The sequence below is a fragment of the Psychrobacter sanguinis genome, from assembly GCF_020736705.1.
In the GTDB taxonomy this organism is placed as follows: Bacteria; Pseudomonadota; Gammaproteobacteria; order Pseudomonadales; family Moraxellaceae; genus Psychrobacter; species Psychrobacter sanguinis.
In genome coordinates this window covers 2,768,230-2,883,572 of sequence record NZ_CP085990.1, presented here as the reverse complement: position 1 = coordinate 2,883,572, position 115,343 = coordinate 2,768,230, and the positions used below count along the sequence as shown (strand labels likewise).

Sequence of the window (115,343 nt, the reverse complement as noted above, 5' to 3'; positions counted from 1 at the left end):
GGCATGCAAGATGGCTTTGCTTATGATATGAACGTAGCTTGTAGTGCGGCTACTTTTGGGATTGCGCAAGCGGTGGGCTCTATCAACGCAGGTCTGGGTAGCAAAGTTGCTGTGGTTAACGTAGAGATTACTACGGCGCACTTAAACTGGCGCAACCGCGACAGCCACTTTATTTTTGGGGATGTGGCGACCGCATCTATTGTTGAGCAATCTGACACGCCAAAAGGCTACGAAATCATTGATAGCAAGCTGTACACTCAATTTTCAACCAATATCAAAAACGAATATGGTTTCCTCGATAGAGGTGAGTATAAGGCGGCTGATGCTGAGCTTTATTATGACTTGAAAGATCCTGTGTCTGATAAGCTGTTTTTACAAAATGGTCGCAAAGTATTCCGTGAAGTATGTCCTAAGGTCTCAGAAATTATCAGTACCCAGCTAGAGAAAAATAAGGTCCCGGCTGAAGAGGTCAAAATGATGTGGCTACATCAAGCCAATATCAATATGATTAACTTAATCCTACGCAGTGTGGTGGGTAAGCAAGCTGATCCTGCAATTGCCCCAACAGTTATCGAAGAATTTGGTAATACCAGTTCAGCCAGTCCGATTATTGTTTTCCATCGCTACAAAGACAAATTACAGTCTGGTGACTTGGGTGTAATGTGTTCGTTTGGTGCCGGCTACTCAATTGGGTCTGTGCTACTTAGAAAAGTGTAATCGTCCTTTTTAATCTCCAAATTAAGCAGGTAACATAATATCTATTATGAGCCTGCTTATTTTTTAGTATGGATATTTGAAGTACGGATATTTGATAAGATGACTCTCGGTATTGTCCTTAAAATTTGCTATAATTAGCCACTTTATTTCTGCCACAAAAGTTACCTTACAAATTAAACGGTTAATAGTTCATTCAATTCTGACTATCCGTTAATATCTGTTAACAACTAGACTCAAGAAAAGATTACTTATGAAAGACTCGTTAAGAGAACGTTTAGATCAAATGGTAGACCGCTTTGAAGAAGTGACTGCCCTGCTATCTGACCCAGGTACTATCAGCGATAATAATAAATTTCGCGAGTTATCAATGGAGCACAGTGAGCTGTCTGAAATTACCAGCTTATGGCAGCGTTATCGTCAAGCAGAAACGGACAAACAAGATGCGCTTGAGATGATTAACGAAGCGTCAGATCCTGAAATGAAGGCGATGATGCAAGAAGAGATCGATTCTGCGGCAGACGATATTGCAGCGATGGAAGAAGAGCTCAACGTGATGATGCTGCCAAAGGATCCTAATGATAAGGTGCCCGCCTTCTTAGAGATTCGTGCAGGTACAGGCGGTGATGAAGCGGCTATTTTCTCAGGCGATTTGTTCCGCATGTATGAGCGTTATGCATCATCTCAAGGTTGGACTATCGAAGTATTGTCCGCCAACGAAGGCGAGCATGGGGGCTATAAAGAAATCATTACTCGGGTCTCAGGTAATGATGTATATGGTCGTTTGAAGTTTGAGTCTGGTGCTCACCGAGTACAGCGTGTTCCAGAAACAGAAAGTCAGGGCCGAGTACATACCTCAGCATGTACTGTTGCAGTCATGCCGGAAGTTAAAATCGATGATACGGTAGAGTTAAATCCAGCAGATATTCGTATGGATACTTTCCGCTCAAGCGGTGCCGGTGGTCAGCACGTTAACACCACGGATTCTGCAGTTCGTTTGACCCATATTCCTACTGGGGTGGTTGCTGAATGTCAGCAAGAGCGTAGCCAACATAAAAACCGCGCCAAAGCGATGCAAATGCTTATTGCGCGTATTCAACAAGCGAAAGTACAAGAGCAGGTCGATACTGCTGATGCACTGCGCCGTAACTTAGTGGGTAGCGGAGACCGTAGTGAGCGTATCCGTACTTATAACTTCCCCCAAGGTCGTATGACAGATCACCGTATTAACCTAACTTTGTATAAGTTGGATGCTATTATGGAAGGTGATTTGGATGAACTATTAGATGCTTTAACCCGTGAGCATCAGGCAGACTTAATGGCCAGTGTCAGCGGAGAATAACGGACTGCTTTAGTCGCCGCCGCTTTATAATAAATCTTTACCATAAATAATTTGAGAGTCTTATGTCTAATCAAAATAATCAAGATCAAGCCCCATCAATCGATGAAACTAATGACCTTATCGCTCAGCGCCAAGCTAAGCTTGATGAGATTACTGCCTCGGGTAAAATTGCTTATCCGAATAAGTTCAAACGTACTGATTATGCGGAAGATTTACAAAAGCAGTTTGAAGGTATTAGTAAAGAAGAAATTGAAGAAAAAGCGGCGAATGGTGACAAAACTCAGGTTAACGTTGCAGGTCGCGTCATGCTTAACCGTGGGGCCTTTATTGTTATTCAAGACATGACAGGTCGTATTCAACTGTATGTGGCTCGTAAAGAATTAACTGAAGAGACATTAGCGTTAATTAAGTCTTTAGACTTAGGTGATATCGTTGGTGTTTCAGGGTATATCGGCCGCTCTGGTAAAGGTGATCTATACGTTCATATCGAAGAAATTACCTTATTAACAAAATCTTTACGTCCTATGCCTAATAAATTCCATGGCCTAGCAGATACTGAAGCTCGTTATCGTAACCGTCATTTAGACTTAATGACCAATGAAGACAGTCGTAATACTTTCTTAATTCGCAGTAAAGTAATCAGCGGTATTCGTAAATTTATGCTGAACGAGCGTTTTATGGAAGTAGAAACGCCAATGATGCATCCTATTCCAGGTGGGGCAGTGGCACGTCCATTTATTACCCATCACAATGCTTTAGATATGCCACTTTATTTGCGTATTGCCCCAGAGTTATATTTGAAACGTTTGGTAGTAGGTGGCTTTGAGCGCGTGTTTGAAATTAACCGTAGCTTCCGTAATGAAGGGGTTTCTACCCGTCATAACCCAGAATTTACAATGATTGAGTTCTATCAAGCTTATGCGGATTATAAAGACTTGATGGACCTAACCGAGCGTCTGTTCAATGAATTGGCGACTGATATCTTAGGTACGACTGAGCTTACTTATCAAGATGAGAACATTAGTTTTAAAGCGCCTTTTGCGCGTCTAAGCATGAAAGATGCCATTGCTCAATATGCAGACAACTTCGATATGAGCAAAATTGATGACCGTGATTATTTAGCGGATTATGCTCAAAATGTTTTAAAACAGCAAGTTAAAGAAGGCTTTGGTATCGGTAAACTTCAGACCATCATCTTTGAAGAAACCGCTGAGCATAAACTACGTCAGCCAACTTTCATTACTGAGTATCCTGCAGAAACTTCTCCACTTGCCCGTCGTAATGATGAGAACCCAGAAATCACTGACCGTTTCGAGTTATTCATCGGTGGCCGTGAAATTGCCAATGGCTTCAGTGAGCTTAATGACCCTGCGGATCAGGCCGAACGTTTCCATAATCAAGTGGCTGAAAAAGATGCGGGTGATGATGAAGCCATGCATTTTGATGCTGATTATATTGAAGCTTTATCTTATGGCTTGCCGCCAACGGCAGGTGAAGGTATTGGTATCGACCGTCTAGTGATGTTATTCACTGATGCAGCCAGTATTCGTGATGTGATTTTATTCCCTCACATGCGTATTAAAAACTAGATTAAAACATAGGTTAAAAACCAGTTTTAATTTATGTTGTCACATTTTATAGGACTGCCAATAAGTGCAGTCCTATATTTTTTAATGCTACTTTTAATACTACTTTTAATGACACTTTTAATGTTGCTAAGGCTTTAGCACAGTACTGTTAGAACGGTATCAATCGAAAAATAGAATATTGAATGTTTATTTAAAAATGACTATAGACGCTTTAACCTATGTGCAACATAACTAAAAAAACGGTATAGTAATAATTGTTATTTTTGAAAAATTTCACAGTCAATCTAAAGGGACAGTATGACAAATTACTCCGCCCAGAAATCAAAGAGTGTTTCCTTGAATAATCAAGGAGAAGGGTATGGCAATCAGAATAATAATGTGAGTCATAACTCTACTAATGTTCATTCTATAGATAGGAATCAACCTGAGATTGGGTCTTCATCTGAGGAGGATGACGCTAGCAAAAAACAGCCAGACGTACAAAAGCCGGCTTCAGTGGCTGAATTTGACTGGCTGGCTATGTTCCATCGTACTTTCTTGTCAATATATTTGGCAAAAGATGATCCATTAGTGGGCTCAGGTCAGTTTGATTATGCGTTTAGGATAGGCAAACAGTTGCTATACGTCCTGACGCATGAGCAAATTGCAGCCGTAGACAGTCCAAATGTGTCAAAAACTATGCTTGCTGATTTACGACTGCAGGCGGCTACTTATATCAATAATCGCTTCCAACAGATCGCGGCTAAGGTTGAATTGCCAATAGCAAATGAGCAACAGGGCTTAGATAAGATCCACTATATAGGTCTTACGTCATTAACCTTAGTTCACGAAGGTAATAGCTATCAAATCGAACATGAGTTTGGAAGCAGTTTCTTTAAAGAAGCTTGTCCTATTGATTTGGCTGATAAAAATAAAGTCCTACAGTTATTTAGCCTAAACAGCTTTTATAAGACAGTTCAGTTGCTACAAACGCCAAGTGATTTATTGAGCTATTTCGACCATCACTTGTCTAAGTTAGTCAATATCGATGATTTTCAAGGTGAATTTGAACTGGCTCAGGCTTTTTTAAATAGTCCTGATTTTTATCAAAGAGCGATTGAGATACAACAAAAGCTGGTGGAAATTGGCCTATTGGCCAAAGTTGAAACTCGACTAACTAACCTTATAAACACAACAAATAATAATACTGACGATGCACAGTTAGCCCAAAACCAGATTGAACTGACCCAAAAGTTGCAATCTCATTCGACGATTTTTCAAAAATTATTAAACGGAACCACTAAGCGTCGGCATGATGCCGGAGATATGATTCCGCTTGATCAGGTAAAAATCTTAGTTGCAGAATCTATGTATACTCGAATAGGTATCATTGAAGAGATGATGGCTTATGAAAATCGTTCGCGAGAAGAGTGTTTAAACGGCTATCTTTGCCATCAACACTCTTATAATGACTTTGGGCAACACTATGTCATTGTGGTTTATGGCTTGGATGAAAATGCCCAATATTCAAAAGATTACTTGCAGCAAAATTATCGTGAATTGTTGACTGAGATTAATGCTGAGCTTCAAGACCCAGTAATGAAAGAGTACTTTATTTTAGGCTTCGATATGTCTAATAATGATGGGCAAGGCAATGTCACAGTGATGATGGATATCTACCATCAATCTGGTTTTGTCGTATAAGCGATTAATAATTTGGCAATGTTTCAAAATTAGGCAGTCATCATCTTGGCAATCTGTATTAATAATCAGTAGCAATAATCGATGCTAATAACCATTGATAATAACTAATGCTAATAGATAGCCAAGCGATAAGTCACTGAACCTACGCTTGTCACTTTAATAAATAAAGTAATCGTTCCTTTAGATAATTATTTGACATCAATATTGAATAAGTAGCAGCAACCTTGATAAAACTTAGTATCAGAGGCACAAGTCATCGATGTCTTGTGCCTAGCTTTTCGTTATTGTAAGTTGTTGCAAGTTTTAAAATTTACCCTATAGATTTGGTTGTCCATTATGTCGCAGCAGTATCAAGTTCTAGCACGTAAATATCGCCCAAAAAACTTCCATGAATTGGTTGGGCAGTCTCACGTGTCTAAGGCGCTTATCAACGCCATTGATCATAATAGGTTACACCATGCTTACCTATTTACCGGGACACGCGGAGTGGGTAAAACCACAATCGCCCGTATTTTATCGAAATGCCTAAACTGTGAAACGGGAGTCACCAGTACCCCGTGTGGCGTTTGTAGTAGCTGTGTGGCAATTGATCAAGGTCGCTATATTGACTTGATTGAAATTGATGCAGCATCACGCACCAAAGTTGAAGACACGCGTGAGCTCATTGATAATGTGGCTTATGCACCGACGCAAGGGCGATACAAGGTTTATCTAATTGACGAAGTACATATGCTATCGACGCATAGTTTTAATGCGTTATTAAAAACATTAGAGGAGCCACCAGCGCACGTTAAATTTTTACTGGCCACTACTGATCCTCAAAAACTACCGATTACTATCATTAGTCGTTGTCTGCAGTTTGTATTACGACCTTTGCCTCAACAAGCGATCAGTGATCATCTCGCAAATTTATTAACCCTTGAAGGGGTTAATTATACTCAACCTGCACTTTGGCAATTGGCCAATGCTGCCAAAGGTTCTCTCCGTGATGCTTTATCGTTGACCGATCAGGCCATTGCTTTTGGTGAAGGTGCACTGACCGATGAAACGGTTAATGACATGCTGGGTCTGATTGATAGTGCAGACTTGGTTAGCTTGTTATTGGATATTTATCAAGGTAATACTGAAGCGGTCTCTGCTCATATTGAACAAATGCGTGCTCAAATGGTAGATGCAGGCAGCATGTTTGATGGGCTAGCAGAATTATTGCATCAGATAGCGATGCTGCAATTATTGCCAAATGTCGCTTTAAATGTTAACGATAAGCAAGCGAATCAAATTAAACGTTTGGCAAGTATTATTGGGCCTGATGTTTTACAACTGTACTATCAGATTGTTATCCAAGGTCGTGAGCAGATTAAACTGGCCAATATTCCCTTGCAGGCACTTGAAATGTGTTTGTTACGCTTATTGGCGTTTAGACCTTTGGCAATAAATGAAGTGCCAATGCCTATTCAAGCTCAGCCGGACAATACCGTTTCTATTCCTCAGCCACAATCAGATCTTCAGCCACAATCGGAAAATTCTAGTTCTGAAATTGAACCTCAATCTGGATTGGGGAACGACACTGAAAATAAAGCTGAAAGTGAAACGGAAGCCGAATTGCAATCGGTAAATGAGCCTGAGTCTGAAGCTGAAAACTTTCATTTACAAGATGATGTTATAGAAGATACCGATCTTATTGAGACAGTAGAAGATTCTAATCAGTCCCATACTTTGATTTTTGATCAACAACCAGTTGAAAGTATTATTGAGCAAAATGATTCAGTCATAGAAGATAGTGACAATGGTTTCGATTATGCACTACCTGATTTCACATCTGATGTTCAGATTAATCCTGAATCAGAGACGCATGCTCAACCAGAAATAAGTACTCCGTCACAAGCTGATTCTGAACGTCAGTCTATTACTGCACCAGATACTAATGCTCAGCCAGAAACTATCATTGAAGCAGAAGTTAATACCATTCATGATAAAGATTCTATAAAAACGGAAAATAATAATAGTGATAGTCATTCTAATTTTGAATTAAATACTTTATTTGAAACTAAAAGTGGATTAAAATCCTCTGTTTCGCATGGTAAGGCTGACACTATCCTGTCAGAGGATGCGAAATCGAGCGGTATAATTTCTGAACAGCAAGCGTCAATAGAATTAAACGAGACCAATGTTAATCAAGATCAGTCAATATCTACCTCGACTCTGAATCACCCTGCTGAGAATGAAAAAATATCTAAATTTTCAGCAGAGGATCCACGCTCATTATTAAAGTGTGCTCCAGTAGAGTTGATAGGTGAATGGACTCCTGAAAAATGGGATTATTGGTTACAAACTGCGAGGGAGTCTGGCGCGTTGGCTTACGATCAACTGGCTATGGCAAGACAAGGAGTAATGACCGGTCAAATTTCTGGTAAAAGTGTATTCAAGGTTGCCTTCGATACTAAGAATATGCATAGTATTTTCAATCATTTGGCCAATCATTTGGGTGACCAATTTGGGGCAGAAGTATCGATTGAAGTTGATACTTTATTGGCTTCGAACTATGAAGATTTACTACCACAGAATAGACAGAAATTACGGGAAGTTAAAGCCAAGGATTCTGCAAAGGAACTGATTATTCAAAGTCCTGTTATGCAAAGGTTAATCCATGATTCTAAAGGGGAAATTACTCATTTGAGACTTTTAGATGATACAGAATAGTCATTTTTCTATTGTTTATAAGTTCTGCAAAGTTTCTACAATTTGCTTTAACAAAAAGTAAACTTAAAAAATGAAAAAACTTAACATTTGTCCGTAATTTCTCAACAATTGTCTGTTTAAATAAGTTATACTATACCACTTACTTTATATGTTAGGTGTTAAGAATGATGTTAGACAATTTAAGAGGTATGGCGGTATTCGCCAGTGTTGTCGGCCATGGTTCGTTTAGTGGTGCAGCGCGACAGTTGGGTATTACCACAAGTGCTGTAAGCCAACAAATCAGGTCACTAGAAAAAGATCTAGGCGTAGTATTGTTGCACAGATCTACTAGGAAGCTAAGTTTAACGGAAGCGGGTGCTAGCTTCTATGAGTCTGCGAAGGATGTTGTGACTGCAGCAGATCAAGGACGTATCAAAGTTAATCAACTGCGTGATGAGTTAGCGGGCAGTTTAAGAATTGCGACTACTCCTGAATTAGGGGTCAATCATATCCTTCCTGCATTATCAACTTGGATGTCTGCTCATGATGATTTAAGCATTCATTTCTTAGCTGACAATCATTACATTGATATGATTGATGAGCGTGCTGATATTGCTATTCGTATGAGCCCACAGATTAAAGACAGTTCAGTAGCGACTTATCCACTTGCTGAAGTAAAACAAATGTTGGTAGCATCACCACATTACTTAAGACAGCATGAGAAGATAACCAAGCCTAAAGATTTGGTGAGTCATCAGCTAATTAGTATCGATTTGATGAAAGATCCAAATACGTTAGATTTTAACAGTATCGAAACTGGTAAAAAGAACCGCGTTAAAGTACCTTCTAGAATTCAGACTAATAATGTGTTCTTAGCAACGACTTTGGCCAAAGAAGGTCATGGTTTAGTACGTGTTATGTCACTTGATGTTCAGAAAGAATTGGCTTCTGGTGAGCTAGTAGAAGTTATTCCTGAATACTCATTACCGCATTTCGTTTTATATGCAGTGACTTTAGATCGTGAACAGCAACCTGCAAAAATTACCCGTTGTCTTGAAGTTCTTAAAAAACACTTCCATGCAGCAGCTTAATTAAAAACCTAAAATATTTCCTAACTTTTTAGGCTTACGCTAAAGTAGTGGTTATGATATATAATGAATATCATAAATCACTGCTTTAGCGTAATTTTTTTGCGTGTCTATTTTTGCTTCATTTGCAATTTTATAGTGATATAAAATCTTTATTTCCCTCTTTTTTTATCAAGTTTTTTAATAAGCATAAGGTTATTTGTAATAGATTATGGAAAATAGACTGATTAATCCTTTAGAGCGTCAAGACGATACGGTAGACAGTAACATTCGTCCCGGAACACTGGCTGAGTATATTGGTCAGCCTGTGGTACGTGAACAAATGGAAGTATTCATTGAGGCTGCTCGACGGAGAGATGAAGCATTAGACCATACTCTAATATTCGGTCCTCCAGGGCTTGGTAAAACAACTTTGGCCAATATTATTGCTAAAGAAATGGGTGGTAATTTACGCTCGACTTCAGGTCCAGTATTGGAGCGAGCAGGTGATTTGGCAGCTATGCTAACCAACCTTGAAGAAGGTGATGTATTATTTATCGATGAGATTCATCGCTTAAGCCCGGTTATTGAAGAAATTTTATATCCGGCTATGGAAGACTTTCAACTTGATATTATGATTGGTGAAGGTCCCGCTGCACGTTCTATTAAATTAGACTTACCTCGCTTTACCTTAGTCGCCGCTACCACACGAGCAGGACTGTTGACCTCTCCTTTACGAGATAGATTTGGTATTGTTCAGCGTTTAGAGTTTTATAATATCGAGGACTTAACCACTATTGTCAGTCGTTCTGCACGATTAATGAATGTAGAAATGACAGCGGAAGGCGCAGTTGAAGTGGCAAGACGCTCTCGAGGCACACCGCGTATTGCGAACCGTTTATTACGCCGTGTCCGTGATTATGCTGAAGTAAAATCTAATGGCAAGGTCACAGGAGATATTGCGGACAGTGCTTTGGATATGCTGGCCGTAGATAGAAGAGGGTTGGACCATTTAGACAGACGTTATATCGAGATGGTACATGCTAGATTTGATGGTGGGCCTGCAGGCGTAGAAGCTATAGCGGCAGCTATGGCAGAAGACAGAGGCACTTTAGAGGATGTTATTGAGCCTTATCTGATTCAACAAGGTTATGTGTTAAGAACAGCGCGAGGTCGTGTTTTGACCCAAATGGCCATTGATCAGCTTTAAATGTGAATTGTCTGCTTTATAAGTCTGGTGTTTATATGGACTACTAGGTGCAAGCTCTTAGAGTTTGCACCTTTTTTTGAGCATAAAGAAGAAGTGATAAATAAGCAGTAAAAGCAGCGTAATTAGCCACCTCACTAAAGACTCATTTTACTAAAAAAATAGTGACTTTTATAACATCAGTCTATTTTTAGACTTGAATTTTTCCTTGATGCACTGTGGGTTGTATCGTTTGTGATTTCTTGTATTGATATTTACCCACGGCCAAGAGAGTTAAGCCACCAATGACGATTACCAGTAAAATCAATACGGGATTTTTCCACAATGGGGTTGGAGTCTTAACCGATTGGTGCTCTCCAGCTTGTGTATCGCTATCTCTACCACTTTCAATATCTAAGAACCCAAAGTTAACGAAAGGTCTTGAAGGAGGTTGTATCGGCTCTGGAGCAACCTTTAAACGTCTGCGGCTGAGATAAATATCAGAAATTTTAGCCAGCTGTAAGAGCCAGCGTTGATAAGGCAGAGTAATGTTGGCCATTGAATCAAAAGTTAGCACATCACTGTTATTAGAGTTATCAACAATGAGCGGACCATTAGCAGCAATGCTATTATTTTTAGAGTTATTGCTTGTAGAAGTATTATTTGACGTTCTTCCAATCACTCTAGCATAGTGCGGCATCTGTTGTGAGTTATAGGCGGTAGCGATAGTAGGAAGCTGATAACCTGTAATTTGATGCCAAGAGGGATCAAAGCTAGGCGCTAAGCTAGTCATTGTAACCCCGTTGCTTTGTAAAGCTTGAGCGTCTGGTATGTCTCGTTTAAGCTGAAAGAACTGAGGTTGCAATGCAAACCAGTCATTTATTTCTTGCTCATTTAACTGAGCATAATCTGTTAAGATGGCAATTTCCCTTAAGCATAATAAGCTTAGAGCACCTAACAAATCGCGGACTTGGCTGGAATTTAAATTCGCCTGCTGAGCAAGTTTCTGACAAACCTGTTTTTGCACCTCAGTTGAGCGAAATAAAGCCTCATTAATAGAGTGACCATTTTGATAAGCAGTGTACATGGTCTTGAAATTAAAGGCATTATATTTGCGTAATTCTTTGACAAGACTGCGCGTTAATAATTTTTTCAGTATGGCTTCAGGCCCTTGCTTTTGATTATAGGCCATAAGCGCACTGGTAATAGCTTGTGTGCCATTTTGGATTAATAAGCGGGCTTGAGGAATTGAAATATTGCCGATATCTGCAAACAAGGCATCGATAGGTAACGTATCTTCAAATAGGAAATCATATACTGACACGCGGGTGGGTAAAAGAGCTGTCATAAGACCTACTACAATGAATTATTTGTGTTTATCATAAGGGTGATTCACTTTGGTTACAACCTTTCATCACAGTTAGCTCTCTTGATTAATATTTAATGTAAATGGTAATAATTAGAATTAAGGCTGAAATGCTATGACCGAATTAAAAATAATTGAGAAAATCACGCCTAAGATTATTGTAAATATCGCTGAACAGACGCTAACGTTGTTTGTTCCTGACGAAGAAGGCAATATGACTAACTATAGCTTTAGTATTTCCACTGCAAAAAATGGTATAGGTAGTCAAGAAGGCAGTGGCTGTACGCCTTTGGGTAAGCACTGTATTGCTGAAAAAATAGGAGCAGGTAAGCCTATCAATAGTGTATTTGTGGCCAGACAGCCTACGGGTGAGATTTATGATGAGCAGCTTGGGTTAGAATATCCCGATCGAGATTGGATTTTAACCCGTATTATGTGGTTAACAGGTTGTGAATTGGGTTTGAATAAAGGAGAGAATAAAGCGGGCTGCTGTGATACTTATCAGCGCTATATTTATATTCATGGTACGCCGGACTCAGAACCTATGGGTATACCGCTTTCGCATGGCTGTGTGCGTATGCGTAATGAAGATTTGCTATGGCTATTTGATCAGGTTGGTGAAGGCGTGCCTGTTGAGATTGTGACAGGTTAACAGCTATATTTTAAACCACTGCATTTTTCACTGACCAAAAAAAAGCATCTTCTGCGTAATCGAGCTAAGAAGATGCTTTTTAATGTATACAATAGTTTAAGTGTCTATAAAATCCAACTTTCTATAAAACCAAACTAAGTGACAGCTTTAAGAGCAGCTCAACTACCAAAATTTAGGGGCATCCTTTATCACTTTAAGACTCTCAGCACATACTAAAGCAGCATGACTTTCTTGGGCGGTAAAATAGCCAACAGCAAACCAAGCATTAGGATCAGTTTCTGTTTTTTGTCTATAAAATGCTTGACCCACGATGTCGTCATTATAATCACCTAACACCTCTTGTGCCGGCTCTAAATACTTTAAGAAAGCTTTGGTTTTTTTGTTTTTATAAATCGGACTAACAAACTCACTAATGTATCTTAAGCTTTTTAAACGCTTTCTAACGTCATGTTGTGCCTCTATATCCAATGAGGCAAACTGATCACTCGCTTTACTGATTTTCTTATATAACGACTCCATTATTTTGGCAGTTTCTTGCTTAGCAGAACCTTTTTGCTTAGGTTTGTCTTTTTTAGCAGAACTCATGGTATATTCCATCAGCTCTAGTAAAGTTATCTGAAAATCTGGCGCTCTAATCGCATCAATAGGTTTTATTTTAATCGCATCACGCTCTTCAGACCAGTCAACATAAGGACCGCCTTTGGTTTCTAACATGGGTTGAGTCTTCACTTCTAGGAGCTCATGATCTCGATAATCGCCTAATAAACCAAAAGTTTGCTTTAGAATAGGAGTCCATTCAGGATTTAACTGAGAAGAAAAACCATCAAAGAATTTTAAGGCCGTACGCAATCTTCTAATACCGACTCGAAGCTGATGCACATGATCGCCATCCGTACTACCAGCCGCAATAGCACTAGCATTGGGTAGAATCTGAATCATGCAATTGTGAATCACCGCTCTTATAAACTCAGGCTGACTCACCTTTTTGTCAAAATCTAATTGCTTTAAATTGGCCTTAGTAGCTTCAGCATGCTGTTTGCCTGCTAATAATAGACCACCGCGCTCGGCTTTGGTCACAGTAGATAGGCATAGGTTATATCGTTTACACCAAGTTTTAGCCACTTCGAATAGAAAGGATACCTCTCCCTCTAACAATTCAAATTCAACTTCTAAAATGGGCTGACTGATTTCTGCATTCTCACCATGAATAACAGTGCCTTCGTCATAGGCCATTTCTATCACACCATTACTGCCTTTAATCATACGGGTGGTGCGTTCGACATCGGTAATATAAAGACAATTTAACTTATCAGAGACTTCTTCTTGACTTGAGTTTAAAACCATTTGCTCAACACCTAACTTTTCATATACAGAGAGGTCAGGGTATAAGCTGTCAGCTTCTAAAGCTTCAGTGACTTGTGAATCATCAAGAATATCGTTTTGTTCCCCACGGGAGGCCATACCATCGCCATTCGACTTAAGGGTTTGTACCCAAGTATCGCCTTCTTTACGGATTCTAAGTGCCATACCTGCTTGGGCTAAGGTATTGTCTACCGTATCGTAATAGTGGGCAGCCAATTGAGTGGTGTTAGAGGACTTGATTTTAGCTTGGCGCATTAATGAATCAACTTTATATTCTGGCACCAAAAACTTTAATTCTATTTCTTGCATGACGGTCCTTCAATAATCTATGAAAATTAGGTCTAAGTATTTGTAATTATTTAAATTTATAAAGAGAAGAAATTAAGAATATTTTAACTTCAACTATATCCCATATCCTAAGATATGTGTCTAATAAAGACAAGCTTATTAGAGTTGCATATTTATGACACAGGTGCTCAAAGCAAGAGTAGAACATAAACAGTTATTTTAAAGACACAAAAAAACGCCCTAACCGAAGTTAGAGCGTTTTTTTAATGATAGTACTAAGCTTCTTTTATAAAGAGGTCTTAGAACTGGTTCATTGTGTTTTTCTCGCCACCAGCTTTAAGTGCCATATCACCAGAGAAAATTTCTTTGTGATCATCACCTAAGTCTGAACCAGCCATTGCTTGGTGCTTAACGCAAGAGATACCTTCACGGATTTCTTTACGTTGTACGCCAGCAGCATAAGCAAGCATACCATCTTCACCAAAGTAGCCTTTAGCAAGTTCGTGAACGCTAAGTGCTGTAGTGTGGTAAGTAGGTAGAGTGATTAAGTGATGGAATACACCCGCTTCACGTGACGCATCACGTTGGAAGTTACGAGCAGCTTCGTCAGCAGCAGCGTCTAAATCAGTACCATCATAATCAGCACTCATTAAGTTGTTCTTATCGTATGCTGATACATCTTTACCTTCTTCTTCCCACTTAGCGATAATTTGCTTACGGAAGTTTAGAGTCCAGTTGAATGATGGGCTGTTGTTGTATACAAGCTTAGCTTTTGGTTGCTTCTCTTTAATACGATCAACCATCATTTTGATGTGTTCAACATCTGGAGTAGGTGTTTCGATCCATAGTAGATCAGCACCGTTTTCTAGAGCAGTTACACAGTCAAGTACAACACGGTCAATGTTAGTTTCTTCGCGGAATTGATATAGACCGTTAGCTAGACGAACTGGGCGAACTAGTTTACCGTCACGCTTCAATAGCACGTCGTTTTCTTTAGCATCAGCGATATCGATTTCTTCAACGTCGATGAAGTCAATGTATTGAGAAGCTAAATCACCGGGCTCTTCAGATACTGGGATCTTCTGAGTTAATGATGCACCTTCAGAGTCAGTACGAGCAACGATAACACCGTCGTCAACACCAAGCTCTAGGAAAGCATAACGAATAGCGTTTAGCTTAGAGATGAAGTCTTCATGCGGTACAGTTACTTTACCAGCTTGGTGACCACACTGTTTAGCGTCTGATACTTGGTTTTCAACTTGGATAGCACAAGCACCGGCTTCAATCATTGCTTTAGTTAAAAGGTAAGTCGCTTCTTCGTTACCGAAACCTGCGTCGATATCAGCAATAATTGGTACAACGTGTGAATCAAAGTTATTGATTTTTTCTTCGATTTCAGTAGTATCTTGACCAGCTTCTTTAGCAGCATTTAGCTCACGGAAGTAGTCGTTTAATACTTTAGCATCAGCTTGACGTAAGAACGTATAGATCTCTTCAATCAATTGAGGTACAGTTGTTTTTTCGTGCATTGATTGGTCAGGTAATGGACCAAGCTCTGAACGAAGTGCTGCTACCATCCAACCTGATAGGTAGATGTAAGTTTTAGCAGTAGTACCGAAGTACTTTTTCTTAGCGTACATAGTTTGTTGTGCAACGAAACCATGCCATGCACCTAGAGACTGAGTGTACTTAGAAGTGTCTGCATCATACTCTGCCATATCTTTACGCATAATAGCAGCAGTATATTTAGCGATATCAAGACCAGTTTTAAAACGGTTTTGAACCATCATACGTGCAGCATCAGTTTCGCTGATATTCTGCCAGTTGCCATGTTTTGCTTTAATTTCACGGATATGGTCAATAGCTGATTTATAAGTTGACATCAATTGTCTCCTTGATTGAGGATGGGTGAGGTGAAATAAATGCTTCTATTATTTTGTTTATGTTTAAAACTAAAGAAGTTTTTATTTAATTCACTTTCTAATACGAGGTCAAGACTAAGTTAGCAATAACCTCAATATATAGTTTAATTTGTTGTAAATGTTTGTTTCTAAAGCCAGTCTTACAATCTTCCAAAAGGTCAATTCAGATTGACTTAAATTGTAGTGTAATAACACTTGCCCTTAACACTTGCTAATCACTATAACCACATTACCTGAATTTATCTAGTTTATGAAGGTTATCTTGGGTATTTATTTAAATTATAGTACAATAGATAGAAAGGCTTGGGGGCTGTTTATGGTCTTTTTTTGGGAGCATAACCACTTAAAACAGGAAAGGTTTGAGTGTGATTGAATCAGGGTTAGGTACCAAACTTAGTCAACCTTTTAATAACGCCTTTAAATGCTTACCAAAATAATTCAACGATTATTAAAGTAATAGATTTATCCAGTCATCCAATTATTTTTATTGTTAAAAATCACTCGCTCGAAGTTCTATAGCGTTAATAAACTGATTACCAATAATTTTTAATATTTTGTGAGTTTTGTTTCTTTGCTATGACTTTTATTTCCCATTAGCGCAGAATCAAACTTAGCAGTTGTTTAACATAGAGCCATTGTTGCGGTACAAATTACAGAGAGTTTTATGAATTTACAAAGGGTCGATTTAAATTTATTGGTCAATTTAGACGTGCTATTGCGTGAAAAAAATGTTACTCGCGCTGCTGAACAGTTAGGAATCACTCAGCCTGCTATGAGTAATATCCTACGCCGTTTACGTAAGCTGTTTAATGATCCTTTATTGGTGCGTTCTTCTGAAGGAATGACACCGACAGAACGCGCATTAGAGCTACAACCTCGAGTCCGTGAAATTTTAGCGGAGCTGAGCCAGTTGTTAGAACCCCGTACTGAATTCAGACCTTATACCACCTCACGTGTATTTAGAATCATGACGTCTGACTATGCCGAAGCTACTTTAGTTCCGCGCTTGGTTAAGGCATTACGCTCGGAAGCACCAAATGTTATTTTGGACTTTTTGACACCTTCAGATGTGTCCTATCGTGACATGGAGCAGGGAAGAGTTGACTTGGCCATTAACCGATTCAATGAGATTCCGCAGAGCTTCCACCAAGTTTTGGTATGGAGAGATACGTTCAGTTGTTTGTTGTCAGCCGAAAGTCCTTACGTTAATCGCTTTAATTTAAAAAACTACCTTAAAGCACAACATGTTTGGGTGTCTAAAACAGGCATGGGCGTAGGTTTTGGGGTAAACCCTGATAAATCAGGTGGTCTAGGCTCTATTGATCAGGCGTTGCAACGTTTGGGTCAAAAACGTCAAATCAGTGTCTTTACCCGCCATTATCAGATGCCCGCCATGTTAGCCGCTAACAAAGACTTGATTGCGACTTTACCAACACGTGTAGCACGTATGCAGGCCAATAACGATAGTATTGTACTCAAAGAGCCACCGTTTTTTATTCCAGAATTTGAGCTGACCATGGCTTGGTCACCTTTATTGCAACATCACCCAGCACATAGATGGTTACGTCAGTTGATTATGCATGTGGCACGTCAAGTTGTGGCGGATGAAGAAACCAATGAAGATGAAATCCCAATGATTAGTCATTTATTCTAATTAAATCAAGGGATTATCCGTTAAGTTGTTTTAACATATCGATGACAGTTATTTACATCCGTACAAAGGTTAGAGCGTCTGCACCTGTTATGCTATTAATCTCTAAGTTGGCAACCACTCTTTAAGTGGAGTGGAGTATTAAAAGATTAAGCCAATAAGGAAGAACAAAGATTTTAGCAAGACTGGCACTTTAACCAGTACTGTAATAAGTGCCTTAAAGGCGCATAGAGCAGCGTATTGATAGAGTGTATTGAAAGATAGATAACAAAAACTCAAATACGATAAATAGCACAAGCTATAAGGATAACAATATGTCAGATATAACAACTATAAACCCAGCAACAGGTAAAGAAATCAAATCATATAATTATATGAGTGATGCGGAGGTTAATAAAATTATTGAAGCCTCTCATCAAGCCTTTTTACAATGGCGCGAAACCTCGCATGAAGAGAGAGCTAAAGTGATTACTTCAATTGGTGATAAACTAATTGAGCATAAAGAAGATTTGGCTCGCTTAATGACTGAGGAGCGTGGTAAGACTTACGAGCATAGCCTACAAGAAGTAGATCTTTGTAAGAGCATTTGTGATTATACGGCCGCTAATGGCGTCGCTGCATTAGCAGATGATGAGCGTGATCTTGAAGGTCTTGAAAAAGGTATTATCACTTATCAGCCAATTGGTATTATCTATGGTATTCAGCCTTGGAACTATCCTGCCTATCAGGTTTTCCGCTATACCATCGCTAACTTAATGGCGGGTAATGCTATTTTATTGAAGCATGCGGCTAACGTAACAGGTTCTGGTCTATTAATTGAAAAGATTCTACATGAGTCTGATTTACCAAATGATCTATTTAGAACTTTAATTATTAGCCATGACCAATCAGAGCAAATAATTGCCAATAACAAAATTCGTGGTGTGACGCTAACGGGTAGTGATAAAGCAGGGGCTGTGGTTGCTCAACAAGCGGCTAAAGTTCTGAAGAAAACGGTGATGGAACTGGGTTCAAACGATGCGTTTATCGTATTAGAAGATGCCGACTTAGAATTGGCTGCGACGACTTGTGCTCATGCTCGACTGTACAATAATGGTGAAACTTGTGTTGCCGCTAAACGTTTTATTGTCGTGGACTCAGTTTATGACGAGTTCCGTGAACTGCTTATTGAGAAGTTCAAAGGCTATAAAGTAGGTGACCCTATGCAGGAGACGACAGATGTAGGTCCTATGTCTAGTACTCAGCAACGCGAGACCTTACAAAAACAAGTGCAAGAAAGTATCGACAAGGGTGCTAAAGTTGCCTATAGCAGTGATGTAGATGATAGCCTACCTAAAGAGGGCGCTTATCAGCCTTTAGTTATTTTGGAAAATATTTCTGAAGATCAACCTGCCTATAAAGACGAGCTATTCGGCCCTGTTGCTTCGTTAATTCGTGCCAAAGATGAAAAAGATGCTTTCCGTATTGCCAATGACAGCCGTTATGGTTTAGGCGGTGGTGTATTCTCTAAAGATGAAGACAAAGCAATTCGTTTGGCAACTAAATATTTTGACACCGGTATGATTTATATCAATGGTTATAGTTTGGTACAGCCAGGCCTACCATTTGGTGGTGTTAAAGACTCAGGCTTTGGCCGTGAACATGGCGGCTTTGGTATCAAAGAGTTTATTAACATCAAAGCATTACATGTGGTAGGTAAAGCCCCTGCGTAAGCTTTGATCCCTGTATAAGCTTTGAGTAGGATAAAAATTTATGGCAGTTAACTTGTAAGTTTTTCTGTCATAAATGAAAGCCCTTGGTAAGTAATTACCAAGGGCTTTTTTCGTGTTAGTGGTATTGATATATAGTGAATAGCAAAATGAATATAAAGACTTTAAATCCTAAACTACCCCTAAAGTATTTAGATACAGAGTAATAAAAAATTTAAAGTGAGCCATCGGCTTGATTATTTTGCTAGAATTCTAATCATTACTCTGTTGATAGTCGTAAATGACCCTAAGCTTTTTTGAGACCTTTAATGATGACAAGCAACCAAAAACGGCCCCAAGTAAGCAGGCAAGTTATTAGCCTTATTAAAAGTCATATTTTAGTGATTTTGATATTAGCTATCTGGCAGATTTGTGTGTCAATGCAATTTATACCCGATTATTTATTGCCATCACCATTACAGATTGTTGAGGCCTTTATTGACGACTTTCCTTTGTTAATGCAACATGCTAAATATACGTTAATCACTGCGTTTATTGGTACTACCATTGGCCTTGTTATCAGCTTCGTACTATCCATATGTATGGATTTGTCAAAGACGGTGAAGGAGCTTATTTACCCGATAATTTTATTGAACCAGACCATTCCTACAATTGCTATTGCTCCGCTGCTTATTATTTGGTTGGGCTATGGCATCACGCCCAAAGTGGTTTTAGTGATTTTGGCGGTATTCTTTCCTATTACCATTGCTCTGGTAGATGGCTATCAGTCGGTGAGTCGCGAGCATTTGAATCTGTTTAAATCAATAAAAGCGTCAAAATATCAGCTATACCGTCATTTGAAAATACCCTCAGCGATGGGATCTTTTTTTACTGGGCTAAAAGTAGCACTGTCGTATGCTTTAATATCGGCCGTAATTGCTGAATGGCTTGGCGGCTATTATGGACTAGGGGTGTACATGACACGAGTGCGTAAGTCTTATGATTTAGACAGTATGTTTGCGGTGATTTTTTTGATTAGTTTCTTAACTATTTTACTCATTGGGTTTGTTAAATGGTTAGAAAGAAGAGTGCTAAGACATAACTATTTATAAATTTATTTTTTATCGAGGATTTATTGTGTCAATTTCTAGTATAAATCGGTTTAAGGCGGGTCATAGCTACTCAGTGGTATTACTGTTGCTACTTATGGGGATGGTAATAAGTCTAATGGCTTGCCAGCCTAAAGAGGACTCGAAGGTCGATTCGAAGGCTGAGAATAATAAGCTAACTGACGTCATGGTTTCTTTGGACTGGGTACCGAATACCAATCACACCGGTCTTTATGTGGCACAGGAGAAGGGCTATTTTAAAGAGCAGGGCTTAAATGTAAAAATAGTTCAGCCAAGTGAGGACAGTGCCTCAACCTTAGTGGCCAATAATCGAGCTGATTTTGGTATTTATTTCCAACCAAATATGACCAGTAGGCTTGAGAAAGGGGTGCCAATTACAGCAGTTGCAGCTATTTTGCAGCATAACCCAGCAGGCCTATTGTCGCTAAAGTCACTGGGAGCTAAGTCACCGAAAGATTTAAATGGCAAGCGTTATTCAACTTGGGAAGATCCCATTGATGATGCCACTGTGGCACACGTTGTAGGTGATAAATTGGTTAAAATTCCAGGCGAGGCTACCGATGCGACTGTAGCGTTACGTATGAACCAGTTTGATTATATCTTAGCTTATTACGGTTGGGACGGTATCCATGCCAAGATGCAAGATGTGGAAACTAACTTCTTCTTTCTGAGAGATTATGAACCCATTTTCGATTATTATGCCCCGGTTATTATTACCAATAATAAGTTATTGGAAACCAATCCAGAGTTGGTTAAGAAAACCTTAGCTGCCATGAAAAAAGGCTATTTGTATGCAGCCAAAAATCCTGAAGAAAGTGCAGATATTTTAGTGAAGTATGCGCCAGAGACCAATAAAGAATTGGCCTTAGCCAGTCAGAAGTATATCTCTACCCAATATTTGGATGACAATGGCGAATGGGGTAAGTTTGATTATAATCGTTGGGACAGATTCTATGATTGGGTTTATAAGCAAGGTCTTATTGAAAAGCCATTACCGCCTCAAGCAGGTGTCACTAACGATTATTTATAATCTAAATAATGAGTTTTAAAGTTAGAGCAGATGGTGTCTATGGGTTCTAACCCAGTCGTCTATAATGTGAGCGCTATGAATAATGGATAAGCTACTTGTTTTAAAAGCAATCACCCATGCCTTTGACCAAAAGCCTATATTTGAGAATTTGAATATGGCGATTGCTGAAAATGATGTGGTAAGTATTGTCGGGGCCAGTGGTGTGGGTAAAACCACATTATTTAATATTGCTGCAGGACTGCTGACTCCAACGGCTGGTGAAGTCTGGATTAATGGTGTGGAAACCACAGGGCAGGCAGGAACGGTAGGCTATATGCTACAAAAAGACCTGCTGCTGCCTTTTAAAACAGTGTTTGATAACATTGCTCTGCCGCTAACCTTAAAAGGATACAGTAAGGCAAAAATTGCAGATATTGTAAATCCGCAATTGCCCAGTTTTGGGCTGCAAGGTCTAGAGCATCAATACCCACAAACGCTCTCCGGGGGTCAACGTCAACGTGCCGCGTTGTTGAGAACTTATCTAAGTGACAACCCAATTATGCTGCTTGATGAGCCTTTTTCAGCACTGGATTTCGTCACCAAAGATGAAATGTATCATTGGTTTAGTAAGCTACAAAAAAGACTAGGCTTAACTTGTCTGATTATTACCCATGACATAGATGAGGCCATTTATTTGTCCAATCACTTGTATGTGCTAAAGGGGACACCCGCCCATTTCACTGAGCATTTTGAGATACCCAAAGAGGAGGGGTTTTTGGACAGTCAACAGTATCTTATTTTAAAAAAGCAAATACTAAAGGCCATTCAAGACTGACTTTTAATATTCATGACACACGAAAAAGCCCAAGACTAATCTTGGGCTTTTTATTGGTAATAGCGATTAAGGATATTAAAACTATTAAAGCTAAACTATTAGATAGTAAAAACTTTTTAACTGTCAAGCCATAGCTGATAAGGAAGCGCAGGTAAGCAGTTGGCATTTTCATGAGACGGTAAGTTCTCAAGATCCAATACGCCCTGAGCAATGAGTAAAATAGTCCAAGGCAGTATTTGATGTTCTAACTTTTGTACTCGAGCTTGTAGGGCCTCAGCAGTTTCTTCAGGTTTAATTGCCAATAAAGCCTGTGCCAACACTTGTCCGGCATCTAGCTCAGCGGTCACCACATGGACGCTACAGCCATGATGAATATCATCAGATTCTAGTACGCGGGCGTGAGTATCTAATCCTTTGTACTTAGGCAGTAGAGAAGGGTGCAAGTTAATCATCGGTGCCGGTGCTGCACTGATAAAGTCAGCACTTAGGACCCGCATGAACCCTGCCAATACTATTAAATCAGGTTGCCACTCAGTCAGCTGGGCGCTAGCATGACGCTCAAAGGTTTTGATACCCATGCGCTTGCCAGCATTTTCGCCTTCAGTGATATGAGAAAACACAGCAGTAGCAATACCCGCTTGCTCAGCACGAGTCACTGCATAAGCTTCTTTGACGTTACTAATCACACCGACAATCTCGATAGGCAAGCTACCTGATGTCATGGCATCAATAAGTACCTGAAGGTTGCTGCCGCTTCCTGAGACTAAAACAGCAACCTTCAGTGGTTTCGTAGACAATGATTGTATGGCAGACATATTATGAATATACCACCGCATCGTCAGTACGAGTGATAATTTCACCAAATCTGAAAGCTTTTTCACCCGCTTCATTCAATATGGTTATAGCTTGCTCAGCCACTTCTGCGGGAACCACAACTACGAAGCCCACACCACAGTTAAAGGTACGGTACATCTCAGACTGCTCAATGTTACCGTGCTTCTGTAGCCACTGGAATAACTCAGGCATTTCCCAGCTTTGAGTATCGATTTTAGCAGCTAAAGTTTCTGGCAATACGCGAGGTAAGTTTTCAGTGAAACCGCCGCCCGTGATATGAGACATAGCATGAAGTTGACTGTTCCCTAGTGCTTTTTGTAACGCTTGAATAGATTTGACGTAGATTTTGGTAGGGGCCATTAGCGCATCAGCAATAGGCTGACCATCTAAAGTTTCCTCAGAATTAGCAATATCCACACCGCTTACTTCAATAACTTTACGAACTAATGAGTAGCCGTTTGAGTGTGCGCCACTTGAAGCAATACCAATAAGCACATCACCTTCAGCAACATTGTCGCCTGTAATAACTTCAGACTCTTCAACCACGCCCACACAGAATCCGGCTAAATCATAGTCTTCATCTTGATACATGCCTGGCATTTCAGCAGTTTCACCACCGATTAGTGCGCAATTAGACTGTTTACAGCCTTCACCGATACCGCCCACAACTGAGGCTGCAGTATCGACATCTAACTTACCAGTGGCATAGTAATCTAAGAAGAATAACGGCTCAGCACCACATACCAATAGGTCGTTAACACACATAGCCACTAAGTCGATACCGATAGTGTCATGACGGTCTAATTGGAGCGCAAGCTTAAGCTTAGTGCCCACACCATCTGTTCCTGAGACTAATAAAGGCGACTTATAGCCTGTTGGAATACGGCATAAAGCGCCAAATCCACCAAGGCCACCGACAACTTCTGGACGAGTGGTTGATTTAGCAACAGATTTAATGCGTTGTACTAGGGCATCACCTGCATCAATATCTACACCAGCGTCTTTGTAGCTAAGTGAAGTTGGCTTATCTTGAGTTGACGAGTTAGCAGATGCATTAGAATTTGGATGGCTCATGGTAGCAGCAGACCTTAATAAGCGAATGTGGGAATAAAATGATAGGAAATCAACATAAAAGATAACCGGTTTTAATTACTTTCTTAAATTACCTATAGCAGCCTGGATTATCTATAACAGCCTGTCTGTAACAGCAAAGTTTGTAAATAACGATTATCTGAGGGCATTATACGCAAAAACACAAGGCTGGCAAAATTTAACCGTCATTAATTATCGATAAAAACAAAAAATGACTAAAATTCAGTTAATGATTACGTAGTTGTGGATTATTATAGGATGAATTTTGTCTTTGTATTTAAATTATTAACTTATCTTTCAGATATGATGTAATGTGTTAGAAAATAAATTATTAGTCACATTACATTAGGCCTTTTATTAAGAGAAGATTGTGTATGCAAGTTGGTAGAGTTGACCCGTTTTTTAAACGATTATTCGTGGTTGTGGCCATGGGCATTGGGCTATGGTTACTATATATGCTTTTTCCCGTAATTATCCCTTTTCTAAGCGCTTTTATTATTGCTTATCTTCTTAATCCTATTGTTGCGCGTTTGGCCCGTATTATGCCACGTTGGCTATCTATTATACTGGTTTATGGTGCCTTGATATTCGGGTTATCTGTACTGTTATGGTGGTTATTACCCACTTTATGGACTCAAATTCAATCCGCTTGGGAATATTTGCCCAAATTAGTGGAGTGGTACAATAATGATATTCGCATATGGGTCAATGACAATAGCCGCTTTAATCTACCCCCATTAGAGTCGCAAATCGTCTCAGAAACTTTGATGGAGTATTTCAATAAAAACTATAATGTGGCAGATGCTCAGTCATTTTTAGTTTATATCATGAACTCAGGGCTTGCCGTTATTAATAATACCGGTCTGGTAGTGTTGGTCCCTATTTTAACCTTCTATTTCTTATTCAACTGGGATAAGCGTTTAGAAACTTGGAAACAGGCCTTACCTGCCGCTAGCGCCAGCAAAATTATTGAAATTGCGCGTGACTGTGATAAAGCACTAATGGCTTTTATTAAAGGTCAGCTGCTAGTCATGATTTTATTGGGCGTGGTCTATGCCGTACAATTACAACTGATTGGATTAGAGCTTGGATTAATTATTGGTATGGTGGCAGGTATAGCCAGTTTTGTGCCTTATCTTGGCTTCGGTATTGGTTTTATTGCCGCTATCATCGCTGGTATCTTCCAGTTCGGTATGGACTGGTTACAGCTAGGCCTTATCGCAGGTGCCTTTATGGTAGGGCAAGCAGTAGAGGGTTATGTGTTACAGCCCCTATTATTGGGTGATAAAATTGGACTATCTCCATTGTGGGTTATCTTTGCCGTACTAGCGGGTGCCAGCTTAATGGGCTTCGTAGGTATGTTAATTGCTTTACCGGTTTCAGCCATTATTAATGTATTGTTCCATCATGCTTATGAGGCTTATAAGCAGACGGATTGGTACAAAGGTAGAAAACAATATAAGCTTTTTGATTAAAGGTAGAGCAGATTTAGAGGCCTCAACAGGGAGAGATTAATCTGTTGAGGCTTTTTTTATGGGATGATACGTAGCGTTTGATGAGGTTTACTGGCTTATTAAAGGCTAATGTCATATTATTGTTCCTAAAATTGTGATATAAATAAGCGTTATAAAGTTATGTCGAGCCGAGATACTAGCCTGATGACAAATCAATTAAGTTTAAATCTGGAAGTAAGGAGAGATGCTAGCCTGAGCGATTTTTCGGGGCCGGGCTGGTCGACTTTAATCGATGCTGTTCGTCAACTGCATGTTGGCTTAATTGGACAGATGTATATCTATGGTAGTGCCGCTACTGGCAAAACTCACCTGCTTTCGGCTATCTGCGAATCTTATATGGAGATGGATAAATCTGCCATCTGCCTTTCTTTAAAAGAATTACTTAATACAGATGTGGGCGTGCTGGCCTCGCTTGAGAGTTTCGATTTAGTGGCTATTGATGATTTAGAAGCCATTCGAGGCAATAGGGAGTGGCAAGAGGCCATTTTTCATCTCATAAATCGTAGCCGAGAAGGACAAGGGCAATTAATCTTTGCGGCCAAAACACCTGCGACAGAGCTGCCTTTTGAATTACCAGATTTATTGACACGATTGATTCAATCTCCAGCGTTTAGAGTGCCAGAAGGGCATGACATAGCCGATAGAAAGGCGATGCTGGAGTCAGTGATGCGTCGAAGAGGTTGGCAGTTTGACCCACGTATTACCGAGCATTTACTCAATGAGGGTCCACATCGCATTGGTGGCATGCTTGATATCTTAAACGTGATCCAACCGTTGTTTTCTAATTTAAATCGGTCTCATGTTTCTAAAGCGGTGATTAATCAAGCCATTGCTATGATTGATGAGCAGACACTAATGGCTGAGCTTGAAGATATCAATCAAGAAGCACATGAAGATTTCTTATCGAAATCTGAAGAGAGTAATGCTTACCGCGATAATATGACTTTGAATTTTTAATAAGTTATTTTAATTACGAAATTTTTTAATTACTATATAGAGGTTTTTAACCGTATCGCCTTTAGACATTAAGCGTTAATATTATCTTAAATTTATCTCACCTCATTCAAATAATCTTATAAAAATAAGGCTAGCTCATGACTGATAGAAGTAACAAGCCAATGTTCAATAAATTATTAACTTTAGCAGGTATCGGCTTATTTTCCCTAACCTTTGCTCACGCTGAAGTTACCCTTAGCGTAGATGATAACATCAAAGTTACTGCCATTAATGGTCAGCAAATGAACAGCAGTCCTTTCCAGTCTTTAAAGAAAAGTTTTAACCTACAGCCTGGTAAACACGTGATTACTGCTAAATATGACCGTCTATATGACTTACGCAATGATGAGCATGATTATTTGCGTTCAGGCAATGTCACAGTAACAGCAGAGATGCAAGATAATCAAACGTATCGTTTGGCTATGCCAGGTCAGCCAGAGAAGTATGAAGAAGCCAAACAATATGCCAAGGCCCCAACTTTAGCAGTCATGAAAGGCTCACAAGTTGTTAGCAAATCTACCGGTGTTATCGAAGAGGGTGGTTTGTTCTCAAGCATTACTTCCTTATTCGGCAGTAATGATGCTCAGATGGAAAATCAAAAAGCCATCGCCGCTATCAATGCTGATGGTAAGTCATCTAATAGCAACGCTATTGCACCAGTAAGCACTAACAGCAACTCAGCTCAAGCTGATACTTTAGACCGTTTTATGCAGTTATGGCTACAAGCCACGCCAGATGAACGTGAAAAAATCCGTCAATGGATCCAAAAATAGTTAACATTTAAAGACAATTGTTCTTATCTAAACCCGTCAGTTTGCTGGCGGGTTTTTTGGTTAAAAAATTATCGATTCAAAGCTGAAACACAATCACCAAAACGGCATAAAGCTTTTACAATCTGGCATAGTTTTAATATATTTATTTTGATAGTATATTATCAATTGCATAGTACTACTGTGCATGAGAGCGGTTAAATAAATCAATTATAAATAAGGATTTTGATATGGCACATTTACGTTTAGGTGATGATGCTCCAAACTTTGACGCCCCAACTACTGAGGGTGATATTAATTTTTATGATTGGGCAGGTGACAACTGGGTAGTATTCTTCTCACACCCAGCTGATTTCACCCCAGTATGTACTACTGAATTAGGTCGTGCTGCTGCTCTAAATGGTGAGTTTCAGAAGCGCGGTGTTAAGCCAATTTGTATCTCTGTAGATGACGTAGAAGATCATAAAGCATGGGCAAGCGATATTGGTGAAACTCAAGGCACTGCTTTGAACTTCCCAATCATTGGCGATGAAAATAAGAAAGTGGCTGAATTGTATGACATGATTCATCCTAATGCTGCAACTACTCATACGGTACGTAGCGTATTTATTATTGATCCAAAAAAGAAAGTTCGTTTGATTCTAACTTACCCAGCAAGCGTTGGCCGTAATTTTGATGAAATTCTTCGTGCCATCGATGCCCTTCAATTAACAGACGAGTACAATGTTGCTACTCCTGTTGACTGGAAAGATGGGGATGACGTTATTATTCCACCAAGTATCAAAACAGAAGATATTTCAGAAAAAGACTATCCAAAAGGCTTCACTGAAATCAAACCTTACTTACGTACCACACCTCAGCCTAATAAGTAATGGCTTTGACTGTTTAACGAGATAAACGATGTCAGTTAACTGATACCAGTTAAGCAGTCGTAGGTTAATAGTGATACATAAAACCGAAAGCCCTCATAGCTTAGACTATGGGGGCTTTTGTATTTTAATAACAAATATTACTATGGTGTTATCCAGTGGATTTGTTATGATTAAAGACGAAATAAGGGGCGCTATCTTTATCTTTTTGTCCCTTTACATTAAATCAAATGGAGTTTGATATGAAAAAATTATATTTAACTAGAAAAGCACCCAATCCTCGTAAAGTAGTGATTCTTCTTGAAGCCAAAGGTATCAATTTAGATGAGATTGATGACATTGAAGTTATCGATATTGATATGGCAAAAGGTGAGCATTTAACCGAAGAGTTCGCCAAGATTAACCCATTAAAATTACTACCAGTATTAGTATTAGAAGATGGTACCGTGCTCAATGACTCTCAAGCCATTTGTGAGTATTTGGATAGGGTGTATGGTGAACGCTCAGTGATGGGTAATGATGTCGTACAACGGGCACAAGTGTGCTCAATACGAAGAGCGGCGGAATTTGAAGTGTTATATAATTTTATGCTCGCTTTTCAACACAGTCATCCCTCAAAAGCGCACCGAGTTGATCAAGTCCCCGAATTTGCCCCTAAGTCTATCGCCAGAGCCGAAAAAGCACTGCCTTATTTCAATAATATTTTAAAAGACAAAGATTACTTGGTAGGTAATCAATTAAGTTATGCTGATATTGTCTTGTATATTGGCCTTGATTTTGGACGAGTTCTTAAGTTTGATCCTACTGCGCATGGAGAGGGTATAGCACGCTTTTATAACACAATGAATGAGCGATTTGGCTTTCAAAGAAATAAAGATGAAGGATAAATATGTCTCTGTTAAAAGCATTCCCTATAGCCATGATAGCTAGTAGTTTATTGTTAGGAGGGTGTCAAAGTTTAGAGACTCGGGCACCTCAGCAAGACAGCGCCAATAATAATAGTATGACTAAAACAATTAAGCCCTCATTATTGGCCGATTTTAAATGGCAACTGGTGGCTGCTAGCGATAAAAATAATCAGCCTCTAGTAGCTTTGGATCGCATAAAAGATCAAGTACAACTCAGTTTTGACATAAAACAAAATCGTCAACGAATCGGGTTTACAGTTGGCTGTAATGGTATGGGGGCTGATTTTCAGCTATCCAACAATACTTTAAAACTTGGCAATGTTATAAGTACTGAAATGTATTGTCAGGATCTAGATCAGGCAGAGAAGTTATTGGGTAAGCTGATGGCTACTGAAAGTAAAGTCAGTATTCAATCCGGTAATGGATCTATAGCTAACCCGTCTTCTACTTATGTGAGGCCTAGTGCTAATCCGCCCATTCTTACCCAACAGTTAATCACCGGTGAGAGTTTACGTTGGCAGGGTATCGTCACACCTGAAGCCAAATATCAGCAACAGGGCGACATTGTATTCTGGGAGGTGAATCATGAGCCGCAGACCTGTCCCGCGACTAATTTAAAGACTTGTCTGAAGGTAAGGCCAGTTTATTATAATCAGCAGGGTATTAAGCAAGGCTCAGGAAAGTGGGAGCTCTTCGTGGATGATATTGAAGGCTACGAACATGATAGCAGCGTTGATAGTGTGCTGCGTTTAAAGCGCTTCACTATTGATCCTGTTGATGTCAAAGGTAAGCAGTTTGTATATGTCTTAGATATGATAGTTGAGAGTTCGGTCGCCCCATAAATAGTGGTTAAATAGGGTTATTGAAATTAGGGGAGGATTTATACTCCCCTAATTCTGTATTTTACCGCTGATTTAAGGGTTAAAAAATAAATACTATATAGCTGAATAACGAGGCCTTGCCTTTACTTTATTTTATTTCAATCCCGCTAAATCTTCTTCTGTCAAACGCCAGCGTCCTTTTTTCTTTGAAGCCCCTCGGCCACGAAGCGTGGTGTTCATCAGTAGCTTATTCATAGAATGGCTTGAGTGAGCATGACAGATGGCACAAGCCAGCCCGTCAGCCGCATCTTGTTGGGGGGTGACATCTAGTTTAAGTATACGGCACACCATCTCTTGGACTTGTATCTTATCGGCAGCACCGTAACCACATACAGCCTGTTTAATTTGTCTGGCCGTATATTCAGAAACTTCCAAATCTAACGCCACCAATGCCGCTATGGCTGCACCGCGAGCTTGACCTAATTTGAGTGCAGAATCTGGGTTCTCGGCCATAAAGACTTGTTCTACCGCTGCATGAATAGGCTCATCAGAGTATTTTAAATGGTATTCAGTAATACGAGTAATGCCATTAAAGATACGTTTCAATCGCTCTGGCATTTCTTTTGTGTCTGTTCGAATGGTACCAGCATCTAGATAACGTAGGGTGTCTCCCTTTTGATGAATAATCCCATAACCTGTCATTCTGGAGCCGGGATCAATACCAATAATTATTGCCATAAAAATTCACATTATCCTAGGGGTTATAAATTTTATAGAGGTGAATTTTGCTAGTGTCACATCAAATTTCAGTGTTATTCCTCAACAAAATTCATTTAAGATTTGATAGTATAGCAAGCCATCCCCATATATCTAACACATATTAAATTTTAGTTATTTTTCAAAACAAAATAGGACGACACAATTATGGGTCAGTTAGTTGGCTTAGCCATCGTATGGTTTATTATCGAAATGCTACTGTGGTATTTGGTGGCACAGTTCATCAGTGGCTGGTGGGTGTTCATCTGGTTTATCGTTGCCGCTGTGATTGGGCTTAGCCTAATACGCCGTGGTATGACCACTCTGAATCCGATGGCACAGCAAATGAAAGCAGGAGGAATGATGAATCCTGCCATGCGTCCGCCTGAGAATACCCTTATCAAAACCATTGCAATGGCAGTGGGCGGTCTATTATTGCTTATTCCAGGTTTATTGTCAGACATTTTGGCTTTATTGGTTGTTCTACCACCGGTCCAAAAGAAACTGAAAAATATGGCCAATAACTATGTCATGAACAATCAGCAAAAGATGATGGAAATGATGGCTAAACAGATGGGCGGTCAAATGGGTGGCCAGAATCCATTTGGTGGTATGGGCGGCGTTGGCGGTAATCCTTTCGGTGGTCAAAACCCATTTGGTAATCAAACCGGTTCTAAAAATGCCAACCCATTTGGCAACGTATTCAAGCAAAACACCACAGTCGATGGATCAGCTAAGCCTGTTATCAAAGATGTTAAAAAGTTGGACAAACCGGCCAACGATGAATAACAAATGGTCAGATAGCGTTATATAAAGTATAAAAAGCTGGCAATAAAAAACCCTTTTACCAATCAGGTAAAAGGGTTTTTTAAGGCTTGATGTTAGCCAATAAAAGCTTTACATCAAGTATAGCAAAAATTAGAACCGAAGTGCCGCTGTAAGATGGGGACCCATGAACCGTGAAGTTCAGGGCGGATGCGTCACTGTTTCTTAAGGTTTCCTGAGTCACTGCAAGCAGTGCAGGCGTACACAATGAAACAATAGATAGCACATCCATTTAGTGCATTATCGGCTCAGGGAATAACATCTTACTGGCGAGCACTTCAGAGTATTTAAATATTACCCAATTTTTTAACAACTTGCAAACCCAATGCTAGATAAGTTTGTTAATAATGTTAACAACTTATGAAAAAATTTGGTTTTTTGACTATTTAAATAGGGGTGATGTCAAAATATGTGGTCTGAAATTTGGTGATAATTAAATAATAATCTGTTAAATAAACAGAAGCTTATATGGCATAAACCCTTTATATAATAGGTGTTCACAATCTTGCATTATAGTTAAACGGGCGAGTGTGTTAGAATTACGCAATCAATTTTTATATCATTTTTAATAGTTTTGTATATTTGATTTAATTTTATGACCTTTAATAATCTGATATTTCTTGTAAATATTGCAATACAAATGGAGATAAAGTAAATGGTAGCAGCTGATAAAAACAAAAAAATCCCACATGTTCTAATGATTTTAGATGGCTTTGGATATCGTGAGGATAAGCAGGACAATGCAGTCGCTGCTGCCAATACGCCTAATCTAGACCGTATAAATAGTACCTACCCACATGGTTTGATTTCAGGCTCAGGGGAAGATGTAGGCTTACCTGAAGGACAGTTTGGTAATTCAGAAGTAGGGCATATGAACTTAGGGGCGGGACGAGTATTATATCAGGACTCAACACGCATCTCTCGCGATATTAAAAACCGTGACTTTTATAAAAATCCTGCTCTTTTAGAAGCCATTGACGCTGCCAAAGAAGCGGAAGGCAACTTGCATATTATGGGCTTATTGTCTGACGGTGGCGTACATGCTCACCAAGACCATATTGAAGCCATGTGTCATGCAGCAGTAGTGCATGGTGCTAAAGGTGTGTATGTTCACTGTTTTTTAGATGGCCGTGATACGCCGCCTAAGTCTGCAGACAAATATATTAAACGTTTAAAAGAATACTTAGCTAATTTGAATGCTTATTATGAAAGTGATGTTCAAATTGCAAGCATCATCGGTCGTTATTTTGCGATGGACCGCGACAATCGCTGGGACAGAGTACAGAAAGCGTATGATTTATTGACATTAGGTGAGTCAGAAAGAATGGCCACACGAGCCGATGGTGCTGTACAGGCAGCTTATAAATCGCGTGAAACTGATGAATTTGTTAGTCCAACAAACGTGATTGAACATGGTGAAACGCCAACCACCATTAATGATAATGATGCGGTTATTTTTATGAATTTCCGTGCAGATAGAGCACGCGAGCTAAGCCAAGCTTTTGTTTTACCTGACCATGAGTTTTCAGGATTTGCCCGTAAAAAACAGCCAAATCTATCAGCCTTTGTAATGATGACTCACTATTCTGATGAATTGGCGGCCAGTCCGAAGACTTCGACTGCTTATAAGCCGACTACGCTTCACAATACGTTAGGTGAATATCTGCAAGATAACGATAAAACACAATTAAGAATTGCTGAAACTGAGAAGTTTGCGCATGTTACTTTCTTCTTCAGTGGTGGCAAAGAAGATGAATTCAAAGGCGAGTCTCGCATTTTGATTCCTTCACCTGATGTGGAAACTTATGATTTAAAACCAGAAATGAGTGCCCCTGAAGTGACCAGAAACCTAGTAGAAGCCATTGAATCGGGTGACTATGATGTGTTGGTAGTGAACTATGCCAATGGTGACATGGTAGGTCATACAGGTAACTTTGAAGCCGCAGTTAAAGCGGTTGAAGCATTAGATGTCGCAGTTGGTGAAGTGGCCGAAGCGGTATTAAAAGCAGGCGGGCATATGCTGATTACTGCAGATCATGGCAACTGTGAGCAGATGCAGGACTATGAGAGTGGTCAGGTGCATACGCAGCATACCACGGAACACGTACCTTTAATCTATGTGGGTGATAAGAAGGTAACTGTTCGTGAAGGCGGTAAATTAAGTGATGTAGCACCTACTATACTCAGTTTAATGGGCTTAGAAGTGCCAAAAGAAATGACCGGTATTGATTTATTAGAGGCTAGATAGTTCTCTACCATAGCCCTTTACCGCAACTTATAGCAGAGCATGCGATGCAATCGGAAAACTTTCAAAACTTATCAAAATCTCAAGGCTCTGTGAGTCTGGCCCAGACTCAGGGAGCTTTTTGTAGCGCCCATAAGCTCAACAAGTTTGTTGGTCTTACGCTCTTGGCACTTTCTGTTACGCTCAGCGGTTGTTCCTCTAACGGACAATCGCTATCTTCTAAGCGTGACTTGACGCAGTTGACTGTATCATCAGCTACAAACGGGTCTACAGCGGTCAATTCAAAGTCGGACAATGCTCAAAAACTGAACAATCTAGCTACTACGGGTCAGGAATCTGAAGTGACCTGTGGAGAGGGGTGCGATGACATTGATGCAGTTGCTCATCTTGATGGCTATGTTGAGGACGGTGATGATATAGATGCACAACCTGTGTTTATCGATACCGAAGATGAGGATGACGATAGTGATATGGTGCAAGGAGAGCGATTGGGTGTAGAACACGTTCCCCTAAATGCCATTTCTCCCAAGACCTTACAAGCTTTTGTGGAGGTTATCGATGTTATTCGTCATGATTATGTGCGTCCTGTCAATGATGAAGTTTTATTCCAACAAGCCATTAGTGGTATGTTAGAAAAGTTGGATAAGCATGCTGAATACTTAACGCCAGAGGATTATGACCACTTGCGTAGCTTTACTGATGGTGAGGTTGCTCAAGTTGGTTTAAGCGTTAAATATAATCCTATCGGACAAAGCTGGGTAATTGACTCCGTATTAAGTCAGTCCTCTGCCAAAGAAGCCGGGATTAAAGTGGGCGATAAGTTACTGCGGGTTAAAAACGCGGACTTGACAGCAGATATGACTGAGCAGGATATTCAGCAGTTGCTTTCAGGTATTGCAGGCTCTCAGGTACAAATCACTGTGAGTAATAGTCAAAATGGTGCGCGACGCAATATCACCTTACAACGTAATCTTCCTGCCGATAATGAGCCGACAGTGACCGTTGAAAATAGCATCGCCATCATACGTCTGCCTTTGTTTCAAAATGGTTCTAAAGCTCAAATCATTAATGGATTAAAGAAATCAGGTATGCCTGTCACCGGTGTCGTATTGGATGTTCGTAATAATCCGGGAGGCGTGTTGTCTTCCGCCATTGATATTGCCAGCTTGTTTATCAAAGACGGTTCTTTGATTCAAGTGCGTAGTCGAACCAATCATGGCCAGATTATTAAGACAAATGGCACCCCTTATTTGTCAGATTTGCCGGTAGTGATCTTGCAAAACCGTTATTCAGCTTCTGCCGCAGAAGTGCTGGCGAGTAGTTTTAAGAGTAATCATCGTGCAAAAATCTTAGGGGAACAAAGTTTTGGTAAAGGCACCGTCCAAGAAGTAGTGCCGCTTAAATCTGGCGGTGGGATTAAGCTGACAGTGGCAGAGTATCGTAGCACCAAAGGTGAACAGATAGATGGTGTTGGGGTCAAACCTGATCTTATTTTAACTCATGATGGCGCGGACTGGCAGCAGCAAGCCGTTAATTTACTATTGTCCCAAGACAGACCTCTTGGCATAAAATTTGATAATGATTTTGAAGATGGCAGTATTCTTAATGACTATTAATTGAATAATGGGGTAATCGGTATTGATTTTTTTCGATTACCTTTATTACCGTTATAAATCAATACTCAGTAATCTTAATATAAAATACAAAGAGCCTCTAATTAGAGGCTCTTTTTTTTTTTAAAAGATTGCATGTTTTTAAAAGTCTATCATTGACTGCATGCTAAGGGGTAATCAATCCATGACGCATGGCCAAATGGGTCAACTTAACATCACTGTCTACCCCAACTTTTTCAAAAATGCGATAACGGTAAGTATTGACTGTTTTAACACTCACAAATAATTGGTCAGCAATTTGCTGTGGACTTTGACAGTTAACGACCATCATCGCTACCTGCTTTTCTCTTTCACTGAGTCTATCAAATGGCGATTCTTCATTATCTGTTAGCAGCATATCGGCCAATTGCTCTGCCACATCACTACTAAAGTATTTGCTACCTTGATAGACTTTTTTAATCGCTTTAATCATTTCAGCAAGTGGGGTGCCTTTGGTGATGTAGCCATTGACACCTGCCTTCAATAGCATAGAAGGATAGGGCTGTGAGGACACACTACTCACTGCTAATATCTTTACTTTATCATCAAATTGGCGTAAACGTTTCGTTGCTTCTACACCGCCAATATTTGGCATATTTACATCTAGTAGAACCACATCAGGGTTTAATGCCTTAACCATCCTAATAGCAGCTTCACCACTATCGGCTTCGCCAATAACTTCAATTTCTGCATCATCGGCCAACATTCTACTAATGCCCATTCTTACTAAGTCGTGATCATCGACCACCAAAACTTTAATCATATTCTTATCCTAAAGGAACTCATAAAACCATCATAGCAGTAAATTTATGTTACTGTAGCGTAAAAGAATTGTTTTGAATTGCCAACATACCTTAATCCTATGCCCCAATATGGAATTAACACTTAACGACCAAGATTAATGATGTTAAGATATTTATCCTATAGGCTATATTTAGTATTAGTATGGTGTTTAAGTTTATAAATTAGTACTAAAGTTTATAAATTGTATTACTTTTGGTCATTGGATAAATCATCTTCTTATATCAAAAAACTTATAATTTCAGTACATAACGCTAAACATTTTAAATGTTCGGTCTACTATGTGCTGATTATAGTCAATATACCTACTATTACTAATTGATTCAGTTTTTTACTGAACCACATCATACAGCGAATCAACTCGATAGTTAATTATTCTTTTTTACACTATATTTTACGACTCAAGTGGGATGACATATGAGCATAAATAAATCTTTCAATAAATCTTTTATCTTTGTTTGCATCGCATTGGGTCTGGGTAGCGCAAGCTCAATATCTAATGCGGCACTAACAATTGTAGAGCCTAGCAAAACAGGTAGCTCGCAAGTACAGTGGGGCAATGCAGGTGGTCTGTCAGAAGCCCGTAGCATTATGTATTCTAATCCAGGCACTACCATCAACTCTACCACTACCTTTTCAACCAATACTTATTCTAGTCCTTCTAGCAGTTCAAGCTATCTAGATCAATTGCCTATTTCAACAGGATCACGTGGGGTGATCGTCCTAGACGTGGCAACAGGCAAGCCTCTTTATGAGAAGAATGCTGATATTGCCCGTCCAATCGCTTCTATTACTAAAATTATGACCGCCATGGTTGTTTTAGATGCGGGTCTTGATATGCGTGAAGAGATTAAGCTTGATCCTGAAGATTTTGTGGGTCCTAAGCGCGCAAGTTCACGTCTAAAATCTGGCGACCGTATGAACCGTGCAGAGCTGTTGTTAATGGCATTAATGAAATCTGAAAACCCAGCAGCTAAGTCATTGGCTAGAAACTATCCAGGTGGCTATGACGCATTTATGCGTGCTATGAACGCTAAAGCCCGTTCACTGGGTATGAATAGTGCTTTCTTTGGTGACCCAACTGGACTTGATAAGCGTAACGTAGCCTCACCGATGGATCTGGCTAAAATGGTTCAGGCAGCAGGTCAGTATGAAGTTATTCGTCGCTTCTCTACCACTAAAAACTATGATTTCTACGTAGCCAACTACACGGATGGCAACCGCACTTATCCTGCTAGTAACACTAGTAAGTTAGTTCGTGGTGGTACTTATCCTATCGGTATTTCTAAAACTGGCTTTATTAACGAAGCGGGTCAGTGTGTGGTTATGGAAACTCAGTTTAATAACCGTCCGGCTATCATTGTTATTTTAGGTGCAGATAGCTCTAATACCCGCTGGAATGATGCTGAAAATATTCTACATAATTTAGCGCTTCGTCGTACTGTTTAGCACTTCGTTGTACTATACAGTTTGATGAGTATAACTTTTTTAATCGCCTCTTAATTTGATTTACTGTGAGAGGGTTTAACAAAGTTATAGGGCTATATAGAAAGTAATGGTATTAAAAAAAGATTGCTCCTAGAGCAATCTTTTTTTATGGGATAATGAAATTGAGTAAATGTGGGTCTTATCTAACTTAAGACGCATGTTCCATACATAATGTGGCATAGGGCACGGCTTCTAGTCTCTTATCTTCAATATCTTCACCGCAAACCGTACATTCACCATAAGTACCGTTTTCAATACGGCTTAGGGCATTATTAACATAAGTAAGGCTTTGTTTGGCTTCTAACAACAAAGTTTGGTGGTGGTTCAAAAAGTAGGCTGAAAAAAAACAGGCTGAGAAATTGATAAAATAGTGAAATGCAAATCACACTATACATCAAATGCCCAGCCTGTCTAAGTGACAGTATAAAGAAAAATGGCTTCAAAAGCTATGGTAAACAAAACTATAAATGCAAAGACTGCAAACGGCAGTTTATTGGCGACCATGCCTTAACGTACCAAGGCTGTCACTCCCAAAAAGATAGCAAAATACGCCATCTTATGGTTCGAGGCAGTGGCATAAAAGACATCGCTTGCGTTGAGAGAATCAGCAAAGGCAAAGTACTGGCCACCCTAAAAAAGTGTCACTACCAAATAACCCCCAAGCAAAGGCAATACGACTGTCTTGAAGTCGATGAGCTTTGGACATTCGTAGGCAAGAAGACCAACAAACAATGGCTAATTTATGCCTATCACCGTGACACAGGTGAAATTGTTGCCTATGTGTGGGGAAAACGAGACCTTAACACTGTCAAAAAGCTTAAAGCTAAACTGCAAGCCTTAGGCGTAAGTTGTGCTAGAATCGCTAGTGATACCTGGGATAGCTTTGTTACCGGTTTTAAGGGCTTTACCCAAGTCATTGGCAAGTTTTTCACGGTCGGTATTGAAGGTAATAATTGCACTATCAGACATCGAGTAAGGCGAGCATTTAGGCGAAGTTGTAACTTTTCTAAAAAGCTGGAAAATCACTTTAAAGCCTTTGATTTAGCTTTCTTTTACATCAATCATGGATATGTCTAATGTCAGCCTACTTTTTGAACCACCACCCAAAGTTTTACGCATTTCATTATCACGCATGGAAATGGCTTGGTCATCCCAGTGTTCGTTTAAATCGTCCTGGGGATTATAAATATGATCTTCGATTTTATCGATACGAGTCTGATACTCTTGTTGTAGTTCTAACAAACGGGTTTTTGCAGCAGAAAAATCTCTACTCATGGTGATCTCCTTAAAAAATATCTTTTATTGTTTGGTAATGCTGATTAAATATTAATAGCTTTTTAACAGTTTTCGCAGTTATAACAGTTATTGCAGTTATATAAAAAATTTCACATAGTATAAGGGGTTAAAATTTAACGGTATAAATGCTTCAGATGACTTCAATCATTAAATCAAGATAACCGCATCAAACAACAGTATTAAAGGGCTATTTATTACTATTATATTACCACTTATTGACCAATAAATCTTTGAAGTCCTCTAAATAATAGCTTGAAAAGTTTAAGTCTTATTGAGAATAGGGTGACCCAATAGAAGTGAAAATAAATGCCAAAAATATGATAGAATTCTTCAAATTATTTTTAGTAGCCTCAACGCAGAAGTCAGTGCCAATTTTAACTGGTACGGATATTAATTTTTGTACCGATATTAATTAAGGGTAAATACATGAATTTCGCTAGAATGGAAAACCAAGATTTAACAGGAAAAACCGTCTTAATTCGTGAAGATTTAAACGTACCAATTCAAAACGGACAAATCTCTAATGATGCTCGTCTACAGTCGAGCTTACCTACTATTAAGCTTGCCCTTGAGAAAGGTGCTGCGGTTCTAGTATGTTCACATTTAGGTCGTCCTACTGAAGGTGAGTTCGAAGAAAAATACTCTATGCAACCTGTGGCTGATTATTTGAGCGAACATTTAGGTCAGCCAGTCGCGTTAAATAAAGACTATGTTGAGCAAGAAATTACTGTTACCCCAGGTGATGTCGTACTGTTAGAAAACGTGCGTTTTAACGTCGGTGAAAAGAAAAATAGCGAATCTTTATCACAACATTATGCAGACTTATGCGATGTGTTTGTTATGGATGCTTTCGGTACGGCGCACAGAGCTCAAGCCTCTACTGAAGGTGTTATTCAAGCTGCCGCCAAATCAGGTAAAGTGGTCTGTGCAGGTCCTTTATTAGCGGCTGAATTAGATGCTTTAGATAAAGCTTTGCATGCGCCAAAAAAACCACTTGTGGCAATCGTAGGCGGCTCTAAAGTATCGACTAAACTTGACGTATTAATCAGCTTAGCAAAAATCTGTGATCAAATTATCGTGGGTGGTGGTATTGCAAACACCTTTATTGCAGCACAAGGTCATTCAGTCGGTGCTTCTTTGTATGAAGCAGACATGATCGATACTGCAAAAGAGATTATGACACAGACAGAAATCTTACTGCCTCAAAATGTGGTGGTGGCTGATAAGAACCAAATCAACTTTGATGATTTTATTAATTCATTACAGTCAGCGACCCCAGTGGTAAAAAGCATTGATGCCGTAAGTGACAATGAGATGATCTTAGATGTGGCGGCTGAAGGGGCCGAGCATATTTTTGAAGCGGTTAAAAATGCGGCTACGATTCTATGGAATGGTCCAGTGGGTGTCTTTGAAGTAGATGCTTTTGCTGAAGGTACACGCTTATTGTCTGAAGCGGTGAAAGATAGTGAAGGCTTCTCTATCGCTGGTGGCGGTGATACCCTAGCAGCTATTCATAAGTTTAACGTAGAAGACGGTGTAAGCTACATGTCTACGGGTGGCGGTGCTTTCTTAGAGTTCGTAGAAGGCAAAGTACTACCTGCTGTTGCTGCTTTAGAGAAATATAGCAATAAATAACCACATTGGACTGTAGACTAAGTTTATGAATCAAGACAGGCAATCTGAATTATAATTCTTGTCTTTTTTATAATATTTTTAATGCAGTCGCATAATAGCCACATTACTATACAATTTTAAACTTCATAATAGCATGACTGCCTTCTACACTAAGGAAGCTCAGTAAGCTTAAGTTTAAAAAAGTCGGGTAGTGTGGCTATTTTTTATCTTTGTTTTCAATCTTTTATGGACCTTATGTAATATTGTGCATAAATTTTTCCATTACCATAAGTGTATAAGTAGGAATTTTGACACTGTTATTTTAGCTAAACTAAATTTTGGTTTACTAAGCGTTACTTGTGTTTTTACTGAATTAACATTAGAATGCTGAAAATTTCTAATATCACATTTGTGAGGAGTTCACATGTTAAAACGTAATCTTTTAATCGCTGGTGTTGTTGCAGGTGTATTTGCTATCACTGGATGTAGCAAAGAAACTGAACAAGCTGCTGATGCTGGCAACGTAGAAGCTGCTGCTGAAAGTGCAGGCGCTGATGCTGCTGACAATGCACAAACAGCTGGCGCAGTTGCGACCGGTGCTGCTGTAAATACTGGTGAAGCTATCGCTGAAGGCGCTAATTCTGCCGTTGAAGGGACAGCAACTGCTGTGTCTGAAGGTGCTACCGCTGTTGCTGAAGGCTCAAAAAATGTAGCCAACAACACAGCTGATAGTGTTGATTTACAAGCAGATCCAGCAGTTGCTGAAGCTGTAGACGAAGATCAACAGTACTAATTTAAATCGTAGTATTCTTAAATCTTAGTGTTTAAATACTATGAATAAATAATCTAAACGTCTAATAACGCAAGTTATAAAAAGCTCTGATAATTATCGGAGCTTTTTTTATGGGGTTTTATCCGTTTTTATATACGTATTTCTAAAGTTTTGGACTTCGATATTTTGTATATTAGTTTTAATTTTCTGTTGTTAGTTTTTCAGATTTAACCCTAAAACTTTGAAGGTATAAAGTGTGGGTAAAGCGGTCGCTATGGCAGTTAGTTATAGCAATTAATAGCAGGTTATCTTTGCTATAATAGGGTTTGTTTTTTATTAGAGAATTAGAATAATACTATGATAGGATCTATTGAAGGTAGGGTATGTCATTTAGCGGCACCTGTAGCCTGTATCATGACAGCATCGGGTGTTGGCTACGAAGTTGAGCTACCCTTGCCAGATTTTTGTCAATTGCAACTTGACGCTACGGTGTCAGTATGGACCCATCTTCATGTACGGGAAGATGCACAATTACTTTATGGGTTTATAAAACATCAGGAAAGAGACGTTTTTCGTCAGTTAATTCGTATTAATGGTGTGGGGGCTAAAATGGCATTGGCGATGATGTCCACTATGTCAGCGCCTGAATTAAAGCAAGCTGTTGAGACAGACAATGACGTTGCGTTGACACGGGTGCCTGGTATCGGCAAAAAGACGGCTCAACGCCTGTTAATTGAATTAAAAGGGAAGTTTGATAATATTGAAACTAGTGTTGGTTTGTTTGAAGAGCAAGGCGGCGCCACTATATCTCTTGCTGGCAGTGAAGGGGTGATTCTGGCAGAGGTTGAATCAGCTCTCATTAGCTTAGGGTACCGTGATAAAGAAGCACAAAGAGCCATTAAAGCGGCCCGAGAAACTGAAGCAGGTCAGACTATTGTTGATACCCAGTCGTTACTCAAGCTTACGCTACAACAGCTTTCAAGTTTTTAGCTAAGTGGTGGTTTATACTATTGCAATAACAGACGATTGATACCGTTGCAATAGTTATACCAATTCTAAAAAATAACACTCAAGTCGCACCACTCCCGCTGAGTGATAGACCTAATTAAGTTAGTCTGATTACACAATGCATTCCAAGCGTCACATGCCGCATCGACAATCGCATCATAACTCTCAAAACAGCGATTAGATAACCAATGCTGTTTAAGGTACTGCCATACCTGTTCAGCAGGGTTAAGCTCAGGTGAGTAGGGAGGCAATTTAAGCATGGTCACATTGTCTTGATCCAAACTTGGTTGGTGCCATAGCGCCCCATCCATAACCACCACGGCATGCCGACCTTCGGGAACAGCTTTACTGATTTCCTCCATATGCAATGCCATAGCTTGCTTATTCACATAAGGTAGAACAAGTCCAACACTCTCACCTGTCGCCGGATTAAAGGCACCAAATAGATAAGTTGATTCAAACTGCTGCTGCCTGACTACTCGAGGTCTTTGTCCTTTATAGTGCCAAACCCTTGTGATAGAGCCTTGTTGGCCAATACGTGTTTCATCCTGAAACCATATATCAACTTGCTTGATATCAACACCATCAGGTAGAACTTGCTTTATCTGCTCAAGGAAGTTTTTTTATATGCCTCCATGACTTTAGGATCTGCCTTAGGATGCCGACTACGCGCAGATACCCAGCTCATACCAATACGTTTCATGAGAGGATAGATCGCTTTAGGGGTATAGTTGGCGTTAAATTGCTCCTTGGCGATTTGTGCGATGTCTTTTGCCGTGAGCCTACCACCACCTCTTTGCTGCTGAGCTTCTACTATCGCTTGTTTGAATGGTTCTATGTCTTTTTCTGCTAAAAGACTCTTTCTGCCTCTGCCAGCTGCGTCATAGACACTAGTGATACCATGCAACCAGTATTTCCTTCTTATGGTATAGACGCTTCTAGGGTTATAGCCAAAGTTCTCTGCTACGGTCGCTATAGGATGACCTTGACTCAGTTGATGCAGCATGAGTAGTCTGATTCGTGCTCTGGCATTGCCTTCTGTTTTAGATAATTGCAGAAAATCGTGGTCTGTGAGTTTATGATTTCTAGGGGTTTTTTTCGGCATGTGATTCTATTATGTTGTTGAGTTGGTTATATTGTACCTTATTTTTTGGAATTGGTATTATAAATCAGTAATGGTTGTCTTAGAATAAAACCCCTTCAAAGCTAACTTGAAGGGGTTTTTTATGGCCATTGGTATGATGAATATTGTTATAGTTGGTTTATAGCCACTATTAATTTAATGTGGCTTTGATCAAGCGGCTCAGTCTTTCAATGAGCTGATCGCTTTCATCACGCTTCATATTCAACGGCGGAAGTAGACGAATAACGTGACCGCCAGTGATATTCAATATCAGCTGCTCAGTGTCACGGGCTTGGTCAACAAATGAGCTACAGTCTGTACCTTCAGGTAAAACCACACCAATCATCATACCGTGCCCCCGAGTGGTTACCCCAAGCTCTTTTAACTCTTCACTTAATGTTTGCTGTATATAATTGCCTTCGGTAACGGCATTTTGCATAATATCAGTATTCGATAACACATCATAAACAGTATGTACCACACGGCTGCCCAAAGGTGTTCCACCATACGTAGAGCCATGACTACCTACTTGGAATAAATCACGGGCACGGCCTCGAACCATACAGGCACCAATAGGGAAGCCATTGCCTAAGCCTTTGGCTGTAGATACCACATCTGGTTTGGCGTTGCTGTGCTGGAAAGCAAAGTATTTGCCGGTACGACCATTACCTGTCTGTACTTCATCAATCATAAACAACCAATCTTGCTCATCACACAAGGCTTGTACTTGCTCTAGATAAGCAAACCCATCTTTTGCGGTATTTAATCCACCTTCACCTTGAATAGGCTCTAATAAGACAGCGGTAACTTCCTCATTGTCTTGAGCAGCTTGTCTTATAGCTTCGATATCACCAAATGGCACACGAATAAAATCTGAATCTAAGGTGAAGAAACCTTCACGAGCCTTTGGATTAGCTGTGGCTGTTACCGTCAATAAAGTACGGCCATGGAATGATTTTTCCATAACGATAACTTTGGGTTTTTTATAGCCTTTTTGGTGACCATAAAGACGGGCCATTTTCAAAGCTGCTTCATTAGCCTCCGCCCCGCTATTGGCAAAAAACACGCTGTCCATGCCAGCGGCCGTGCAAAGCGCTTCAGCCGCTTTCTCTTGCCATTCAATCTGAAATAAGTTACTGGTATGTACCAAGGTAGCGGCTTGTTCTTGAATGGCTTGGGTCACTTTGGGGTGGCAATGACCTAAACCGCAGACAGCGATACCCGTTAGAGCATCCAAATAAGGGGTATTGTCAGCGGTATAAAGCCAGCTGCCTTCTCCTCGGGTAAAGCTTATAGGTTGAGGACTGTAGGTAGGCATAATATAGGAGTGAGAAGCTGACATAATAAATCCTTAAATATTGAGCTCTAGGGTAGTAGGATATAGGTTATCCGAATAGGGGGTATGGTACACAATTAAAATAACGTATGGAGTATTTACTAGCAATTACTGATTGAAATCATCTGAAAAGGGGGAGTCCTCAGCGGCTACTCGATACTCTTCATTTGCCCAAGCCCCCAAATCAATCAATTTGCAGCGATCACTACAAAATGGCTTATAAGGGTTGTCTTGCCATACCGTCGGTTTTTGACAATTGGGGCAGGGATAAGTTTTCTGAGTAGATATTGCTTTAGACATAGCAGTAGGTTTGGTCATATTACACAGTCTTTAAATAAAAATTATAGGATTAATGAATAATGATCTAATATCAGGTCAACCTAAGAAATGGTCAAGGCATAATAAAAAAGCACTAAAATAAAAGCAGTAGAATACAAGAGACAAAAGAATCAGTAGTTAAGATTATAGCATGAGTATTACGGCGCTCATACGCTATCGTTATATCTTATTAAGGTGGGTTAATCGTGACTTAAGGGGTTAAATTTTGCAGGTTGGTGCGCCCTAAGAGCTATGGATAAATGCTAATATATGGCTAGTATCTTATAATTCCATAATCCGATTAAGTGTATAAAAATATTATGCCAGTATCAAATGTTAGCTCTTTATTATCCGATCAGAAAGTAAGCCATCATAAAAAAAGATGTTTTAAACCTGAAAGACTGACAGCGCCTAGAGATTTCTCGATCCCGTCATTTGTTGCCAATATCATCGAAGATAGAAGTAAAGAGCATAATCAAGGTAATGAACAAGCTGACACAGAAAGCGTTCGTCCGTTGATTGTAGAGATTGGGGCGGGGAAGGGAATGCATGCTTGTTTGTATGCCAAAAAAAATCCTGACCATGACTTAATCGCTATTGAAAGGACTCAGAATAAATTTACTGCCTTTAGCAGTTTGGTTAAGTCTGTCAATGAGGAAGTGGTCAGTCTAGACAATCTTTTGGCAGTGCATGCTGATGCCATTCCCTATTGCGTACATGCTTTACCAGCACAAAGTGTCGATGTTTTCTATTTACTATACCCCAATCCTGAACCCAAGAATCCAAATCAACAATGGTTCAATATGCCATTTTTTGAATTTCTATTGTCACGATTAAAACCTAACGGTAAGGTTGTCTTAGCCAGTAACATCGAAGAGTATGTGGATAACGCTTACAATCAAGCGATTAATACTTGGTGTTTATCTACCGAAAGAAGTAAAGTGCCGATAGAGAGCAAGCGCACTCACTTTGAAATCAAGTATTTGGCACGTGGTGAAACCTGTTGGGAATTACAAATGGTTAAGCCTGAAGGATACTGCACCCGATTTGATAACTGGAATTCTTCAGCGCTTGAAGGTAAGCTAAATGACCGTGAACAGGATTGAATAGGGTAATAAATAAAGAACCAGATAGCCAGATAGATTGTTCAATAGCGATAGGTATTAAAAAAGCTTGCCAGTACTCAGTGGTAAACTCAGTATTGACAAGCTTTTAGGATTATTTTAACGATAAGATCTTTTAATAATAAAGGTTTTTAATGATAACGACCTTGAATCATATCGAGCTTGCATCATAGCAATAGCACAAGAGGCGTAATGCCTCCAGCCAAAAGCTAAGCGTGTGCTGCAGTTACATTAATGGGCACAAACTGACTAATGGTGTCGTAAGTATTGGTTCTTGCATTTAATACCGTTAAGAAGGTATAAGCGCCAATAAATTTACGGCTAATAAACATAAATTCTTTGGGAGGCAAACTAAACTCGCGGGACTGCATGGCACTGCCTGAGCTTTCCATTAGTCGCTTATGTAAATTGCTATTAGCCCAATGATAAAATCCTTGATCATCAATTAAACCGCTGGCTTTATTTTGAGGTAAATTAGGATCTCTAAAAGGTTCTGTTGCCAGTAGAAATACATCAGCCATATTTGCTTTTACTTCAGGACTCATTGTGTCAAAGAACTCATAGCCCTGCATGGCATTCATCATTTGCTGCTTGTCATAATTAAAGCCTGCCAGCATAAGATTACGCGCTATCTTTAGCAGCTCATCATCGAACTGACGCATGGCACCAAAGTCTAATAGTATGAGTTTATCTTTACCATCAGGCTTATCCACTGGCTCTGAGCGAATTAAGTAATTACCAAAATTGGGATCGGTCTGCATTTCGCCCCAAACAAAAATCTCATTTAACATGATATCTATCGCAGCTTTACCCAAGGCATCACGGCGATTTTGTGGCAGAGACTTCAGATCAGCATTGGTAACAGGCACCCCTTCTTCAAAGCTCAAGCACAATAATCTGTCAGTACAATAGGCTTCAATAACTTCAGGTACCACATAGCGCTCATCTTGCTTAAGACGCTCGTAAAACCGCATTGTGGTCTGTGCTTCTGCCACATAATCAACTTCTACTTTTAGTAAGTCGCTAATCTCATTAAACCATTCATCGAGTGCTTTGGTCTGGGGGACGGCATTGGTAACCTTTAACAGGTGTTTGAACAAACTTAAGTCAGAGTCTATCGCATCTGCTACACCAGGATACTGTACTTTCAATACCACTTGCTGACCTGTGGCTTTGATAGTGGCGCGGTGCACTTGAGCCAAAGAGGCGGTGCCAATTGGTGTGGTAGAGACTTCTAAATCATCTAGACGACTACCCAATTGATCACGCAGTGCTCTTTCTACTACCGGCCAAGACAAACTAGCTGTGCTGTCGTTTAAACGGTGCAAGGCTTCGGTAATCTCTGGATGTAAAAAGTGCTCTCCGTATAACGCGAGCATCTGACCTATTTTGACCACAGAACCTTTAAGTTTTCCAAGTTCATCTGCCAAATAAGCAGCTTGTTCCTTCATAAACTCCTGATTGCGAGAAGCTTTTTCTTCTTTACTTAAAAACAAACCACTAAAGCTATTACCTGCCCAACGTCTTCCTAAGTTTAAAGAAGTTTTGGCCATAGACAGACGACGGTCTAGACGAGAGGTTTTAAGCTCACTCATCTCATTATTTAAACGGCTTTGAGGTAAGTCTGTTTGTGGCGGTGTTGATGAAGATGAATTTGACATGTTTTAACCATATTGAAAACTAAAGCTGTATCGTGGATATGTGCCATTGCAACAGCGATATAAGTAATTAGGGTTAGTACGATTAAGATATTAAATTATAAGTGTTTTAAATCGCGACAGTTTTTCTTGTCTGACAATCTTTTTTATTTGCTAATTTCTACTATGCGGCGTACCTAGCCTCTAGAGTAACATTCTTAATCTATTGACGCACTGACCTTTCAGTTTTAGTTACAATTAGTGCGATTAAATTTCAGTGATGCGGTTAGTACTATTTACCGATGCGATTAAGGCTATTTACTGAAGCGATTAATGCTATTTACCGACTTGATTAATGCTATTTACCGACTTGATTAATGCTATTCACCGATACGATTAGTGCTATAAAGTGTTTGTCTTAAAAGGCCCAATCTTTAAAATTAGGCCTTATGGCAATCAAAGTATAGCCTAAACTTAATTAGCCACGGTTGAGCGCGCGGTAACCGATATCACGGCGATAGTGAGCACCGTCAAACTGGATAGAAGCGGTTACTTTTAAAGCTTCCTGCTGTGCATCGGCAATGGTCTCGCCTAAGGCGGTCACACAAAGAACACGGCCGCCATCTGTAACCACATGCTCGCCATCGGTTTTGGTGCCGGCATGGAATACTTTGGTGGTTTCATCACCGCCTAGAGCAGGTAGGCCTGTAATCACATCACCTTTAGAGGAGCTTTCAGGATAGCCTTTTGATGCCAATACAATGCCTAGCGCAGCACGTTCATCCCACTCAGCAGTTTTCGGCAAATTACCAGAGATACCTTGCTCGATAAGTTTTACCAGTGAGCTTTTTAGACGCATTAAAATAGGCTGAGTTTCTGGGTCACCAAAACGACAATTAAACTCGATAACATACGGATCGTTTTTCTCATCAATCATTAGGCCAGCATATAAAAATCCAGTATAAGGATGTCCGGCTTCTTTCATCGCTGTCACCACAGGTTGGATAACTTGGTCGATTACTTTTTGATGTACCTCATCCGTAACCACTGGTGCTGGCGAGTAAGCGCCCATGCCGCCGGTGTTAGGGCCAGTGTCACCTTCACCAACGCGTTTGTGGTCTTGGCTGGTGGCCATTGGTAAGATATTGTCGCCATCAATCATACAAATAAAGCTGGCTTCTTCACCTTGTAAGAATTGCTCAATAACAACACGGCTTCCTGCATCACCAAACTTATTATCACCAAGCATATCTTCAATAGCAGTGTGAGCTTGTGCAATAGTCTCAGCTACAATGACGCCTTTACCGGCAGCAAGACCATCTGCTTTAACCACGATAGGCGCACCATTCTCGCTGACATACGCTTTGGCTGCTTTTATGTCAGTGAAAGCTTCATATTTTGCGGTAGGGATATTGTTGGCTTGCATGAATTCTTTAGCAAAGGTCTTAGAGCCTTCAAGCTGAGCACAGTATTGAGTGGGACCCCAAGTTGCGATATTTGCTTTTCGGCAGTCATCAACTAAACCTGCTACTAGCGGTGCCTCAGGACCTACAACAATAAGCTCCACCTTATTTTGACCACAAAAAGCAATTACCGCTTCATGGTCAGTGGTATCAAGGTCAATATTTTCACATTTTGGTTCAAGATTAGTGCCAGCGTTGCCGTTAGCAACATACACGGTTTGCACATCTGTATCTTTAGCACATTGCCAAGCCAATGCATGCTCACGACCACCTGATCCAATAATTAAAATATTCATATATATCCTTGTAAGCTTAATGAGGTATGTTGATTAATGGGAAAATAATTCAAAATATGCCATTTAATAGCGTAAATATAGAAAATGACAACCTAAAAAAGTGGCCATATAAAAAGACACCACATAAATTGACACACAGTATATGTGATAATTGAAATCATTTTATCAAAATCTGCCAGTTTGGGGCAGGTTTGTTGTCACCTATGTGGGTTATGGCTGTTTAATTGAAGAATATCAATGTTAAATCGGCAAAACAAACTAGCATGAATAATGAAATATATTCTATTTTTATCGAAAGGAGCGGTTTTATGTCAAAGATTTTAATTATGTTAGGGGTGGTGTTGGTCGTTCTAGGGGTAATATGGACTGTTTTTCCAAGTGCTTTTTCTTGGTTTGGTAAATTACCCGGCGATATTCGCTATGAATCTGGGAACACACGTGTCTATTTTCCTATTGTTACTATGATAGTAGTGAGTGTGGTACTGAGCATCCTGTTAAATTTATTCAGACGTTGATAGGCAATAACTACTTCACAAATAAAGGCTGTTTTAAGAAATGCTGCCTTGAAATAAGGGGTGTTTAATTAGCGAAATGAATTTAGATATTCTGGTTAAGCATGGGATTTGTTTGGATAAGTAGATGCCATAGACAGTGCAATATGCTATATTACTGCGCTTTGTAATTTTCATTACAGTACCTCTCAGACTGTGTTTTCTTTAACTTCAGTGTAACTTCTAAAGCTGTAAACCGTAACTCAAGATGACTACCATGAGCGATATGATTGTTCTAGATCAAGTATACAAAAAATTCCAGACTCAAAAGGATGGTAAAACCCATTGGTTTACTGCTGTCGAGCCTATTTCATTGACCGTTAAACAAGGAGAAATCTTTGGCTTAATGGGATACTCAGGTGCAGGTAAATCCACCTTGTTGCGTTTAATGAATTTACTTGAGCGCCCTGATGGGGGAACCGTGACAATTGATGGCGAGGTTTTGACAGATTTAAACCCAAAACAGCTCCGAGTCGCGCGTCACAATGTGGGTATGATCTTTCAGCAGTTTAATTTAATGTCTAACAGAACTGTTTTTGAAAACGTCGCTTTCAATTTAAAAGTATCAGGTTACGCCAAAGGTAATATTTATGAGCGGGTCATGGAGTGTCTGGAGATCGTCAATCTGACTGACAGAGCCAATCATTATCCCGCACAGTTATCAGGTGGCCAAAAGCAGCGTGTTGGTATTGCTCGCGCCATTGCGCCAAACCCAAAAGTGTTGCTAGCAGATGAGCCTACCAGTGCCCTAGACCCGTCAACCACACGAGCTTTATTGAGCACCTTAAAAGAAGTGAATGAAAAATTAGGAGTGACCATCGTTATAGTGACGCACGAAATGAGTGTTATTCGCCGTATTTGTAATCGTGCCGCTTTATTACATCAAGGTCATCTGTTAGAGGTCGCTGATATAATTGACGGTCAAATTATCGCCAAAACTGAAGTTGGCCGCGGCTTGGTTCAAGAGGATTAACAGATGCTAGCAATGAGTTATAACGATGCCACGGCCCGCCTATGGGAACTTCGTAGTGAAATTTGGCAAGCGACAATTGATACGTTTGTGATGATGGGTATCTCTACCGTTGCCGCTATTATTATTGGCGGTTTGTTCGGGATTTTCTTATTTTTGTCCAGTGACAAACAGTTATTACAAAACAAGCCTCTGTATGCCTTATTAGGCGGCATAACCAACTTTATGCGGGCATTCCCTTTTGTTATTTTGATGATTGCGATGAGTCCGTTTACCAAAACTTTGATTGGTACCAGTATTGGACCGGTAGCGGCGTCATTGGTATTGGCATTGGCAGGCTCGTTTTATTTCGCACGCTTGGTAGAGCAAAATTTACGAGAAGTGCCACGCGGTATCGTGGAAGCCACTGAATCAATGGGTGCCAGCCCATTTACCATTATCAAGGTATTATTAACTGAAGCCCGTTCAGGTTTGGTGTTGTCAGTAACCATCTTGTGTATTAGCTTGCTCTCGTATTCAGCTGCGGCCGGTATGATTGGCGGTGGTGGTCTGGGTGACTTGGCCATTCGTTACGGCTATTACCGTTATCAGACAGAAGTCATGATCTTTATCGTGATCATGCTATCTATCATGGTCGTAGGCATTCAAGGCATTGGTAATTTACTCGCTGCCAAATTGGACAAGCGCTAATCCAGTGACAACATGGATAAGCTTGTTGATTAGCCAAGTCGATGCCTGCTTAATGAATTTAATTCATAAGCACTGCCAAAAGTTTCATGTAGAGGTTTGAATTTATCGGTTAGAATGTGAGTTATAAACTGTCGTAACAATATTTTATGCTACAGTAACATTTTCAACCCTAGAGAAATTTTTTAACAACATTGTGTGTTAGAAATCCCCTTTTTATTTTAAGGATTGATCCATGAAGATAGTTGAAATTCGTAAACAGATTCTAGCAGCTGCTGCGGTAGCGGGTATTTCAGGTCTTGTGTTAGTAGGCTGTAATAACAGTGCTAATGAAGAGACGGCTAAAGCGGATAGCAATGCAGCGGCTACTGAAGAGAAGAAAACCATTGTTATCGGTACTACTGAAGGTGATTTCGCCGATATGGTACGTGACCAAGTAAAGGGTGAGCTTGAAGCGAAAGGCTATACGGTTAAGCTAACTACTTTTACTGACTATGTTCGTCCTAACTTAGCATTGGCGGAAGGTGATTTGGATATCAACATTTTCCAACACAAGCCTTACTTAGACACCTTTAAAGCTGAGAATAACTTAGATCTAGTCGAAGTTTTCCAAGTGCCAACAGCGCCGTTAGGTGTTTATAGTGGTAAGAAAAAGACTTTAGAAGAAGCTTATAATGGCATGAAGGTTTCTGCACCAAATGATCCAAGTAACTTTGCACGTGCCTTAGTTATGATGAATGATCTAGGTTGGATTACCTTGAAAGACAATGTTGACCCATTAACGGCTTCTAAGTCTGATATCGCTACTAACCCAATGAATATTGATATCGTTGAGCTTGAAGCGGCTCAGTTGCCACGTGCTCGTGATGAAGTAGATTTTGCGATTATCAATGGTAACTATGCCACCGATTCTGGTATCAAGTTAACAGAAGCATTATACCAAGAAGCAAGCTTTGCTTACGTGAACTGGTCAGCAGTTAAAACCGCAGATAAAGATGCTAAATGGGTTAAAGATGTAACAGATGCTTATAACTCAGACAGCTTTAAAGCGTATGCGCATAAATCTTTCCCAGGCTACAAATATCCTAAAATTTGGGGTGAAGAGCAAGGCGCTGCAGCAGATACCGCTGCTAAGTAAACTACCCAGCAAAGTATTATAAGAAACCTGATATCCAATTGTGTGACGCAAAAGCGGACATGTGGTTGGGTATCGGGTTTTTATTTGTCTGTTAATTTCAGTTTTTGCACTAAGTTTTTAATAGAGCAGTGTATTTAGCGGCTAAAATAACATCGAGATTTGCCTTGATATTTGTTAGACTGACCCTAGCTAACTTCTTATCTTTCTCATCAATATAGAGTATTGCTCTTAGCTAATAAGCTCACAAACAATCTCATTAAAAACCCTTGTTTTGAAAACGATTATCTTAAAAGCGATCGTTTTAAAAACAAACACTCCGTAGTTAACCTTTAGAAATCGTGTACTGTTAAAATATTGCCAAACCCTAAAAGCTAAATACTACCAATCATTAAAACACTATTAATTAATTATTAAAATACTATGACCTCTGAAAACCCGCACCTCACTCGTCCCCCGACACCGCCTATAAAATCTGACTTTGTGGCCAACGGGCTGTCTAATAATCAGCACTCAGACGGTAGTACGATGCCTGCTTTATTGGTTCAACAAAGACAAATATTGGCGATGATGGGGCTCGATATTTGGGTGCAACGTGATTGTGCTACCATAAAGGTTGATTACCAAACGTTTGCTGAGCAGCACAAGGCAAATAGCGAGGCGCAGCTACAAAGCTTGCAAGCGCTAATGAGCGAGACTGGCGTAGATCAAGTGACTGTAGAGGGTGCTAAAGAGGTTGGTAACGTATCTTCAGAGGCACAACTTCAAAGCCCAGTAGCCGTTCCAACGAAAGCGGTAGTTGGTCCAGATCAAGATCAAACTACTGCGGCACTGGATAATGATAAGGCGCAAAAATCCTCCGCAATATCTGAAAACCAAACCGTCAATAATGATCCTATACAAGCCTTAAAACAAAAGTTTGATGCTTCTGAAAATAAGAGCACTCAACTAAAAGTCAACCTAGCAGATAGCTTGGAGCAGGTAGCGCCTTTTGAAGTAATAGGGGCTCACTTTAAAGACTGGGTACTGCTTGCAGATGTCAGCGTCTTTAGAGACGAAAATACTTTAAGGCTGTGGGAAAATATATTAAGCGGATTGTCTATCAGCCCACAATTGTTAAAGTTTCCAATTTGTCCAGAGATTAGTGACAAAGAATCAGCGAACGCCAGCGTGGCCGGTTTTATATTCAGCTTAGCCAAAAATCATGAGATTAAGGTTGCCGCTTTAACCCCTATGCCTCAAGGTATCGAGCATCCTCAGCTTGAGAAAGTACCGTATTTGATAGAAATGCTAGAAGACAGTGGCTTGAAAAAGCAATTATGGCAAGTTCTCAATCAAGCACAAAACATTTAACCCTTATTATAAGTAGGGTTTTAAAAATCGAATATTGTAAATTAAGTTCTTTGTGTTATTAATGCTGTTGTAAATACTGAGTCAGTTAACAGTGTTTATTGGCTTAGTAATTGTATTATACTTAGGTAGTTTACCCTGACAATGCTGTATCCCAATCACTTTAATGTTTTGTAGGACAATTATGAATCAAGAAACTGCAGCCGCTAATTTAAAAACCGACGCTCCTTTACATCGTTTGCATAATTTTTGTGCCGGACCGGCTTCTTTACCCACTGAGGTCTTGTTAAAAGCACAAGCTGAAATGCTAGACTGGCAAGGTAAAGGCGTCTCTATCATGGAGATGAGCCACCGCAGTTCAGACTATATCAAAGTAGCGGAAGCCGCTGAAAGTAGCTTGCGACGTCTAATGCAAATCCCTGACAATTATAAAGTGCTTTTTTTACAGGGTGGGGCAACGTTTCAATTTTCTGCCATTCCCCTAAACTTATTAGCCAATGAAACCAATAACGGTAAAGCTGATTATTTAACCACAGGCGCTTGGTCAGGAAAAGCCATTAAAGAAGCCAAACGCTATGCGGACTTAGGCTTAGGTGAGGTTAATGAAGTGGCAACTAGTAAAGCGTCAGGCTTTACTACTGTCCCTGAGCAAAGTGAGTGGCAACTAACAGAAGGCGCTGAGTATTTCCATTATTGTGCCAACGAAACCATCCATGGGGTGCAGATTTTTCAGCCACCTGAAGTAGACGCTCCACTCATAGCTGACATGTCTTCTTGCATCTTGTCTGAGCCTATTGATGTGTCTAAGTTTGGTATGATTTATGCTGGAGCACAGAAGAATATTGGTCCAGCCGGTCTAGTTATCGTTATTATCCGTGAAGATCTGATTGGTAAAGCCAGTGCTTGGTGTCCCGCGTTACTAGACTATGCCAATCAGGCGGCTAAAGAGTCTATGTTGAATACGCCAGCAACTTATTCATGGTATTTAGCGGGTCTAGTATTTGAATGGCTAGAGCAGCGAGGTGGTCTAGAAGTTATTGCAAAAACAAACCGTCAAAAAGCTGAATTGTTATACAAAACAATTGATGAAAGCGATTTTTACAGCAACAAAGTCGACGTTAACTACCGCTCAATCATGAACGTGCCGTTTACTTTGAAAGACAGCAGTCTAGATGGTCAGTTTTTAGCCGAGGCTGAACAAGCCGGTCTATTAAATCTAAAAGGTCACCGTGATGTGGGCGGTATGCGAGCTAGCATTTATAATGCGGTTAGCCTAGAGTCAGTTCAGGCTTTGTGCGACTTTATGAATGAGTTTGCGAGCAAACACGCTTAATCTAGTCCTCATAACCAGTAAACGATGAGCGACTATCCCAATACTTGGATTGACGATAACATAAGATTGACGACAAAGAAGGAGGTCGAAATGAAGAGTAGCTTTTTTTTCATAAAACGAGCTTCTAAAAAACAGACCTCTTTTTGGGCCACAAGCCTGCTGGCGGGTGTGCTAATTGGTTTAAATCCAGGTGCTGTGGCAAAGCCCATTACAGTTACTGCAATCGGTCACAATAGTGAGGCGCGTTATATTAATGCGCCTTACTTACCTTATGCCAATCCTATGGCACCCAAAGGCGGTACATTATCGCTATCGGCACTGGGTACATTTAACAGTGCCAATCCATGGATGACCACCGGTCTCGCCATGAGTGGTACTGACTATATGTATGATACTTTGTTAACCGGCTCTTTAAATGAGTCATTTGTCATGTATCCACAGCTGGCGGAAAAAGTCACTTATGATCCCGAGGATACCAGCTGGATTATTTATCATATCAATCCCAAAGCAAAGTTCTGGGACGGAAGTCCAGTTACCGGTAATGATGTAAAAGCGACTTTTGATGCCTATTTAAATAAAGGGCTGATGCAGGTTCGTAGTTATCTGTCTGGCGTAGATAAAGTGGAAGTTATTGACAAATACAGAGTCAAATTTCACTTTAAATCTGCAGAAAATAAAGAGATTTTGTTAACGGTAGGGCAGTTCCCTGTTTTTAAACAGTCTTCTATAGAAAAAGATTTTGAAAAATTAAGTCTGACACCTTTGATGGGCAGTGGCCCTTATCAGCTTTATGCTGTCGAGCAGGGACGCAGTGTGACTTATAAGCGTGACCCTAATTACTGGGGCCAGCAAGTTATGGCTAATAAGGGTCGCTTCAATTTTGACTATATTAAATACATTTACTACGGCAGTGATGAAATTGCTTTAGAGGGGTTTAAAGTCGGTCAGTATCATTTTCGACAAGAAAGCTCGGCTCGAAAATGGACCACCGCTTATAATTTTCCCGCTGCCAAAGCTGGGATGATTAAAAAAGAAGCCATTGTGACTAAAAATCCTGTGCCTATGCAGGCCTTGGTCATGAATTTGCGCCATAAGATTTTCTCAGACATCCGGGTGCGTCAAGCAATGACTGAAGCCTTTGACTTTGAGCTGATGAATAACACTTTGTTTTATAATCAATACGAGCGATTAGACAGTTATTTTCATGGCTCAGAGCTTGCTGCTACAGGAACCCCTAATGCAGAAGAGTATGCAGTATTAAAGCCGTTATTACCAAAGCTTGACCCTATTCAAAGACAAGCGGCAGTGGCGAATTGGCATCTTCCTAAGTCAGATGGTAAGGGGTATAACCGTCAAGCCTTACTCAGTGCCAGAAAAAAACTCCTACAAGCGGGATTTTATTACAAAGATATGGCGTTATATCAGCCAGATGGTCATCGGGCCAAGTTTGAAATCTTGATAGCCGATGACAAAATGACTCGGGTGCTGTTACCGTATGTGCGTAATTTAAAAAAATTAGGCTTTGATGCTTCAATTAGACAAGTAGATAGCCCGCAATATTTAGAGCGTCTAAGACGATTTGACTACGACATGATCATTGCGGGGTTTCCGCAAAGTACGTCGCCCGGCTCTGAACAAAGTTATATGTGGGGCAGTCAGGCGGCAGAGGAACAAGGCAACCAGAACTATAGTGGCATAAAAAATGAAGCCATTGATGCCGTCATTTCCAAGCTGATTAAAGCGGACAATAGAGAAGAGATTGTGCTTTATACTAAGGTATTAGATCGCCTATTAAGGGCGGGGTATTACATGGTACCGATGTATGGTTCTACCAGTACTCGCGTAGTTTACTGGGACAAGTATCGTCACAATCAAACGTTACCTGATAATGCGCTGGGTATTGATTATTGGTGGGTAGACAAGTCTGCTGACTCCATTATTGCCAAATACTTAAAATAATCTTTCACTTTATAAATCATAGTTTTACTCTATAAGTAATAGCTTTACTCTATAAATCATAGTTTTATTCTATATAAGCTGTAGTAGCTATTTCTTATTTGAGAATAAATTTTTAAACAATAGGATATTCCATGAGCTTAATTATTACGCCTATACCTGCCTTTACTGATAACTATATATGGGCAATGGTAAACGATACCAATAAACAAGCCATTGTCATTGATCCTGGCCAAGCAGAGCCTGTGGCTGATTATTTACAACAGTATGGGCTTGAGCTGACCGCTATTTGGATTACCCATCACCATCACGATCATATTGGCGGCGTGGCTGAGCTACGTGAGTTATATCCTATGACCCATGTGGTAGCAAGCTCAGACCATGGCGTCAGTCCAGATCAAGTGGTTAAAGAGGGCAGTTCAGTCAGTGCTTGGGGCTATACGGCACAGGTATGGGCGGTTCCAGGTCATACTGAGTCGCATTTGGCTTATGTGCTTGCTAAAGATGAGATAAAACAAGTGTTCTGCGGTGATACTTTATTTAGCGCAGGCTGTGGTCGGGTGTTTACCGGTACTATCGAGCAATTATTTGAAAGTTTTAAACGCTTTAATAAGTTGCCTAAGTCTACTTTATTTTATCCTGCTCACGAATACACCGCATCAAATCTAAAATTTGGCTTATCTATCGAACCTGACAATACTGTAATGCAGAAATGTTTGACTGAAGTTATTGCCTTAACTGAGCAAGGCAAGTCTTCTTTGCCAGTGTCGCTAGAGCATGAAAGACAAGTTAATGTCTTTTTGCGTACAGAAGAGCTGACAGTTATCGATGGGGTGCAAAGACAGGTCAGCTTGCCAGACACCAAGTCATTAACCGTGTTTAGCGCATTGAGAACACTCAAAGATAATTTTTGATGACAAACAATAAACGTGTATCAGTAGCTAATGATGATAAGCAGCAATAAATAAGGATTGGCGTCATGGGTCGTTATATTTTAAAACGGTTATTGCTTATCATACCCACGTTATTTTTGATCCTTCTAACCAATTTTGTTTTGGTTCAAGCCGCTCCTGGCGGACCGGTAGAGCAACAGATTGCCCAAATTGAGTTGTCACAGAATCTAGGAGATGGGTCAGGGGCGACCTTAGGCAGCGGTAATGTCATGTCTGACTCTGGCTATAGAGGCTCGAGAGGCTTATCAGAGGAGATGGTAGAGGCGATTAAAGCGCAATATGGTTTTGACAAGCCCGCCCCTGAGCGCTTTTGGATCATGCTTAAAAACTATGCCACTTTAGATTTTGGTACCTCATTCTTTAAGGGCAAACCGGTCACTGAGCTTATTATTGAAAAGCTACCAGTGTCCATCTCCTTGGGTCTATGGAGTACCTTACTTATCTACCTGATTGCCATACCATTGGGCATTTATAAAGCGATGCATCATGGCTCAGGTATTGATAAATTAACCGCTGTTATGTTGGCGGTCGGTCATGCTATTCCAATATTTGTTTTTGGGGTTATTCTACTTGTGCTTTTTGCAGGTGGCAGTTATTGGCAAATTTTCCCGTTACAAGGCTTGGTGTCGGATAACTTTGACGATTTAAGCACTTTAGCCAAAATAAAAGACTATTTTTGGCATTTGGCACTGCCATTGACTGCCAGTACCATTGGTGGCTTTGCGGCATTGACTTACCTCACAAAATTTAGCTTTATGGAAGAGTTATCCAAACAGTATGTTTTGACTGCGCGAGCCAAAGGACTGACAGGGCATCAAGTGCTTTATGGTCATGTATTTCGAAATGCGATGCTTATTGTTATTGCGGGCATCCCTGCTGCCATTGTCAGCATCTTCTTTACAGGTAATTTCTTAATAGAAATCATTTTTAAGCTCGATGGACTAGGACTGCTCGGTTTTGAGGCCATTGTTCAACGAGATTATCCGGTGATATTCGGCACCTTATTTATCTTCACCTTAGTCGGTCTATTATTGCAGTTGATTAGTGACATCAGCTATCATCTGATTGACCCCCGCATTGACTTTGAGGGGCGCTAAGATGAGCAAATATAAGCTGAATCCTGTATGGCAGGCAAGGCTCAACCGTTTTAAACAAAATAGACTTGGCGTAGTTGCTTTGGTTTTATTTTGCTTGATTTCAGTCATCTGCTTGGGGGCAAATTTTGTTGCCAATGATAAACCATTAGTGGTGACTTATGAGGGCGACGTATATTTTCCAGTTTTCAAGGCCTATCCCGAGACGACTTTTGGCGGTGTTTTTGAAACTGAAGCCGACTACAAGGACCCTGCTGTTAAAGCCCTTATAGACCAAAAAGGCTTTATGGTGATGCCCCTTATCGAGTTTGCTGATCAGACGCCCAGTGTCGATATCGAACAGCCTTATCCCGCACCGCCTAATGCCAGTAATTGGTTGGGAACCGATGATACTGGTCGAGATGTATTGGCACGAATTTTATACGGTATGCGGGTCTCGCTATTATTTGGTTTAGCATTAACCATCGCAGGCTCATTGATAGGGATTATTGTTGGTGCCATTCAAGGATATTATGGCGGTTGGCCGGATCTTATTGGTCAGCGTTTTATGGAAGTTTGGGCAGGTCTGCCGCAGCTGTTTATGATCATAATCTTAGTGAGCTTATTTAACCCCAATGTCTGGGTGCTATTTGCTCTGATGCTATTGTTTGGTTGGATGAGCTTGGTGGGTCTGGTTCGGGCTGAATTTCTACGCGCGCGTAACTTTGATTATGTAAGAGCAGCTCATAACTTGGGGGCGTCAGATCTGCAGATCATGCTACGTCATATCCTTCCTAACGCTCTGGCGTCAAGCTTGTCACAGTTACCCTTTATATTGACTGCGAACATTGTGGCCTTAACGTCGTTAGACTTTTTGGGCTATGGGTTACCGCCAGGTTCTCCCTCGTTAGGAGAGCTTATGAATCAAGGAAAAGACAATTTAGATGCGCCTTGGTTGGCGTTGTCTGCCTTTTTTAGCCTGACTATAGTTTTGTCCTTATTGATTTTTATTGGTGAGGCATTACGAGATGCATTTGATCCTAGACGTTAAGTAGGAGTAATAGAGACAAGCCCATAAAAAAGGTTCTTATCAATTGATAAGAACCTTTTTTATAAACCGCAAAGGTTAAAGTCTTTGGGCTTTTTAAACGTTTTAAGGCTTACTGACAACGGAAGCTAATGTCATATTCAAAATCGTCATCACGTGATAAATTTGGACTACCTGTACCTAGGACGGCACCTGCAATTGAGCCCATTTGATCAATCATACGACCTGTTTTCTCATTAAATACACCGTTATATCGCACTTCGTCTTTAACGATAACGGCTTGACGCGAACCACAGGTTTTTTTAGCACTGGCCAAAGCATTTTCTTGTGCTTGAATTTTAGTTTTACCTAAGCCAGTGGTTTCATAAGTTGAATCTGCACGCTGAATGACTGGCGCGGTAGGAGTGGATTGACAAGCAGTCAAACCAATAGCTGCTGATGCAAGTAACCCTAAGGTTGTGAATTTGGTTAGTTTTTGCCATGACAGTGTGGTCATAAATAGCCTCAAGACAAATAAAATTAAAGGTAAGCGAAATCAATCACAGTAAGACTATAGATAACATACGGCGATATATAAAGAAGAAGTATAAATCAGTCAGTCTATAAAACAGTCGTTTACAATTGATAGGCAATAAAATAGTCACTATAGTATATAAGCTCATGCTTTCTGTAGTATAGAGCTTTAATAGAATAGTGTAGAGAGTAGTGTATAGAATGTTACTTAGCTATTTCAACTGGCTCAGCCTGCTTAACCTAACTTACTAGATTTAATTTGATTTAGAGCGAATCAGAAAGCGACTAAGTTTGAGTTGACGTGATTGAGGCGATTAAAGCGATTAATAGCAATGATTAACAGAGGCTTACCCATTTATAAGGCTGTTTTTGCTATTATGTTCCACAGTGTTGAACCTACATTTAGTCCTTAGCTGGGCTATACAAGCGTTGACCGTATTTTAATAACAAAGAATATTAATGACAAAGACTTTAAATATGAAAACCAAATCTCAACAGCTATTGATTGATGGTCCTGCTGGCAAGCTTGAAGTGGAAGCGCTTTGGCAAAATGAAAACCCTCAGGACGCCGAAACTAAGAAGGTTGCTTTACTGTGTCATCCAAACCCACTCTACGGTGGTACAATGAAAAATAAAGTGGTGACCACTATGTTTAACTTTGCACGTGATGAAGGTATGCATGTGGTGCGCTTTAACTTTCGAGGCACTGGTAAGTCGACAGGTGAACATGATTACGCTGTGGGTGAAATTGAAGATGCCATGGCTGTGCTACAGTGGATTCATTCCCAGACTTCAGCCACACAAGTATGGTTAGGTGGATTTTCATTTGGCGGCTATGTGACAGCCAGAGTGGCTGAACAGTTGTTAGTGACCCCGCATATCTGGGGTTTAACCGATATGGAGCTCATCAAAGTAGTGCTAATGGCACCCTCGGTTGAAAATAATGATGCCTCTGATGTTATGCTGCCGACTCAAAAAACCATTCAAATCTATGGTGATGCTGATGAGGTCATCCAACCTGAATTGATGAAGAAATTTGCAGAAAATAAGCAAATCGCCAGTTATGTGGTAAAAGAAGCCGGACACTTTTTCCATGGCCGCTTAACCGAGATTAGATCTTTGTTAGAGCAACATGCTCGTTAAGCTAGCCCTGTTAAATTAACCCCGTGAAACTTGCCCACTAGACGAGCGGTTACAAGACTAACGAATACTGGTTTGGTTCATTTAATTAATTCCTTATACCCCTGATAACTCAAGAGTGATTACTAAGATATGAATAATAGCCCCTTACAAAGGTACCAAGCTGCAATAGCGACAGATGAGTTTAACCATGATCCTATCCAAGAAAAAGCGATGACTTATCTCGATGAGGTCTATTATCAATTGATTGAAAACTCAAAAGAGAAAAAGGGTTTTTTTGGGTTGTTTAAGGCAGATCCAGTTCCGCCCAAAGGCTTGTATATGTGGGGCGGCGTAGGCCGAGGTAAGACATGGATGATGGACATGTTCTTTGAGTCAGTGCCTCTACAACGTAAGATGCGAATGCACTTCCACCACTTTATGCAACGGGTTCATAAAGAGCTAAACAAGCTACAAGGCAGTAGTGATCCATTAGAAAAAGTAGCAGATATTATTCATAGTGAAGCGGTATTAATTTGCTTTGATGAGTTCTTCGTCTCTAACGTATCAGATGCAATGATTTTGGGTGATTTATTCACCATGCTATTTAAGCGTGGCATTACTTTGGTGGCAACTTCAAATATTGAGCCCTCGGGCCTATATAAAGATGGCCTGCATAGAGACCGCTTTATGCCTGCAGTGGCTGAGCTTGAGAAGCACACCACCGTTATGAATATCGATTCGGGTATTGACTACCGTTTACGTTTACTACAACAAGCAGAGCTCTATAAATCGCCATTGACCAAAGAAAATAGTCACTGGTTGGCCAATAGATTCGTCTCTATCGCTAATAATCAGAAAATCTCAAAAGATCCAATTATTATTAATGGCCGTGAGATTAAGATTAATGCGCGTACCAAGACGGTGTTGTATTGTGATTTCAGACAGCTTTGTATGGAGCCAAGGTCAGCCAATGATTTTATTGAAATCGCCAATCATTTTACAACGGTGCTAGTAGATAACGTTCCTGAGCTAACGGATGTGCTACGTGATCCTACCCGCCGCTTTATTTACTTAGTTGACGAGTTTTACGACCGCCGTGTTAAGTTATTAATTCGAGCTGAGCAATCCATTCTGGATCTGTATCAAGGTGAAAAGTTGGCGTTTGAGATTGAACGAACGCGTTCGCGCTTACTTGAAATGCAGTCAGAAGACTACTTAAAATTAGAGCATCGCTTGGATGTGGACAGCTCTGAATTGGAGCAATCTCAGGCGGTAGGCTAGGGTCTATACCACTATAATGATCTGAGCTTTTGCTAGTTGCGTTTTTGCCAGCGAATAAGGCTTATAAACCTTGAGTAATTTACTCTGAGTTTATAAGCCTTTTTTTATGAGATTTTTTATAAGCTCAATTGGATAGGAATATCGGTCATGATATCAACAGCTATCTGTGACGGTATCAATAATTAACAGATAGCTGCTAATCAACCATAGTAAATGGCCACTATTAATGGACAATAGTATTGAACGCCACGTCGACCGATTTTTTAGGAGGGATATATTTGATGTCCCAGCGCAGCGATTTGTATTCAGACAGGGGTACTTCAACCAGTTTACCATCGACCATGCGCATTAGCGGCAAGTCACGATAGTTATAATAGTCTAAAGACGCTTGAGCACTTGGAGGATAAGCTTCTCCTGTAAACTCTGTATTGGCTGGGATAGGCAGCGTTACTGTGGTGTTTTGAATAGAGGTATTCAAGGTATTGCTATAAGTCGCTTTGTATTGAATAAGCGAGCCTACTTTGGCCGTACTAACGGGGATATAGACTCTTTCACCTCGTTTATTAGTCACTACCTTACTGGCAGTGATGGTCATTTTAAGGGCATCATTGGCATGGGCCGGCACGGCAGTCATGGCAAGTAAAATACTGGATAAAACAGCCGCAAGATAAACGTTGCTGTATTTTAGAACAGATTTTTTTACCACAGGATACCAAAGATTGGGGGCTCTATTATAAAAAGGGGGTCTTAAAATAACTGCGGTCAAGATGAACTCCTTTGTGATACTTGTTAGATGAGTGAGCTAACAAGTCTCTTGTGCTTTAGTTCTTATGGTTAATATCAACACAAAACCATCTCATAACTGTAAATAATCTTAATTTAAGTTTTATCAATAGCTTGGGCTATTAATAGGGTGATAGTGCTAAAAAATAAAAGTGCTAAAGCGGGGTGAAAAATCCACCCACCTGTCTATTCAATGCATTAGACTTATTGGATAAGTCAGCCTATACAAGAGTCAATGTCCTATCTGTAATTTTATTACAATCCTCTGCCTAAAGCGAGATATGTTAGCAGACACAACGTTCTAATTTAACAGTTGTATAAATTCAATTAAGTGGGGCTAAGAGATAACTGGAGATTATCTATTATTTATAATAATCATCATTTTTTAAATAAATACAGTTACAAAAACCATTTAATTTAGAGGATAGGTAAGGCTCTAAAATATGGTTATACTAATAAGCGATACAAGTGTTTACTCTAACTTATATGACTTATATCCACAATTTAATAATGTGTGATTTTTGATGATTTTTTTTAATTGAAGCTTTGAATAAACGCTTTGAATAGAAAAGTACCAATTTAATATTAAAACCTAGGGACAAATTATGAAATATTATAATGATGCTGATCATACCGAAACTCAAGAATGGCTAGATGCCTTTGAATCGGTAATCAAGCATAGTGATAAGGACCGTGCACGTTTCTTGTTAAAGGCACTGTACAACATGGCCGTGCAAGAAGGTTTGCCTTTCAACCGTTTGGATACTGCTTATTTAAATACCATTCCGGTAGAAGATGAGCCCACTTATCCTGGCGACTTAGGTATCGAGCGTAAGATTCGAGCTTTAGTACGATATAACGCTTTGGCCATGGTAATGCGTGCTAACCAAAATGACGATGATCTTGGCGGCCATTTAGCCACTTTTGCCTCAAGTGCAACGTTATACGAGACTGGCTTTAACCATTTCTTCCGTGCCGCTAGCGATCACTTTGGTGGCGACATGATTTACTATCAAGGTCACTCAGCACCGGGTATCTACGCGCGTTCATTCCCAGAAGGTCGTTTGACCAAAGAGCAATTAGAAAACTTTCGCCGTGAAGTAGGCGGTAAAGGCCTATCGAGCTATCCACACCCTTACTTGATGCCAGATTATTGGCAGTTCCCAACCGTTTCAATGGGTCTGGGTCCTATCATGTCGATTTATCATGCGCATGTGCACAACTACTTAGTGAATCGTGGTCTGTTAGAAAATGAAGACCGCAAAATCTGGGCATTCCTAGGGGACGGCGAAACTGACGAGCCAGAAAGCTTAGGCGCAATCTCACTGGCGGGACGTGAGAAGCTAGATAACTTAATTTGGGTAGTCAACTGTAACTTACAACGTCTCGATGGTCCAGTACGCGGTAATGGTAAAATTATTCAAGAGTTAGAATCCGTATTCCGCGGCGCAGGCTGGCGTGTCATTAAAGTTATTTGGGGCGGTAAGTGGGATACCTTATTGGACAAAGACCATTCAGGCGCTCTAAAAAGACGTATGGAAGAAGCTGTGGATGGCGAATACCAACTTTATGAGGCTCGTGATGGGGCATTCACGCGTAAAGAGTTCTTTGGTAAATATCCTGAGCTTGAAGAAATGGCCTCGCAATTAAGTGATGAGGACATTCGTCATTTAAACCGTGGTGGTCATGATCCTATTAAAGTGTATGCCGCTTTCAGTGAAGCTATGAAGACCAAAGGTCAGCCTACAGTTGTATTGGTAAAAACTGTCAAAGGTTATGGGCTGTCTAATCAAGCACAGGCGGTTAACAAAGCACACCAAATTAAGAAGTTAAACAAAGAAGGTCTGGTTTATTTCCGTGACCGCTTTGATTTGCCTTTCACTGATGAAGAGCTTGAGAAGCTACCTTTCTATCGTCCAGATGAAAACTCTCCAGAGATGAAATATCTACGCGGTCGTCGTGAGTCACTAGGCGGACATTTGCCGAACCGTCGTAGTGGACATATACCCTTAAATATTCCTGACTTGTCGATCTTTGATCGTGTGTTGCAGGGTAGTAATGGCAAAGAGCAGTCAACCACTATGGTCTTTGTTCGTCTGTTATCAGCGATGCTAAAAAATAAAGACATCCAAGATCGTGTGGTGCCTATCGTACCAGACGAGGCGCGTACGTTTGGTCTAGAGGGGCTATTCCGTCAGCTAGGTATTTACTCTTCAGCAGGACAAAAATACACCCCTGAAGACAGTGAAGCATTGATGGGCTATAAAGAAGCCAAAGATGGACATATGTTGGAAGAAGGTATTAACGAAGCGGGCGCAATGAGTGCTTGGATTGCCTTAGCGACCAGTTACTCAGTCAACGCGTTACCTATGATTCCAATGTATATTTATTATTCAATGTTCGGTTTCCAGCGTATCGGCGACTTAGCGTGGGCCGCTGGTGACTGTCAGGCTCAGGGTTTCTTATTGGGTGGAACCGCAGGACGTACCACTCTAAATGGAGAAGGCTTGCAGCACCAAGATGGTCATTCTCACATATTGTTCGGTACCGTGCCTAACTGTATCAGCTATGACCCTTGTTATGGCTATGAGCTGGCGGTAATTATGCATGATGGTCTGCGCCGTATGTATGGTGAAGGCGAGCGTGTCTATTATTATATTACCTTAATGAATGAAAATTATGAGCAGCCTGCAATGCCTGAGGGGGTTGAAGAGGGTATTAAGCGTGGTATGTATTTGTTAGAGGATAACAGTCAGTTACACGCTAGTGCACACGTACAGCTATTAGGCTCAGGCACTATCTTACGTGAAGTGCAAAAAGCGGCTAAAATCCTGTTTGACGAGTTCAATGTGAGTGCCAACGTATGGAGCGTAACCAGCTTTAATGAGTTGACACGTGAGGGTATGGCGTGTGATGACTATAACCGTCTACATCCTATGGAAGAAGAGAAAGTGCCTTGGATAACTGAACAATTGGCACAACATGATGGGGTTGTGATAGCAGCGACGGACTATATGCGTAATTACTCTGAGCAAATCCGTGCTTGGTTGCCAGACAACCGTCCTTATACCACATTAGGAACAGACGGTTATGGCCGTTCTGATAGCCGTGCTCAACTGCGTAACTTCTTCCACGTTAATGCTGAGCATATCGTTGTTGCTACCTTAAAACGCTTAGCTGATGAAGGTGAAGTGGAAATGCGTTTAGTGAAGGATGCCATTACCAGTCTAGGCATTGATGTGGATCAACCGCCTGCTTGGCAGCCACAGCCTCAGTATGATCATTTCCCAGATGCACCAGCACCTGATAATGTGAATCCACATCCAGTACCAGAGTTAGTAGATGAAGAAGATGATGAAATCAGTAGCGAGGGACGAGCAGAGGATCAAGCCGATGCTGAGCTATTAAATGACGAAGATGTTAAAGAGTAAGCACTTTATACACTTTGTATTAAATAGCACTATCGCTAATTGTCTAATAACAAATATTCTGGAGAACAGATATGGAAATTAAAGCCCCCGATTTAGGTGTGGAAAGTGCCGAAGTTAGTGAGATAATGGTCTCTGTCGGCGACAAAATTACTGAAAATGATAATATTGTTTTATTAGAATCTGATAAAGCGGCGGTTGAAGTCCCTAGTTCAGCCAGTGGCACTGTCAGTAAAATTATGGTCTCTGTGGGAGATACCGTTACAGAAGGCTCAGTGCTTATTGAACTTGAAACTGACTCCCAAGAAGGCTCAGATTCGGAATCTACAACTGAAGACGCTCAATCAGAGTCTGATGAGGCTAAATCTACAGACGAAGCTGAAGAAGATAAAGGTAACGATTTAGATAGCAGTAATCTTGATAGTGCCGCGCAGCCAGAAAGCGATGCGGCTAACGAGACTCCTGAGGAAGTAGAAGGATCAGGTGAGGCCAAAACCTATCCGCTACCTGATTTAGGGGTAGAGCAAGCAGAAGTCGCTGAAGTTATGGTCAGTGTGGGCGACACCGTCGAAGCGGATCAGTCGTTATTACTCATTGAATCTGATAAGGCCTCAGTGGAAGTGCCGGCACCCGTATCCGGTACAGTCGAAGAGATTTTGATTGCCGCGGGCGATACCGTGGCCAATGGACAAGATTTTATTGTCATTAGAGGTGCTACCGGTAGTAAGCAAGATAAAGGCGCTAGTCAACAAGCGGCGGCGTCTCAAAGTAATTCTAAGACAGACAGCTCAAGTAAAAATAGCAGCAAATCTGCTAACTCTGATGAGCAGCAAAGTGCCAAATTATCTACTATGGGTCAAAGTGGCGCTGACAAAAAGCCACAAGCGTCTACTACCACCCAAGCTAATCAAGCAAATGGTATTGTCGATAAGCTTAGCGAGCAGCAAGTTAATGCTAAGATGACCGATGTCTATGCGGGGCCAGCAGTGCGTAAGCTGGCACGTCAGCTCGGAGTCGACATTACGCAAGTGGAAGGCACGGCATTTAATGATCGTATCTTAAAAGAAGATGTCTTTGATTATGTCAAAGCACATATGCAGACCAAGGCCAGTGATTCAGCACAGAGTGTGAATGTGGTAGGGTCAGGTTTGCCGAGTCTGCCTGATATGAGTAAAGCCGATATTTGGGGTGAGATTGAAACGCAAGACTTAAGCCGTCTACAAAAAGTGTCTATCCCGCAGCTTAATTACAATACGTATCTGCCACAGGTCACTCAGTTTGATTTATCAGACATTACCGAAACTGAAAACTTGCGTGGTGAGCTTAAAGGTGAGTTTAAGGCACAAGGTATCGGCCTAACTATCTTGGCATTTATTGTAAAAGCAACCGCTTATGCTTTAATGCAGCACCCTAAATTTAACAGTCATTTAAGCGATGACAATACTCAAATTCATATTAGAAAGACAGTGAATATGGGTATCGCAGTAGCGACCGATGATGGGTTAATTGTGCCAGTTATCAAAGATGCGCAAACCAAAGGCATTAAACAAATTGCCATTGAGATTGGTGAGTTAGCAGCCAAGGCGCGTGATAAAAAGTTGGGCACCAAAGACTTACAAGGGGCGAGCTTTACGATTTCAAGCCAAGGTAATTTAGGAGGTACTTACTTTACCCCGTTGGTAAATTGGCCACAAGTTGGTATTTTAGGGGTATCTGAAGCCACTATGCAGCCCCGTTGGAATGCTGAAACGCAAACTTTTGAGCCACGTTTGATGTTGCCTCTGTCACTGTCTTATGATCATAGAGTCATTAATGGGGCAGATGCGGCTGTATTTACCCGATATATCGCTAAGTTATTGGCAGATCCTAGACGCATTTTACTGTAATAACTAGCATTTAGTAGGCGAAAGCCAATATCCAAAACCTCATGAACCAGTTTGGAGTGATTAGTTTCGAGAGTACCTAGCAAAACTTATCGAATAACTAGTCCACAAGAACTGGCCAATAAGCAAGCAAACAAGAAAGGTCTTTGATTGATTTAATCAAAGACCTTTTTGTTTTTATTAAAAAAGTTATTATATTGCTATTGCTCGACTGTCCTCTATAATATTTGCTACCAAGTTGCTCTATGGCTCTATAATAGCTTTATGGCTTTTTCAATATTTTTAGCAACTTCTGCCAAAGCATACGTTTTACCACTCACCGATAACAACAACTCTAAGCCACCTATGTTTAAAAATCCTCTATATCAGCAAATACGAAGCCGAGTCTACGATATCATTGAAAACGAAGCTTATCAGACTACCTTTAGCCGGTCTTTTGATAAATTTCTAATAGTATTGATTTTATTAAATGTGTCGGCAGTTATCGCAGAGTCAGTGGATGCTTGGTATTTTCCCAATAAGGCGCTATTTCATGCATTTGAGCAGTTCTCTATTGTTATTTTTAGTGGTGAGTACTTACTGAGACTTTGGGCAATAGTTGAAAAAGACAAGGACACCCATCCTGAAATTCCTCATTGGAAAAGACGTTTAAATTGGGCTAAAAGTCCGGGTGCTATCATTGATTTTATCTCAATTGCACCTGCGTTTTTAAATTTCTTCGTCACCGTAGATTTACGTTTCTTACGTGTTTTACGATTGTTCAGATTGTTAAAACTAACCCGTTATTTTGCGGCAATGCGCATTTTATTAATTGTGTTGCATAAAGAAAAAGAGTCGTTTAAAGCGGTTATTTTTATTTTATTAATTATGATTGTGACGGCCTCTAGCGGTATTTATGTGGTGGAAAATCAAGCCCAACCTGAAGTGTTTGAATCGATACCAAAATCCATGTGGTGGGCAGTGGTAACCTTGACCACAGTGGGCTATGGCGATGTTATCCCGGTCACAACATTCGGTAAATTTTTAGGGGCAGTGATCACCATACTAGGGGTAGGTCTGGCAGCATTGCCGGCAGGTATTTTGGCATCGGGCTTGGCCTCTGAGCTTGAGCAACGCCGTGAAATACTGGAACAAAGATTCCGCGAGTTATTGCTCGAAGATGATGATATGAATTTGGTCAGGGACCGCTATAAAATTGATAAAATTAGACGTGAGCTTGGCTTGAGTAATGATCAGGCAGATGAGGTGATAATGCAGCTGCTGCGTGAAAAAGAGTATCAACAAAAGCTAGCAGAGTTAGATAAGAAAAACTTTTGTCCACATTGTGGCGAGCATCTATAAGTGTTATTCAAAAATTGTCAGTCAAAAACAGCACCAATCAAAAGACAATAAAAAAGAGCTGAATCAGCTCTTTTTTTATTTTTAGAAAAGTTCAGCGATGGGGTTAGCCATAAAGTCGTGCCAGCTCGCGCTGGATTTGTTCTATCATGTTATCTATTTTATGATCACTCAAAGCCAATAGACTTTGGGTATAACGCCATTCGCCTAGCTCGCGGCTCAATAGGGCCACACAAAACGCCGCACTGTCATTTCCTATAAGGGTTAAATCTGTCGCATAAATCTCGTTGCCTTCATCATCGCTGATGTAAAGATTACCGCGTTCAAGTTGACGAATCGGATAGCCATTATAGCAAGACACTATTAACGCCACGTGTGACACAGTTTGAGGCAAACGGCCAAGTCTTAATTCGATGGTTTCGACATCTACATTTCTATCTAATTCAGCTGCCGCACCTCTGTCCTTACCATTTAAGCTATCACCTTGATGGCGAATTGCTTCAGAGTTGTCTCTTAACTGCTTAAACCAAACCTTGTCTACTGCTTGTAGATGACTGTTAAATAGCACACAAGACAAGTCGATGTCTAACGTTACGGTGTTCTTTTTTATACGGTTAATAAATCCTTTTTTAGCGACTTCAGTATATTTAAAGTTCAGACCAAATAATAAGGTGTTTCCTTCAATAGGCAGTTCACTCAACAAGTGTGAGGTTGGAGTATTAGCAGAGGCTGAAAATGTATTTGAGCTATTGTCTACAAATGTGTTTGAACTATGAGTAGTAGAGGCCAAAAGAAACTCCTAGATGATCGTAATAGTTATTAATAACGTTTAATAATAAAATGGCACAGTAATAAAGAATTATAGCATTTAACAAGGCATTACATCATTTACTATGGTTGCTGTATGACCTTATCTGTAAGTCAGATTTAGGCAATTGGTTCATCTTGATTCACTGCCATCGCCAATATCTCGGGTTCGATAGCAATCAGCTTTTTACCAAAGCCACGTAACCACCATACCAATTGTGAGGTTAAATTAACTGTGGCGGTTATGGTTTGGGTATTATTTTCTTCGTCATCAATAACAGTTTGATCTTCACTGAGGCGGCTTTCCGTAAGGCTAGTACCCGCTTTACCATTAAAAACTAAGGTAATCTTGGTATCTTTGCCACGATTTGGCAAGTCTCTAAATAGATAATGAGCAAACCCCATACCGCCAGAGTCTAGATAAGTGGTTAAATCAAAGTCCTCTGGAATAACTGCTTTGTTGTCTTCAACAGTGACCTCTGTAAAACGGTGGAGGGCAAAGGTACGGATAATTTGCTTGTCATCGTCCACTTTAGTGGCCAGCAAATAAATAACCACCCCTCGCTGTACAATTGCGATGGGATTTAAAGCATAATTACCTGCGTTGTCTTTGTTACGGCGGGTGTAGCAGGCCGTTATTTGGCGCTCATAAAATATCGCTTGATAGATGGAGTCTTTACATTCTCGGCAAATCTCTGGGGCAATGAGGGGCTGAGTAGCAGGTTCAATACGCACTCTATCTAACCAATTATGGGTGATTTTACTGTCTTTTAATTGACGTCGGGCTAAGTCAAACCAAGGAAACAGTTCGTCCAATATGGCAGGAGGTAGTAACTGAGCCAAATTGGCTTCGACCATATTGAATGCCACAGCCTGCGACAAGTTCATGTGCGGTAAGCTTTGAACAGGGGCATCTTCTTTCCAGCGCCACCCTTGTGGGTTGGCATTGTTCTTCTCGATAGGAAAGCGCTTTGATAAGGCATTTAAGTCGCGCTGTACAGTACGCAGGCTCACATCGAAATTAGCCAAACTTAACTGCTCATGCAAATGATGTGTGCCTCGCCAGCTACCGCGCTCTAACAGATTTAATAGCTCCCACTGGCGCGCAGTAGTGGCAGTACTGTTATTGGCAGTGGGCGCACTCATCTTCTGAGTACGCTTGCTTTGGGTTGTTTCCTTACTCGTTGTCATATCAGTCATCATAGATTTCTTGATTATCAAGTCAGTAGTGGTATAGCCAAACTAAAAAATAGCATAATTTTAGGGACGATACGATAGCCTCTAAACTTTTACCGTAAATAAATTCTTGTCCTTATACTACGGCCAAATAAAATACTAAGGTCAAATAAACTTTTTTCATTGGGAAAGGTTTAGTTATTGCTGAAAAAAACGCTAAGAAAAACGGTTTGATTATCGCAATTTTTTATCGGTGAGCTTAACGTTGCTTTTTTTATCGGTCATTTTTGCTGTGGTGTCTGAGTCTTGCTCCGCCTCTTCACTGTCTTCAGGAGGGTTAAGCTGTTCTTCCCATTTTTTTAGGTTTTTGATAATTTTTCCAAACAGGCTGGATTTACGATAGCGGCCTTTTTTGTTGAGTGTGTCCACAGGCATATCGGCCAATATGGTCAACGCTTCGCTCAAGCTTTTGACCCCGTAAATGTGGAACTTACCATCTTGAACCGCCGTTATAATATCGTCGCGCAGCATCAATTGAGAGATATTGGCATAGGGCATGATAACCCCTTGATTGCCGGTTAACCCTTGGTGCAAGCACGCATCAAAAAAGCCAGCTACTTTGGCATTAATACCGCCCACTGCTTGAACTCTTCCTAATTGATTCATTGAGCCGGTTATACCAAGAGATTGAGAAATAGGGGTATCAGCCAAAGCCGATAGCAAGGCACAAGCTTCCGCTAAAGTGGCACTGTCTCCATCAATGTGAGCATAACTTTGTTCAAATGCCAAAGATGCTGTGAAGTTTAACGGATGGTAGGGGCTAAATAGGGCGCGTAAATAGCTATTCATAATTAACATACCTTTAGCATGCAAACTGCCACCTAACTCAACATCTCTCTCAATATCTAAAATATCGCCAGACCCTACACTGTGTTGGACCACTGCGGTCAATAGAGCCGGCATACCAAACTCACTGTCTGCATAATCGATGATGGTCAACGCATTGATTTGACCGATGGCTGTGCCAGAGGTACTGATAAGCTGCTGTCCATCGGTAATCTCTTGTAGATACAACTCTTTTAGATAACTTGATCGATAACTAATGTCTGTCAGAGCTTGTTTTACGTGGCTAGCACTGACCAGTGTCGCCTGATTCACACTGGCCAGACGATTAGCCTCAAGCATAATCTGAATTAGACTGTCGGTATGCAGGCTTAATTTATTTTGGTCCTCACACAATAAGCTTAAAAACTCCAGTACTGCCGCTTGCGCCGTACTATCAAAGTGCTTCAGCTTATACTTGGCAATGATGTCTGCCATTTTAGCCACCATCTGTACTTCATTGTCTACGGTACGGATAATCTCTTCATGAAAATCGGCTCTTATTTTGAATAAAGACAAGAACTCTGTGTCTTGTTCAGCATAATGGTCATATAAATCTGATTCGCCCAATAAAATAATTTTATTTTCCAGTGGAATCGCCTCTGGTGTTAATAGATTATCGCCAAGTGTTGCATTTTGGCGCGCTTCTACTGGGCTTAGTTTTGATGTTCGTAGCGCCAGCTTTAACCCGTGCCAGGCTTCGGGATGCTCATTAATATGTGAGGCTTCCAATATTAAATAGCCACCATTGGCTTTGTGTAAAGCGCCAGGTTTAATCATCATGTGATTACTGAGGGTACTGCCGGCGTGCAATGACTGATTTATTTTACCTAAAATATTGTCAGAGGTTGGGTTGGGTTCAAAGACAATAGGGGCCCTATCTGGAGTATGATGTTGGGTTTGTTTAAGCCCATATTCTAACGGCAGATTTGGCGCATTGGCGCTGATAATGTTGATGTTATAACGATCAGGCAATAATTGGTTAGGGGCAGGGACAAAGCGCTCATCTTGTCCTTGATAAATGAGAGGTGCGTGAATAATAAGGTCTTGCTGCATTGCACTCAAAAACGCTAGCAACTTCTCGTTTTGATAAAACTGCTCAAATAATGAGTTGAATAAAGGCGTTATAGCTTCTTCAACTATTTTTTGAAGATGCTGTGATAACTTATAAATATTATGTGACGTAGCAGTAGCTTTTTTATTTAGGACAGTTTTTTTATTTGCTTGGTTTGGGCTATTTATAGGGCCAAGTTTATTATTCTCTTTGTATTCCGTAGTAGGCACTGTACTTAAGTAGTTGGTCAGATGCTGCCATATATCGCATAACTCTGAGGACAGTTTTTGTGCGGTACCTGGTGATAAGGCAATGGCAAGCGGTCTGTTGGGTTGATGAAAGTTATGGGTATAAATCCAATCTTTTACTTCGGCTTGTTTATGACCTTTACTACATAGATATTGAGTTATAAAGGTTCTTTTGCCGAGACCCTTTTCACCCACCGCGAAGACATTATAACCACTCGCTGAAATATCGAAGGCGGTATTAAGGGCAGAAACTGAACGTGCTTGACCAAAGCCACAGCTTAATACGGAGGACAGTTCGGTTGAGGCAGGCAGGAGTTCGCTATCGCTGTGTTTTTTTAACTGGGCGACAGCCACTTTGCACTTTTGCTTTATTTCGGTTACTGTTTCCGTGGCAGGTATAGTCGCATTTGGATGGTTTGAGTTATTCTCTAATTCATTTATTTGCTTGAGTTTTTTTGACTTTGCATTACCATACTGCCTCTCAAAACGAGAAGCTGTATCCGCATGAGTTAGGTGTTTGCTACCGTCTGTTTTTGGGGCTTTGTTTTTAGGAAGCGTAGCTTTGCTAGAAGATGACATAATTTGCTCAAATCAAATGATGAAAAAATGAATAAAAATAATGTTGAGTATATCGCATGATAGACATCGGGATAACATCTAAAAAAATTTGGAACGTGTTATAATGCCACGCTAAACACTTTGGCTTCAGATAAACCCAGAATTTGCCTGTATTATAGTACAGTATGGTAGCGATAAAATGATGACCCCCACTGAGTTTCAAGTGATATCTAATCAATATCAAGAACTTGATAGACTTTTGCTTGATTCGATTGAACAATTAAAGCTAGAGATTAGTGCTGAACAACGCGGTAAATTAATGTTGTATTTGGATAAGTTGTTGTTCTGGAACAAAGCTTATAATCTGACAGCAATTAAACAGCCAAAAGAAGCGCTTATTAAACATATTATTGACTGCTTGGCCATATTGCCACATCTGAAATCTGGTAAGCTTTTAGATATTGGTACGGGAGCAGGCTTGCCGGGTGTCATCATCGCTATTTGTCAGCCGCAGCGTGAGGTTACCGTATTAGACAGTAATCAAAAGAAGATTCGCTTTATTCGCCAATCTATCTCTGAGCTTAAAATAACCAACGTGATCCCAGTGGCCAGTCGTATTGAGAATTTTGTGCCTGAAGAACATGATAAGTTTGATGTGGTCACCTCAAGGGCGTTCGCTAGCTTGACAGATTTCGTTGACGCTGCTGAACCAAGGTTAGCTAAAAATGGCTGGCTTCAAGCCATGAAAGGGTTAATTCCTGAACCAGAGGATATTAATGCTCTGGTCAATGAGTGGCAGATAGAGCATATCGCTTTGGATGTACCTTATTTGCACGAGACCCGTCATTTGACTGAACTGGTCAAAATAAGTGATTAATAAATCACAGAGCCGTGTCATTATTTAATTGATAATATAATAACTATTTAAATCAACCTGCTTTATTGAGGTAAAAGAGTAGCCCTATGGAAATTCTGGCAATTGCAAATCAAAAAGGCGGTGTGGGTAAGACCACAACAGCAGTGAACTTGGCCGCAAGCCTTGCCGGTCGACGTAAAAAAGTATTGCTTATTGATTTGGACCCCCAAGGTAATGCCACATCAGGCACAGGGCTTGAAAAGCGTTCGCTTGAATTGACCATAGCCGATGTTTTATTAGATGGCGTTGATTTAAAAGAGGCTATTTACCCAAGTCCAGCAGGATTCGATGTAGTGGGTGCCAATCGTGATTTGTCTGGCATCGACATTACCTTAATGGGTAAAAGTGACAGTCACTTACTTTTGAGTAAGGCCATGCAAACAGTGGACGATTATGATTATGTCATTATAGACTGTGCGCCAAGCCTTAACCTTTTGACGATTAATGCGATGGTGGCCACGCAGGGTGTTATTATTCCTATGCAATGTGAGTATTACGCACTCGAAGGTTTGGCAGATTTATCACAAACGATCGATAGATTAAAAGATCTTAATCCAGAGCTGCATATCCGTGGAGTATTGAGAACTTTATTTGATTCTCGTAACACCTTAGCTAACGATGTCTCTGCTGAACTGGAGTCTCATTTTGGTGAGCTAATGTTTAAAACTATTATTCCTAGAAACGTGCGTTTGGCAGAGGCGCCTGCGCATGGTATGCCAGTTCTAGATTATGAGAAAAGCTCAAAAGGGGCGCAGGCTTATCGGAAACTGGCCACAGAGATTATTAAACAAAGCCGGTAGACGCCTTCAAAACGCGATTAGTTTTGGCGGTTAATTGCTTATAGTCATTAAAAACTAATAATAACTGGCCATGGCACTTGCAAGAGACACACAATTCATTAAAATGAACCTCCCACATGGGGTGGTCTCATATTTATCACTATTTTAGATTTTAAGTGGTTCAGGGGTTGGTTTTTTACCAGCATCAAGACCACTTAACAGATCAGGTAAGCAGGTTGTAGAGGATAACCAAGATGGCAAAAAAGCGTGGATTAGCTGCAAACCGAGGGTTAGATGCTCTACTCGGGTCTATTAAAAAAGAAAAAGCAATCACAGCTGCCGCTTTACGTGACGACTTACAAGTTGATCGCGAGACTAAAGACTCGCCTGCTCAAAATGAGTCTGTGATAGAAGATACCACGGTAGCTAAGAAAGTTGCCCCTAGAAAAAAGACAGCAGTCAATAAGGTCGAAACGACTTCAGTTAAGCCTGCCAATGAGGCTTCTGATGAAGAGATGACCTTAGTGCAAATGGATGTTGAGCGTCTGCAGGCAGGTAAATATCAGCCAAGACGTGACATGAGTGAGACGGCGTTGGCTGAATTGGCGTCCTCAATCAGACAACATGGGGTAATGCAGCCCATCGTAATTCGCCCTTTATTGGCCAACGAAGAAAAAGTATCAGACACCATTACCCACGAAATCATCGCTGGTGAGCGCCGTTGGCGTGCGGCCAAAATGGCAGGACAAAATACTATTCCTGCTATTGAACGTGCTTTGTCTGATGAGTTGGCCATTGCTCTGGCATTAATTGAAAATATTCAGCGCGAAGACTTATCTGTGATAGAGCAAGCCGCTGCTTTACAGCGTTTCCATACTGAATTTGGGATGAGTCATGCGATGATTGCAGAGGTAGTGGGTAAGGCGAGGACTACAGTCTCAAACTTGTTGCGACTTAACCACTTGCATGAAGATGTAAAGACTCATTTGAGTGAAGGCCATCTTGATATGGGACATGCTCGCGCTTTATTGTCCTTATCATCAGAACAGCAGCCTATCATTGCAGAAAAGATCATTGAAGGGTCTATGACTGTACGTGATGCAGAAAAGTTGGTTAAATCCATTCTTAATCCAGAGAAAAACACTAAGCCAGCTTCGCAAAATGAAGATTTAGAGATTGAGAAGCTGAACCAACAGTTATCTGATTATCTTGGGGCCACAGTCAAGCTCAAACAAAAGAAAGGTGGTAAAGGTAGTATGGAGATTTTTTTCCACAGTCACGAAGAACTAGAGGCTTTATTACAGCACTTTAAATCATAATCTACCTTTTACAGAGCGAGTCTTTGAGGCAGGTAAGCGTTAAAATGACGTTTAGAAAATGATGCAGGGTAATTATTGCCTTATATGCATTAACCAATGTCCTAGGATTCGCTTTAAATGAATTTTATAAAAAAAGGCACATGATGACTAATCCATCACCTAAAGATGCATCGTCAACTTCTTCCAACGATCGCAAAGATCCTGAAAACAGCTTAATAAAATCTAAAATAAAACCTCAATCGCAACATCCTCCGCAAACCCGAACCTACCTTCGATTGATGCAGTATATTATTCCATATTGGTGGGCCGTTGGCTTAACCATTATTGGTTTTGGTATCAACTCTGCTACTGAAATTGGTATCGCAAAACTAATTCAATTTATTACTGATTCCATTAATAATGGTACTCAATCGCAGTTAGATCTGTTTCCGTTTTTGATTATACTTTTGTTTACGATCAGAGGTTTTGGCTCGTTTTTAGGGAATTACTTTTCGGCTTTAATTTCAAGAAACTTAGTGTATAAGCTGCGGGTGCAAGTGTTTGATAAGTTATTGCGCTTACCTAATTCGTTTTTTTTGGCGAATCCAGCAGGTACCATTTCTTCAAAACTTATTTTTGATGTGGAGCAAGTTACCGCAGCCAGTACTGATTCTTTAAAAACTATAGTTCGAGATGGTTTGACAGTGGTAGCCTTGCTTGGCTATTTGCTTTATTCGAACTGGCGTTTAACTTTAATTTTATTTTTAGTGTTACCCCCCATCTTATGGCTTATCCAAAAGGCGTCTAAACGCTATCTAAAGCTATCGAAGGGTATTCAAAAATCGATGGGTGATGTGAGTCACATTACCAATGAAGTTATTGGCGGCTATCAAGTTGTCAAAAACTATGGGGGGCAACCCTATGAGCAAGCGCGTTTTGAAAAAGCTTCTTCAGAAAATTTGAAGCAAGGCATGAAAATAGTCATTACCAACAGTATCAATACGCCTGCCGTACAGCTATTAATGGCCTTGGCATTTTCAATCGTTATATGGCTTGCCTTAAGACCTGAAGTAATCTTTAACACCACAGCAGGTGAGTTTATTTCTTATTTGACTGCTGCTGGTCTATTAAGTAAGCCAGTGAGAACCTTAACCGACATCAATGAGAAATTACAAAAAGGTATTGCTGCTGGTGAGTCGATTTTTGCCCTCCTAGATGAGCCAGAAGAAGAGGATGGTGGCGCTCATATTGAGCGGGTTAAAGGAGATATTGTATTTGATCATGTCTCTATGCATTATCCTGATGGTACCAAAGCTTTACAAAATTTCACCCTTGATATTAAAGCTGGTGAAACAGTGGCCTTTGTGGGCAAAAGTGGTGCTGGTAAAACCACATTGGTTAATTTGCTAACCCGTACTCTAGAGCCAAGCTCGGGCGATATTTACATCGATAACATGCCAATAGAATCTATCTCGCTTGATTCTCTACGTGCTCAAATTGGTATGGTCAATCAGCAAGTGGTTCTATTTAATGAAACGGTCCGCCATAATATAGCCTATGGTGATTTGGCTTCTAAGACTGAAGAGGAAGTTATTTCAGCGGCTAAATCTGCCTTTGCTCATGATTTTATTATGGCAATGCCTGATGGTTATAATAGCGCTATTGGAGCTGAAGGTCTTCAGTTATCAGGTGGTCAGCGTCAAAGACTTTCAATTGCCAGAGCTTTGTTAAAAGATGCACCGATATTGATTTTAGATGAGGCCACCAGTGCATTAGATAATGAGTCTGAATATTATATTCAGCAAGCTTTAGAAAACGTGATGAAAGATCGAACCACGTTGGTGATTGCGCATAGACTGACCACCATTGAGTCAGCTGATAAAATTGTGGTTATGGACAAAGGAAGAATTGTTGAAATTGGTAGCCATGAAGAGCTGATGGCACTATCAGGACAATATGCCCACATGTACGATAGAGATTTCGCGGAAAGCCAATTTAACGCTGAGTAGCGGTCTATGCTAAATAGTTATCTATAATTAATTTAGGTTGATTAGTTTCTTGTGCTTAAAACCTCTCGATATTGTTAAATTCTCAATATTGTCTGTTTATGGTATTAAGGTGGTCTATTCGTAATGATGGACCCCTTTAAAGTAAATAGCCTAAGCAAAAATATTTAACCCTACATTTGTGACTTATTATGGCAACCCAACTCAAAGCAACGGACTCTGAAGATAAAAACAAAGGCAACGCTTTTAATTTAGAGTTGGCCATGGTTAATGCTTGGCAAAATGAGGCAGGGTGGCTGTGGTTATTACTGCCACTAAGCGGATTATATGGTGCTGTGACGTATATTCGGCGTAAGTTGTATCAAAAAGGTATTTTGTCCAGTTATAGAGCGCCTATACCGGTCATGGTAGTTGGTAATATTACGGTAGGTGGTAGCGGAAAAACGCCATTAATTATTGAGTTAGTCACTTATTTAAAAAATAAAGGCATTAAAGTTGGCGTTATCAGTAGAGGGTATGGCGGTGATGAATCATTAATGCCGCAGATCGTTACCTTGCAAAGTAAGCCTCAAGACGTTGGTGATGAGCCCTGTTTAATTGTCCGCGAAACGGGCGCAGTGGTTGCAGTATGTCCCAATCGGCAACAGGCTATTGAAAGCATACTCAAACACCAACCTGATACCCAATTAATCATTGCAGATGATGGTCTACAGCATTATAAGCTACAGCGAGATATTGAGTGGGTAGTGGTGGATAGTGCCAGAGGCTTTGGTAATAAGCAATTGTTACCCACGGGATTCTTGAGAGAGCCGATTCGCCGTTTGCAAGATACCACTGTGATTTTTCATGAGCGCTTAGATCAGCAAAGCTCGGAAGATAAACAGACCAATAGTAAACTACGCATGCATTTACAGTCCGCTGCCTTAAAGCCTTTGATTAATGGTCAGTCTGGCTCTAATATTGAAAATATAATTGATACTAGCGAAATAACTGATATCAAACACGTTTATGCGGTCAGTGGCATTGGCTATCCTCAGCGATTTTTTAATACGCTACAACAGTTAGGTTATAAGGTTGACCCAAAGCCTAAACCAGATCACCACCAATTTAGTGTAGAAGATTTGGTTGGGTTGACCGATAAACCAATTATAATCACCTCCAAAGATGCTGTAAAAATTGCCCCATTGGTACAGAGCACTGCCCAACTGCAAAATCTGTCTATTTGGGTATTGCCAGTCCATGCTGTACTAAGCCCAAACACTTATAAAATTTTAGATCATCAGTTAAACTCACTGGGTATAGCTAATTAGACTGTGCTAAGCTAAATTTTTAGTTTAGCTACTTTCTCAACCCCATCCATCACCTCTATCTTTAAATATCAGTCGAGAGAAATCAGATGAGCGCATCTCCTACTAAAGCCTCACAGCCAAAAGTTCATATTGTCATTCCTGCTCGTTTCAAAAGCACTCGATTACCGGGTAAACCGCTACTACTTATCCATGGCAAACCTATGATTTTATGGGTGGCACAAAAAGCGAGCCAAGCCACTTTTGCAGATGACTTATGTATTGCAACCGATGACACGAGAATCGCAGAAGTATGTCGTGAAGCAGGTTATGATGTGGTTATGACTGATGCAAGCCACGCTTCTGGCACTGACAGATTGAGCGAAGTGGCTAAAATTAAAGGCTGGGTTGAAGAAGACATCGTAGTCAATATGCAAGGCGATGAGCCGTTGGTACCGCCTCAGTTATTAGAACAAGTCAAAGATCTGTTAGTCAGCAAACCTGATTGTGTGATGTCTACTCTTTATGAGCCAATTATGGACTATGAAGAGTTCATGCGCCCCTCTGTGGTCAAAGTGGTTACTGATAACTTACAAAATGCATTGTACTTCAGCCGTGCCCCAATCCCTTGTGATAGAGATCATGCTCTGGCCATGGCGCAAGCCAACAGTAACGAGGGTAGTGAGAGCACTGCACCCAAGCTTGAAGTGCCGAATCACGCTTATAGACATCTGGGTATCTATGCTTACCGAGTTAAATTATTGCAAAACTTTGTGCGTTGGTCGCCTGGGGTGTTAGAGAATTTAGAGAGTCTTGAGCAGCTAAGGGTACTTGAGAACGGTGAGAAAATTGCCATAGCCGAGGCGAGTGTACAACTGCCCCCAGGTGTGGATATGCAGCAAGACTTAGATCGTTTAAATGCTCTGCCTATCAGCGAGCTACAGTAGAGAACACTGTCTACTAAGGGCAACTCTTATACCCGTTATAAAAGGTCAAACAGTCGATTATGAAACAGCAGCTTAGCTCGGATCACAGTGTTTATTTTGAACCTTTATTGCCATGGCAACAGCCGGCATGGGATCACCTTATTTCACGTTATGATCGATTGCCCCATGGCTTACTGTTTGCAGGTATGCAAGGGATTGGCAAGCGCGCCTTTGTCTGGCGCTTTGTTGCTTGGTTGTTGTGTGATAATAGGTTACAGACAATAGGAAGTCCTAATCAGCAAGGTGCCTGTGGTCATTGTCAAAGTTGCCAATGGCTGCAGTCTGGCACTCATCCAGATTTACAAGTTTTGCCAGACTCAAGCTTACCAATGATGTTAGACAGTGAAGACAAAGAGGCCACCAAAAAGAGTAAAGGCACTACCAAAAAGACTCAGAAAAAGTCCGACACGGTCTCCTCAGAGCCTGCTAAAACTTCCATTAAAGTAGATGAGATTCGTGACCTACAGCCTTTTATTAGTCAGGGCAGCTCCGGTCGCCGCGTATGTGTGATAGACAATGCCGATATGATGACCGTGGCAGCAGCAAATGCGCTACTTAAGACTTTAGAGGAGCCCCGTGAAGGGATTCATCTGTTGCTCATAACGGATTGGCCAACTAAGCTACTGCCTACTATTAAGAGCCGAGTGCAACAGGTTGCCATCGATCACATTGAGCGTGATAAAGTTACTGATTATCTCACCAACTTTGTGAAACAAAATAATGTTATCCCGTTTGATAATGAGGTTAGTTTAACGGTGCAGATCGAGCAGGCATTAAAGCTTGCCAACGGTGCCCCTTTAGCAGCATTAGACATGCTCGATAGTGACTGGTATAAACATCGGGACACTTGGATTAAGGTTTGGTTAGCACTTAGAGTCGGTAAGCGTAGCAGTATTGCTGCCAGTGATTATTGGCAAAAGAACCTTTCTATAGACGATTTTATTAAGCTTTCTGAATTTATGCTAATGGATTTTAGTCGCCTAAGCCTAGGATTAGATCCTTTACAAGCAGATTTAAACTTAGGCGGATATGCTTCAATTACTGAACTGACATTAGAACGTATCCAGCAGGTAATGGGTCTGATTGAAGACGTTAAGATAGCGAGATATCAAAATGTGCAGGACAAAATGGCGTATGATAGGTTAATATCTAGTTTAGCAGCGCTATAAAAATCACCATAAAAAAAGAGTCCAAATTGGACTCTTTTTTTATTCTAATTTAGAAATTAACCTATAGAAAGGTCTTATTTTTCTAAGATACATGTAACGCCTTGACCACCTGCGGCACAGATAGAAATTAGAGCGCGACCTGATCCTTTTTGATCTAGAAGTTTAGCAGCAGTGGCTAAAATACGACCACCAGTAGCAGCAAATGGGTGACCCGCCGCTAATGATGAACCATTTACGTTTAGCTTGCTACGATCAATAGAGCCTAGTGCTTTATCAAGACCTAAACGCTCTTTACAGAAAGTCTCATCTTCCCAAGCGGCTAGAGTAGCCAATACTTGTGAGGCAAATGCTTCATGAATTTCGTAAAAATCAAAGTCTTGTAGGGTTAGACCTGCACGCTCAAGCATACGTGGCACAGCATACGCAGGGGCCATCAATAGACCTTCTTTAGGACCTGCTTTACCAACGAAGTCTACTGCTGCAGTTTCTTGATGAACGATATAAGCCAATGGTTTTAGACCATGAGCTTCTGCCCACTCATCAGTACCCAAAAGAACACAAGAAGCACCGTCCGTTAATGGAGTAGAGTTAGCAGCGGTCATGGTTGGGTTGGCATTACGCTTACCAAATACAGGCTTTAAGGTTGCTAATTTTTCTAATGAAGAATCAGGGCGTAGGTTATTATCACGGGTTAATCCCTTATAAGGGGTGATTAAATCGTCAAAGAAACCTTCTTCGTAAGCACGGGCTAAGTTGTGATGACTGTTAACTGCTAGCTCGTCTTGTGCTTCACGGGTAATGTTCCATTCTAAAGCAGTAATTGCTTGATGCTCGCCCATTGATAGACCAGTACGTGGCTCACCATTTTGTGGCGCATCGATTAGCTCTTTAGGATTAATACTTGTTAACGCACTTAAACGTTGCTTATTGTTTCTGGCAGCACCCAGTTTGATTAGCGCTTTACGTAGGCCGTCACCCACAGCGATTGGTGCATCAGACGTGGTATCAACACCACCAGTGATCGCAGAATCAATAATACCTAGTGCAATTTTATTGCTGGCAGCGAAAGTTGCTTGAAGACCAGTACCACAAGCTTGAGACACATCATAAGCTGGAGTTTGTGGGTCAAGTGCTGTGTTCAATGCTGATTCACGAGTTAGGTTTAAGTCGCGGCTTAACTTTAATACTGCACCTGCCACTACCTCACCAACACGCTCACCTTGTAATTCATAACGTTCAACCAGACCGTTTAGAGCGGCACTCAACATATCAATATTGCTGGCATCTGAGTATGGGCCGTTAGAGCGAGCAAATGGGATACGGTTGCCACCTAAAATAGCCACACGGCGGGGAAGAGCAGCTGCTTTTGGAGCAGTTGATGTTACTTTTGCAGCGCTAGATTTTTCAGCAGACTCTTTTTTAGAGTCGTCAGATTTAGTGTCTTGCTTGGCTGGTTTTTCTTCTTTATTCACAGTTTTGTCTTCCGCGTTAGTATTAGAGGCTTGTTTGGTATCAGATGGCTTTTTGCTGTCTGACTCAGTATTTTCTGATTCAGCTAAATCGGCTTCTTCTTCAGCGTCAGCATCGGCCTTGGCTTGTGCTTTGGCTTCTTCAACTATTTTTTGCTTAGCTGCTCTGTCTGCAACAATCGATGCATCGGCTTCTGATTTTGGAGAAGAAACAACTTCATTTTGAAGTTCTGATAAATCTACAGTTGACTCTGCTTGATTGGCGTTATTGCCATTGGCAGAATTTTCGTCTAACAAAGGTTCGCCTGCTTTACTAACTACCGTTGAGGTTACGGCTGATTTGTTGTCAGTTTGATTGTTCTTTGAATTTGAGTTGCTCATTTAATATCCTTATATTTCATAACTTATAAGAAAGCCATTTATTCTCAAAAAAAGTCAAAGACAGCTAATGAGACGGCTCGTGGTTTAAATTGGGTTAAGGGTTGTGATTATAATTATAGCTTTAGCGGTTAGCTTACAAATAAACTAGGTTAACTCTATATGCTACTCAGTAAGTATGGCTAATTTTAACATTGTTACTAAAGCATTGTGGCGAATGTTGTTCTATAATAATATAATGTTATTGTTAATAGGTGTATTCATAACATTAGGTTTGATTTTATCACATCAATAATAATTGGCAATCTTATATCGTTGCATATTTATAGGAAGTGGTTAATAGTGTGAAAGAAGTGTTACTGATGCCGTCATATAAGGCATTTTTTTAACAAAAAACCTAGTATCTTTAGAATAAGCAGATTTAATAAAGCAGTAAATAAATACATTAATATAATTAATGACAGAATTAATAGAGTCATTTTTGTTAGACTCTTAAAGATTGTGCACAATGATGATTGGATTAAATTAACTAGTTAATTAATACAGATATACAGATATAAAGATAATAGATAAGTAGTTGTAGTTGTCATTGTTAAGGATAGACAAGTAGACAGTAGATAAATAGACAGATAACCGATAGATAAATAAGCAAGCTGAATAACATTTATGAACTAAGCAGTCGTAGTTTTAGGTTTCATAAGTGCCATTAAATTGAAAATATAGCCCATTAAAACATCGCTCATTAAGTGAGAGTAACAAACGCTAATGGGCTTAGATTTAGTTTATAGACCCCAGTGTTTATAAGCTTAGATAAGCTATTAAAAAGGTTTATGCGTTAATCCACCAAAAGTCCAATAATATAATTAGGAGATTTTATGTCAGATCGCTATGGAGAGTTTGTACAGTCGCCCCTAGGAAAAAAAGTAGCTAAAAACCTAGGCTTACCGCTACCTACCAAACTAGATCGCTTTGAAGCGGGTGAAAAAGTAGTTCGTGGCAGTGTTTTATTTGGTTCAGCCTCAGGAGAGGACAGCCGCGTCAGTGACGCTGTGGCTACCGTATTAAATAACTTACACGCTGACGTCTATGTTGCTGGTGATGAGGCGCACAAAGACGCTTTAACAAATGCTGGTATTGAGGCTAAAGGCAGTGAAGATAACAGTGATAAATACAAAGTACTTATTTTTGATGCCAGTAATATCGGTTACGCGCCTGACTTAAAACAAATGTATGATTTCTTCCATCCTGTCGCACGTCAAGTTGAAAAATCTGGTCGCGTTATTATTATCGGTCGTCCACCAGAAGAGTGTGAGTCGATTGGTGAAACTCTGGCTCAAAGAGCGTTAGAAGGCTTTGTTAAGTCTGTGGGTAAAGAGTTCAAAAATGGTATTACTGCTCAGCTGTTATATGTTAGCAAAGGTGCCGAAGCTAATTTAGATTCATCACTACGTTTCTTTATCTCTGCGCGTTCAGCCTATGTGTCTGGTCAAGTGGTTCGTATTGGTAAGGGTAATACTGAAGAAGTCGATTGGTCCAAACCGCTTGCTGGTAAAACTATCTTAGTGACTGGTGCAAGCCGTGGTATTGGTGAGTCAATGGCGCGTGTCTTGGCCCGTGATGGTGCCCATGTTATTTGCTTAGATGTCGCGCAACAACAAGCGGACCTACAAAAAGTAGCTGGCGAGATTGGTGGTTCAACATTGGCCTTAGACATTACGGCTGAAGATGCTGGTCAGAAGATTGCTGAAGCTGCTGCCAAACGTAATGGCCTAGATGGTATTATCCACAATGCTGGGGTAACGCGCGATAAAACCTTAGCTAAGATGGACGAAAAACAGTGGAACATGGTAATCGATATTAATTTGCAAAGCATTGCTGTTATTAACGACTACTTGTTTGAGAACGATGTCTTAAACGAAAATGCCCGTATTGTTTGTGTGTCTTCAATTTCTGGTATTGCAGGTAATTTAGGTCAGACTAACTATGCCACCTCTAAAGCTGGGGTTATCGGTCTGGTACAAGCAACGGCTAAGAAGCTTAGAGAAGAAGACAAAGGCATTACCATTAATGCTGTGGCGCCAGGCTTCATTGAAACTCAAATGACAGCAGCTATTCCGTTAACCATTCGTGAAGCGGGTCGTCGTATGAACTCTATGAGTCAAGGTGGTCTTCCAATCGACGTTGCAGAAACAGCTGCTTGGTTGGTGGCTCCAGCTTCTGGTGGCGTTAACGGCAATATTGTACGTGTTTGTGGTCAAAGCTTATTGGGTGCTTAATTTAAACCAATAATGTAAGCCAATAAGTTAACGAGAATAAATGAAAGACGAGGGTTTAATGTAAATCGACAAACCTAAGTTTTTTTCTAATGAAGTTTTTATTCTCGTCATGCTTTTATCCTCATAATGTTTTTATTATGTATGATAAATGCCATCTACGATATTTGCAGTGAAGGGCCATCTTTAAGATGGCTCTTTTTGTAACAGTTTGGCCAATGCTATTTATTAAATGTTCAATGTTAATTTTTATATTAACGCCGTATGACCGGGACAATAGCTGCTTATACGACAGTGACAATGTAACACCTAAAAAATGAATATAAAAAACGCCCATAAAATAAGGACTTATTATGACGACTCGTCAATTCAAAAGCTTACCTGAAGCCAGTCAGACTTATCCCAAAATCATTAAATCACTATTGCCTGTCATTGGTGGTCACGCAAAAGGCAAAAGCACTGGTTTGCCTGAAGCCACCTATGTGGTAAATGAGTTAAAAGTCGATAAAAACAATTTGCAAGACTATCGCCGCATTTGTGGTTTTGCAGATAATGGTCAAATTCCCCCTACGTATTTTTCAGTGCTGTCGCAGTCTCTACAGATGAATATGATGGTTGATGAGGCATTTCCGTTTGCGATGTTGGGTCTGGTTCACGTGGCTAACTCAGTCACGCAGTATCGCCGAATCGCGGATTCTGAAGAAGTATCAATGCGAGTAAGTTTTGCTAATTTGCGCAATCATGACAAAGGCAAGCAATTTGACTTCGTCACCCAAGTCTATAGCGATGCAGAGTTAGTGTGGGAAGGCACCTCTACTTACCTGTCACGTCAGAAAACTGGCAAAAGCAGTAGCAAAGACAACAAACTTAAAACCATTAATCAAAAGCGCGAAGTGGCTCACGGCTATTTACACAGTGTTTTTGCGGTGCCAGAGGATATCGGACGCCGTTATGCAAAAATTTCAGGTGACTTTAATCTAATTCACCTACATGCTGTAACTGCTAAAGCCTTTGGTTTTCCTAAAGCCATTGCGCATGGTATGTGGTCGAAAGCCAAGTGTTTGAGCTTAATGGATTTACCAGAGGCTTATACGGTCAATGTCACTTTTAAATTGCCAATATTTTTGCCATCAGAGGTAGAGCTAATTGGTGAGAATGTGGCCACTCTTGAAGAAGCAGGTACAATAGATTTTGATTTATATAGTGCAAAAAATGATAAGCCACATCTGGCAGGTACTATTAAAAAGCTGTAAGCTTTAACGCCAAGGCAATATAAGACCTATTTTATAAAATAACCTATCTTTATCGAAATCGTTGAACTGATGACTTGCCTTAGTTACACTTGTTTCCCTCGATAGATTGGTTCTAAATTGAGTCTAACTTATTGTCTATATTGAATAAGATTCAGCTAAGGCATATTGCTTTGGCTGAATTTATTACGTTTTTAAAGGAGCCAATATGGCAAATGATGTTGCAAATCAAGTGGACTCTACTTCTACAGAGACGATTGATGTTGAAAAAGAAAATGCTGTAAATTCGCTACAAAATGCATTAGCAGAAGTACTCGAAGATGCTAAGTTTCCGGATGCCAATACAGTGGTAACCGGCAGACTGTCTCCTGAGAAAGTGGCTAAAATCGCAGAAGCAGGGATTGAGCATATTGTGAATTTGCAGCCAGAGTCGGAGCTGAGCTTTGATGAAAAAGCAGCGGTAGAAGCAGCAGGCATCCATTATACGCATTTGCCTATTTCAGGAGCTGATGACTTAAAGCAAGTAAATTTATTAGAGTTTGATAAAGCTTTACGGGCTCATCATGGTCAAAAAACTCTAATACATTGCGGTTCAGGCAATAGAGTAGGGGCTTGCATCGCGTTACGCGCTGGCTGGCTACGAGGTCGTAAGATGGATACTGCCATAGAACGCGGTAGAGAGCATGGCTTAACTGGGCTCGAAGAAGAAGTACGTATGCGTTTGTTGGTACCCCGCTAATCAAAAACTGGGCTAACTTAGTATCAATACCTATTGCCAATTACGTTAGTAGTTTACCTATAGAGTATGCAACAGAAAGCATCGCGCAGATAGATATAGCGCATGGGATAAACACTCGATAAAGCCCTATTTTCTCACCTTAAGATTATTAATTTTGACCCCTATTTTTATACCCTATCGTTAGAGTAATGCTATGAATAACCGACAAGCCGACCTACAATCCCAGTTGACCGCAATCATGCAGCAGTTACAACTCTCAGATGCTCCAGCAGGTGGGTCAGTGGTGGTCTATCATAAGGGTCAGCTGATCGCAGAAGCCAGTGTGGGTTATGCGCTACCAAATAAGGCATGGACTAAAGATACCTTATCGCTTAACTTTTCGACTGGAAAAGGCGTCTTGGTGACTTTAATTCATATTCTTGTGACTCATAAGCTCTTGGACTATGACCAGCCACTGGCTAATTATTGGCCTGAATTTGGGGCGAATGGTAAGCAGAATATGACATTGAGAGAGGTGCTTACTCATCAGTCTGGGCTATTTAACATTCAAGCCATCACCGACACCGCAGAGGACATGCTGGATTGGACGCAGATGTTAAAACGTGTTGAAGCCATGGCTCCTCAGACAGTTGCTAATGAACAGGCCACAAGTGCTTATAGTGCACTGGTATCTGGCTGGGTATTGGGCGGTTTGATAGAGAAGGTTACTGCCAAAACGCTAAATCAAGTGATTGATGAGTATTTGGCTGAGCCTTTAGGTATTGAGGGTAGTCTTTATTTTGGCGTGCCAGAAGATAAGTTAGCTAGCGTGGCGACCCTTGCTAAAAACTTTGAAGATTTCGAGTCGTTTATCAAGATAAATGATGAATCAGAATCGGAGGAGGTGGTAACCAAAAAAAGAAGAGGTAAGCCCAAACTGCGTTCGGATAGTGAACAGACATTGCAGTTTTATCAAAGCTTGCCCAGTTATCCGTGTTGGCAGAGTGTTTATACTCAGCAAGGGGTTGATAAGGCCGTTTTAAATACTTTAGATATCGCCAATCTTTACTTTGATATGAGTAGCATTCAAATGCAGGACTTTAAGTATGCTTTGGTACCTGCTGGGCGTTCAGGCTTTAATTACTATACGGCCGACTCTTTAATGGCAAAAATACCTGCAGCAAATAATGTGGCGTCTGCTACAGCCTTAGTCAAAATGTATGCGATGCTTGCCAATAAAGGAGTATGGCAGGGGAAACGGCTTATTTCTGAGGAAGTCTTCGATGCGCTGTCAAAAATCGAAGTCGAGGGACGAGATGCAATTATGCCAGCCGCCGATCCGCACAGCATGCAGTGGCGCTTGGGGTATCATAGAGTATTCAGCCGATGCTATAGCAGCGATGATTTGAGCACTGCTTTTGGCCATATGGGCTATAATGGTTCAGTAGCTTGGTGTGACAGTGAGCGTCAGCTTGCCATGGCCTACGTCCATAATTATGATGTGGTGATGAGTACTGATATTCGTCAATTCGCCCTCACTGAAGCCATTCTGCAATGGTTTGACCAAAAAGACTAGTTGATTGCTTTTTGGATCGCAGCTTCTTATGTCAGGGCCTTTGCGTTTGAGGTTTTGAAGAAGGTGGCTTTTTAATTAGATTCATTTAGGTAAGCTTTACCCACTTCTATCAACAGTGGGTAAAGCTATAGCGAATGGGTAGGGCATGTCATTTAAGTTGGGCATGTCATTTAAATAGGTAAGTTAAAATAAGTCCTGCTCGATGACTATTTTTAAGTTATTTTTTTCCAGTAGATAACTTCATTAAAGTGGGCGCACTTATACCATGGATAAAGATTGAGCCAATTACTACCATCGAACAAATAATCCATAAGTCGCTGGCTTCAGTGGGATCAAAAACTCCCTTGTTGAGCGCATAAGCCAAGTAATAAAAAGTACCAATACCCCGTATGCCTAAGCTTGCAATGGCAAAGCGTTCTTTATGAGGTAAATTCAAGCCTGCCAGTCCTATCCAACCAGCGATAGGACGTACCAGCAGCAGGATAATCAGACTCACTGCATAAACCTGCCAAGTTAGCTCTACGCCAGAGCGAAGTCCCTGACCTAGCGCCATCCCAAAGATAACCAACACCAATGACATCAATAGGCCTTCAGATTGCTCGGCAAAGTCATGTAACTCCTCATGGTAATCGTGGCCATGTTGGGTACGTCTAAAAGCAAATGCTGCCACAAATACCGCAATGAAGCCATAGCCATGAATAAACTCTGCCAAACCATAGGCCAAAAGGGTAATGGCAATGACCACATAGCCTTGAGACATGGCTGTTTCTTTAGTTCTGTTAGAAAAAACAATACGGCCAATAATTTTTCCAACGGCTATACCCGTGACTAGCCCTGCTGCAATCCGCCAAACCACATCCATGGTAAACCACTCAAGTAGTAAACTGGAGGTTACCTTATCGGACGTTGCAAAATGCTCTGCAATTTTGATAGCAAGGTACACAAATGGGAAGGCAAGACCGTCATTGAGGCCTGCTTCTGAAGTTAGTGTAAAACGAGGGGTGTCTTCTTCACCATCATTAGGTGGGCCTACTTGAACGCTAGAGGCCAGTACAGGGTCAGTCGGTGCCAGTACCGCTCCAAGTAGCAGAGCTGCACCTAGGCTCAAACTAAATATATAATGGCCTAATGCGGCCATAGCCACAATACATAACGGCATGGTTATCAGTAATAAACGTATGGTGGGTCGCCATCTTTTGTATTTAAGAGGAGTATCAAGCTTAATACCGGCACCAACCAACGATACTAAGACTACCAGTTCGCAAAGCTTTTCAACAAACGTGCCATTGTCAATGGGGCTTAAAAAAGGAAAGCTGGTCCAGAAGTAGCCCATAATCAAGCCAAATACCACCTGTAACATGGGCAAAGAAACGGGCAAGCGTTTTAGAAAATAGGGCGCAAAACCGCCCAGTAAAAAAGCAACGCCGCAAACTAATAAAAAGTGGTTATAGTTCTCTATCATAATGACCCGATTACTTGAGAAGGTGAAAGGCAGTAATTTTCTATCTGCATAAAACAGTAAGCCGACCCCTATATTTAGATTGTGCCAGCCCCGCTATTTTAGGAACAGGTAAAATAAATTATAAAGTATCAAGGGTAGTCATAATGAAGGAATAACGAATAAAAACCGTTATTCTTTAGTTAATGAGAATAAATAAGCTTAGTGATTTGGTAAATCTATAATCTTGAAACGGCCTGTCTTTAGAAATTATAAGTAAGAAGACTAATGAGTTTATTGAATAATTTATTTAATAGGTTCTTTAATTATATATTAACAATATTAATAATTAATTTTCTGACATATTGGTTAAAGCAGCAGTGGATTAGAGCAGTTAACCAGCTGTTTCGGCAGTTGGGTAAAATTGAAATTACTTTGATAATCGTTTTTTCAGCAGTTGAGTGAGAGCCACACAGCTTTGATCACTGCCTTCTTGACAGGCTTCTTGGAACAAATCTCTAGCAGTATCGAGATTTCTCGGTACGCCTAAACCTAACTGGTAGAGATTGCCTAAGTTATATTTTCCCATGCTACTGCCTTGCTATGCGGCCGCTTGAAACATGTCTAACGCTTTGGCATAGTCTTTTTCAAAATATAATCCGTGTTGATACATAATCCCTAAATTGCTTAGGGCATCGCCATAGCCTTGGTCAGCGGCTTTTTGATACCATTTGGCCGCTTTTTGATAGTCTTGCTTTGTACCATGTCCCATAAAATACAAGCTGCCTAAATTTAGTTCTGCCAAATCGAGCTGTTGCTCTGATGCCATGACAAACCATGCTAAAGCCATCTTGTAATTTTGAGGTACGCCAAGCCCTTTTTCGTATAAGGTGCCCAAATTATTTTGAGCATAGGCATAGCCCTGATTGGCAGATTGGCTAAGTAACTCAAATGCTTTACGATAATCTTGAGGCACCCCAATACCTTCCATGTACAAATAGCCTAAGTCATTTTGAGCTTCTATTGAGCCTCGATCAGCGGCTTTTGATAGCCATTGCACGGCTTGGACATAATCTTGAGTGACACCATCGCCAGTACGGTACATGTCACCAATATTGTATTGAGCGTCCACATGACCTTGTTGAGCTGATTTGGTATACCAGTAAGCAGCTTTTTTTAAATCTTGAGGCAGTTGATCGCCATTATCATAAATTACGCCCAACTCAAATTGGGCTTCGCTGTCACCCTTATTGGCCAATGTTTTGAGTTGGTGAATGTCTTGTGCCCATAATGTAGCGGATAATAGTAGTGATAGAAGAAAGAGACTGGCTTTGGTAAATATTTTAGGATTGATTGTGAGCATAAGGGTTGACGGTTTAATCCAGCAGGCACAAAAAACAAGCGATTGATGAGGGGGAAACTGACTGTCAGTGTCTGGTAGTAAGCTATAACAGGTAACCTATGAAAAGTGAGGAGTGCTGGGCATGAATAGTAAAAAAAACACGCCTGCCCACAACGCTTAGCAACCACTACAGAATATTTTCAACCCCCTGTTGTGGCGGTAAGGGGTCTGACACTCGCCCAGTCAGTTCCAACTATTATTGTAGCAAATAAGGGGAGGTTAGAGGAGCGTAATAGGGCCTATTGAACCAAATCTATTTGCCAATTATTTGCTTGAATAACAAGATTTAATTTGCGTAACTTCATGGACAAATCGTCGGCTTGCTTCTGTAAGGCTGAAACGGAGACCATTACCTTCCATTTGATTTCACGGGGGCTATAACGGGCAGCTTCGTTACTGGCCATATCGATGGCATCGCTCAAAAGCTTATGACGCATCTCCAGCTCATCTCTTTTATTTAATAGGCTCAATAGCGATTCACCTTCGCTAGTTTGACTTAACGCATTGGTGCGGTGAATTTTCTCTATTAATGTGGCAAGCTCGGTGATGACTTGATTGGCTTCAATGATGAGTGCATTGGGATCTTCATTTGGGCTATCACCGTCTTGCACTTTTACATTATTGGCAATACGTGCTTTTAATTGGAACAGCTTTTTTTGTAAATCACTTCGAATCAATAGTGCTTCTGCAAGCTTCATGGTATTTCCTACTTAATAGGTGGTCTAAGTTTTATAACGTGTATAGTTTCTATATTTCGTATAAAGAGCAAGATGCTGATTCTATGAGATCTCAACTCTACAAGATACTGACTCTATAAGTTAAGCCGTTGTTATGGATTAAAAAAATAATATATTTTAAGCATCAAAAAAGCCAGCCGAAGCTGACTTTTTGTACGAGCTACAATATACAAATATTAGATCTAACTTATTGCAAGTCTAACTAATGCCAATCCTTTGTTGCTTAATGCTCAACTTGACTAACATCACGTACAGCACCGGTATCAGCACTGGTGGTCATAGCAGCATAAGCACGTAAAGCTTGGCTCACATGACGCTCACGGCTAACGGGTTTCCACGCTTTGCTACCACGGGCTTGCATTTCTTCTCTACGTTTTGCTAATTCACTGTCAGAGACTTCAAGGTTGATACTGCGGTTAGGAATATCAATGTGAATGGTATCGCCTTCTTCAACCAAGCCAATAGCACCGCCTTCAGCGGCTTCTGGGCTGGCGTGACCGATTGATAGACCCGAGGTACCACCAGAGAAACGACCATCGGTTAATAAGGCACACTCTTTGCCCAAGCCTTTTGATTTTAGGTATGAAGTTGGGTAGAGCATCTCCTGCATACCTGGGCCACCTTTAGGTCCTTCGTAGCGGATAATGACGATATCTCCAGCCACAACCTTATCGGCCAAAATCGCCTCGACGGCATCATCTTGTGATTCAAACACACGAGCACGACCCGTAAACGTTAAGATGCTGTCATCAACACCGGCGGTTTTTACCACACAGCCACGTTCAGCAATATTACCAAATAACACTGCTAGCCCGCCGTCAGTAGAGTAGGCATTGTCGACAGAGCGAATACAGCCAGACTCACGGTTTAGATCAAGATTAGACCATGCTTTGTTTTGAGAGAACGCTTGGGTGGTACGTACCCCACCTGGTGCTGCGATGTATAAATCACGAGCAATTTGATGGTTTGGATGGTCAGTATTCATCACATCCCACATCTCTAAAGCTTCTTGTAGCGAGCTACTATGAACAGTAGGAATATCCGTAGTCAATAAACCTGCACGATTTAGCTCTGCTAAGATACCGAAAACACCCCCTGCACGGTGTACGTCTTCCATGTGGTATTTCTGAGTCGCTGGCGCTACTTTAGATAAGCAAGGCACGCGGCGGCTTAATTGATCAATGTCCGCCATTTTGAAATCTACTTCTGCTTCATGAGCCGCAGCCAATAAATGCAGAATAGTATTGGTCGAACCACCCATGGCAATATCTAAGCTCATGGCGTTTTCAAAAGCGGCCTTAGTAGCGATAGAGCGTGGTAATACTGAGTCATCATCTTGCTCATAACGGCGCTTGGCTAAGTCAACAATACGGCGTCCTGCTTCTAAGAATAACGCTTCACGCTTGGCGTGAGTCGCAAGCAACGAGCCATTACCCGGTAAAGACAGACCTAACGCTTCTGTCAGACAGTTCATTGAGTTAGCCGTAAACATACCCGAGCATGAGCCGCAAGTAGGGCACGCTGAACGTTCAATTTCTAATACATCTGCATCGCTAACATTGTCATCAGCGGCGTCAATCATCGCATCAACTAAGTCAAGCTTACGAATGGTTTTTCCTTGCTCATTTTTAACGATATCAGCATCTGGAGCATCATCTGAACCATCAGTATTATGACTAATCAAACCTGAATCTAAATCTGTTGCCAATACCTTACCGGCCTCCATAGGGCCACCTGAAACGAAAATCACAGGGATATTAAGACGCATAGCCGCCATCAACATACCTGGGGTAATTTTGTCACAGTTAGAGATACAAACTAAGGCATCTGCACAATGCGCATTGACCATATATTCAACAGAATCAGCAATTAAGTCACGACTTGGTAGCGAATAAAGCATACCGCTGTGACCCATGGCAATACCGTCATCGACAGCAATGGTATTGAACTCTTTAGCAACACCGCCAACTTTTTCAATTTCTCTTGCGACCAACTGTCCCATATCTTTTAAGTGGACGTGACCTGGAACGAACTGAGTAAATGAGTTGGCAATGGCAATAATTGGTTTGTCAAAATCACCATCAGTCATACCCGTGGCACGCCATAGAGCACGAGCGCCTGCCATATTACGGCCTGAAGTTGAAGTCTTAGAGCGGTATTGCATAAAACATCCTTTTTATCTTTGAGGTTCGGTTACTATCGGTTATTGTAACTTATTAATCTGATTTTGGTTAAAGCAAAAAATATTGTTTATGTATAACTTAATATTATGATTTATTTGAATAAATTACTATAACAATCTTTGTTTGATAGCGTCTTCTAATGGGGTGATAAAAGACTTGCTTTCTTCTAATAACGCCAATGCCGCTAATCCATATTCACCGGGCAGCACTTGATACTCTGCCAACTGCGGGATTTCAATCCAGTCTGAATCGGTAGTCATAATCAGTGGTTTGTCGCCTTTGTTAAGTACAAATACATCGCCATAAAAATGCCAATCTTCCATTGACGTTTGCACCGCTTTCTCCGCTGTGGTGGTATAAACTGGATCATGAGTTTTTGCAGTATTGGTAAATTTTAATCTTAAAGCAATTTGCAGACGCTCACTAAACATGACCAAGGTACCGGTAACTTTGACCATCCACGGGCTAGGAATTAAATCAGGGTCTACGCCCAGTAACTGAGCCGCTTGTTTCGCAGACATCAGTGTTTGGAACTGCTTGAGTAAATCACCCTTTAAAGGATTTTGTTTTCTGATATCTTCCGGCAAAGTGTCGTAGTGATAGATAAAGGGTAGCGGCTGATCTTGAGTGACCGTCTTATCGATAATTTTACAATTGTGCACCTGCCAAGTTATGTCTTTGTCGTCCAATATACTATTAAGTACCAAGGTATTTGGATTGTTCAGTAAGTTATCGGATTTCAAAGCAGTTTGATTACTGTCTTGCACAGGGCTGACTTCAGTATGGCTCAACTCACCAGCCGCGGCATCGGTAACATTTATTGGTTGGGGCGTATTAGACGCGGTAGTATTAAAGCCGGTATCAGTAGTCATAAATTATTTCTCATTATTACTTTGTAAAGCTCGAAGGGCGATGTCACCTGACTCACGCTGCATAATATTTTTTATAAGTTGATGGGTAATACCCAGTTCAGAGACTGAGCCTTCTATTATTTGTAAACCTTGTTGAGATAAGTTATCTGCATGGCTCGCCGCAGACGGCACTTTGTCTAAGTCAACAAAATCTGCCAGTTTTAACATTTGCATACCAGCATAGCCGCAAGGATTAATAGAGTTAAAAACGGCTAAATCACAATTCAGATTCAGGGCGATACCATGATAGCTAAAACCATGTTTAATCTTGAAACCCAAAGAGGCTATCTTACCTAGCATCACATCATCTTGGTTATAAATGTAAACCCCTGGTGCATCGCGACGAGATTTGGCATAAAACTCTTGTCCTGAAGGCTGTGAGCTTAGCGCCTTATTCAACACGTCTTCAATACTTTGCTCCGCATGTGACACTAAGTCACGTACTGACCATCCTGTGTTTTGTAGGTCAATAAGCCAATAGACCACCAATTGACCGGTGCCATGCCAAGTAACTTGACCGCCGCGGTCTGTGTGAATAATAGGGGTAGTGCCGCGTTGCAAAATGTGCTCTTCTTTGCCCGCCTGCCCTAGGGTATACACATCATTGTGTTCAACCACCCACAGTTGATCTGGGGTAATAATACCTTGTCTTTTTTTATCAATACGATCCAAGGTGATTTGCAACATCTCATTATGGGTATCTTGATAATCTGCATTAATTAAACTACGTAATATCAAATTATTAGATGTGCAATCAGCAGGCAAGGTAGGGTCATCAATCGTAGAAGTATTAGGAGTCATGTTAGGCACAATATTATTTGAAGTCATGATTAATTATTGTTCGTTATGGAATTTATAGCATATCACGAGGCTCGAATGCTCGCCATAGCTTAAAACAGTAATCCTCTCTGATGCCGCCACTGTTCTCAATAGCTCTAATGATGATGTCTGTCAAAAGTAGCTAATCTGACGTCATGGTAACTGATGACAAGGCAGTTAATGCTAAGCTAACTAGTGCTTTTATCGAGGTAATTAATGCTATTACTAAGCTAACTCACGCTATTGTAAATAAAATAGCATTAAATATTATCGAACGTATATCATTAATAATTCATTGCACAAAGTTACTTCTATTTATGCTATTTTTTTAGCATAGTGGATTTTTAGTTAGACGTTCACTCAATAACGGATAACCCAATACCCGATAACTAAAGAATCGATAACTAAATAACCGATAACTAAATAACCGATAACTAAATAACCGATAACTAAATAACCGATAACTAAATAACCGATAACTAAATAGCCGGTTTATGTCTAACTATGAGTAGGTTTAATTAAACCCTTCAATTATGGTTTAATGATTAACACCAATCACACACAAGTCAAAAAGGATATTTGAATGAGTCAGAGTATTATTACCACCACTGAGCAGTTGAATGATCAGTTCGAGCATATGTATGCTTTAAGCCGCAAAAGTCCACTGAATTCATGGACGGACAGAGAGGCTTTACTCGATAGTCTGGAAAATATGCTGAGTGACAATAAGCAGGTTTTTGCAGATACCATCAGTCAGGATTTTGGACATCGTAGCAAAGATGAGACTCAGTTTGCAGAGTTATTCCCAAGCTTCCAAGGTATCGCCCATGCCAAAAAGCATGGTAAGTCTTGGATGAAAACACGACGTGTGGGAATATCAGCCTTGTATCGTCCTGCCCATAATGAAATTCAACCACAGCCGCTAGGTCTGGTTGGTATTATGGTGCCTTGGAACTATCCTTTATTTTTGGCCATAGGTCCTATGATTGATGCGTTAGCAGCGGGCAACCGTATCATGATTAAAATGAGTGAATCGGCTCCCTTATTTGCTGAGGCTTTCGCTCAAGCGGTTTCAGAACATTTCTCAGCAGATATGGTCTCGGTAGTGGTAGGCGATGTGGAGTTAGCTGTTGCTTTTAGTGAGCTTGCTTTTGATCATCTGCTTTATACCGGTTCAACCAGTGTGGGTAAGAAAGTTATGGCTGCTGCTGCACCAAATCTTACCCCTGTTACTCTAGAGCTTGGTGGTAAATCACCGGTTATCGTATTGGATGACGTTAACTTAGAAAATGTAGTCAATCGAGTGATGATGGGCAAGACCTTAAATGCCGGTCAGACCTGTATTGCACCCGATTATGTTTTGATAAATTCTTCCTTGCACAGCAAGTTTGTGAAACTTGCTAAAGAGTGGGTGAAAAAGCATTATCCCAATATCGCCAACAATGAAGACTATACCCACATTATCAATGACAGTCAGTTTAGACGAATCCAAGGTTACTTAGACAAATTACCTAACGAACAGGTAGTGCCTTTAACTGAAGTGACAGCAAACTCGGAGACGCGTCTGATGCCGCCGGTTATCGTGGTAAATCCTGATCCTGAAAGCGATGTTATGCAAAATGAATTATTTGCGCCTGTGTTACCTCTAGTGCATATCAATGGTCTTCGAGATGCGATCGAGTTTGTTAATGACCGTCCACGTCCCTTAGCTCTATATGTATTTGGCGAAGATAATGACGATATCGAATATGTCCGCAATCACACAGTTTCAGGCGGTGTGGGCGTGAATGAGGTCATTATGCATGTGGCCCAGCATGAGCTACCATTTGGTGGTGTGGGTCATTCTGGTATTGGTGCCTATCACGGTAAGTGGGGATTTGAGCGTATGAGTCATATGAAACCAATCTTTGTTCAATCCAAATTTAACGCCATGAACGTTATGTTGCCCCCTTACAGTGCGCTGTTCAAAAAGGGATTAAAGTTTCTAACCAAATAATCAGTTAATTGAATGGTCAGTCGTTAAATGACTTTTACAACATAATCCTCTATAACATGAATGGCTATAACATAGTTGGCTATAACATCATTAGTCACAACTCTAAGTTGCTAATGGTTTTATTAGAATTATGAGTAATATGACGTTATCGAGTGTCTATATTTATCTAGAAAGCCCTCCCTCAAGCCAAGGTGAGGGCTTTTTTATTGGTAATATGTTACAGCCATAATCTCAACGTTCGCATTTGGATAAATATGAAGGTAGACTAAAAAATATTGAATAGGCGGTAACTTGGTTAAACAATAGTTAAGTAAACTACAAGTATCTGGCTCTAGTCTATTTAACGTGTATTCTTTATTTTTCATTCTTAATTCTTCAAAAAGGCGATACGGTGCATCTAATTAAAAATTTCAGAAGATGGCTGCTTCTTAGTTTATTGTTTTTATCCTCGCAAGTATTTGCTGCTTGTGGTGATGATCAGAACAGTCCTATTAAGTTTGGGTCCCTGACTTGGGAGAGTGGTCAGTTCATCTCTGCTGTACTGCAGATTATTGCTGAAGAGGGCTATGGCTGTACTACAGAGTCTGTACCCGGAACAGGACCGGCTTTGGAGACGGCTTTAGCACAAGATGATATCCAAGTTATTGGAGAGCAGTGGGTAGGTCGTTCTCCTATCATGGAGGAGGCCATCGCTGCTAATAAGGCTGCGGTAATAGGCAGTACCTTGCAAGGTGGTGCAACTCAAGGTTGGTATGTGCCGAAGTATGTGCTAGAAGATAATCCTGAGCTAAAAGACTATAAAAATTTAGCAAAGTTTAGTCATTTATTTACCGACCCTGAAAATCCTAAAAACGCCCGATTCATGAATTGTCCGACGGGCTGGACTTGTGAAGTATTTAATAGTCATATATTGAAGAATTTAGGCTTAACTCAGCCCAATGCCCAAGGTGTAAAGTTTAATAATGTACATCCAGGTACCGGCGCTGCCCTAGATGCAGAGATTTCTTCAGCATTCGAGCAGCACAAGCCCTTGTTGTTTTATTATTGGCAGCCTACCGGTTTGATGGCAAAGTATGACTTTGCTCCGATAGCCTTTCCTGAGCATGATGAAAAATGTTGGGATAAGTTGTTAGATGCCAAAAGTAACACAGATTGTGTTTCCGGCTTTCCAGTCTCCGAGCTTGGAATAGCGGTCTCTAAGCCATTCATCAGTCAACAGCCGCAGTTATTAGAAGCATTCAATAAAGTTCAGTTCTCGCCCGATACGCTTAATGGGGCGATATTGGAGATGAATGAAAGCAAGCGTAGTGGGGAAGAGCAAGCGAAGCTGTTCTTGCAACAAAATCCTGAGGTTTGGAAAGACTGGTTGACGCCAGAAGCGGCAAACCGTCTCGCTAGCAACTTAAATATCTCTTTAACGTCAGATTCAGAATCACAAGCTTCTGAAAATAATATGGCAGTTAATAGTACGGCTTCAGCGTTTGCATGGTTTCCAGAATGGTCTTTTGAGACCAAGCTCAATAATTCATTGAGTTATGTGGTACAGAACTTTGGAGAAGTTTTTAGATCGATTAGTCATGTGGCACTCACGTATCTCTTATTACCCATTGAAAATCTATTAAAGGTTACTCCGCCTTGGCTCATTTTGGGTCTTATTGCACTGCTCGGATGGTTTGCGACCCGTAAGATTTGGTTTGCTGTGGCATGCGGGGCAGGGCTATTCTTAATTGGTGCGTTTGGGTTATGGCCAGCATTGGTACAGACTATGGCGTTATTGATTGTCTCAGTTTTAGTAACCATGGTGATTGGTATTCCCATTGGAATTTTGATGGCAGGTAGCAATGTGCTACGTAAGGTGGTGACCCCTGTACTTGATGTCATGCAGACCATGCCGAGCTTTGTGTATTTAATTCCGGTATTAATGCTATTTGGTATTGGTAAAGTACCTGCTTTATTTGCCACGGTAATTTATGCCTTGCCACCTCTTATTCGTCTGACCATGCTCGGTATTAAACAGGTTCCTCATGAAATGGTAGAGGCTGGTCGTTCTTTTGGTAGCACCCATACCCAGTTATTATTTTGGATTAAGTTGCCTCAAGCGTTGCCTAATATTATGGCGGGCGTGAATCAGGCAGTTATGATGTCGCTATCTATGGTGGTCTTGGCCTCTATGATCGGCGCACCAGGACTTGGTGAGGATGTGTTGCAGTCGATTCAGACCTTAAACATAGGGCAAGGCTTACAGGCAGGAACGGCAATTGTCATTATGGCGATCATTATTGACCGTATTACCCAAGCCTTTGGTCAGGGACGTCGTGCCCGTAATGAATTAATCAATCACGGTCATCATTATTATAACACTCCTAAGCCTCATAATTAAGGGGGAGTGATTCGAGATTAAGGGGCAGAGATTAGACTCTAAACCTATATTTTCGATTGATCGTTGATTTGAGTTAATAAGTTAAAATAGCCTAAGCAAGAAAAACTACTTTAGCGAACTCACTATATATCGCAACTTATGAAATCCATATAACTTACATCGTTACTATAATTTAAGACAATTCACTATGAGCCATATACGTTTAGAAAATGTCAGCAAAATTTTTGATGCCACGCCTAGTGAGGCGAATACAGTGTTGTCATTGCTTGAGCAAGGCATGAGCAGTGCTGAAGTGCGTGAAAAAACGGGCCATTCTGTTGGCTTGTATAATGTTGACCTAAGTATTGAAGCCGGAGAGCTACACTGCATTATGGGTTTGTCAGGGTCAGGTAAATCTACCTTAATTCGACATATTAATCGCTTGATTGATCCGACGCAGGGAAAGATTTGGATTGATTGTGATTCCAAACAAACACAGACTGGGGGCAACACAAACAAGGCAATAAATAATGACTTTATTCATAGCGATAATGTCGAGTTTTTAGTGCCTAATGAAGCGACCACATCACGTTCAATCATTAACGTATTGACCTTAAATGACCCGCAATTACAAAGCTTTCGCCAAAATAATGTAAGTATGGTATTTCAACATTTTGGGTTGGTACCACACATGACAGTGATTCAAAACGTGGCTTATGGACTGCGAGTGCGTAAAGTACCCAAAGCTGAGCGTCATGAGATTGCTCGGCATTGGCTTAATGAGGTAGGTCTTGAAGGTGTGGAGAGTAGTTATCCTGATGAACTATCAGGTGGTATGCAGCAGCGCGTGGGCTTAGCGCGGGCTCTGGCAGTAGACACCCCGATTTTACTGATGGACGAGGCCTTTTCTGCTTTAGACCCTTTAATCAGAGGGCAGTTGCAAGATCAGCTGCTACAGCTTCAAGATAAGTTAAACAAAACCATTGTCTTCATTACCCATGACATCGACGAAGCGATAAAGCTTGGTAGTCGTATTAGTATTCTTAATGGGGGCCGGTTGGTACAGACCGGTACTTCACAGCAATTGCGTGAACATCCTGCTGATGATTACGTTGCAAGATTTATGGTTGCCAGAAGCTAGAGAGTTTAGTGTGCAACAAGCCGTCAATATTGCTAAGACTATTGTTGCCATTATACTTATGTCGCTAGCTTGGCTTGGAATATGGCGAGTGTATGATAGTTATGTACAGCAACAAAAAGACGTTTATTGGTCTATCGAGGACAAACCTACTAAGGAACAGTTGACTGAATTACTAGATAAAATCACAGTGGGTATGCCAAAACCTATCAAAACCGATGATGTCTTAAAGCAAAACTCTATGAGCATGTATAAATACTATGCAGGTCCTAACGGAGAGATTGAACATCAGCTAATAGATAATATTAAACAGCAGAAGATATGGGAACAGACTGAGTTAGAAGAATCTGAAGGTATAGGATTTTGTCATAATCAGTTTACTGCTTTGGTCGCGAAGGCTAACTACGGTTATTTAGAAGAAGATAGTGGTGAGGTATTCGTAAAGATTGGTTGGTATAGAACAGGGGTCTGTCGTGGTAAATATATACAAAGTTTAAACTTGGAATGATTGTTAAATTTGATAAAGAAAATTAAGTGGCTATAAAAGTGACTATAAAAGTGACTATAAAAGAGATATTAAAACAGAAGTTTATAACTTACTGTCTTTTTGCTCCTTTTATAGGCGGTTTCATTTTCATGCTATCTATATTTATAGAGGTTCAATTTAGTTCATTAAATAATAAAATACCTATGGAGGATATTTTTAGTGATTTGGTATTGCCTCTTTTAGGTGCCCCTTTGTTAGGTTTGATTGATATTGTCCCAGCTTTTATTACCTATGTTTTTTCTGAAGTCTGTCATTTATTTAAACCCACACATAATTTAATCTCGCTGATTGTCATAATGATTTTTGGTGGTATCGCATCTACTGTATATACAGTGCTGATATTGCCCGATTCTCAAAACCAATTTAAGATTTTAACTTTTTTAATTGGTCTAATTAGTTCAGGAATGGCTGAATACCTCTCAGCTCATAACAGGTCAATTAAATAAGCTTGAAAGTAAAGGTCTAAACTTTATTAGTCATTAGAGTTAGTGTCACTAGAGTATGAAAACACTGCTTGCCTTTCATTGTGTAGATAAATTGTTCCAATCTTTCATCCTGCACAAATCAGCCTTTGCAATTAGAATCAACTGTCACCATTATAGGAGTATAGCTCAAGGGTTATCACTATAAATCGCTTAATAAAATAGCCTAAGCAAATAAATAAGGTACTACGCCAATGTCACATTCATCTCCCCAAACCCTCGCTAAAAAACGTCCACAATTAAAACGTATCGCTTTACTAACGGGGTTTATTGTCGCGAGCGGCACCTTATTGCCTGCCTGCGGGAAAGTATCTCAAGACAACAGTACTAAGCCCACAGCGGAGTCCTCAAATACAGGGATTACCGATAGCCGTGACATGCTGCCAAGCGACGTACTTAATCAGTTAAAAAAATTGCCTCAATTAACCCAAGGTCTGGGTAATACTGGTAGTCAGGTAATTGATAGCAATAAGCCAACCTTAGTGAAGTTTTGGGCGAGTTGGTGTCCATTATGCTTAGGTACATTAGAAGAAACAGAAAGCTGGCGCAAGGATAAAGCCTTTGCCGGGTTAAACGTCATTAGTGTCGCAAGTCCCGGTCACTTGAATGAAAAAGAGGCGTCAGACTTTAAACAGTGGTATGCAGGGGTGCAAGCGGATTATCCAAAGCTACCGGTTTTAATTGACAGCTCAGGCAGCTTGATAAATCAACTGGGTGTTCAGGTTTATCCCAGTTGGGCCATTTTAGATAAAAAAGGCAATTTAGTGCGTTTGGTAAAAGGCAACTTAACCAATGAGCAAGCGTATGCTTTAGCGGAAAACGCAGGCAATGACTTTAAAGATCTTAAAAATAGCAAAGCCAAGCCCACAGCGGTAGGAGCTGACAGTCAGCAACAAGCTCAGTCTTCAACGTCTAAAAGTAAGAATGGGGTATATTACAACTCTGCTGGCACACCGATTAATACCAAAACAATTTATCTAGCAGGTGGCTGTTTTTGGGGTCTTGAGGCTTACATGGAGCGTGTCGATGGGGTAGTAGATGCTATCTCAGGATATGCCAATGGTAATCCCAACGTCAAAGACCCAAGTTATGAACAAGTTATCGCGGGCTCTGGTCATGCTGAAACTGTAAAAGTGGTATATGATGCGGATAAAATAGACTTAGAAACGGTATTAAAATATTACTTTAGGGTCATTGATCCGACCAGCTTAAATAAGCAAGGTAATGATAGGGGTGTGCAGTATCGTACCGGTATTTACTATACGGACGCAGCTGATAAAGCCATTATTGACCGAGCGTTGCAGCAGCTTAAAGGTAAATACAGTCAGAAAATTGTGGTTGAGGAAAAACCTTTGGCAAACTTCGCATTGGCCGAAGAGTACCATCAAGATTATTTGGCCAAAAACCCTAATGGTTATTGCCACATTGATTTGAGCCTAGCCGATGACAAAGTACAAGCGTCTGGTAGCAGTGGCACCAAAAAATTGACAGAGGCCACGACGGTACAGCAAGCGTTAGATCCTAAACGCTATGCTAATTTTGATAAAAACGCCCTTAAAAATACGTTGACCAAATCGCAGTATGATATTACCCAAAAGGCGGGAACAGAGCGTGCGTTTAGCCATGAGTACGATCACTTATTTGCGCCAGGTATCTATGTTGATGTGGTGAGTGGTGAACCCTTATTTTTATCCACTCATAAGTATGACTCAGGCTGTGGTTGGCCGAGTTTTTGGCAGCCGATAGCCCCCGAGGTTATTACAGAGCATAAAGATATGGCCTTTAATATGGTGCGTACCGAAGTACGTTCACGTGTTGCAGACTCTCATTTGGGTCATGTGTTTAATGATGGTCCTAAAGACAAAACTGGGTTACGTTATTGCATCAATGGCGGCGCATTACAGTTTATTCCGGTTGATAAGATGCCACAGTCAGGATATGGGGTATTTGTGGATATGGTAAAAACCAAATAGAGACTGCAGCTAATAAAGACAGCATCTGTCCGATTAAAATATAAGAAATAAGTTATGAAACTGTCCTTTAAACGTTTGCAAACCGACTCACTATTGGTGCTGTCGGTTTTTATCGTTGCTTCCTGTGGTCTGGCCTACGAGCTGATAGCAGGAGCGCTGGCAAGTTATGTACTAGGCGACTCGGTATTACAGTTTTCGACCATTATTGGTACTTACTTGTTTGCCATGGGTATCGGATCGCATTTGTCAAAGTACGTACCTGAAGAAAAAGTGTTGCAACGCTTTATCGAGATTGAAATATTGGTGGGGCTGGTTGGTGGTCTGTCTGCTATTGCACTGTTTTTAGCATTTGCCTGGTTGCCTACCTTTAAAGCCATACTTTATGCCATGGTAATGTGTATAGGTATTCTGGTGGGGATGGAAATCCCGCTGGTGATGCGTATCTTTAATTCTCAAAAGCAAGCTTTCCATGAGTTGGTTAGCCGGGTCTTAACCTTTGACTACCTAGGGGCTTTGGCGGTTTCTTTATTATTCCCATTGGTATTGGCGCCCATGCTTGGGTTGGCCCGTTCGGCAGTGTTATTCGGTATTTTGAATGTAATGGTCGCCGGTTGGACCGCTTGGCATTTTTATCCTAAAGTAGCAGTGCTGAGTAACAAAGGATTAAATGGTGAAAAGCTGACTGCACAGCAACTAAAAGCGGAACGTATTAAGCATCATAAGGTCAGAAATAGACTCATCGTGCGTATTTTGATGGCAATGATACTGTTATTGGTAGGTATGCTTTATGCGGATCGATTGGTAGGTCTGTCTGAACAAAAGCTATTTAAAGCGCCAGTCATTTTTGCCACCAATTCTCCTTATCAGCGTCTGATAGTCACTGAAAAGAATGGTTATATTCAGTTGTTTTTGAACGGCAACTTGCAGTTTTCTACCCGCGATGAATACCGGTATCATGAAGCCTTAGTGCATCCAATAATGCAAAAACTCAGTGACAGTACGCGAGCCACTAAGCCGAAATTAAAGGTACTTATTTTAGGCGGTGGTGATGGTATGGCGGCTCGAGAGGTACTCAAGTATGACTCTGTTGAGCATATTACTTTGGTCGATTTAGACCCAAAAATGACTGATTTTTTTGCCAATACCCCGCGTTTTCAGAAGTTAAATAGCAATTCGATGAATGATCCAAGGGTATCAGTGATTAATGCTGATGCTTATAAATGGCTTGAGAGCAATCAAGGACTATTTGATGCGATTATTATAGATTTGCCAGACCCTTCTCATTATAGCTTGGCGAAGCTGTATTCGGAGCCTATGTACCATCAGGTTCGAGATCATTTAACCGCTGAAGGATTGGTGGTGGTGCAGTCTACCTCACCTTATTATGCGCCAAGGTCGTTTTGGTCTATTGATAAAACCTTACAGTTAGCAGGTTTTAAGACCACTCCTTATCATGCTTATGTGCCATCTTTTGGAGAGTGGGGCTTTATTGTGGGTAGTCCCAATACTACCTTTGAGCCACCGACTCATTATGATTTGCCTATGGCTTTCTTGACCCCATCTGTGAGTAGAGAGATGTTCAGTTTTCCACCGGACATGCAGCCGATTGAGGTTGAGCCAAATACTTTAGATAAGCAAATATTGGTGCATTATTATCTAAAAGATTGGTCAGATGAGTAGGTCATAACAATACTGCGAGAATTTGAACTAGATAAAAATATTTAGCTGGTAAATTAGCTAAATAAAAATGTTAAAGCAAAATGAGAATGAGTAACTGGAAAATATTATAAATATGAAACTGACACAGGTTGAACCCATGCAGAGCACTTCTATGACAGGTAAACATATATTGGCCGAGTTTTGGCAATGTCAGTGCGAGCCTGAAGTTTTGACCCGTACTGAGCCTCTGTTAGGTTTGTTAATAGCGGCAGTAGAAGAGGTGGGTTTGACCTTGGTCGGTAATGCAGTACATGAGTTTGGTCAGCAGTTTCAACAGGACAATACTACTGACACTGTCAAAGTTGAAGAAACGACCCAAAGCTCTAACCTAAACCACGACATAGAGAATCAAGTCAGTGGTATCACCCTGACTCTGTTGTTAGCGGAGTCTCATCTGTGTTTGCACACTTGGGGCGAGTATCAAACGGTGACGCTAGACATCTATGTGTGTAATGTCACACAAGACAATAGCGGCAAGGCAGATGCGTTATATGAAGTATGTAAAAATATCTTTAAGCCTTTACAACACCATGTTAATAATGTTTCACGCCAACACCAGATACCAAACAATTCTCAACATTAATTCAATATATTTACTTTATGATAGAGAGTAAGTAGTCATATTTTTATAAAGGGTCTGTTAAGGATTTAATAAAAGTTTAAGTTTAATATTAATACTAGGCTGTTAGCATTAGATTTTAGAGTTCAGCCAAAAAATGCTTAAACTTAACAAATCACTTCTTCAACGCTCGATTTAGCACTCAATTTAACAAGCACCCAATTTAATAAGCACCAAACTTAATAAAAGTAATAAAAACTTAGGACGCACTTAATGCAGAATTTTGACAGCTTGCAGACGGAACTACTTTATTACGCCATCTACTTTGGTGGCGGCGTGGTGATGCTCATTGTATTTTCGATGATTTATATGGCCCTTACGCCCTACAATGAAATTGCCCTCATCCGTAAGGGATCGGGATCAGCCGCCTTAAGTTTTGGTGGTGCTATCTTGGGCTTCTCATTGCCGTTAGCCGCCAGTGCTATCTACAACACGGGCTTTGTGGCCTTTTTAATCTGGAGTGCGGTGGCAATGGCGGTACAGATTGTGGGCTATTTTATCATGGCAAAAGTTATCGGTAATGTGCCTGAACATATACGACGTAATAATACTGCTGTAGGCGGACTGCTTGGCGTAAGTGCGTTGGTATTAGGGATTATTAATGCTGGGATCTTATCTTAAACGCTAAGATTTGACGTTGACATTCATTTACTTATTATCAAGATTAAAATCACAGCTGGTTAATAGCAGTATCTGTATAAATGCTACTGAATCAATGCCAGTTAATCATTGATATTCAATTAAAATTTTCAATCAAATTAATATAAAGGATAACTCTCATGGGACTTAGAAGTTTTATTAAAAAACAATTTATTGATGCCATAGAATGGGATTGGCAGGACGATGACGTATTGATGTGGAAATTTCCTATGGCGGATAATGAAATCCAAAATGGGGCGACACTGACTGTGCGCGATGGTCAAGTGGCGGTGTTTGTTAATGAAGGCCAAATAGCAGATGTCTTTACGGCTGGTCGCTATACTTTGACCACTGAAACCTTGCCAGTGATGACTAATTTAAGAAATTGGCGCATGGGCTTTGACTCTCCCTTTAAGTCAGACGTTTTGTTTTTCAGTACCCGTCTACAACAAGGTCGTAAATGGGGAACAACGCAGCCTGTCACCGTCAGAGATTCAGAATTTGGTATGGTTCGCTTGCGTGCTTTCGGTATGTACTCTTACAAAATTAATGATGTGACTCAGTTCTATCAAACCATTACAGGTATGAATGACAACTATCGTGCCGAGCAAATTGAGCCACAGCTACGTAATTTAATTGTTTCAGATTTGGCATCGGGCTTAGGTCAGAGTGAGATTGCGTTTATTGATCTGGCAGCCAATCAAGGATTAATGGCAGAAGAGATTAGAAAAGAGCTGCAACCTGATTTTGCTAAATATGGTCTGTCGCTTGAGTCTTTTGTGGTAGAGAACGTGTCATTACCTGATGAGCTGCAAAAAACTTTAGATAAACGCATCTCTATGGGCATGATTGGCGATATCAACGAATATACCCGTTATCAGACGGCTGAAGCGATTCAACATGCTGCTAAAAATGAAGGCGGCATGGCAGGCATAGGCGCAGGTCTTGGAGTGGGTATGAATATGGGTCAGGTAATGAGCGAGGCGATGCAGCCTAGGGGTTCTAATATGCCTTCTCAAAACCAGCAAGCAAACCAACAGTCAAATCAGCAGCAGCCATCTACAACACAGCCACAAGCAGCTGAACCTGACTTTATGGCAAGATTAACTCAGCTAAAAACTTTGCTAGATCAAGGGTTAATAAGCCAAGAAGATTATGATGAAACTAAAGCCAAGATTTTAGCTCAATTGTCTAAATAATAGAGAGTAACAACATAATAGAGAGTAACAACTTGTCCAACTCAACGCCTAAGCTACCCAGTAACTTTAACGTACTGACGTTCACCGCGCCTTGTCCCTCTTGTGGTGCACCTGTAGAGTTTGCCTCTCCAGGTTCTGTCATGGCTGTGTGTGAATATTGTCAGACAACCGTGCTGCGTGAAGGCGAAGCTTTAAAGGCTCAAGGCAAACAATCACTGACTATTGAGGATTACTCACCAGTACAGATAGGCAGTGTCGGTCGCTTTAAAGGCGACGATTTTGCTGTAATTGGCCGAGTGCAATTGCAGTATGGGCAAGGGGTATGGAACGAGTGGTACTTACAGTTTGCCAATGGTGACACAGGATGGCTATCTGAGGCGCTTGGACAATACAGTATTACCATTGGTTCAGGTCAGTCTAGTAATCTGCCTACTTACGATAATCTATCGATTACTGATAGCGTAGAGTTTAACCAAGTACGGTATCAAGTTAGTGATAGACGTGAGGCCTATGCCATCGCTGGTGAGGGCGAGCTACCTTTCGTCATGGGTGAGGGCTGGGAAACTTGGGTCATAGATGCGCAATATAAACGTGAGTTTATTACCCTAGATTATGCGGAATTAGGTCCAGATTATCCACCTGTGGTGCACCAAGGTCAAGCGATTGAGTTAGCTGCGCTACAAATGCAGCTGCTTAAAGATGAGCGTCAAATTAACGAGCAGGCAGGTCAAAGTAGGGCAGCAGGGTCATCACTGATTATTAGTAAGATTGACTGTCCTAATTGTGGTAGTCCTATTCCTTATGTCGAGGGTGCGACTGATTACTTAGTTTGTCCGGCTTGTCACAGTGAAAGTAAGCTCACCGGTAGCAAAGCTGAAATCATAGAAATGCATGCAGCAATGCAGCATTTTGACAGTACGTTGCCATTGGGTGCTAAAGCGCGTATCTCTGCTACTGATCTTATTGAGGTTAATAAGTTTTCTTTAGCAGAGGATGAGATCGCCAACAGAGCCGTGAGTGATAGTTACCATGATTATGTGGTCATTGGCATCATGCGCTTGAATGAAGTTGGTGAATTTGCGACTTGGACAGAATACTTACTCTATAGTCTGACGGATGGTTTTCTGTGGTTATCCGAGGAGTCTAGAGGCTGGTTTGTGGCAAGGGTGCTCAGTGAAATGCCAGTACCTGAGCGAGGACAGCTCCTGTACGACAATAAGCAATGGCGTCAGGTTGATTCAGGCTATCGCAATAGGGTGACCTTTGCGATGGGCGCATTTAACTGGAAAGTTAAAACCGATGATAGTGATTTATTAATAGATTATGTCAGCGGTGATGAGGTCATTACCTCGGAGCAAACTGAGCGTGAAATTACCTATACCCGTGCCAAACCTATAAGTTATAGCAAGCTGGAAGAATGGTTTGGCAGCTATTTAAATAAAAAGAATTCAACAGCCACTCATAGTGGGTTTAGTGAGTCAGGAAGTTTAAAGACTTTGCTGATTTGGCATACTATTTTGCAAGCGGCTGTGTGGCTGCTGGCAGGAGGCTCACTTATTGTCGGTATTATTGCTGCTATCTTGATTTATATTGTCTATTTTAGAGCCAGCGAATCTGAGAAAGATTATGTGAATGATGAGGTAGAGACTGGACCATTCAACTATCACTCTGCGGGCGCTCAAGGGTTATCTGTGGTCATTATAGTGATTGCTTTAATCGTAAGTTTCTTTATTGGTGCTGCTTCGAGACCGGCGGTAACTGGCCCTAACCCTGATGAAGAAGCGACCCGAGGAGGTGGCGGGATTATTATTATTCCTGGTGGTGTCGGGGGAGGCAATAGTAACAGTAATGGTCGTACCGGTTATAGCTCTGGTGGATCACATAAGTAAAGATAAATATAATGAATTAGATTAATCTTTATTAGAAATATGGTAAATAGCGAACTTCGACAAATAAATGACTGATATTAAAAAACTCCCTGCTTAATAGCAGGGAGTTTTTTTGGGAAATGACTAATAGAATTACTTGTCTGCTATTCGTGTTTAACTGTTATCTTCGCAAAACCGAGCAGTAAAGAATAGAATCAGCTATTAAAGACTTTAAATTATATCTTTAAACAGCACTCAAAACAGACGTTAATGGGCTGATTTCTGAAGTTCGCTTAGCTCTCTGGCAAAATCCAGTTGGCGTTGCTGCTTGTCTTTATGTGCGTCTAAAGCCAATTCAATCAACTCAGTAATTAGCGTTGAATATGGTTTGCCTGATACATCCCATAATTTAGGATACATACTAATATTGGTAAAGCCAGGTAAGGTGTTCACTTCAATAATATAAGGCTCATTTGTAGCCTGATCTAATAAGAAATCAACACGGCTGAGTCCTTTAAGACCTAGAACTTTATAGGTTTTAACCGCTATGTCTCGCATTTTAGCTTCGACTTCAGGCTCTACTGTCGCAGGGTAGGACAGCTTAGCAGTATCATTCAAATACTTTGAAGCGTAGTCATAAAAGCCATCTGGTGGATTAATTTCGCCGATGCAACTGACCTCTGGATTATGATTCCCCAGGACCGCCACTTCAAGTTCACGTGCCGGCGTTATGCCTTCTTCAACCAAAACTTGGGGATCAAATTTTAAAGCAACTTCAATGGCGGATTGTAAGTCGTCATAGCTATCTACCTTGCTGATTCCGACGCTTGATCCTGTATTTGCAGGCTTAACAAAGATAGGTAGCTTAAGACTTCGTACGTCTTCAATAAGTGAAGCGGCATCGGCCTTCCAACTACGGGCATCAACAATTCGGTAGTTGGCAGTTGGAATATCATTGGCATTAAGAATGTCTTTCATAATAACCTTGTTCATTCCCACTGCTGAGCCTGCGACGTCAGTGCCTACATAAGGCAAATTGGCAACTTCAAAGACCCCTTGAAGCTTGCCATCCTCTCCAGTAGATCCATGCACAATTGAAAAGCAGACATCACAGACTATCTTTTCAAGGCTTGGAAGTTTAACCAACTGATAAGTCTCATCAGGGATGATGACGCAGCGTTGAGCTATGGCTTGTGCCGTCTCGATAGTAAAAATATCTGAGGTATAAGACTCTTGGTGAGGGTATTGCCACCAACGTCCTTCGATATCGATATAGATGGCTTCTACATTAAATCGATTTCGATCAATATGGTTCAATAAGGAACATCCCGAGTTTATAGAAACGGCATGTTCAGGTGAT

General features: G+C 40.7%; 93 protein-coding genes, 1 other RNA gene and 1 pseudogene (2 of these 95 only partly in view). 65 read left to right on the top strand and 30 right to left on the bottom strand.

Annotated features, from left to right (window positions below; genetic code table 11):
* From LK453_RS12115 to ruvB, 7 genes are all read left to right on the top strand, one after another.
* On the top strand, positions 1 to 717 hold the 3' portion of the coding sequence (locus LK453_RS12115; protein WP_201535837.1) for a beta-ketoacyl-ACP synthase III. 429 nt of this gene lie to the left of the window's left edge; 717 of the gene's 1,146 nt are visible here — the last part of the coding sequence; its start codon lies beyond the left edge, outside the window; the stop codon is at positions 715 to 717.
* Between the two features lie 250 nt (positions 718 to 967).
* Positions 968 to 2,056 (top strand): peptide chain release factor 1, encoded by a 1,089-nt coding sequence (gene prfA / locus LK453_RS12110; protein ID WP_007393680.1) that lies wholly within the window; start codon positions 968 to 970, stop codon positions 2,054 to 2,056.
* A 62-nt stretch (positions 2,057 to 2,118) separates the two neighbouring features.
* Positions 2,119 to 3,645 (top strand): lysine--tRNA ligase, encoded by a 1,527-nt coding sequence (lysS, locus tag LK453_RS12105; protein ID WP_007393679.1) that lies wholly within the window; start codon positions 2,119 to 2,121, stop codon positions 3,643 to 3,645.
* 297 nt (positions 3,646 to 3,942) lie between these two features.
* On the top strand, positions 3,943 to 5,328 hold the full coding sequence (locus LK453_RS12100) for a hypothetical protein (protein WP_201535840.1): 1,386 nt from the start codon (positions 3,943 to 3,945) through the stop codon (positions 5,326 to 5,328).
* A 336-nt stretch (positions 5,329 to 5,664) separates the two neighbouring features.
* Positions 5,665 to 8,028 (top strand): DNA polymerase III subunit gamma/tau, encoded by a 2,364-nt coding sequence (gene dnaX, locus LK453_RS12095; protein WP_201541636.1) that lies wholly within the window; start codon positions 5,665 to 5,667, stop codon positions 8,026 to 8,028.
* A gap of 167 nt (positions 8,029 to 8,195) precedes the next feature.
* Positions 8,196 to 9,098, top strand: a complete 903-nt coding sequence (locus LK453_RS12090) for a LysR family transcriptional regulator (RefSeq protein WP_201527506.1) — start codon at positions 8,196 to 8,198, stop codon at positions 9,096 to 9,098.
* Between the two features lie 208 nt (positions 9,099 to 9,306).
* Complete coding sequence (ruvB, locus tag LK453_RS12085; RefSeq protein WP_007393675.1) at positions 9,307 to 10,284, top strand: Holliday junction branch migration DNA helicase RuvB; 978 nt, start codon at positions 9,307 to 9,309, stop codon at positions 10,282 to 10,284.
* 187 nt (positions 10,285 to 10,471) lie between these two features.
* Here the strand turns inward: ruvB and LK453_RS12080 are convergent, their stop codons facing one another.
* On the bottom strand, positions 10,472 to 11,608 hold the full coding sequence (locus LK453_RS12080) for a hypothetical protein (RefSeq protein ID WP_201527167.1): 1,137 nt from the start codon (positions 11,606 to 11,608) through the stop codon (positions 10,472 to 10,474).
* A gap of 133 nt (positions 11,609 to 11,741) precedes the next feature.
* Here LK453_RS12080 and LK453_RS12075 point away from each other — a divergent pair, with 133 nt between their 5' ends.
* A complete protein-coding gene (locus LK453_RS12075; protein ID WP_201527170.1) occupies positions 11,742 to 12,278 on the top strand; it encodes a L,D-transpeptidase in 537 nt (178 codons plus the stop codon).
* A 162-nt stretch (positions 12,279 to 12,440) separates the two neighbouring features.
* Here LK453_RS12075 and LK453_RS12070 read toward each other — a convergent pair whose 3' ends face one another.
* Together LK453_RS12070 and LK453_RS12065 are read right to left on the bottom strand one after the other, a co-directional pair.
* Positions 12,441 to 13,949: a CYTH and CHAD domain-containing protein gene (locus tag LK453_RS12070; protein ID WP_201527171.1), complete on the bottom strand. Its 1,509-nt coding sequence runs from the start codon at positions 13,947 to 13,949 to the stop codon at positions 12,441 to 12,443.
* Positions 13,950 to 14,227: 278 nt separating this feature from the next.
* On the bottom strand, positions 14,228 to 15,811 hold the full coding sequence (locus tag LK453_RS12065) for an isocitrate lyase (protein WP_201527173.1): 1,584 nt from the start codon (positions 15,809 to 15,811) through the stop codon (positions 14,228 to 14,230).
* Positions 15,812 to 16,514: 703 nt separating this feature from the next.
* Between LK453_RS12065 and LK453_RS12060 the strand changes: the two genes are divergently transcribed.
* The 5 genes from LK453_RS12060 (at position 16,515) to LK453_RS12040 (ending at position 22,163) form a co-directional block, all read left to right on the top strand.
* Positions 16,515 to 17,504, top strand: coding sequence for a LysR family transcriptional regulator (locus LK453_RS12060; protein ID WP_007393670.1), 990 nt, complete (start codon positions 16,515 to 16,517; stop codon positions 17,502 to 17,504).
* Positions 17,505 to 17,815: 311 nt separating this feature from the next.
* Positions 17,816 to 19,213 (top strand): NAD-dependent succinate-semialdehyde dehydrogenase, encoded by a 1,398-nt coding sequence (locus LK453_RS12055; protein ID WP_201527182.1) that lies wholly within the window; start codon positions 17,816 to 17,818, stop codon positions 19,211 to 19,213.
* A 308-nt stretch (positions 19,214 to 19,521) separates the two neighbouring features.
* A complete protein-coding gene (locus LK453_RS12050; RefSeq protein ID WP_201541638.1) occupies positions 19,522 to 20,301 on the top strand; it encodes an ABC transporter permease in 780 nt (259 codons plus the stop codon).
* Between the two features lie 94 nt (positions 20,302 to 20,395).
* Positions 20,396 to 21,349, top strand: a complete 954-nt coding sequence (locus tag LK453_RS12045) for an ABC transporter substrate-binding protein (protein WP_201527510.1) — start codon at positions 20,396 to 20,398, stop codon at positions 21,347 to 21,349.
* 82 nt (positions 21,350 to 21,431) lie between these two features.
* A complete protein-coding gene (locus LK453_RS12040; protein WP_201535846.1) occupies positions 21,432 to 22,163 on the top strand; it encodes an ABC transporter ATP-binding protein in 732 nt (243 codons plus the stop codon).
* Between the two features lie 116 nt (positions 22,164 to 22,279).
* Here the strand turns inward: LK453_RS12040 and purN are convergent, their stop codons facing one another.
* Positions 22,280 to 22,978, bottom strand: a complete 699-nt coding sequence (purN, locus tag LK453_RS12035) for a phosphoribosylglycinamide formyltransferase (RefSeq protein ID WP_227673739.1) — start codon at positions 22,976 to 22,978, stop codon at positions 22,280 to 22,282.
* A gap of 1 nt (position 22,979) precedes the next feature.
* Positions 22,980 to 24,071 (bottom strand): phosphoribosylformylglycinamidine cyclo-ligase, encoded by a 1,092-nt coding sequence (gene purM, locus LK453_RS12030; RefSeq protein ID WP_201527185.1) that lies wholly within the window; start codon positions 24,069 to 24,071, stop codon positions 22,980 to 22,982.
* Positions 24,072 to 24,463: 392 nt separating this feature from the next.
* On the opposite strand from purM, the gene LK453_RS12025 reads away from it, so the two are divergent.
* The 6 genes from LK453_RS12025 to LK453_RS12000 all read left to right on the top strand — a co-directional run bounded on the left by LK453_RS12025 (position 24,464) and on the right by LK453_RS12000 (position 29,988).
* Positions 24,464 to 25,564 carry an AI-2E family transporter gene (locus LK453_RS12025; protein WP_201527186.1) on the top strand — a complete coding sequence of 367 codons (1,101 nt, stop codon included), beginning with the start codon at positions 24,464 to 24,466 and terminating at the stop codon, positions 25,562 to 25,564.
* Positions 25,565 to 25,747: 183 nt separating this feature from the next.
* A complete protein-coding gene (gene hda / locus LK453_RS12020; protein WP_201527187.1) occupies positions 25,748 to 26,560 on the top strand; it encodes a DnaA regulatory inactivator Hda in 813 nt (270 codons plus the stop codon).
* A 161-nt stretch (positions 26,561 to 26,721) separates the two neighbouring features.
* The gene (locus tag LK453_RS12015) at positions 26,722 to 27,372 is read left to right on the top strand and encodes a DUF2057 domain-containing protein (RefSeq protein ID WP_379652734.1); all 651 of its coding nucleotides are present in this window, start codon (positions 26,722 to 26,724) and stop codon (positions 27,370 to 27,372) included.
* Positions 27,373 to 27,599: 227 nt separating this feature from the next.
* Entirely contained in the window at positions 27,600 to 28,241 is a 642-nt protein-coding gene (locus LK453_RS12010) for a peroxiredoxin (RefSeq protein ID WP_007393659.1), read from the top strand.
* 239 nt (positions 28,242 to 28,480) lie between these two features.
* Positions 28,481 to 29,125, top strand: coding sequence for a glutathione S-transferase family protein (locus LK453_RS12005; protein ID WP_201527189.1), 645 nt, complete (start codon positions 28,481 to 28,483; stop codon positions 29,123 to 29,125).
* 2 nt (positions 29,126 to 29,127) lie between these two features.
* Complete coding sequence (locus LK453_RS12000) at positions 29,128 to 29,988, top strand: META domain-containing protein (RefSeq protein WP_201535850.1); 861 nt, start codon at positions 29,128 to 29,130, stop codon at positions 29,986 to 29,988.
* A 132-nt stretch (positions 29,989 to 30,120) separates the two neighbouring features.
* Here the strand turns inward: LK453_RS12000 and ruvC are convergent, their stop codons facing one another.
* Positions 30,121 to 30,705, bottom strand: a complete 585-nt coding sequence (gene ruvC / locus LK453_RS11995) for a crossover junction endodeoxyribonuclease RuvC (RefSeq protein ID WP_007393656.1) — start codon at positions 30,703 to 30,705, stop codon at positions 30,121 to 30,123.
* A gap of 186 nt (positions 30,706 to 30,891) precedes the next feature.
* Between ruvC and LK453_RS11990 the strand changes: the two genes are divergently transcribed.
* The gene (locus LK453_RS11990) at positions 30,892 to 31,512 is read left to right on the top strand and encodes an FxsA family protein (protein ID WP_007393655.1); all 621 of its coding nucleotides are present in this window, start codon (positions 30,892 to 30,894) and stop codon (positions 31,510 to 31,512) included.
* 131 nt (positions 31,513 to 31,643) lie between these two features.
* On the opposite strand, the gene ssrS is transcribed toward LK453_RS11990, so the two are convergent.
* Positions 31,644 to 31,836: non-coding RNA, 6S RNA (gene ssrS / locus LK453_RS11985), on the bottom strand.
* Positions 31,837 to 32,203: 367 nt separating this feature from the next.
* Between ssrS and gpmI the strand changes: the two genes are divergently transcribed.
* Both gpmI and LK453_RS11975 read left to right on the top strand, forming a co-directional pair.
* Positions 32,204 to 33,796, top strand: coding sequence for a 2,3-bisphosphoglycerate-independent phosphoglycerate mutase (gene gpmI / locus LK453_RS11980; protein ID WP_007393654.1), 1,593 nt, complete (start codon positions 32,204 to 32,206; stop codon positions 33,794 to 33,796).
* A gap of 44 nt (positions 33,797 to 33,840) precedes the next feature.
* Positions 33,841 to 35,409 (top strand): S41 family peptidase, encoded by a 1,569-nt coding sequence (locus tag LK453_RS11975; RefSeq protein WP_201537785.1) that lies wholly within the window; start codon positions 33,841 to 33,843, stop codon positions 35,407 to 35,409.
* A 163-nt stretch (positions 35,410 to 35,572) separates the two neighbouring features.
* On the opposite strand, the gene LK453_RS11970 is transcribed toward LK453_RS11975, so the two are convergent.
* Entirely contained in the window at positions 35,573 to 36,208 is a 636-nt protein-coding gene (locus LK453_RS11970; RefSeq protein ID WP_201527201.1) for a response regulator, read from the bottom strand.
* Positions 36,209 to 36,663: 455 nt separating this feature from the next.
* Here LK453_RS11970 and LK453_RS11965 point away from each other — a divergent pair, with 455 nt between their 5' ends.
* Positions 36,664 to 37,695, top strand: a complete 1,032-nt coding sequence (locus LK453_RS11965) for a serine hydrolase (RefSeq protein WP_007393651.1) — start codon at positions 36,664 to 36,666, stop codon at positions 37,693 to 37,695.
* 187 nt (positions 37,696 to 37,882) lie between these two features.
* On the opposite strand, the gene LK453_RS11960 is transcribed toward LK453_RS11965, so the two are convergent.
* Positions 37,883 to 38,062 carry a TraR/DksA family transcriptional regulator gene (locus tag LK453_RS11960; protein ID WP_379652733.1) on the bottom strand — a complete coding sequence of 60 codons (180 nt, stop codon included), beginning with the start codon at positions 38,060 to 38,062 and terminating at the stop codon, positions 37,883 to 37,885.
* Between the two features lie 47 nt (positions 38,063 to 38,109).
* Here LK453_RS11960 and LK453_RS11955 point away from each other — a divergent pair, with 47 nt between their 5' ends.
* A complete protein-coding gene (locus LK453_RS11955; RefSeq protein WP_227953986.1) occupies positions 38,110 to 38,811 on the top strand; it encodes an IS1 family transposase in 702 nt (233 codons plus the stop codon).
* Between the two features lie 27 nt (positions 38,812 to 38,838).
* Here LK453_RS11955 and LK453_RS11950 read toward each other — a convergent pair.
* Positions 38,839 to 39,009, bottom strand: a pseudogene (locus tag LK453_RS11950) (TraR/DksA family transcriptional regulator); the annotation flags it as partial.
* Positions 39,010 to 39,456: 447 nt separating this feature from the next.
* Here LK453_RS11950 and LK453_RS11945 point away from each other — a divergent pair.
* From LK453_RS11945 to ruvA, 3 genes are all read left to right on the top strand, one after another.
* Positions 39,457 to 40,665, top strand: a complete 1,209-nt coding sequence (locus LK453_RS11945) for a phosphoglycerate kinase (RefSeq protein WP_201537783.1) — start codon at positions 39,457 to 39,459, stop codon at positions 40,663 to 40,665.
* A 403-nt stretch (positions 40,666 to 41,068) separates the two neighbouring features.
* A complete protein-coding gene (locus LK453_RS11940) occupies positions 41,069 to 41,437 on the top strand; it encodes a hypothetical protein (protein ID WP_007393648.1) in 369 nt (122 codons plus the stop codon).
* A 336-nt stretch (positions 41,438 to 41,773) separates the two neighbouring features.
* Complete coding sequence (gene ruvA / locus LK453_RS11935; RefSeq protein WP_201527205.1) at positions 41,774 to 42,406, top strand: Holliday junction branch migration protein RuvA; 633 nt, start codon at positions 41,774 to 41,776, stop codon at positions 42,404 to 42,406.
* 65 nt (positions 42,407 to 42,471) lie between these two features.
* Here the strand turns inward: ruvA and LK453_RS11930 are convergent, their stop codons facing one another.
* The 4 genes from LK453_RS11930 to LK453_RS11915 all read right to left on the bottom strand — a co-directional run bounded on the left by LK453_RS11930 (position 42,472) and on the right by LK453_RS11915 (position 45,201).
* The gene (locus LK453_RS11930; protein ID WP_227945203.1) at positions 42,472 to 42,999 is read right to left on the bottom strand and encodes an IS630 family transposase; all 528 of its coding nucleotides are present in this window, start codon (positions 42,997 to 42,999) and stop codon (positions 42,472 to 42,474) included.
* A 26-nt stretch (positions 43,000 to 43,025) separates the two neighbouring features.
* A complete protein-coding gene (locus LK453_RS11925; protein WP_201534378.1) occupies positions 43,026 to 43,529 on the bottom strand; it encodes a winged helix-turn-helix domain-containing protein in 504 nt (167 codons plus the stop codon).
* A gap of 169 nt (positions 43,530 to 43,698) precedes the next feature.
* Positions 43,699 to 44,889 (bottom strand): aspartate aminotransferase family protein, encoded by a 1,191-nt coding sequence (locus LK453_RS11920; RefSeq protein ID WP_201527207.1) that lies wholly within the window; start codon positions 44,887 to 44,889, stop codon positions 43,699 to 43,701.
* 102 nt (positions 44,890 to 44,991) lie between these two features.
* On the bottom strand, positions 44,992 to 45,201 hold the full coding sequence (locus LK453_RS11915) for a DNA gyrase inhibitor YacG (protein ID WP_007393645.1): 210 nt from the start codon (positions 45,199 to 45,201) through the stop codon (positions 44,992 to 44,994).
* A gap of 320 nt (positions 45,202 to 45,521) precedes the next feature.
* Between LK453_RS11915 and LK453_RS11910 the strand changes: the two genes are divergently transcribed.
* Positions 45,522 to 46,307, top strand: coding sequence for a class I SAM-dependent methyltransferase (locus LK453_RS11910; protein WP_201537781.1), 786 nt, complete (start codon positions 45,522 to 45,524; stop codon positions 46,305 to 46,307).
* 227 nt (positions 46,308 to 46,534) lie between these two features.
* On the opposite strand, the gene LK453_RS11905 is transcribed toward LK453_RS11910, so the two are convergent.
* Together LK453_RS11905 and purD are read right to left on the bottom strand one after the other, a co-directional pair.
* On the bottom strand, positions 46,535 to 47,986 hold the full coding sequence (locus LK453_RS11905; protein ID WP_201537779.1) for an ABC1 kinase family protein: 1,452 nt from the start codon (positions 47,984 to 47,986) through the stop codon (positions 46,535 to 46,537).
* Positions 47,987 to 48,440: 454 nt separating this feature from the next.
* Positions 48,441 to 49,721 (bottom strand): phosphoribosylamine--glycine ligase, encoded by a 1,281-nt coding sequence (gene purD, locus LK453_RS11900; protein ID WP_201537777.1) that lies wholly within the window; start codon positions 49,719 to 49,721, stop codon positions 48,441 to 48,443.
* 308 nt (positions 49,722 to 50,029) lie between these two features.
* Between purD and LK453_RS11895 the strand changes: the two genes are divergently transcribed.
* From LK453_RS11895 to LK453_RS11850, 10 genes are all read left to right on the top strand, one after another.
* Positions 50,030 to 50,236, top strand: a complete 207-nt coding sequence (locus LK453_RS11895) for a DUF2905 domain-containing protein (protein WP_201537775.1) — start codon at positions 50,030 to 50,032, stop codon at positions 50,234 to 50,236.
* 253 nt (positions 50,237 to 50,489) lie between these two features.
* Positions 50,490 to 51,245: a methionine ABC transporter ATP-binding protein gene (locus tag LK453_RS11890; RefSeq protein ID WP_201527218.1), complete on the top strand. Its 756-nt coding sequence runs from the start codon at positions 50,490 to 50,492 to the stop codon at positions 51,243 to 51,245.
* A gap of 3 nt (positions 51,246 to 51,248) precedes the next feature.
* A complete protein-coding gene (locus LK453_RS11885) occupies positions 51,249 to 51,932 on the top strand; it encodes a methionine ABC transporter permease (RefSeq protein WP_007393639.1) in 684 nt (227 codons plus the stop codon).
* A gap of 232 nt (positions 51,933 to 52,164) precedes the next feature.
* Positions 52,165 to 53,067, top strand: coding sequence for a MetQ/NlpA family ABC transporter substrate-binding protein (locus tag LK453_RS11880; protein WP_007393638.1), 903 nt, complete (start codon positions 52,165 to 52,167; stop codon positions 53,065 to 53,067).
* A gap of 420 nt (positions 53,068 to 53,487) precedes the next feature.
* On the top strand, positions 53,488 to 54,417 hold the full coding sequence (locus tag LK453_RS11875; RefSeq protein WP_201537773.1) for a hypothetical protein: 930 nt from the start codon (positions 53,488 to 53,490) through the stop codon (positions 54,415 to 54,417).
* 181 nt (positions 54,418 to 54,598) lie between these two features.
* Entirely contained in the window at positions 54,599 to 55,747 is a 1,149-nt protein-coding gene (gene serC, locus LK453_RS11870) for a 3-phosphoserine/phosphohydroxythreonine transaminase (RefSeq protein WP_201527220.1), read from the top strand.
* 24 nt (positions 55,748 to 55,771) lie between these two features.
* Positions 55,772 to 57,706 carry an extracellular solute-binding protein gene (locus LK453_RS11865; RefSeq protein ID WP_007393635.1) on the top strand — a complete coding sequence of 645 codons (1,935 nt, stop codon included), beginning with the start codon at positions 55,772 to 55,774 and terminating at the stop codon, positions 57,704 to 57,706.
* A gap of 131 nt (positions 57,707 to 57,837) precedes the next feature.
* Positions 57,838 to 58,617 (top strand): hydroxyacylglutathione hydrolase, encoded by a 780-nt coding sequence (gene gloB / locus LK453_RS11860; RefSeq protein WP_201527225.1) that lies wholly within the window; start codon positions 57,838 to 57,840, stop codon positions 58,615 to 58,617.
* Positions 58,618 to 58,682: 65 nt separating this feature from the next.
* Positions 58,683 to 59,753 (top strand): microcin C ABC transporter permease YejB, encoded by a 1,071-nt coding sequence (locus LK453_RS11855; RefSeq protein ID WP_201537771.1) that lies wholly within the window; start codon positions 58,683 to 58,685, stop codon positions 59,751 to 59,753.
* A 1-nt stretch (position 59,754) separates the two neighbouring features.
* Positions 59,755 to 60,780, top strand: coding sequence for an ABC transporter permease (locus LK453_RS11850; RefSeq protein ID WP_201537769.1), 1,026 nt, complete (start codon positions 59,755 to 59,757; stop codon positions 60,778 to 60,780).
* A gap of 109 nt (positions 60,781 to 60,889) precedes the next feature.
* Here LK453_RS11850 and LK453_RS11845 read toward each other — a convergent pair whose 3' ends face one another.
* The gene (locus LK453_RS11845; RefSeq protein WP_201537767.1) at positions 60,890 to 61,273 is read right to left on the bottom strand and encodes a hypothetical protein; all 384 of its coding nucleotides are present in this window, start codon (positions 61,271 to 61,273) and stop codon (positions 60,890 to 60,892) included.
* A gap of 494 nt (positions 61,274 to 61,767) precedes the next feature.
* Here LK453_RS11845 and LK453_RS11840 point away from each other — a divergent pair, with 494 nt between their 5' ends.
* Together LK453_RS11840 and zapE are read left to right on the top strand one after the other, a co-directional pair.
* Entirely contained in the window at positions 61,768 to 62,433 is a 666-nt protein-coding gene (locus LK453_RS11840; protein ID WP_201537765.1) for an alpha/beta hydrolase, read from the top strand.
* 129 nt (positions 62,434 to 62,562) lie between these two features.
* A complete protein-coding gene (zapE, locus tag LK453_RS11835) occupies positions 62,563 to 63,693 on the top strand; it encodes a cell division protein ZapE (RefSeq protein WP_201537763.1) in 1,131 nt (376 codons plus the stop codon).
* A 223-nt stretch (positions 63,694 to 63,916) separates the two neighbouring features.
* Here the strand turns inward: zapE and LK453_RS11830 are convergent, their stop codons facing one another.
* Complete coding sequence (locus tag LK453_RS11830; protein WP_007393626.1) at positions 63,917 to 64,459, bottom strand: hypothetical protein; 543 nt, start codon at positions 64,457 to 64,459, stop codon at positions 63,917 to 63,919.
* A gap of 622 nt (positions 64,460 to 65,081) precedes the next feature.
* On the opposite strand from LK453_RS11830, the gene aceE reads away from it, so the two are divergent.
* The 3 genes from aceE (at position 65,082) to LK453_RS11815 (ending at position 71,128) form a co-directional block, all read left to right on the top strand.
* A complete protein-coding gene (gene aceE / locus LK453_RS11825) occupies positions 65,082 to 67,907 on the top strand; it encodes a pyruvate dehydrogenase (acetyl-transferring), homodimeric type (RefSeq protein WP_201541634.1) in 2,826 nt (941 codons plus the stop codon).
* A 71-nt stretch (positions 67,908 to 67,978) separates the two neighbouring features.
* Positions 67,979 to 69,790, top strand: a complete 1,812-nt coding sequence (locus LK453_RS11820) for a 2-oxo acid dehydrogenase subunit E2 (RefSeq protein WP_201534125.1) — start codon at positions 67,979 to 67,981, stop codon at positions 69,788 to 69,790.
* A gap of 342 nt (positions 69,791 to 70,132) precedes the next feature.
* The gene (locus tag LK453_RS11815) at positions 70,133 to 71,128 is read left to right on the top strand and encodes an ion transporter (RefSeq protein ID WP_201534178.1); all 996 of its coding nucleotides are present in this window, start codon (positions 70,133 to 70,135) and stop codon (positions 71,126 to 71,128) included.
* A gap of 103 nt (positions 71,129 to 71,231) precedes the next feature.
* On the opposite strand, the gene LK453_RS11810 is transcribed toward LK453_RS11815, so the two are convergent.
* The 3 genes from LK453_RS11810 to LK453_RS11800 form a co-directional block, all read right to left on the bottom strand.
* Positions 71,232 to 71,915, bottom strand: coding sequence for a TerD family protein (locus tag LK453_RS11810; protein ID WP_201534109.1), 684 nt, complete (start codon positions 71,913 to 71,915; stop codon positions 71,232 to 71,234).
* A 137-nt stretch (positions 71,916 to 72,052) separates the two neighbouring features.
* Positions 72,053 to 73,123, bottom strand: coding sequence for a helix-turn-helix transcriptional regulator (locus tag LK453_RS11805; RefSeq protein WP_227674368.1), 1,071 nt, complete (start codon positions 73,121 to 73,123; stop codon positions 72,053 to 72,055).
* A gap of 219 nt (positions 73,124 to 73,342) precedes the next feature.
* Positions 73,343 to 75,871: a Lon protease family protein gene (locus tag LK453_RS11800; RefSeq protein ID WP_201534103.1), complete on the bottom strand. Its 2,529-nt coding sequence runs from the start codon at positions 75,869 to 75,871 to the stop codon at positions 73,343 to 73,345.
* 178 nt (positions 75,872 to 76,049) lie between these two features.
* Between LK453_RS11800 and rsmG the strand changes: the two genes are divergently transcribed.
* From rsmG to LK453_RS11765, 7 genes are all read left to right on the top strand, one after another.
* Complete coding sequence (gene rsmG / locus LK453_RS11795; RefSeq protein WP_201534100.1) at positions 76,050 to 76,727, top strand: 16S rRNA (guanine(527)-N(7))-methyltransferase RsmG; 678 nt, start codon at positions 76,050 to 76,052, stop codon at positions 76,725 to 76,727.
* Between the two features lie 86 nt (positions 76,728 to 76,813).
* Positions 76,814 to 77,566 (top strand): ParA family protein, encoded by a 753-nt coding sequence (locus LK453_RS11790; protein WP_201534097.1) that lies wholly within the window; start codon positions 76,814 to 76,816, stop codon positions 77,564 to 77,566.
* A gap of 233 nt (positions 77,567 to 77,799) precedes the next feature.
* Complete coding sequence (locus tag LK453_RS11785) at positions 77,800 to 78,864, top strand: ParB/RepB/Spo0J family partition protein (RefSeq protein ID WP_201534094.1); 1,065 nt, start codon at positions 77,800 to 77,802, stop codon at positions 78,862 to 78,864.
* A gap of 140 nt (positions 78,865 to 79,004) precedes the next feature.
* A complete protein-coding gene (msbA, locus tag LK453_RS11780; protein ID WP_265088893.1) occupies positions 79,005 to 80,852 on the top strand; it encodes a lipid A export permease/ATP-binding protein MsbA in 1,848 nt (615 codons plus the stop codon).
* Between the two features lie 188 nt (positions 80,853 to 81,040).
* The gene (lpxK, locus tag LK453_RS11775; RefSeq protein ID WP_201534079.1) at positions 81,041 to 82,159 is read left to right on the top strand and encodes a tetraacyldisaccharide 4'-kinase; all 1,119 of its coding nucleotides are present in this window, start codon (positions 81,041 to 81,043) and stop codon (positions 82,157 to 82,159) included.
* A gap of 86 nt (positions 82,160 to 82,245) precedes the next feature.
* The gene (gene kdsB, locus LK453_RS11770) at positions 82,246 to 83,082 is read left to right on the top strand and encodes a 3-deoxy-manno-octulosonate cytidylyltransferase (protein WP_201534075.1); all 837 of its coding nucleotides are present in this window, start codon (positions 82,246 to 82,248) and stop codon (positions 83,080 to 83,082) included.
* A gap of 59 nt (positions 83,083 to 83,141) precedes the next feature.
* Complete coding sequence (locus LK453_RS11765; protein WP_201534072.1) at positions 83,142 to 84,290, top strand: DNA polymerase III subunit; 1,149 nt, start codon at positions 83,142 to 83,144, stop codon at positions 84,288 to 84,290.
* Positions 84,291 to 84,364: 74 nt separating this feature from the next.
* On the opposite strand, the gene LK453_RS11760 is transcribed toward LK453_RS11765, so the two are convergent.
* Positions 84,365 to 85,762 (bottom strand): acetyl-CoA C-acetyltransferase, encoded by a 1,398-nt coding sequence (locus LK453_RS11760; RefSeq protein WP_446686670.1) that lies wholly within the window; start codon positions 85,760 to 85,762, stop codon positions 84,365 to 84,367.
* A gap of 1,250 nt (positions 85,763 to 87,012) precedes the next feature.
* Here LK453_RS11760 and LK453_RS11755 point away from each other — a divergent pair.
* From LK453_RS11755 to LK453_RS11740, 4 genes are all read left to right on the top strand, one after another.
* Positions 87,013 to 88,413 (top strand): 3-oxoacyl-ACP reductase, encoded by a 1,401-nt coding sequence (locus LK453_RS11755; protein ID WP_201527248.1) that lies wholly within the window; start codon positions 87,013 to 87,015, stop codon positions 88,411 to 88,413.
* Between the two features lie 350 nt (positions 88,414 to 88,763).
* Positions 88,764 to 89,663 (top strand): MaoC family dehydratase, encoded by a 900-nt coding sequence (locus LK453_RS11750; protein WP_201527249.1) that lies wholly within the window; start codon positions 88,764 to 88,766, stop codon positions 89,661 to 89,663.
* Positions 89,664 to 89,868: 205 nt separating this feature from the next.
* Positions 89,869 to 90,399, top strand: coding sequence for a protein tyrosine phosphatase family protein (locus tag LK453_RS11745; RefSeq protein ID WP_007393609.1), 531 nt, complete (start codon positions 89,869 to 89,871; stop codon positions 90,397 to 90,399).
* A gap of 193 nt (positions 90,400 to 90,592) precedes the next feature.
* Positions 90,593 to 91,954, top strand: a complete 1,362-nt coding sequence (locus tag LK453_RS11740; protein WP_201527250.1) for a serine hydrolase domain-containing protein — start codon at positions 90,593 to 90,595, stop codon at positions 91,952 to 91,954.
* 217 nt (positions 91,955 to 92,171) lie between these two features.
* On the opposite strand, the gene LK453_RS11735 is transcribed toward LK453_RS11740, so the two are convergent.
* The 7 genes from LK453_RS11735 to lipB form a co-directional block, all read right to left on the bottom strand.
* Positions 92,172 to 93,416, bottom strand: coding sequence for a cation:proton antiporter (locus tag LK453_RS11735; protein ID WP_201527251.1), 1,245 nt, complete (start codon positions 93,414 to 93,416; stop codon positions 92,172 to 92,174).
* 406 nt (positions 93,417 to 93,822) lie between these two features.
* Positions 93,823 to 93,981 carry an SEL1-like repeat protein gene (locus tag LK453_RS11730; RefSeq protein ID WP_201527252.1) on the bottom strand — a complete coding sequence of 53 codons (159 nt, stop codon included), beginning with the start codon at positions 93,979 to 93,981 and terminating at the stop codon, positions 93,823 to 93,825.
* 12 nt (positions 93,982 to 93,993) lie between these two features.
* Positions 93,994 to 94,755: an SEL1-like repeat protein gene (locus tag LK453_RS11725; RefSeq protein WP_201534066.1), complete on the bottom strand. Its 762-nt coding sequence runs from the start codon at positions 94,753 to 94,755 to the stop codon at positions 93,994 to 93,996.
* Between the two features lie 278 nt (positions 94,756 to 95,033).
* Positions 95,034 to 95,492: a DIP1984 family protein gene (locus LK453_RS11720; protein ID WP_201527254.1), complete on the bottom strand. Its 459-nt coding sequence runs from the start codon at positions 95,490 to 95,492 to the stop codon at positions 95,034 to 95,036.
* Positions 95,493 to 95,754: 262 nt separating this feature from the next.
* Positions 95,755 to 97,695 (bottom strand): dihydroxy-acid dehydratase, encoded by a 1,941-nt coding sequence (gene ilvD, locus LK453_RS11715; RefSeq protein ID WP_201527256.1) that lies wholly within the window; start codon positions 97,693 to 97,695, stop codon positions 95,755 to 95,757.
* Positions 97,696 to 97,821: 126 nt separating this feature from the next.
* Positions 97,822 to 98,586, bottom strand: coding sequence for a hypothetical protein (locus LK453_RS11710; protein ID WP_201527258.1), 765 nt, complete (start codon positions 98,584 to 98,586; stop codon positions 97,822 to 97,824).
* A 3-nt stretch (positions 98,587 to 98,589) separates the two neighbouring features.
* On the bottom strand, positions 98,590 to 99,426 hold the full coding sequence (lipB, locus tag LK453_RS11705) for a lipoyl(octanoyl) transferase LipB (RefSeq protein ID WP_201527516.1): 837 nt from the start codon (positions 99,424 to 99,426) through the stop codon (positions 98,590 to 98,592).
* Positions 99,427 to 100,027: 601 nt separating this feature from the next.
* Between lipB and LK453_RS11700 the strand changes: the two genes are divergently transcribed.
* The 11 genes from LK453_RS11700 (at position 100,028) to LK453_RS11650 (ending at position 114,004) form a co-directional block, all read left to right on the top strand.
* A complete protein-coding gene (locus LK453_RS11700; protein WP_201527260.1) occupies positions 100,028 to 101,440 on the top strand; it encodes a coniferyl aldehyde dehydrogenase in 1,413 nt (470 codons plus the stop codon).
* Positions 101,441 to 101,876: 436 nt separating this feature from the next.
* Complete coding sequence (locus LK453_RS11695; RefSeq protein ID WP_227945159.1) at positions 101,877 to 103,820, top strand: glycine betaine ABC transporter substrate-binding protein; 1,944 nt, start codon at positions 101,877 to 101,879, stop codon at positions 103,818 to 103,820.
* A gap of 187 nt (positions 103,821 to 104,007) precedes the next feature.
* A complete protein-coding gene (locus tag LK453_RS11690) occupies positions 104,008 to 104,940 on the top strand; it encodes an ATP-binding cassette domain-containing protein (RefSeq protein WP_201527271.1) in 933 nt (310 codons plus the stop codon).
* The gene (locus tag LK453_RS11685; protein WP_201534181.1) at positions 104,903 to 105,445 is read left to right on the top strand and encodes a hypothetical protein; all 543 of its coding nucleotides are present in this window, start codon (positions 104,903 to 104,905) and stop codon (positions 105,443 to 105,445) included. Before LK453_RS11690 ends, LK453_RS11685 begins: the two co-directional genes overlap by 38 nt.
* Positions 105,446 to 105,471: 26 nt before the next feature.
* Entirely contained in the window at positions 105,472 to 105,930 is a 459-nt protein-coding gene (locus LK453_RS11680; protein WP_201527275.1) for a hypothetical protein, read from the top strand.
* Positions 105,931 to 106,160: 230 nt separating this feature from the next.
* Positions 106,161 to 107,939, top strand: a complete 1,779-nt coding sequence (gene msrAB / locus LK453_RS11675; RefSeq protein ID WP_201527284.1) for a bifunctional peptide-methionine (S)-S-oxide reductase MsrA/peptide-methionine (R)-S-oxide reductase MsrB — start codon at positions 106,161 to 106,163, stop codon at positions 107,937 to 107,939.
* Between the two features lie 54 nt (positions 107,940 to 107,993).
* Positions 107,994 to 109,619 carry a spermidine synthase gene (locus tag LK453_RS11670; protein ID WP_201527286.1) on the top strand — a complete coding sequence of 542 codons (1,626 nt, stop codon included), beginning with the start codon at positions 107,994 to 107,996 and terminating at the stop codon, positions 109,617 to 109,619.
* Between the two features lie 136 nt (positions 109,620 to 109,755).
* Entirely contained in the window at positions 109,756 to 110,241 is a 486-nt protein-coding gene (locus tag LK453_RS11665) for an S-adenosylmethionine decarboxylase family protein (protein WP_227673742.1), read from the top strand.
* A gap of 249 nt (positions 110,242 to 110,490) precedes the next feature.
* Positions 110,491 to 110,898, top strand: a complete 408-nt coding sequence (locus LK453_RS11660; RefSeq protein WP_007393590.1) for a DUF350 domain-containing protein — start codon at positions 110,491 to 110,493, stop codon at positions 110,896 to 110,898.
* Between the two features lie 158 nt (positions 110,899 to 111,056).
* Entirely contained in the window at positions 111,057 to 112,115 is a 1,059-nt protein-coding gene (locus LK453_RS11655; RefSeq protein ID WP_007393589.1) for an SPFH domain-containing protein, read from the top strand.
* Positions 112,116 to 112,147: 32 nt separating this feature from the next.
* A complete protein-coding gene (locus LK453_RS11650; RefSeq protein ID WP_227674367.1) occupies positions 112,148 to 114,004 on the top strand; it encodes a DUF4178 domain-containing protein in 1,857 nt (618 codons plus the stop codon).
* A 246-nt stretch (positions 114,005 to 114,250) separates the two neighbouring features.
* Here LK453_RS11650 and LK453_RS11645 read toward each other — a convergent pair whose 3' ends face one another.
* Positions 114,251 to 115,343, bottom strand: the 3' portion of a protein-coding gene (locus tag LK453_RS11645) for a D-alanine--D-alanine ligase family protein (RefSeq protein WP_201534060.1). Its footprint extends 62 nt past the window's final position; 1,093 of the gene's 1,155 nt are visible here — the last part of the coding sequence; its start codon lies beyond the right edge, outside the window; its stop codon occupies positions 114,251 to 114,253.

Bases quoted from the DNA above. Each gene is read 5' to 3' on its own strand.
- prfA (WP_007393680.1), top strand. From the start codon at position 968: ATGAAAGACTCGTTAAGAGAACGTTTAGATCAAATGGTAGACCGCTTT.
- lysS (WP_007393679.1), top strand. From the start codon at position 2,119: ATGTCTAATCAAAATAATCAAGATCAAGCCCCATCAATCGATGAAACT.
- LK453_RS12100 (WP_201535840.1), top strand. From the start codon at position 3,943: ATGACAAATTACTCCGCCCAGAAATCAAAGAGTGTTTCCTTGAATAAT.
- dnaX (WP_201541636.1), top strand. From the start codon at position 5,665: ATGTCGCAGCAGTATCAAGTTCTAGCACGTAAATATCGCCCAAAAAAC.
- LK453_RS12090 (WP_201527506.1), top strand. From the start codon at position 8,196: ATGTTAGACAATTTAAGAGGTATGGCGGTATTCGCCAGTGTTGTCGGC.
- ruvB (WP_007393675.1), top strand. From the start codon at position 9,307: ATGGAAAATAGACTGATTAATCCTTTAGAGCGTCAAGACGATACGGTA.
- LK453_RS12080 (WP_201527167.1), bottom strand. From the start codon at position 11,608: ATGACAGCTCTTTTACCCACCCGCGTGTCAGTATATGATTTCCTATTT.
- LK453_RS12075 (WP_201527170.1), top strand. From the start codon at position 11,742: ATGACCGAATTAAAAATAATTGAGAAAATCACGCCTAAGATTATTGTA.
- LK453_RS12070 (WP_201527171.1), bottom strand. From the start codon at position 13,949: ATGCAAGAAATAGAATTAAAGTTTTTGGTGCCAGAATATAAAGTTGAT.
- LK453_RS12065 (WP_201527173.1), bottom strand. From the start codon at position 15,811: ATGTCAACTTATAAATCAGCTATTGACCATATCCGTGAAATTAAAGCA.
- LK453_RS12060 (WP_007393670.1), top strand. From the start codon at position 16,515: ATGAATTTACAAAGGGTCGATTTAAATTTATTGGTCAATTTAGACGTG.
- LK453_RS12055 (WP_201527182.1), top strand. From the start codon at position 17,816: ATGTCAGATATAACAACTATAAACCCAGCAACAGGTAAAGAAATCAAA.
- LK453_RS12050 (WP_201541638.1), top strand. From the start codon at position 19,522: ATGACAAGCAACCAAAAACGGCCCCAAGTAAGCAGGCAAGTTATTAGC.
- LK453_RS12045 (WP_201527510.1), top strand. From the start codon at position 20,396: ATGGGGATGGTAATAAGTCTAATGGCTTGCCAGCCTAAAGAGGACTCG.
- LK453_RS12040 (WP_201535846.1), top strand. From the start codon at position 21,432: ATGGATAAGCTACTTGTTTTAAAAGCAATCACCCATGCCTTTGACCAA.
- purN (WP_227673739.1), bottom strand. From the start codon at position 22,978: ATGTCTGCCATACAATCATTGTCTACGAAACCACTGAAGGTTGCTGTT.
- purM (WP_201527185.1), bottom strand. From the start codon at position 24,071: ATGAGCCATCCAAATTCTAATGCATCTGCTAACTCGTCAACTCAAGAT.
- LK453_RS12025 (WP_201527186.1), top strand. From the start codon at position 24,464: ATGCAAGTTGGTAGAGTTGACCCGTTTTTTAAACGATTATTCGTGGTT.
- hda (WP_201527187.1), top strand. From the start codon at position 25,748: ATGACAAATCAATTAAGTTTAAATCTGGAAGTAAGGAGAGATGCTAGC.
- LK453_RS12015 (WP_379652734.1), top strand. From the start codon at position 26,722: ATGTTCAATAAATTATTAACTTTAGCAGGTATCGGCTTATTTTCCCTA.
- LK453_RS12010 (WP_007393659.1), top strand. From the start codon at position 27,600: ATGGCACATTTACGTTTAGGTGATGATGCTCCAAACTTTGACGCCCCA.
- LK453_RS12005 (WP_201527189.1), top strand. From the start codon at position 28,481: ATGAAAAAATTATATTTAACTAGAAAAGCACCCAATCCTCGTAAAGTA.
- LK453_RS12000 (WP_201535850.1), top strand. From the start codon at position 29,128: ATGTCTCTGTTAAAAGCATTCCCTATAGCCATGATAGCTAGTAGTTTA.
- ruvC (WP_007393656.1), bottom strand. From the start codon at position 30,705: ATGGCAATAATTATTGGTATTGATCCCGGCTCCAGAATGACAGGTTAT.
- LK453_RS11990 (WP_007393655.1), top strand. From the start codon at position 30,892: ATGGGTCAGTTAGTTGGCTTAGCCATCGTATGGTTTATTATCGAAATG.
- gpmI (WP_007393654.1), top strand. From the start codon at position 32,204: ATGGTAGCAGCTGATAAAAACAAAAAAATCCCACATGTTCTAATGATT.
- LK453_RS11975 (WP_201537785.1), top strand. From the start codon at position 33,841: ATGCAATCGGAAAACTTTCAAAACTTATCAAAATCTCAAGGCTCTGTG.
- LK453_RS11970 (WP_201527201.1), bottom strand. From the start codon at position 36,208: ATGATTAAAGTTTTGGTGGTCGATGATCACGACTTAGTAAGAATGGGC.
- LK453_RS11965 (WP_007393651.1), top strand. From the start codon at position 36,664: ATGAGCATAAATAAATCTTTCAATAAATCTTTTATCTTTGTTTGCATC.
- LK453_RS11955 (WP_227953986.1), top strand. From the start codon at position 38,110: ATGCAAATCACACTATACATCAAATGCCCAGCCTGTCTAAGTGACAGT.
- LK453_RS11945 (WP_201537783.1), top strand. From the start codon at position 39,457: ATGAATTTCGCTAGAATGGAAAACCAAGATTTAACAGGAAAAACCGTC.
- LK453_RS11940 (WP_007393648.1), top strand. From the start codon at position 41,069: ATGTTAAAACGTAATCTTTTAATCGCTGGTGTTGTTGCAGGTGTATTT.
- ruvA (WP_201527205.1), top strand. From the start codon at position 41,774: ATGATAGGATCTATTGAAGGTAGGGTATGTCATTTAGCGGCACCTGTA.
- LK453_RS11925 (WP_201534378.1), bottom strand. From the start codon at position 43,529: ATGCCGAAAAAAACCCCTAGAAATCATAAACTCACAGACCACGATTTT.
- LK453_RS11920 (WP_201527207.1), bottom strand. From the start codon at position 44,889: ATGTCAGCTTCTCACTCCTATATTATGCCTACCTACAGTCCTCAACCT.
- LK453_RS11915 (WP_007393645.1), bottom strand. From the start codon at position 45,201: ATGACCAAACCTACTGCTATGTCTAAAGCAATATCTACTCAGAAAACT.
- LK453_RS11910 (WP_201537781.1), top strand. From the start codon at position 45,522: ATGCCAGTATCAAATGTTAGCTCTTTATTATCCGATCAGAAAGTAAGC.
- LK453_RS11905 (WP_201537779.1), bottom strand. From the start codon at position 47,986: ATGTCAAATTCATCTTCATCAACACCGCCACAAACAGACTTACCTCAA.
- purD (WP_201537777.1), bottom strand. From the start codon at position 49,721: ATGAATATTTTAATTATTGGATCAGGTGGTCGTGAGCATGCATTGGCT.
- LK453_RS11895 (WP_201537775.1), top strand. From the start codon at position 50,030: ATGTCAAAGATTTTAATTATGTTAGGGGTGGTGTTGGTCGTTCTAGGG.
- LK453_RS11890 (WP_201527218.1), top strand. From the start codon at position 50,490: ATGAGCGATATGATTGTTCTAGATCAAGTATACAAAAAATTCCAGACT.
- LK453_RS11885 (WP_007393639.1), top strand. From the start codon at position 51,249: ATGCTAGCAATGAGTTATAACGATGCCACGGCCCGCCTATGGGAACTT.
- LK453_RS11880 (WP_007393638.1), top strand. From the start codon at position 52,165: ATGAAGATAGTTGAAATTCGTAAACAGATTCTAGCAGCTGCTGCGGTA.
- LK453_RS11875 (WP_201537773.1), top strand. From the start codon at position 53,488: ATGACCTCTGAAAACCCGCACCTCACTCGTCCCCCGACACCGCCTATA.
- serC (WP_201527220.1), top strand. From the start codon at position 54,599: ATGAATCAAGAAACTGCAGCCGCTAATTTAAAAACCGACGCTCCTTTA.
- LK453_RS11865 (WP_007393635.1), top strand. From the start codon at position 55,772: ATGAGCGACTATCCCAATACTTGGATTGACGATAACATAAGATTGACG.
- gloB (WP_201527225.1), top strand. From the start codon at position 57,838: ATGAGCTTAATTATTACGCCTATACCTGCCTTTACTGATAACTATATA.
- LK453_RS11855 (WP_201537771.1), top strand. From the start codon at position 58,683: ATGGGTCGTTATATTTTAAAACGGTTATTGCTTATCATACCCACGTTA.
- LK453_RS11850 (WP_201537769.1), top strand. From the start codon at position 59,755: ATGAGCAAATATAAGCTGAATCCTGTATGGCAGGCAAGGCTCAACCGT.
- LK453_RS11845 (WP_201537767.1), bottom strand. From the start codon at position 61,273: ATGACCACACTGTCATGGCAAAAACTAACCAAATTCACAACCTTAGGG.
- LK453_RS11840 (WP_201537765.1), top strand. From the start codon at position 61,768: ATGAAAACCAAATCTCAACAGCTATTGATTGATGGTCCTGCTGGCAAG.
- zapE (WP_201537763.1), top strand. From the start codon at position 62,563: ATGAATAATAGCCCCTTACAAAGGTACCAAGCTGCAATAGCGACAGAT.
- aceE (WP_201541634.1), top strand. From the start codon at position 65,082: ATGAAATATTATAATGATGCTGATCATACCGAAACTCAAGAATGGCTA.
- LK453_RS11820 (WP_201534125.1), top strand. From the start codon at position 67,979: ATGGAAATTAAAGCCCCCGATTTAGGTGTGGAAAGTGCCGAAGTTAGT.
- LK453_RS11815 (WP_201534178.1), top strand. From the start codon at position 70,133: ATGTTTAAAAATCCTCTATATCAGCAAATACGAAGCCGAGTCTACGAT.
- LK453_RS11805 (WP_227674368.1), bottom strand. From the start codon at position 73,123: ATGACAACGAGTAAGGAAACAACCCAAAGCAAGCGTACTCAGAAGATG.
- LK453_RS11800 (WP_201534103.1), bottom strand. From the start codon at position 75,871: ATGTCATCTTCTAGCAAAGCTACGCTTCCTAAAAACAAAGCCCCAAAA.
- rsmG (WP_201534100.1), top strand. From the start codon at position 76,050: ATGATGACCCCCACTGAGTTTCAAGTGATATCTAATCAATATCAAGAA.
- LK453_RS11790 (WP_201534097.1), top strand. From the start codon at position 76,814: ATGGAAATTCTGGCAATTGCAAATCAAAAAGGCGGTGTGGGTAAGACC.
- LK453_RS11785 (WP_201534094.1), top strand. From the start codon at position 77,800: ATGGCAAAAAAGCGTGGATTAGCTGCAAACCGAGGGTTAGATGCTCTA.
- msbA (WP_265088893.1), top strand. From the start codon at position 79,005: ATGATGACTAATCCATCACCTAAAGATGCATCGTCAACTTCTTCCAAC.
- lpxK (WP_201534079.1), top strand. From the start codon at position 81,041: ATGGCAACCCAACTCAAAGCAACGGACTCTGAAGATAAAAACAAAGGC.
- kdsB (WP_201534075.1), top strand. From the start codon at position 82,246: ATGAGCGCATCTCCTACTAAAGCCTCACAGCCAAAAGTTCATATTGTC.
- LK453_RS11765 (WP_201534072.1), top strand. From the start codon at position 83,142: ATGAAACAGCAGCTTAGCTCGGATCACAGTGTTTATTTTGAACCTTTA.
- LK453_RS11755 (WP_201527248.1), top strand. From the start codon at position 87,013: ATGTCAGATCGCTATGGAGAGTTTGTACAGTCGCCCCTAGGAAAAAAA.
- LK453_RS11750 (WP_201527249.1), top strand. From the start codon at position 88,764: ATGACGACTCGTCAATTCAAAAGCTTACCTGAAGCCAGTCAGACTTAT.
- LK453_RS11745 (WP_007393609.1), top strand. From the start codon at position 89,869: ATGGCAAATGATGTTGCAAATCAAGTGGACTCTACTTCTACAGAGACG.
- LK453_RS11740 (WP_201527250.1), top strand. From the start codon at position 90,593: ATGAATAACCGACAAGCCGACCTACAATCCCAGTTGACCGCAATCATG.
- LK453_RS11735 (WP_201527251.1), bottom strand. From the start codon at position 93,416: ATGATAGAGAACTATAACCACTTTTTATTAGTTTGCGGCGTTGCTTTT.
- LK453_RS11730 (WP_201527252.1), bottom strand. From the start codon at position 93,981: ATGGGAAAATATAACTTAGGCAATCTCTACCAGTTAGGTTTAGGCGTA.
- LK453_RS11725 (WP_201534066.1), bottom strand. From the start codon at position 94,755: ATGCTCACAATCAATCCTAAAATATTTACCAAAGCCAGTCTCTTTCTT.
- LK453_RS11720 (WP_201527254.1), bottom strand. From the start codon at position 95,492: ATGAAGCTTGCAGAAGCACTATTGATTCGAAGTGATTTACAAAAAAAG.
- ilvD (WP_201527256.1), bottom strand. From the start codon at position 97,695: ATGCAATACCGCTCTAAGACTTCAACTTCAGGCCGTAATATGGCAGGC.
- LK453_RS11710 (WP_201527258.1), bottom strand. From the start codon at position 98,586: ATGACTACTGATACCGGCTTTAATACTACCGCGTCTAATACGCCCCAA.
- lipB (WP_201527516.1), bottom strand. From the start codon at position 99,426: ATGACTCCTAATACTTCTACGATTGATGACCCTACCTTGCCTGCTGAT.
- LK453_RS11700 (WP_201527260.1), top strand. From the start codon at position 100,028: ATGAGTCAGAGTATTATTACCACCACTGAGCAGTTGAATGATCAGTTC.
- LK453_RS11690 (WP_201527271.1), top strand. From the start codon at position 104,008: ATGAGCCATATACGTTTAGAAAATGTCAGCAAAATTTTTGATGCCACG.
- LK453_RS11685 (WP_201534181.1), top strand. From the start codon at position 104,903: ATGATTACGTTGCAAGATTTATGGTTGCCAGAAGCTAGAGAGTTTAGT.
- msrAB (WP_201527284.1), top strand. From the start codon at position 106,161: ATGTCACATTCATCTCCCCAAACCCTCGCTAAAAAACGTCCACAATTA.
- LK453_RS11670 (WP_201527286.1), top strand. From the start codon at position 107,994: ATGAAACTGTCCTTTAAACGTTTGCAAACCGACTCACTATTGGTGCTG.
- LK453_RS11665 (WP_227673742.1), top strand. From the start codon at position 109,756: ATGCAGAGCACTTCTATGACAGGTAAACATATATTGGCCGAGTTTTGG.
- LK453_RS11660 (WP_007393590.1), top strand. From the start codon at position 110,491: ATGCAGAATTTTGACAGCTTGCAGACGGAACTACTTTATTACGCCATC.
- LK453_RS11655 (WP_007393589.1), top strand. From the start codon at position 111,057: ATGGGACTTAGAAGTTTTATTAAAAAACAATTTATTGATGCCATAGAA.